Annotated in this window: 120 protein-coding genes, 2 tRNA genes and 1 riboswitch (2 of these 123 only partly in view); of the genes, 62 read left to right on the top strand and 60 right to left on the bottom strand. The window is 68.8% G+C overall.

Annotation, left to right across the window (positions count from 1 at the left end):
• From KZ810_RS12575 to KZ810_RS12545, 7 genes are all read left to right on the top strand, one after another.
• Positions 1 to 2,099, top strand: partial view of a helicase-related protein gene (locus KZ810_RS12575; protein ID WP_219769434.1) — the 3' portion only. The gene continues 448 nt to the left of window position 1, outside the view; the window shows 2,099 of its 2,547 coding nt (coding positions 449-2,547); its start codon lies beyond the left edge, outside the window; the stop codon is at positions 2,097 to 2,099.
• Complete coding sequence (locus tag KZ810_RS12570) at positions 2,099 to 2,446, top strand: RNA-binding S4 domain-containing protein (RefSeq protein ID WP_219769433.1); 348 nt, start codon at positions 2,099 to 2,101, stop codon at positions 2,444 to 2,446. The genes KZ810_RS12575 and KZ810_RS12570 overlap by 1 nt, the downstream gene beginning before the upstream one ends.
• An 82-nt stretch (positions 2,447 to 2,528) precedes the next feature.
• Positions 2,529 to 2,870, top strand: coding sequence for a ferredoxin FdxA (gene fdxA, locus KZ810_RS12565; RefSeq protein WP_093006740.1), 342 nt, complete (start codon positions 2,529 to 2,531; stop codon positions 2,868 to 2,870).
• 379 nt (positions 2,871 to 3,249) lie between these two features.
• Positions 3,250 to 3,783, top strand: a complete 534-nt coding sequence (locus KZ810_RS12560; protein WP_019515453.1) for a CarD family transcriptional regulator — start codon at positions 3,250 to 3,252, stop codon at positions 3,781 to 3,783.
• An 89-nt stretch (positions 3,784 to 3,872) separates the two neighbouring features.
• Positions 3,873 to 4,595, top strand: coding sequence for a GIN domain-containing protein (locus tag KZ810_RS12555; RefSeq protein WP_219769432.1), 723 nt, complete (start codon positions 3,873 to 3,875; stop codon positions 4,593 to 4,595).
• Between the two features lie 49 nt (positions 4,596 to 4,644).
• Positions 4,645 to 5,367, top strand: coding sequence for a head GIN domain-containing protein (locus tag KZ810_RS12550; RefSeq protein WP_219769431.1), 723 nt, complete (start codon positions 4,645 to 4,647; stop codon positions 5,365 to 5,367).
• Between the two features lie 41 nt (positions 5,368 to 5,408).
• Complete coding sequence (locus tag KZ810_RS12545) at positions 5,409 to 6,125, top strand: GIN domain-containing protein (RefSeq protein WP_219769430.1); 717 nt, start codon at positions 5,409 to 5,411, stop codon at positions 6,123 to 6,125.
• Between the two features lie 3 nt (positions 6,126 to 6,128).
• Here the strand turns inward: KZ810_RS12545 and KZ810_RS12540 are convergent, their stop codons facing one another.
• Entirely contained in the window at positions 6,129 to 6,668 is a 540-nt protein-coding gene (locus KZ810_RS12540; protein WP_219769429.1) for a SixA phosphatase family protein, read from the bottom strand.
• A 15-nt stretch (positions 6,669 to 6,683) separates the two neighbouring features.
• On the bottom strand, positions 6,684 to 9,407 hold the full coding sequence (locus KZ810_RS12535; RefSeq protein ID WP_258044830.1) for an ATP-dependent DNA helicase: 2,724 nt from the start codon (positions 9,405 to 9,407) through the stop codon (positions 6,684 to 6,686).
• A gap of 196 nt (positions 9,408 to 9,603) precedes the next feature.
• Here KZ810_RS12535 and sucC point away from each other — a divergent pair, with 196 nt between their 5' ends.
• The 4 genes from sucC to KZ810_RS12515 all read left to right on the top strand — a co-directional run bounded on the left by sucC (position 9,604) and on the right by KZ810_RS12515 (position 13,682).
• Complete coding sequence (gene sucC, locus KZ810_RS12530) at positions 9,604 to 10,803, top strand: ADP-forming succinate--CoA ligase subunit beta (protein WP_219769427.1); 1,200 nt, start codon at positions 9,604 to 9,606, stop codon at positions 10,801 to 10,803.
• A 191-nt stretch (positions 10,804 to 10,994) separates the two neighbouring features.
• Positions 10,995 to 11,744 (top strand): electron transfer flavoprotein subunit beta/FixA family protein, encoded by a 750-nt coding sequence (locus KZ810_RS12525; RefSeq protein WP_219769426.1) that lies wholly within the window; start codon positions 10,995 to 10,997, stop codon positions 11,742 to 11,744.
• A gap of 21 nt (positions 11,745 to 11,765) precedes the next feature.
• Positions 11,766 to 12,695 carry an electron transfer flavoprotein subunit alpha/FixB family protein gene (locus KZ810_RS12520; protein ID WP_219769425.1) on the top strand — a complete coding sequence of 310 codons (930 nt, stop codon included), beginning with the start codon at positions 11,766 to 11,768 and terminating at the stop codon, positions 12,693 to 12,695.
• Between the two features lie 315 nt (positions 12,696 to 13,010).
• On the top strand, positions 13,011 to 13,682 hold the full coding sequence (locus tag KZ810_RS12515) for a phytanoyl-CoA dioxygenase family protein (RefSeq protein ID WP_258044828.1): 672 nt from the start codon (positions 13,011 to 13,013) through the stop codon (positions 13,680 to 13,682).
• 34 nt (positions 13,683 to 13,716) lie between these two features.
• Here the strand turns inward: KZ810_RS12515 and KZ810_RS12510 are convergent, their stop codons facing one another.
• The 5 genes from KZ810_RS12510 to rpmF all read right to left on the bottom strand — a co-directional run bounded on the left by KZ810_RS12510 (position 13,717) and on the right by rpmF (position 16,828).
• On the bottom strand, positions 13,717 to 14,148 hold the full coding sequence (locus KZ810_RS12510; RefSeq protein ID WP_219769424.1) for a MerR family transcriptional regulator: 432 nt from the start codon (positions 14,146 to 14,148) through the stop codon (positions 13,717 to 13,719).
• Positions 14,149 to 14,171: 23 nt separating this feature from the next.
• Entirely contained in the window at positions 14,172 to 14,471 is a 300-nt protein-coding gene (locus KZ810_RS12505; RefSeq protein WP_219769423.1) for an integration host factor subunit alpha, read from the bottom strand.
• Between the two features lie 95 nt (positions 14,472 to 14,566).
• On the bottom strand, positions 14,567 to 15,547 hold the full coding sequence (locus KZ810_RS12500) for a beta-ketoacyl-ACP synthase III (protein WP_219769422.1): 981 nt from the start codon (positions 15,545 to 15,547) through the stop codon (positions 14,567 to 14,569).
• Positions 15,544 to 16,578 (bottom strand): phosphate acyltransferase PlsX, encoded by a 1,035-nt coding sequence (gene plsX / locus KZ810_RS12495; RefSeq protein WP_219769421.1) that lies wholly within the window; start codon positions 16,576 to 16,578, stop codon positions 15,544 to 15,546. Before plsX ends, KZ810_RS12500 begins: the two co-directional genes overlap by 4 nt.
• A 70-nt stretch (positions 16,579 to 16,648) precedes the next feature.
• Positions 16,649 to 16,828 carry a 50S ribosomal protein L32 gene (rpmF, locus tag KZ810_RS12490; protein ID WP_093006719.1) on the bottom strand — a complete coding sequence of 60 codons (180 nt, stop codon included), beginning with the start codon at positions 16,826 to 16,828 and terminating at the stop codon, positions 16,649 to 16,651.
• 202 nt (positions 16,829 to 17,030) lie between these two features.
• Between rpmF and KZ810_RS12485 the strand changes: the two genes are divergently transcribed.
• Complete coding sequence (locus KZ810_RS12485; protein ID WP_219769420.1) at positions 17,031 to 17,474, top strand: MAPEG family protein; 444 nt, start codon at positions 17,031 to 17,033, stop codon at positions 17,472 to 17,474.
• A 33-nt stretch (positions 17,475 to 17,507) separates the two neighbouring features.
• On the opposite strand, the gene KZ810_RS12480 is transcribed toward KZ810_RS12485, so the two are convergent.
• Positions 17,508 to 18,170 carry an MBL fold metallo-hydrolase gene (locus tag KZ810_RS12480; protein ID WP_219769419.1) on the bottom strand — a complete coding sequence of 221 codons (663 nt, stop codon included), beginning with the start codon at positions 18,168 to 18,170 and terminating at the stop codon, positions 17,508 to 17,510.
• A 150-nt stretch (positions 18,171 to 18,320) separates the two neighbouring features.
• On the opposite strand from KZ810_RS12480, the gene pabB reads away from it, so the two are divergent.
• The 4 genes from pabB (at position 18,321) to msrA (ending at position 22,359) form a co-directional block, all read left to right on the top strand.
• A complete protein-coding gene (pabB, locus tag KZ810_RS12475; RefSeq protein WP_219769418.1) occupies positions 18,321 to 20,075 on the top strand; it encodes an aminodeoxychorismate synthase component I in 1,755 nt (584 codons plus the stop codon).
• A gap of 53 nt (positions 20,076 to 20,128) precedes the next feature.
• On the top strand, positions 20,129 to 21,328 hold the full coding sequence (locus KZ810_RS12470; protein WP_219769417.1) for a pyridoxal phosphate-dependent aminotransferase: 1,200 nt from the start codon (positions 20,129 to 20,131) through the stop codon (positions 21,326 to 21,328).
• A gap of 205 nt (positions 21,329 to 21,533) precedes the next feature.
• Positions 21,534 to 21,671, top strand: a complete 138-nt coding sequence (locus KZ810_RS12465; protein WP_219769416.1) for a hypothetical protein — start codon at positions 21,534 to 21,536, stop codon at positions 21,669 to 21,671.
• A 40-nt stretch (positions 21,672 to 21,711) separates the two neighbouring features.
• Positions 21,712 to 22,359 carry a peptide-methionine (S)-S-oxide reductase MsrA gene (gene msrA / locus KZ810_RS12460; protein WP_219769415.1) on the top strand — a complete coding sequence of 216 codons (648 nt, stop codon included), beginning with the start codon at positions 21,712 to 21,714 and terminating at the stop codon, positions 22,357 to 22,359.
• A gap of 31 nt (positions 22,360 to 22,390) precedes the next feature.
• On the opposite strand, the gene KZ810_RS12455 is transcribed toward msrA, so the two are convergent.
• The 7 genes from KZ810_RS12455 to KZ810_RS12425 all read right to left on the bottom strand — a co-directional run bounded on the left by KZ810_RS12455 (position 22,391) and on the right by KZ810_RS12425 (position 28,938).
• Positions 22,391 to 22,585, bottom strand: coding sequence for a Trm112 family protein (locus KZ810_RS12455; RefSeq protein WP_219769414.1), 195 nt, complete (start codon positions 22,583 to 22,585; stop codon positions 22,391 to 22,393).
• Positions 22,582 to 23,199 (bottom strand): LON peptidase substrate-binding domain-containing protein, encoded by a 618-nt coding sequence (locus KZ810_RS12450; protein ID WP_219769413.1) that lies wholly within the window; start codon positions 23,197 to 23,199, stop codon positions 22,582 to 22,584. The genes KZ810_RS12455 and KZ810_RS12450 overlap by 4 nt, the downstream gene beginning before the upstream one ends.
• The gene (locus tag KZ810_RS12445) at positions 23,196 to 24,092 is read right to left on the bottom strand and encodes a tetratricopeptide repeat protein (RefSeq protein ID WP_219769492.1); all 897 of its coding nucleotides are present in this window, start codon (positions 24,090 to 24,092) and stop codon (positions 23,196 to 23,198) included. The genes KZ810_RS12450 and KZ810_RS12445 overlap by 4 nt, the downstream gene beginning before the upstream one ends.
• Before the next feature lie 135 nt (positions 24,093 to 24,227).
• Positions 24,228 to 25,073, bottom strand: a complete 846-nt coding sequence (locus KZ810_RS12440) for a TorF family putative porin (protein ID WP_219769412.1) — start codon at positions 25,071 to 25,073, stop codon at positions 24,228 to 24,230.
• A 146-nt stretch (positions 25,074 to 25,219) separates the two neighbouring features.
• The gene (locus KZ810_RS12435) at positions 25,220 to 26,764 is read right to left on the bottom strand and encodes a SulP family inorganic anion transporter (protein WP_219769411.1); all 1,545 of its coding nucleotides are present in this window, start codon (positions 26,762 to 26,764) and stop codon (positions 25,220 to 25,222) included.
• 124 nt (positions 26,765 to 26,888) lie between these two features.
• Positions 26,889 to 28,223, bottom strand: coding sequence for an ATP-binding protein (locus tag KZ810_RS12430; protein WP_219769410.1), 1,335 nt, complete (start codon positions 28,221 to 28,223; stop codon positions 26,889 to 26,891).
• A 4-nt stretch (positions 28,224 to 28,227) separates the two neighbouring features.
• Positions 28,228 to 28,938, bottom strand: a complete 711-nt coding sequence (locus tag KZ810_RS12425; protein ID WP_019515425.1) for a response regulator — start codon at positions 28,936 to 28,938, stop codon at positions 28,228 to 28,230.
• A gap of 194 nt (positions 28,939 to 29,132) precedes the next feature.
• Between KZ810_RS12425 and KZ810_RS12420 the strand changes: the two genes are divergently transcribed.
• A tRNA-Gly gene (locus KZ810_RS12420) sits at positions 29,133 to 29,207 on the top strand.
• An 821-nt stretch (positions 29,208 to 30,028) separates the two neighbouring features.
• Here the strand turns inward: KZ810_RS12420 and thiC are convergent.
• The 6 genes from thiC to KZ810_RS12390 all read right to left on the bottom strand — a co-directional run bounded on the left by thiC (position 30,029) and on the right by KZ810_RS12390 (position 36,782).
• Complete coding sequence (gene thiC / locus KZ810_RS12415) at positions 30,029 to 31,975, bottom strand: phosphomethylpyrimidine synthase ThiC (RefSeq protein ID WP_219769409.1); 1,947 nt, start codon at positions 31,973 to 31,975, stop codon at positions 30,029 to 30,031.
• A gap of 39 nt (positions 31,976 to 32,014) precedes the next feature.
• Positions 32,015 to 32,125: riboswitch (TPP riboswitch) on the bottom strand.
• A gap of 106 nt (positions 32,126 to 32,231) precedes the next feature.
• Complete coding sequence (locus KZ810_RS12410; protein ID WP_219769491.1) at positions 32,232 to 33,332, bottom strand: ferritin-like domain-containing protein; 1,101 nt, start codon at positions 33,330 to 33,332, stop codon at positions 32,232 to 32,234.
• Positions 33,333 to 33,408: 76 nt separating this feature from the next.
• Complete coding sequence (locus KZ810_RS12405; protein ID WP_219769408.1) at positions 33,409 to 34,455, bottom strand: ferritin-like domain-containing protein; 1,047 nt, start codon at positions 34,453 to 34,455, stop codon at positions 33,409 to 33,411.
• A 176-nt stretch (positions 34,456 to 34,631) separates the two neighbouring features.
• Entirely contained in the window at positions 34,632 to 35,540 is a 909-nt protein-coding gene (locus KZ810_RS12400; RefSeq protein WP_308461545.1) for a MipA/OmpV family protein, read from the bottom strand.
• A gap of 65 nt (positions 35,541 to 35,605) precedes the next feature.
• Complete coding sequence (locus KZ810_RS12395) at positions 35,606 to 35,998, bottom strand: DUF2141 domain-containing protein (protein ID WP_373369163.1); 393 nt, start codon at positions 35,996 to 35,998, stop codon at positions 35,606 to 35,608.
• Complete coding sequence (locus KZ810_RS12390) at positions 35,961 to 36,782, bottom strand: sterol desaturase family protein (protein WP_219769406.1); 822 nt, start codon at positions 36,780 to 36,782, stop codon at positions 35,961 to 35,963. The genes KZ810_RS12395 and KZ810_RS12390 overlap by 38 nt, the downstream gene beginning before the upstream one ends.
• 73 nt (positions 36,783 to 36,855) lie before the next feature.
• On the opposite strand from KZ810_RS12390, the gene KZ810_RS12385 reads away from it, so the two are divergent.
• The gene (locus KZ810_RS12385; RefSeq protein ID WP_219769405.1) at positions 36,856 to 37,146 is read left to right on the top strand and encodes a hypothetical protein; all 291 of its coding nucleotides are present in this window, start codon (positions 36,856 to 36,858) and stop codon (positions 37,144 to 37,146) included.
• 212 nt (positions 37,147 to 37,358) lie between these two features.
• Here the strand turns inward: KZ810_RS12385 and rplT are convergent, their stop codons facing one another.
• Positions 37,359 to 37,733: a 50S ribosomal protein L20 gene (rplT, locus tag KZ810_RS12380; protein WP_219769404.1), complete on the bottom strand. Its 375-nt coding sequence runs from the start codon at positions 37,731 to 37,733 to the stop codon at positions 37,359 to 37,361.
• A 17-nt stretch (positions 37,734 to 37,750) separates the two neighbouring features.
• On the bottom strand, positions 37,751 to 37,954 hold the full coding sequence (gene rpmI, locus KZ810_RS12375; protein ID WP_058755056.1) for a 50S ribosomal protein L35: 204 nt from the start codon (positions 37,952 to 37,954) through the stop codon (positions 37,751 to 37,753).
• Between the two features lie 183 nt (positions 37,955 to 38,137).
• Here rpmI and KZ810_RS12370 point away from each other — a divergent pair, with 183 nt between their 5' ends.
• The gene (locus KZ810_RS12370) at positions 38,138 to 40,231 is read left to right on the top strand and encodes an AsmA family protein (protein WP_219769403.1); all 2,094 of its coding nucleotides are present in this window, start codon (positions 38,138 to 38,140) and stop codon (positions 40,229 to 40,231) included.
• Between the two features lie 35 nt (positions 40,232 to 40,266).
• Positions 40,267 to 40,857: a hypothetical protein gene (locus KZ810_RS12365; protein ID WP_219769402.1), complete on the top strand. Its 591-nt coding sequence runs from the start codon at positions 40,267 to 40,269 to the stop codon at positions 40,855 to 40,857.
• A 3-nt stretch (positions 40,858 to 40,860) separates the two neighbouring features.
• On the opposite strand, the gene KZ810_RS12360 is transcribed toward KZ810_RS12365, so the two are convergent.
• Positions 40,861 to 41,742 carry a polysaccharide deacetylase family protein gene (locus tag KZ810_RS12360; RefSeq protein ID WP_219769401.1) on the bottom strand — a complete coding sequence of 294 codons (882 nt, stop codon included), beginning with the start codon at positions 41,740 to 41,742 and terminating at the stop codon, positions 40,861 to 40,863.
• A 56-nt stretch (positions 41,743 to 41,798) separates the two neighbouring features.
• Positions 41,799 to 42,623: an inositol monophosphatase family protein gene (locus KZ810_RS12355; RefSeq protein WP_219769400.1), complete on the bottom strand. Its 825-nt coding sequence runs from the start codon at positions 42,621 to 42,623 to the stop codon at positions 41,799 to 41,801.
• 64 nt (positions 42,624 to 42,687) lie between these two features.
• Between KZ810_RS12355 and KZ810_RS12350 the strand changes: the two genes are divergently transcribed.
• The 3 genes from KZ810_RS12350 (at position 42,688) to KZ810_RS12340 (ending at position 45,248) form a co-directional block, all read left to right on the top strand.
• Positions 42,688 to 43,227 carry a peroxiredoxin gene (locus KZ810_RS12350; RefSeq protein WP_219769399.1) on the top strand — a complete coding sequence of 180 codons (540 nt, stop codon included), beginning with the start codon at positions 42,688 to 42,690 and terminating at the stop codon, positions 43,225 to 43,227.
• 165 nt (positions 43,228 to 43,392) lie between these two features.
• Positions 43,393 to 44,409, top strand: a complete 1,017-nt coding sequence (locus KZ810_RS12345) for a GGDEF domain-containing protein (RefSeq protein ID WP_258044825.1) — start codon at positions 43,393 to 43,395, stop codon at positions 44,407 to 44,409.
• 425 nt (positions 44,410 to 44,834) lie between these two features.
• Positions 44,835 to 45,248 (top strand): DUF1810 domain-containing protein, encoded by a 414-nt coding sequence (locus KZ810_RS12340; RefSeq protein WP_219769397.1) that lies wholly within the window; start codon positions 44,835 to 44,837, stop codon positions 45,246 to 45,248.
• A 5-nt stretch (positions 45,249 to 45,253) separates the two neighbouring features.
• On the opposite strand, the gene KZ810_RS12335 is transcribed toward KZ810_RS12340, so the two are convergent.
• Positions 45,254 to 45,604 carry a hypothetical protein gene (locus tag KZ810_RS12335; RefSeq protein ID WP_219769396.1) on the bottom strand — a complete coding sequence of 117 codons (351 nt, stop codon included), beginning with the start codon at positions 45,602 to 45,604 and terminating at the stop codon, positions 45,254 to 45,256.
• A 153-nt stretch (positions 45,605 to 45,757) separates the two neighbouring features.
• Here KZ810_RS12335 and KZ810_RS12330 point away from each other — a divergent pair, with 153 nt between their 5' ends.
• From KZ810_RS12330 to KZ810_RS12290, 9 genes are all read left to right on the top strand, one after another.
• On the top strand, positions 45,758 to 47,206 hold the full coding sequence (locus KZ810_RS12330; protein ID WP_219769395.1) for a S41 family peptidase: 1,449 nt from the start codon (positions 45,758 to 45,760) through the stop codon (positions 47,204 to 47,206).
• 83 nt (positions 47,207 to 47,289) lie between these two features.
• Positions 47,290 to 48,198, top strand: a complete 909-nt coding sequence (locus tag KZ810_RS12325; protein WP_219769394.1) for a zinc ribbon domain-containing protein — start codon at positions 47,290 to 47,292, stop codon at positions 48,196 to 48,198.
• Between the two features lie 40 nt (positions 48,199 to 48,238).
• The gene (gene gltX / locus KZ810_RS12320) at positions 48,239 to 49,585 is read left to right on the top strand and encodes a glutamate--tRNA ligase (protein ID WP_219769393.1); all 1,347 of its coding nucleotides are present in this window, start codon (positions 48,239 to 48,241) and stop codon (positions 49,583 to 49,585) included.
• 48 nt (positions 49,586 to 49,633) lie between these two features.
• On the top strand, positions 49,634 to 49,981 hold the full coding sequence (locus KZ810_RS12315) for a hypothetical protein (protein WP_219769392.1): 348 nt from the start codon (positions 49,634 to 49,636) through the stop codon (positions 49,979 to 49,981).
• A gap of 40 nt (positions 49,982 to 50,021) precedes the next feature.
• Positions 50,022 to 50,957, top strand: coding sequence for a bifunctional diaminohydroxyphosphoribosylaminopyrimidine deaminase/5-amino-6-(5-phosphoribosylamino)uracil reductase RibD (gene ribD / locus KZ810_RS12310; RefSeq protein ID WP_219769489.1), 936 nt, complete (start codon positions 50,022 to 50,024; stop codon positions 50,955 to 50,957).
• Between the two features lie 8 nt (positions 50,958 to 50,965).
• Positions 50,966 to 51,583: a riboflavin synthase gene (locus KZ810_RS12305; RefSeq protein WP_219769391.1), complete on the top strand. Its 618-nt coding sequence runs from the start codon at positions 50,966 to 50,968 to the stop codon at positions 51,581 to 51,583.
• On the top strand, positions 51,573 to 52,703 hold the full coding sequence (gene ribB, locus KZ810_RS12300) for a 3,4-dihydroxy-2-butanone-4-phosphate synthase (RefSeq protein ID WP_219769390.1): 1,131 nt from the start codon (positions 51,573 to 51,575) through the stop codon (positions 52,701 to 52,703). Before KZ810_RS12305 ends, ribB begins: the two co-directional genes overlap by 11 nt.
• A 15-nt stretch (positions 52,704 to 52,718) precedes the next feature.
• Positions 52,719 to 53,138 (top strand): 6,7-dimethyl-8-ribityllumazine synthase, encoded by a 420-nt coding sequence (gene ribH / locus KZ810_RS12295; protein ID WP_219769389.1) that lies wholly within the window; start codon positions 52,719 to 52,721, stop codon positions 53,136 to 53,138.
• A gap of 7 nt (positions 53,139 to 53,145) precedes the next feature.
• Positions 53,146 to 53,655: a hypothetical protein gene (locus tag KZ810_RS12290; RefSeq protein WP_219769388.1), complete on the top strand. Its 510-nt coding sequence runs from the start codon at positions 53,146 to 53,148 to the stop codon at positions 53,653 to 53,655.
• 37 nt (positions 53,656 to 53,692) lie between these two features.
• On the opposite strand, the gene KZ810_RS12285 is transcribed toward KZ810_RS12290, so the two are convergent.
• Complete coding sequence (locus tag KZ810_RS12285) at positions 53,693 to 54,775, bottom strand: alkene reductase (RefSeq protein WP_219769387.1); 1,083 nt, start codon at positions 54,773 to 54,775, stop codon at positions 53,693 to 53,695.
• Between the two features lie 63 nt (positions 54,776 to 54,838).
• Between KZ810_RS12285 and KZ810_RS12280 the strand changes: the two genes are divergently transcribed.
• From KZ810_RS12280 to KZ810_RS12255, 6 genes are read left to right on the top strand one after another with little or no spacing between them, the layout of a single operon-like run.
• Entirely contained in the window at positions 54,839 to 55,873 is a 1,035-nt protein-coding gene (locus KZ810_RS12280; RefSeq protein ID WP_219769386.1) for a DMT family transporter, read from the top strand.
• Complete coding sequence (locus KZ810_RS12275) at positions 55,870 to 56,571, top strand: COQ9 family protein (protein WP_219769385.1); 702 nt, start codon at positions 55,870 to 55,872, stop codon at positions 56,569 to 56,571. The genes KZ810_RS12280 and KZ810_RS12275 overlap by 4 nt, the downstream gene beginning before the upstream one ends.
• 51 nt (positions 56,572 to 56,622) lie before the next feature.
• Positions 56,623 to 56,886 carry a FeoA family protein gene (locus KZ810_RS12270; RefSeq protein ID WP_219769384.1) on the top strand — a complete coding sequence of 88 codons (264 nt, stop codon included), beginning with the start codon at positions 56,623 to 56,625 and terminating at the stop codon, positions 56,884 to 56,886.
• A gap of 30 nt (positions 56,887 to 56,916) precedes the next feature.
• Positions 56,917 to 58,770, top strand: a complete 1,854-nt coding sequence (gene feoB, locus KZ810_RS12265; RefSeq protein ID WP_219769383.1) for a ferrous iron transporter B — start codon at positions 56,917 to 56,919, stop codon at positions 58,768 to 58,770.
• A 10-nt stretch (positions 58,771 to 58,780) separates the two neighbouring features.
• Positions 58,781 to 59,338, top strand: coding sequence for a single-stranded DNA-binding protein (ssb, locus tag KZ810_RS12260; protein WP_219769382.1), 558 nt, complete (start codon positions 58,781 to 58,783; stop codon positions 59,336 to 59,338).
• Between the two features lie 57 nt (positions 59,339 to 59,395).
• Complete coding sequence (locus KZ810_RS12255) at positions 59,396 to 60,928, top strand: sensor histidine kinase (protein ID WP_373369165.1); 1,533 nt, start codon at positions 59,396 to 59,398, stop codon at positions 60,926 to 60,928.
• Here KZ810_RS12255 and KZ810_RS12250 read toward each other — a convergent pair.
• From KZ810_RS12250 to metX, 3 genes are read right to left on the bottom strand one after another with little or no spacing between them, the layout of a single operon-like run.
• The gene (locus tag KZ810_RS12250; protein WP_219769381.1) at positions 60,906 to 61,304 is read right to left on the bottom strand and encodes a response regulator; all 399 of its coding nucleotides are present in this window, start codon (positions 61,302 to 61,304) and stop codon (positions 60,906 to 60,908) included. The genes KZ810_RS12255 and KZ810_RS12250 overlap by 23 nt on opposite strands.
• Positions 61,305 to 61,350: 46 nt before the next feature.
• The gene (metW, locus tag KZ810_RS12245; RefSeq protein ID WP_219769380.1) at positions 61,351 to 61,944 is read right to left on the bottom strand and encodes a methionine biosynthesis protein MetW; all 594 of its coding nucleotides are present in this window, start codon (positions 61,942 to 61,944) and stop codon (positions 61,351 to 61,353) included.
• Positions 61,941 to 63,062 carry a homoserine O-acetyltransferase MetX gene (gene metX / locus KZ810_RS12240; protein WP_219769379.1) on the bottom strand — a complete coding sequence of 374 codons (1,122 nt, stop codon included), beginning with the start codon at positions 63,060 to 63,062 and terminating at the stop codon, positions 61,941 to 61,943. Before metX ends, metW begins: the two co-directional genes overlap by 4 nt.
• Before the next feature lie 128 nt (positions 63,063 to 63,190).
• Here metX and hisC point away from each other — a divergent pair, with 128 nt between their 5' ends.
• Positions 63,191 to 64,378 carry a histidinol-phosphate transaminase gene (hisC, locus tag KZ810_RS12235; RefSeq protein ID WP_258044824.1) on the top strand — a complete coding sequence of 396 codons (1,188 nt, stop codon included), beginning with the start codon at positions 63,191 to 63,193 and terminating at the stop codon, positions 64,376 to 64,378.
• Positions 64,378 to 65,286: a prephenate/arogenate dehydrogenase family protein gene (locus KZ810_RS12230; protein WP_219769378.1), complete on the top strand. Its 909-nt coding sequence runs from the start codon at positions 64,378 to 64,380 to the stop codon at positions 65,284 to 65,286. The genes hisC and KZ810_RS12230 overlap by 1 nt, the downstream gene beginning before the upstream one ends.
• Before the next feature lie 108 nt (positions 65,287 to 65,394).
• On the opposite strand, the gene KZ810_RS12225 is transcribed toward KZ810_RS12230, so the two are convergent.
• Genes KZ810_RS12225 through ftsE form a run of 4 tightly spaced genes read right to left on the bottom strand, consistent with a single transcriptional unit; the run spans position 65,395 to position 68,177 of the window.
• Entirely contained in the window at positions 65,395 to 66,084 is a 690-nt protein-coding gene (locus KZ810_RS12225; protein ID WP_219769377.1) for a lysophospholipid acyltransferase family protein, read from the bottom strand.
• Complete coding sequence (locus tag KZ810_RS12220) at positions 66,077 to 66,613, bottom strand: YdcF family protein (protein WP_219769376.1); 537 nt, start codon at positions 66,611 to 66,613, stop codon at positions 66,077 to 66,079. The genes KZ810_RS12225 and KZ810_RS12220 overlap by 8 nt, the downstream gene beginning before the upstream one ends.
• Positions 66,610 to 67,476, bottom strand: a complete 867-nt coding sequence (locus KZ810_RS12215) for a cell division protein FtsX (RefSeq protein ID WP_219769375.1) — start codon at positions 67,474 to 67,476, stop codon at positions 66,610 to 66,612. The genes KZ810_RS12220 and KZ810_RS12215 overlap by 4 nt, the downstream gene beginning before the upstream one ends.
• Positions 67,473 to 68,177 (bottom strand): cell division ATP-binding protein FtsE, encoded by a 705-nt coding sequence (ftsE, locus tag KZ810_RS12210; protein WP_219769374.1) that lies wholly within the window; start codon positions 68,175 to 68,177, stop codon positions 67,473 to 67,475. Before ftsE ends, KZ810_RS12215 begins: the two co-directional genes overlap by 4 nt.
• A 180-nt stretch (positions 68,178 to 68,357) precedes the next feature.
• Between ftsE and KZ810_RS12205 the strand changes: the two genes are divergently transcribed.
• From KZ810_RS12205 to KZ810_RS12180, 6 genes are all read left to right on the top strand, one after another.
• Complete coding sequence (locus KZ810_RS12205) at positions 68,358 to 69,086, top strand: zinc-ribbon domain-containing protein (RefSeq protein ID WP_219769373.1); 729 nt, start codon at positions 68,358 to 68,360, stop codon at positions 69,084 to 69,086.
• Positions 69,087 to 69,212: 126 nt separating this feature from the next.
• Positions 69,213 to 69,299, top strand: a tRNA-Leu gene (locus tag KZ810_RS12200).
• 123 nt (positions 69,300 to 69,422) lie between these two features.
• Complete coding sequence (locus tag KZ810_RS12195) at positions 69,423 to 70,505, top strand: type III polyketide synthase (protein ID WP_258044823.1); 1,083 nt, start codon at positions 69,423 to 69,425, stop codon at positions 70,503 to 70,505.
• Positions 70,502 to 71,188 carry a methyltransferase domain-containing protein gene (locus KZ810_RS12190; protein ID WP_373369162.1) on the top strand — a complete coding sequence of 229 codons (687 nt, stop codon included), beginning with the start codon at positions 70,502 to 70,504 and terminating at the stop codon, positions 71,186 to 71,188. The genes KZ810_RS12195 and KZ810_RS12190 overlap by 4 nt, the downstream gene beginning before the upstream one ends.
• Positions 71,170 to 72,303 (top strand): NAD(P)/FAD-dependent oxidoreductase, encoded by a 1,134-nt coding sequence (locus KZ810_RS12185; protein WP_219769372.1) that lies wholly within the window; start codon positions 71,170 to 71,172, stop codon positions 72,301 to 72,303. Before KZ810_RS12190 ends, KZ810_RS12185 begins: the two co-directional genes overlap by 19 nt.
• Positions 72,304 to 72,366: 63 nt before the next feature.
• Positions 72,367 to 74,547 (top strand): transglycosylase domain-containing protein, encoded by a 2,181-nt coding sequence (locus KZ810_RS12180; RefSeq protein WP_258044822.1) that lies wholly within the window; start codon positions 72,367 to 72,369, stop codon positions 74,545 to 74,547.
• On the opposite strand, the gene KZ810_RS12175 is transcribed toward KZ810_RS12180, so the two are convergent.
• The 3 genes from KZ810_RS12175 to KZ810_RS12165 are packed head-to-tail and all read right to left on the bottom strand — an operon-like array spanning position 74,496 to position 76,252.
• A complete protein-coding gene (locus KZ810_RS12175; RefSeq protein WP_219769371.1) occupies positions 74,496 to 75,197 on the bottom strand; it encodes a M48 family metallopeptidase in 702 nt (233 codons plus the stop codon). The two genes, KZ810_RS12180 and KZ810_RS12175, sit on opposite strands and share 52 nt — an antisense overlap.
• A gap of 24 nt (positions 75,198 to 75,221) precedes the next feature.
• Positions 75,222 to 75,656: a YcgN family cysteine cluster protein gene (locus KZ810_RS12170; protein WP_219769370.1), complete on the bottom strand. Its 435-nt coding sequence runs from the start codon at positions 75,654 to 75,656 to the stop codon at positions 75,222 to 75,224.
• Positions 75,653 to 76,252, bottom strand: a complete 600-nt coding sequence (locus tag KZ810_RS12165) for an SCO family protein (protein WP_219769369.1) — start codon at positions 76,250 to 76,252, stop codon at positions 75,653 to 75,655. Before KZ810_RS12165 ends, KZ810_RS12170 begins: the two co-directional genes overlap by 4 nt.
• Here KZ810_RS12165 and KZ810_RS12160 point away from each other — a divergent pair.
• Positions 76,251 to 76,943: an ankyrin repeat domain-containing protein gene (locus KZ810_RS12160; protein WP_308461544.1), complete on the top strand. Its 693-nt coding sequence runs from the start codon at positions 76,251 to 76,253 to the stop codon at positions 76,941 to 76,943. The two genes, KZ810_RS12165 and KZ810_RS12160, sit on opposite strands and share 2 nt — an antisense overlap.
• Before the next feature lies 1 nt (position 76,944).
• On the opposite strand, the gene KZ810_RS12155 is transcribed toward KZ810_RS12160, so the two are convergent.
• The 11 genes from KZ810_RS12155 to KZ810_RS12105 all read right to left on the bottom strand — a co-directional run bounded on the left by KZ810_RS12155 (position 76,945) and on the right by KZ810_RS12105 (position 83,925).
• Positions 76,945 to 77,439: an MmcB family DNA repair protein gene (locus KZ810_RS12155; protein WP_219769368.1), complete on the bottom strand. Its 495-nt coding sequence runs from the start codon at positions 77,437 to 77,439 to the stop codon at positions 76,945 to 76,947.
• A 53-nt stretch (positions 77,440 to 77,492) separates the two neighbouring features.
• The gene (locus KZ810_RS12150; RefSeq protein WP_258044820.1) at positions 77,493 to 78,146 is read right to left on the bottom strand and encodes a cell wall hydrolase; all 654 of its coding nucleotides are present in this window, start codon (positions 78,144 to 78,146) and stop codon (positions 77,493 to 77,495) included.
• Positions 78,147 to 78,311: 165 nt separating this feature from the next.
• Positions 78,312 to 78,647: a DUF1491 family protein gene (locus KZ810_RS12145; RefSeq protein ID WP_219769367.1), complete on the bottom strand. Its 336-nt coding sequence runs from the start codon at positions 78,645 to 78,647 to the stop codon at positions 78,312 to 78,314.
• On the bottom strand, positions 78,644 to 79,117 hold the full coding sequence (locus KZ810_RS12140) for a PaaI family thioesterase (protein ID WP_219769366.1): 474 nt from the start codon (positions 79,115 to 79,117) through the stop codon (positions 78,644 to 78,646). Before KZ810_RS12140 ends, KZ810_RS12145 begins: the two co-directional genes overlap by 4 nt.
• The gene (locus KZ810_RS12135) at positions 79,104 to 79,568 is read right to left on the bottom strand and encodes a PTS sugar transporter subunit IIA (protein WP_219769365.1); all 465 of its coding nucleotides are present in this window, start codon (positions 79,566 to 79,568) and stop codon (positions 79,104 to 79,106) included. The genes KZ810_RS12140 and KZ810_RS12135 overlap by 14 nt, the downstream gene beginning before the upstream one ends.
• A gap of 17 nt (positions 79,569 to 79,585) precedes the next feature.
• Positions 79,586 to 80,179, bottom strand: coding sequence for a ribosome hibernation-promoting factor, HPF/YfiA family (gene hpf, locus KZ810_RS12130; RefSeq protein ID WP_219769364.1), 594 nt, complete (start codon positions 80,177 to 80,179; stop codon positions 79,586 to 79,588).
• A 70-nt stretch (positions 80,180 to 80,249) separates the two neighbouring features.
• Positions 80,250 to 80,942 carry a DNA polymerase III subunit epsilon gene (gene dnaQ, locus KZ810_RS12125; protein ID WP_219769363.1) on the bottom strand — a complete coding sequence of 231 codons (693 nt, stop codon included), beginning with the start codon at positions 80,940 to 80,942 and terminating at the stop codon, positions 80,250 to 80,252.
• 10 nt (positions 80,943 to 80,952) lie between these two features.
• Positions 80,953 to 81,555 carry a dephospho-CoA kinase gene (coaE, locus tag KZ810_RS12120; RefSeq protein ID WP_219769362.1) on the bottom strand — a complete coding sequence of 201 codons (603 nt, stop codon included), beginning with the start codon at positions 81,553 to 81,555 and terminating at the stop codon, positions 80,953 to 80,955.
• Complete coding sequence (locus tag KZ810_RS12115) at positions 81,552 to 82,361, bottom strand: shikimate dehydrogenase family protein (RefSeq protein ID WP_219769361.1); 810 nt, start codon at positions 82,359 to 82,361, stop codon at positions 81,552 to 81,554. The genes coaE and KZ810_RS12115 overlap by 4 nt, the downstream gene beginning before the upstream one ends.
• Before the next feature lie 98 nt (positions 82,362 to 82,459).
• Complete coding sequence (locus KZ810_RS12110) at positions 82,460 to 83,050, bottom strand: Maf family protein (RefSeq protein WP_219769360.1); 591 nt, start codon at positions 83,048 to 83,050, stop codon at positions 82,460 to 82,462.
• 44 nt (positions 83,051 to 83,094) lie between these two features.
• Entirely contained in the window at positions 83,095 to 83,925 is an 831-nt protein-coding gene (locus KZ810_RS12105) for a pyruvate, water dikinase regulatory protein (RefSeq protein WP_219769359.1), read from the bottom strand.
• A 305-nt stretch (positions 83,926 to 84,230) separates the two neighbouring features.
• Here KZ810_RS12105 and hemE point away from each other — a divergent pair, with 305 nt between their 5' ends.
• The 8 genes from hemE to KZ810_RS12065 all read left to right on the top strand — a co-directional run bounded on the left by hemE (position 84,231) and on the right by KZ810_RS12065 (position 91,516).
• Positions 84,231 to 85,256, top strand: coding sequence for a uroporphyrinogen decarboxylase (hemE, locus tag KZ810_RS12100; RefSeq protein ID WP_219769358.1), 1,026 nt, complete (start codon positions 84,231 to 84,233; stop codon positions 85,254 to 85,256).
• Complete coding sequence (locus tag KZ810_RS12095) at positions 85,256 to 85,714, top strand: CopD family protein (RefSeq protein ID WP_219769357.1); 459 nt, start codon at positions 85,256 to 85,258, stop codon at positions 85,712 to 85,714. The genes hemE and KZ810_RS12095 overlap by 1 nt, the downstream gene beginning before the upstream one ends.
• A 196-nt stretch (positions 85,715 to 85,910) precedes the next feature.
• Entirely contained in the window at positions 85,911 to 87,167 is a 1,257-nt protein-coding gene (rho, locus tag KZ810_RS12090) for a transcription termination factor Rho (RefSeq protein WP_219769356.1), read from the top strand.
• Positions 87,168 to 87,400: 233 nt separating this feature from the next.
• Entirely contained in the window at positions 87,401 to 88,108 is a 708-nt protein-coding gene (locus KZ810_RS12085; protein WP_219769355.1) for a YjbE family putative metal transport protein, read from the top strand.
• 125 nt (positions 88,109 to 88,233) lie between these two features.
• Positions 88,234 to 88,815 carry a LolA family protein gene (locus KZ810_RS12080; protein ID WP_219769481.1) on the top strand — a complete coding sequence of 194 codons (582 nt, stop codon included), beginning with the start codon at positions 88,234 to 88,236 and terminating at the stop codon, positions 88,813 to 88,815.
• 373 nt (positions 88,816 to 89,188) lie between these two features.
• Positions 89,189 to 89,971, top strand: a complete 783-nt coding sequence (locus KZ810_RS12075; RefSeq protein ID WP_219769354.1) for an exodeoxyribonuclease III — start codon at positions 89,189 to 89,191, stop codon at positions 89,969 to 89,971.
• Positions 89,965 to 91,023, top strand: coding sequence for a GTP cyclohydrolase II (ribA, locus tag KZ810_RS12070; protein WP_219769480.1), 1,059 nt, complete (start codon positions 89,965 to 89,967; stop codon positions 91,021 to 91,023). The genes KZ810_RS12075 and ribA overlap by 7 nt, the downstream gene beginning before the upstream one ends.
• A gap of 4 nt (positions 91,024 to 91,027) precedes the next feature.
• Complete coding sequence (locus tag KZ810_RS12065) at positions 91,028 to 91,516, top strand: YdcF family protein (protein WP_219769353.1); 489 nt, start codon at positions 91,028 to 91,030, stop codon at positions 91,514 to 91,516.
• On the opposite strand, the gene KZ810_RS12060 is transcribed toward KZ810_RS12065, so the two are convergent.
• Entirely contained in the window at positions 91,497 to 92,210 is a 714-nt protein-coding gene (locus KZ810_RS12060) for an HAD family hydrolase (protein WP_373369161.1), read from the bottom strand. The two genes, KZ810_RS12065 and KZ810_RS12060, sit on opposite strands and share 20 nt — an antisense overlap.
• Positions 92,207 to 92,923, bottom strand: coding sequence for a YggS family pyridoxal phosphate-dependent enzyme (locus KZ810_RS12055; protein ID WP_219769352.1), 717 nt, complete (start codon positions 92,921 to 92,923; stop codon positions 92,207 to 92,209). The genes KZ810_RS12060 and KZ810_RS12055 overlap by 4 nt, the downstream gene beginning before the upstream one ends.
• Before the next feature lie 91 nt (positions 92,924 to 93,014).
• Between KZ810_RS12055 and KZ810_RS12050 the strand changes: the two genes are divergently transcribed.
• Positions 93,015 to 93,491, top strand: a complete 477-nt coding sequence (locus KZ810_RS12050; protein ID WP_219769351.1) for a thiamine phosphate synthase — start codon at positions 93,015 to 93,017, stop codon at positions 93,489 to 93,491.
• Positions 93,492 to 93,500: 9 nt separating this feature from the next.
• Here the strand turns inward: KZ810_RS12050 and KZ810_RS12045 are convergent, their stop codons facing one another.
• On the bottom strand, positions 93,501 to 94,217 hold the full coding sequence (locus KZ810_RS12045) for a hypothetical protein (protein ID WP_444547604.1): 717 nt from the start codon (positions 94,215 to 94,217) through the stop codon (positions 93,501 to 93,503).
• Between the two features lie 212 nt (positions 94,218 to 94,429).
• Here KZ810_RS12045 and KZ810_RS12040 point away from each other — a divergent pair, with 212 nt between their 5' ends.
• The 4 genes from KZ810_RS12040 to holA are packed head-to-tail and all read left to right on the top strand — an operon-like array spanning position 94,430 to position 98,947.
• On the top strand, positions 94,430 to 94,879 hold the full coding sequence (locus KZ810_RS12040; protein ID WP_219769350.1) for a DUF3576 domain-containing protein: 450 nt from the start codon (positions 94,430 to 94,432) through the stop codon (positions 94,877 to 94,879).
• A 17-nt stretch (positions 94,880 to 94,896) separates the two neighbouring features.
• Positions 94,897 to 97,440, top strand: a complete 2,544-nt coding sequence (gene leuS / locus KZ810_RS12035) for a leucine--tRNA ligase (RefSeq protein WP_219769349.1) — start codon at positions 94,897 to 94,899, stop codon at positions 97,438 to 97,440.
• Positions 97,437 to 97,943 (top strand): LPS assembly lipoprotein LptE, encoded by a 507-nt coding sequence (gene lptE / locus KZ810_RS12030; protein WP_219769348.1) that lies wholly within the window; start codon positions 97,437 to 97,439, stop codon positions 97,941 to 97,943. The genes leuS and lptE overlap by 4 nt, the downstream gene beginning before the upstream one ends.
• On the top strand, positions 97,940 to 98,947 hold the full coding sequence (gene holA, locus KZ810_RS12025) for a DNA polymerase III subunit delta (protein ID WP_219769347.1): 1,008 nt from the start codon (positions 97,940 to 97,942) through the stop codon (positions 98,945 to 98,947). Before lptE ends, holA begins: the two co-directional genes overlap by 4 nt.
• A gap of 7 nt (positions 98,948 to 98,954) precedes the next feature.
• Here the strand turns inward: holA and KZ810_RS12020 are convergent, their stop codons facing one another.
• Genes KZ810_RS12020 through KZ810_RS11995 form a run of 6 tightly spaced genes read right to left on the bottom strand, consistent with a single transcriptional unit; the run spans position 98,955 to position 104,569 of the window.
• Positions 98,955 to 99,866, bottom strand: a complete 912-nt coding sequence (locus tag KZ810_RS12020; RefSeq protein ID WP_219769346.1) for a ParB/RepB/Spo0J family partition protein — start codon at positions 99,864 to 99,866, stop codon at positions 98,955 to 98,957.
• Positions 99,863 to 100,648: a ParA family protein gene (locus tag KZ810_RS12015; RefSeq protein ID WP_219769345.1), complete on the bottom strand. Its 786-nt coding sequence runs from the start codon at positions 100,646 to 100,648 to the stop codon at positions 99,863 to 99,865. The genes KZ810_RS12020 and KZ810_RS12015 overlap by 4 nt, the downstream gene beginning before the upstream one ends.
• The gene (gene rsmG, locus KZ810_RS12010; protein WP_308461543.1) at positions 100,630 to 101,292 is read right to left on the bottom strand and encodes a 16S rRNA (guanine(527)-N(7))-methyltransferase RsmG; all 663 of its coding nucleotides are present in this window, start codon (positions 101,290 to 101,292) and stop codon (positions 100,630 to 100,632) included. Before rsmG ends, KZ810_RS12015 begins: the two co-directional genes overlap by 19 nt.
• Complete coding sequence (gene mnmG / locus KZ810_RS12005; protein WP_219769344.1) at positions 101,253 to 102,986, bottom strand: tRNA uridine-5-carboxymethylaminomethyl(34) synthesis enzyme MnmG; 1,734 nt, start codon at positions 102,984 to 102,986, stop codon at positions 101,253 to 101,255. Before mnmG ends, rsmG begins: the two co-directional genes overlap by 40 nt.
• Positions 102,987 to 104,264, bottom strand: coding sequence for a tRNA uridine-5-carboxymethylaminomethyl(34) synthesis GTPase MnmE (gene mnmE / locus KZ810_RS12000; RefSeq protein WP_219769343.1), 1,278 nt, complete (start codon positions 104,262 to 104,264; stop codon positions 102,987 to 102,989).
• Positions 104,264 to 104,569: a DUF6489 family protein gene (locus KZ810_RS11995; protein ID WP_258044817.1), complete on the bottom strand. Its 306-nt coding sequence runs from the start codon at positions 104,567 to 104,569 to the stop codon at positions 104,264 to 104,266. The genes mnmE and KZ810_RS11995 overlap by 1 nt, the downstream gene beginning before the upstream one ends.
• A gap of 84 nt (positions 104,570 to 104,653) precedes the next feature.
• Between KZ810_RS11995 and KZ810_RS11990 the strand changes: the two genes are divergently transcribed.
• The gene (locus KZ810_RS11990) at positions 104,654 to 105,349 is read left to right on the top strand and encodes a dienelactone hydrolase family protein (RefSeq protein ID WP_219769342.1); all 696 of its coding nucleotides are present in this window, start codon (positions 104,654 to 104,656) and stop codon (positions 105,347 to 105,349) included.
• Between the two features lie 38 nt (positions 105,350 to 105,387).
• Here the strand turns inward: KZ810_RS11990 and KZ810_RS11985 are convergent, their stop codons facing one another.
• A complete protein-coding gene (locus KZ810_RS11985) occupies positions 105,388 to 107,703 on the bottom strand; it encodes an FtsK/SpoIIIE family DNA translocase (RefSeq protein ID WP_219769341.1) in 2,316 nt (771 codons plus the stop codon).
• Between the two features lie 108 nt (positions 107,704 to 107,811).
• Here KZ810_RS11985 and KZ810_RS11980 point away from each other — a divergent pair, with 108 nt between their 5' ends.
• The gene (locus KZ810_RS11980) at positions 107,812 to 109,041 is read left to right on the top strand and encodes a UbiH/UbiF/VisC/COQ6 family ubiquinone biosynthesis hydroxylase (RefSeq protein ID WP_219769340.1); all 1,230 of its coding nucleotides are present in this window, start codon (positions 107,812 to 107,814) and stop codon (positions 109,039 to 109,041) included.
• Here the strand turns inward: KZ810_RS11980 and pdeM are convergent.
• Together pdeM and KZ810_RS11970 are read right to left on the bottom strand one after the other, a co-directional pair.
• Positions 109,038 to 109,700, bottom strand: coding sequence for a ligase-associated DNA damage response endonuclease PdeM (pdeM, locus tag KZ810_RS11975; protein WP_219769339.1), 663 nt, complete (start codon positions 109,698 to 109,700; stop codon positions 109,038 to 109,040). The two genes, KZ810_RS11980 and pdeM, sit on opposite strands and share 4 nt — an antisense overlap.
• 54 nt (positions 109,701 to 109,754) lie before the next feature.
• Positions 109,755 to 110,300: the end of a M20/M25/M40 family metallo-hydrolase gene (locus KZ810_RS11970; RefSeq protein WP_219769338.1), read on the bottom strand. 873 nt of this gene lie beyond the right edge of the window; the window shows 546 of its 1,419 coding nt (coding positions 874-1,419); its start codon lies off the right edge, out of view; the stop codon is at positions 109,755 to 109,757.

Genomic DNA, 110,300 nt, shown 5'->3' with positions numbered 1-110,300 from the left:
TCTCGACGCTGTCCTACGCCGGCGCCAAGAAGCTGTCGCGTCTGCCGCGGCGCTCCGCGATCGTCGCCTTCTCCACCGAAGAAGTATACGCGACCGCCGAGATGCTCAGGCGCCTGCGCGGTGGCGCGGCGGTGGTGATGGGCGCGCTGTCACCGCGGACGCGCAACGCGCAGGTCCAGATGTTCCAGGCGGGCGAGGTCGATTACCTGGTCGCGACCGACGCGATCGGCATGGGGTTGAACCTCGACGTCGGGCATGTCGCGTTCGCGGGCCTGCACAAGTTCGACGGGCGCAGGCGGCGGCGGCTGACGGTCGCCGAAATGGCGCAGATCGCGGGGCGTGCGGGGCGGCACCAGCGTGACGGCACGTTCGGCGCGCTGACCGAAGAAGGCGACGACGCGTTTCTCCCTGAGGAAGTGCAGGCGATCGAGGGACATCGCTTCCCCCGGCTCGACTGGCTCTATTGGCGCGAGGGCGAGCCCGATCTGCGCAGCATCGATGCGCTGATCGCCAGCCTGTCGAAGAAGCCCGAGATGCCCGGCGGCACCGTCACCGCGCTGCGGGCCGCACCCGAGGCGCTGGACCTGAAGGTGCTGAAGCGGCTGGCCGACGATCCAGCGGTGCGTGCCGCGGTCGAGGCGCGCGGCCGCGGCAGCGTCCAGCGGTTGTGGGCGGCGTGCGGTATTCCCGATTTCGCCAAGCTGGGCCTCGACCCGCACGCGCGCTTCGTCGGACGCGTGTTCGGCTATCTCGCGCAAGGGCACATCCCGCACCAATGGTTCGCTGACGAGGTCGCGCGGCTCGACCGCACCGACGGCGATGTCGAGACGATCGCGGGGCGGATCGCGAGCATCCGCAGCTGGGCCTATATCGCGCAGCGCCCCGACTGGCTTGCCGATCCCGAAACCTGGGCACAGCGCACACTCGAGGTCGAGGAGCGATTGTCCGACGCGCTCCACGCGAGCCTGACGCAACGCTTCGTCGACAAGCGCACCACCGCGCTGATGCGCAAGATCGGCAGCGGTGCGGGGGAATTGCCGGTCGAGATCGGCGCGCAGGGCGAGGTGACGATCGACGCGCACACGATCGGGCGGCTCGACGGTTTCCGCTTCACGGTCGCACCCGAAGCACGCGCCGCCGACAAGCGGCTGCTGCTCGCCACGGCGGAAAAAAGGCTGGGGAGCGAGCGGCGGCGACGCGCCGAGGCGCTGATCGCGGGCGGCGACGACGCCTTCACGCTCGCCGAGGACGGCGCGATTACTGCGGACGCGGTCGAGCTGGCGCGGCTGGCGCGTGGTGCGTCGCTCGCGCGGCCGGCGGTGGTGCTCGACCCCGCGCTCGCCTGCCTCGATACGCCACTGCGCGAGCGGGTCGCGGCTAGGGTACGCGACTGGGTGGCGGCGAGTGTCGCGCGGCGATTGCCGGCGCTCGCCAGATTAAGCGAGGCGACGCGCGCGGCGGAGGCGGGCCCCGCCCTGCGCAGCATCGCGGGCGCGCTGGAGGCGGGGGCCGGGGTCGCCGCGCGCGCACCGCTCGCGATCTCGCTCGACGCGCTCGACGGCGGCGCGCGCCATTGGCTGAGGCGCGCTGGCATTACGATTGGCGCGCTCGACCTGTTCGACCCGCGGCTACTCAAACCCAGTGTGCGCGTTTGGCGGCAGGCATTGATCGCGGCGGCGCACGGTTCGGCGCCTCCTGCCCCGCCGGCGGGCGCTACCGTGCTGCCGCGCGCGACGCCCGGTGCGATGCTCGGGATGGGATACCGCCCGCTCGGCGCGCAGGCGGTGCGGATCGACCTGGTCGAACGGATCGCGCGCGCGGCCCACGAGGCACGCGCGGCGAGCGAGGGCGGCGCGCGCGCGGCGTTCGCGCCCGACCCGGCGCTCGCGACCTCAATGGGGGTCGAGCCCGAAACGCTGGCGCGATTGATGGCGGAACTGGGATTTCGCACTGCCGGTCAGCGCGGCACCGCGGGTGACGAAGGACCGCCGCGTTACATCTGGCGCGGACGACCGCGGCCCAAGGTTGCGCCGAGCGTGGTGCCCGCGCGGCCGGGCAATGCCTTCGCCGACCTCCACGACCTGATGCGCGCGCATTGATGCCGGGTGCGGTCGCTCCGGGCAATGCGACGATGCGGCTGGACCGGTTCCTGTGGTTCACCCGCCTGACCAAGACGCGCAGCGTCGCGGCGGCGCTTGCCTCGGCGGGGCGGCTGCGGATCGACGGGCGGTTGATCGACCGCGCGCACGCCTTGGTGCGCGTCGGCAATGTGCTGACCTTCGCGCATCATGACCGGGTGCTGGTGGTACGGATCGAGGCGCTGCCGCATCGGCGCGGCCCCGCGCCCGAGGCACGCAGCTGTTATCAGGAATTGACGGCGGGCGGGTCGGTCGATCTCGATTGCGCGGACGGTGCGAACGGCTCGCAGGAAAGCTTGGATGATTGACGCTCGGTTGCGCCCGGCATAGCAGCGGCCCAAATCGCGAACACCGACACGATACACGGCCGAGTCACCGAGGAACGCTTACATGACCTACGTCGTCACCGACGCCTGCATCCGCTGCAAGTACATGGACTGCGTCGAGGTTTGCCCGGTGGATTGTTTCTACGAGGGCGAGAACATGCTCGTCATCAACCCCAGCGAGTGCATCGACTGCGGCGTGTGCGAGCCCGAATGCCCGGCCGAGGCGATCCTGCCCGATACCGAGAACGGGCTGGAGCAGTGGCTGGAGCTCAACACCACCTTCTCCGCACAATGGCCCAACGTCACGCGCAAGCTCGACCAGACCCCGCCCGACGCCGACGAGCACAAGGGCGAGGATGGCAAGTACGACAAGTATTTCTCGGCCGAGCCCGGCAAGGGCGACTGAGCGAACGATTTGGGCCTTATCGCGAGGCCTTAGGCGGTGGTCGCTACCGCCGGATGGAGCGGGAGCCCGGCGTCAATACACGGGGCTGGACTGCGGGATCACGCGCTGTTTCCCTGACGGGCGTCGCCGAAAGACCAGAGAATCGACCGGTCCGCGGCGTCGCGGCCGCGGCGGACGCCGCACGTCAGCAGCGCTGACGTAAGCAGGCTGGAAACAAACAAATAATCGTGCTATATACTGCCGGGACGGGCGCTTTCCTGCCGCGCCCGACGGAGATCAACCTACCCCCGCCCCATGTTCATCGACCGACGCAGGTGTTTCCGCACCGGACCGGCGAGGCGTGGGTAGCAGGCGGGGCATAGATTTGGAAAGATCGTCAATGGCTGCCAAGGCTCTGCACTTCGATGTCGGCGATTACGTCGTTTACCCCAAGCACGGCGTGGGTCGCGTGATCGAGCTGCAGAAATCGGAGATCGCGGGCATCGCGCTCGAACTCTACGTGCTGCGGTTCGAGAAGGAGCGCATGACGCTGCGCGTTCCGACCAACAAGGCCGAGAGCGTCGGCATGCGCAAGCTGTCGTCGGACAAGACGATGCGCGAGGCGATGGAGACGCTGAAGGGCAAGCCCAAGGTCAAGCGCACGATGTGGTCGCGTCGCGCGCAGGAATATGAGGCGAAGATCAATTCGGGCGACCTCGCCTCGATCGCCGAGGTGGTACGCGACCTGTTCCGCGCCGACGACCAGCCCGAGCAGAGCTATTCCGAGCGGCAGATTTTCGAGGGCGCGTGCAGCCGCCTCGCGCGCGAGCTCGCCGCGATGGAGCAGATCGACGAGCCGGCGGCGCAGGAGAAGATCCTCGACATCCTGCGCAAGGCCGCGGCGATCTATAACAAGGACAAGCAGCCCGCGTGAACAGGTAGACCACATCTGTAAACAATATCTGTTTACAGGCGTAATCATAAGGGCGTATCGCTGGCTCCGGTTCAACGGAGTTACCCGCGATGCGCTCTTTGTCGTTTCTGACCCTGCCCGTCCTCGCCTCTGTGATCACGACGCTTCCGGCGGAGCGTGCCGGGGCGGCCGCGGGTAGCTTCGCGGTCGACTACACGATCCGCGATTTCACCCGTGTCGCGCTCGGGACCGCGGCGCAGATGCAGGTGCGCGTCGGCCCGAACTGGTCGGTCCACGCCGACGGCCCCGCCGCGATCCTCGCCACGATGCGCATCGAACGCGACGGCGACACGCTGAAGGTCGTCCGTCGCGATCCCAAGGCAAGGGGTGATGCGGCGCAAGAACGGCAGGTCCGCGTCACCGTGACGATGCCGCGCCTGTCGGCCGCGGCGCTGGGGGGCAGCGGTACGATCGCGATCGACCGCGTATCGGGGCCGCATTTCGACGCCTCGGTCGGCGGGCAGGGTGCAATGACGATCGCTGCGCTCACCACCGACGCGGCCGAGGTATCGATCGGCGGCACCGGCAGCGTCGTTGCCAGCGGTCGCGTCCGCGACCTGAAGGTCTCGATCGGCGGCGCGGGGTCGCTGCGCGCGCCGGCGCTGCATGCCGCGCACGCCGACGTGTCGGTGGCGGGTTCGGGCACCGTCCTTGCCAGCGTCGAGGGCAACGCCAGCGTGTCGAGCGTCGGTCGCGGCACGATCGACCTCGGACCCCGCGCGCGATGCGACGTGTCAAAAATGGGTGGCGCGCGCATCCGTTGCGGCGCTTGATCATCGCTCCGACGTGTATTAACGTGGCAATACGGTTGGAGGATGTGACATGCGCTATCTCGCTCTTGCCTTGCTGATCACGGTTGCCGCCTGCGGGATGACTGCCACCTACGCGTCGGGCAATCAGGAGGGCATCGCGCCCGACGGGGCGGGGGCGAGCCGCGGTTACGCCGCGCGCGACTTCACGCGCGTCGCACTCGCCGGGCCTGACAACGTCGAGGTGCGCACCGGGCCCTATTCGGTGCGCGCGGAGGGCGATCCGGCGCTGCTCGATCGGCTGGTGATCCAGCGCGAGGGCAACAGCCTGCGCGTCGGGCGGCGGAACGGCATGACCTGGAGCAAGGGCGGGGTCCGCGTGATCGTCACCATGCCCGCGATCGAGGACGGCGCGATCGCGGGATCGGGCAATTTGCGCATCGCGCGCGTCGAGGGGCCGCGCTTTCGCGGCGCGATCAGCGGGTCGGGCGATCTGATCGTCGACGCCATGCGCGCGGGCGAGGTGGAATTCGGTATCTCGGGCTCCGGCGACGTGACCGCCGCCGGGCAGGCACAGGCACTGACGATCCGCATCGCCGGATCGGGCGATGTGCAGGCGCGCGGGCTGACGGCGGCGCGCGCGACCGTCTCGGTCGCGGGATCGGGCGACGTCGCCGCGGCGGTGCGTGGCCCGGCCGACGTGCGGCTGGCGGGATCGGGCGATATCGACCTCGGCCCCGATGCGCGCTGCACCGTCCGCAAGAGCGGGACGGGCACGGTGCGCTGCCACGCCTGAGACGGCTTGCCCCGGCAGTGGCGCGGTGCGACGCTGACGCGATGATCCGCCATCGCGCCCTGCTCGCCCCCCTGCTCCTGCTCGCGACCGCCGTTCCGGCGAATGCCGCCGAACGGGTGTGGAACATCGGCAGCTTCGACCGGGTGCGCGTCGACGGACCGTTCGAGGTACGGATCGCAACGGGCGCCAGTCCGCGCGCGACCGCGAGCGCGCCCGAGCCCGCGCTGCTCGAGCGATTGCGGCTGAGCAACGAGGGCGGCACGCTGTCGCTCCGGCTCGATCGTGGCACCGGCGATCGCGCGGGACGCGGTGCCGCGGCAGTGCCGGTGTTCACGCTGTCGACGACGCAGTTGCGCAGCGTCGCATTGCTATCCGGCGCGAAAGTGTCGGTCACGCGCGTGAAGGGCGAGCGCGTCGACCTGAGCGTGACGGGCACGGGCACGCTGTCGGTCGACGAGGTCGCGGCGGACCAGATCGTCGCGTCGGTGATCGGCAGTGGCGCGATCCGGCTCGCCGGACGCGCGGGCAAGGCGCGGCTGCTGACCAACGGCCCGGGATCGATCGACGCGAGCGGATTGTCGGCGGGCGACCTGTTCGTCTCGCTCGACGGCGCGGGCGAGACGCGTGCCGCGGCGCGTTATTCGGCGGAGATCAATTCGACCGGCATGGGACGGGTCAGCGTCGGCGGGAATCCCAAATGCGTGGTGCGCGCCGCGGCGGGTGGCCCGGTGACGTGCGGCGCCGCGCCCGCGCGCTGAGGCTCAATCCTCGCCCGGCCCCAGTTCGGGATCGAGATCGCGCGGACGGATGAAACGGGTGAGCGTGCCGGTCCCCTCCGCGACCTGCGCCCAGGCATCGAACGCGAAGGTCAGTTCGGCGAGCGTCGCGGTCGGGTATTTTTCCTCCACATCGTCGCGCAAGGTACCGGGTTCGTCGGGGGAGAGCATGAGGACGAGATCCTCGAGCCCCGGATTATGCCCGATCAGCAGCAGCCGCGCATAATCGTCGCTCGTCTCGCGCACCACGTCGAGCAGCGAGCCCGCCGAGGCCAGATAGATGCGGCGGTCGTAGGCGGGCGAGAGTGCGCGCGCGTAGCCCGATTCGATGCCGTCGATCGTCTGTTCGACGCGCACCGCGGGCGAGGCGACGACGTGATCGAAGCCGAGGCCCAAACGGCGAAGCTCGCGCCCGACGGTCTGCGCGGCGCGGCGTCCCTTGGGATTGAGCGGACGGTCGAAATCGCGCGCGACCGGATCGTCCCAGCCCGACTTGGCGTGGCGCAGCAGCGTCAGCGTCTTCACCGGGACCGATCTCCATCAAGTGGGCAGGGGTGCTCCATGCCCGATTGCGCCGCGCGTGGATAGTCGCTCGGCGACGCGCGCGGCGGCTTCATCGAGCGTCACGCGGCGGATCGGCACGCCGGGTGGGAAGGCGTCGAGCAGCCGCGAGGGCATGGCGGCGGAGAGGAGAACGAATGCGCCCGCGTCGTCCTGCCGCCGGATCAGCCGTCCGAACGCCTGCGCGAGCCGCGCACGTACGATGCGGTCGTCGTACGCGCTGCCGCCGCCCGCGAGACGACGCGCGGCGTGAAGCACGGTCGGTTTTGGCCAGGGAACGCCCTCCATCACCACCAGGCGGAGCGAGTCGCCGGGCACGTCGACGCCGTCGCGCAGCGCATCGGTACCGAGCAGGCTCGCGTGCGGATCGTCGCGGAAGATGTCGACCAGCGTGCCCGTATCGATCGGGTCGACGTGCTGCGCGTGGAGCGGCAATCCTTCGCGCGCGAGGCGATCGGCGACGCGCGCGTGGACCGCGCGCAGGCGGCGGATTGCGGTGAACAGCCCGAGCGTGCCGCCGCCCGCCGCCTCGATCAGCCGCGCATAGGCGCCCGCGAGTTGCGCCACGTCGCCGCGCTTCACGTCGGTGACGATCAGCACCTCGGCATGGTTCGCGTAATCGAACGGGCTCGCGACCTCGAACCGGTCGGCAGGGCGTAGCAGGTGCGCCGCGCCGACGCGCGCCTCTGCGGTCGCCCAGTCGCCGCCCGCCGTCAGCGTCGCGGAGGTGACGAGCGCGCCGTGCGCGGGCTTGAGCACCGTTTCGGCGAACGGCTTGGTCGGGTCGAGCCAGCGGCGGTGGAGCCCGATATCGTACTCGCGCCCCTCCGCACGGTCGACCGCGAGCCAGTCGACGAAGGCGGGGTCGGCCGGGCCGCCGATGCGCGACAGCAAGGCAAGCCACGCCGCGACCGTCTCCGCGCGCCAGCCAAGCGAGGCGATCGCGCCCTCGATCCGCGCACGCGCCGGCGCGTCCATCCAGTCGGGCGCGTCGGCGAGCACCGTCTCCAGCCGCTTGCCGAGTGCGACCATCGGGCGGACGAGCGCGTCGAGCGCGGCGGCGGCGGGCGCGGCGGCCTCGATCAGCTCCGGCGTCGGCTCGGCGAGTTCGGTTTCGAGTGCGTAGCCCGCGTCGCCGGGTTGTTCGGCGCGTGCGTAGGTGAGGCCGCGCACCGCGGCGAGCAGCTTCTCGACCGGACCGAACGGCGCCCCCTCCCCCAACCGCCCGAGCCAGCCGTCCGCCGCGAGCGCACCCGCCGCCGCGACGATATCCGCAACCGCCGCACCACCCTGCTCGTCGTAGCTGGCGAGATCGGACAGGCGCGCCTGCAATCCGCGGCGGCGGCCGCGGCTGGTACCCTCGGGGCCGATGATCCAGCGGCGCAGCTCGATCGTCTCCGCGCCCGTCAGCGCGACGCCGAACATCGCGTCGGCGGCGTCGAACAGGTGGTGGCCCTCGTCGAAGACGTAGCGCGTCGGGCGCGTCGCGGTCTCACGCCCGCGCGCGGCATTGACCATGACGAGCGCGTGGTTGGCGATCACCAGATCAGCCTCGGCCGAAGCACGCGCGGCGCGCTCGATGAAGCATTTCCGGTAGTGCGGGCAGCCCGCGTAGACGCACTCGCCGCGGCGGTCGGTCAGTGCGGTCGAACCGTTGCGGCGGAACAGCGTCGGCAACCAGCCGGGCAGATCGCCGCCGACCATGTCGCCGTCAACGCTGTACGCCGCCCAGCGTGCGACGAGCTGTGCCAATACCGCCGCACGCCCGGCAAACCCGCCTTGCAGCGCGTCCTCCAGGTTCAGGAGACAGAGGTAATTCTCACGGCCCTTGCGCGTCACGACGCGCGTCCGCCTGACGCTCTCGTCGGTATAGACGCGACGCGTCTCCGCGCCGAGTTGTCGCTGGAGTGCCTTGGTATAGGTAGAGATCCACACCGCGCCGCCCGCCGCCTCGGCCCACAGACTCGCGGGCGCGAGATAGCCGAGCGTCTTGCCGATCCCGGTGCCCGCCTCCGCCAGCATGAGATTGGGCGAGTCGCGCATCGTACGAGGCGTGAACGCGGTGCTGGCGGCGGCGGCGAAGCGCTGCTGGCCGGCGCGTGGCTCCGCGCCCTCGCCGGTCAGCTCCTCCAGTCGATCGAGCACCGCACCCTCGGGCATCGTCACGGTGCGCGGGGCGGGGCGCGGCGGTGCCTCGCCCCACTCGGGCAGGCGGGTGAACAGCCAGCGCTCCTGCGACGACGGCTTGGCGATGCGGGGGGCGAGCGGCGGCGCCCAGGCCCAGCGCAGCCGCGTGAGCGACTGGAGTGCGGTCCACGCGCCGTCGCGCTCGCGCCAGTCGCTCGTGGGAACGTCGAGCAGTCGCTCGGCCGCGGCGAGCAGGAACGGCGCGACCTCCGCATCGTCCGCGGGCACATCGAGCGCGGTCACTGCGGCGAGCCCCTTGGGCGTCGGCACCATGAACCGGGCCGGATGAAGGAACGCGAACAATTCGAGCAGGTCGAGCCCCGACAGGTCGGCGTAACCCAGCCGTTGACCGAGGAGCGCGGCGTTCAACAGGATTACGGGCGTGTCGGCGGCGAGCCGGATCGCCTCACCACGTGAGACCGCGCGCGTGACGCCGTCATGCGACACCCAGATGCCCGAATGGCTGGCGTGCAAAGCGGGGTAATGAAGCGCGCTCACGATGGTGCAGGTGCGCATCGGCGAACAGAATGGCAACCCACGAGTAGAGCCGTGCCGTCGATAAGCACATGATCTGCCCATTTGTTTTATTTGCAAACGTTTCGCAGTCGCATCAGCCGTGAAGAATGGGTGCTGCGGGGTGGATTCCTCGCGCCCGCTGTGCTTAGGACACCCCAAAGCGTTTCCACCCGCCACCATCTGGAGAGGCGTCCCCATGAACATCCACGAATACCAGGCCAAGGAACTGCTCGCGAAGTACGGCGTCGCCGTGCCGCAGGGCTTCGCCGCGATGAGCGTGGAGGAGGCCGTCGAAGCATCGAAGAAGCTGCCCGGGCCGCTCTATGTCGTGAAGGCGCAGATCCACGCCGGCGGCCGCGGCAAGGGCAAGTTCAAGGAGCTCGGCCCCGATGCAAAGGGCGGCGTCCGTCTCGCCAAGACCGAGGACGAAGTGCGTCACGCCGCGACCGAGATGCTCGGCAACACGCTGGTGACAATCCAGACGGGTGACGCGGGCAAGCAGGTCAACCGCCTGTACGTGACCGACGGCGTCGACATCGCGAAGGAATTCTACCTCGCGCTGCTCGTCGACCGTGCGACGGGCCGCGTCGCGTTCGTCGTCTCGACCGAGGGCGGCATGGACATCGAAACCGTGGCGCACGACACGCCGGAGAAGATCCACACCTTCTCGGTCGATCCCGCCACCGGGTTCCAGCCGCACCACGGCCGCGCGGTCGCCAACGCGCTGGGCCTGACCGGCGACCTCGCCAAGCAGGCGCAGGTTCTCGCGAGCAAGGTGTACGACGCCTTCCTCGCCACCGACGCGTCGCAGATCGAGATCAACCCGCTCGCCGTCACCGACGACAACAAGCTGATGGTGCTCGACGCCAAGGTCGGCTTCGATTCGAACGCGATGTTCCGCCACAAGGATCTGGCCGAGCTGCGCGACGAGACCGAGGAAGACCCGGCCGAGATCGAAGCGTCGAAGTACGACCTCGCCTACATCAAGCTCGACGGCGATATCGGCTGCATGGTGAACGGCGCTGGCCTCGCGATGGCGACGATGGACATCATCAAGCTGAACGGCATGTTCCCGGCCAACTTCCTCGACGTCGGCGGCGGCGCGAACAAGGAAAAGGTGACCGCGGCGTTCAAGATCATCCTCGCCGACCCCGCGGTGAAGGGCATCCTGGTCAACATCTTCGGCGGCATCATGAAGTGCGACATCATCGCCGAGGGCATCGTCGCCGCCGCCAAGGAAGTGAACCTGTCGGTTCCGCTGGTCGTCCGCCTGGAAGGCACCAACGTCGACAAGGGCAAGGAAATCCTCAGCCAGTCGGGCCTCGCCATCGTGCCCGCCAACGATCTGGGCGATGCCGCGAAGAAGATCGTCGCCGAGGTGCAGAAGGCGGCGTGATCCCGCGTCATCACTGATCGAGTCGGAAGGGGTCGGGCGGAAACGTCCGGCCCCTTCTTCGTTGATGCGCCGGATGCCGCTACGGCACGGCGCGATTGCGGGCTGGCCACCATACCGCACTTGCGAAAACGACCGAAAATCGCCAATTGGATCGCCGACACAGGCGCGCAAAGTATGGAAGAGGAGCTCCGATGAAGGTGCTGGTGCCGGTCAAGCGCGTGCTTGACTACAACGTGAAGCCCCGCGTGAAGGCGGACGGGTCGGGCGTCGATCTGGCGAACGTCAAGATGAGCATGAACCCGTTCGACGAGATCGCGGTCGAGGAAGCGATCCGCCTGAAGGAAAAGGGCGTCGTGACCGAGATCGTCGCGGTGTCGATCGGCGAGCAGAAGGCGCAGGAAACGCTGCGCACTGCGCTCGCCATGGGTGCTGACCGCGCGGTGCTGGTCGTCGCCGAGGGCAAGGTCGAGCCTCTGGGCGTCGCCAAGCTGCTGGCGAAGATCGTCGAGGAAGAGCAGCCGAGCCTCGTCATCCTGGGCAAGCAGGCGATCGACGACGACAATAACCAGACGGGCCAGATGCTCGCGGGGCTCCTCGGCTGGGGTCAGGCGACCGCGGCGTCGAAGATCGAACTGTCCGCGGACAGCGCCAAGGTCGTCCGCGAGGTCGACGGTGGACTCGAGACCGACACCTACAAGCTGCCCGCGATCGTGACGACCGACCTGCGGTTGAACGAACCGCGCTACGCGAGCCTGCCCAACATCATGAAGGCGAAGTCGAAGCCGATGGCGCAGAAGACGCCGGCCGATTACGGCGTCGACGTGAGCCCGCGCCTCACCACGTTGAAGGTGGTCGAACCCGCGAAGCGTCAGGCCGGCATCAAGGTCGCCGACGTCGACGAGCTCGTCGGCAAGCTCAAGTCGATGGGCATCGCCAACTAACTCCTGAGAGGATCTGAAGCCATGAAGACTCTGGTTTGGGTCGAGCACGACGGGCAGACCGTCAAGGATGCGACGCTGTCGGCGGTGACCGCGGCGTCCAAATTGGGCGAGGTTCACCTCCTCGTCGCCGGCGAAGGCGTCGACGGTGCGGCACAGGCGGCAGCGAAGATCGCGGGCGTCGGCAAGGTCCACGTCGCCGACGACGCGGCGTTCGCACACGCGCTCGCCGAGAATGTCGCGCCGCTCGTCGTCGAGCTGATGGGCCATCACGACGCATTCGTCGCCCCCGCAACCTCGAGCGGCAAGGCGATCGCGCCGCGCGTCGCAGCGCTGCTCGACGTGATGCAGATCAGCGACATCCTGTCGGTCGAGGGCGAGGACACCTTCACGCGGCCGATCTACGCCGGCAACGCGATCGCGACCGTGCAGACCAAGGACGCGAAGAAGGTCATCACCGTGCGCGGCACGGCGTTCGACAAGGCCGCGACCGAGGGTGGCTCGGGCGAGATCGAGGCGGTTGCCTCGACCGGCGACAAGGGCCTGGCGACGTTCGAGACGCAGGAACTCGCCAAGTCCGAGCGGCCCGAACTGACCAGCGCCAAGATCATCGTCTCGGGCGGGCGCGCACTTGGCTCGGGCGAGAAATTCCACGAGCTGATCGAGCCGCTCGCCGACAAGCTGCACGCCGGCGTCGGCGCGAGCCGCGCGGCGGTGGATGCGGGGTTCGTACCCAACGACTATCAGGTCGGGCAGACGGGCAAGATCGTCGCGCCCGAAGTCTATGTCGCGGTCGGCATCTCGGGCGCGATCCAGCATCTGGCCGGCATGAAGGACTCGAAGACGATCATCGCGATCAACAAGGACGAGGACGCGCCGATCTTCCAGGTCGCGGACATCGGCCTGGTCGGCGACCTGTTCAAGGTCGTGCCGGAACTGACCGAGAAGCTGTAAAGGATGGAAGGCGGGGTCCCGACCCCGCCGGTGCCGCCGCGCCGAACGCAGGCGGCATCCATCCGCCCGGCCGGCGCGGCCACAGCCGCGACCGACGACGCGGGACTTGCTCCCGCGTCGCTGCGATTACGCGGGCCGCGGGTGGCCAGTCTGCCTGCCTCGCAATCTGCCAGCGAAACTGCCGCTCAAGCGCAGACGCTTTTTATGTTGCGGCGGGGAAGGGCTGCGTCCGAGCATCGGATTTGGCGTCAGAAGCGATGCGAACGCAGTCAATCGCTTGATACGTCACGCGCAGCGCGTCACGTTGTTTCGCTGATGGCATCCCCCTCTCCCACGATGACAATCGACGGCTTCGCCCTGCACGCTGGCGCGGCATTGCCGTTGCTCTCCGAACTACACGCGCTTGCCGACGACGTGCCGCCACATCGCGGCGGCACGCGTCTGCACGGTCAGCCGGCGCTGACTGATTTGGTTCACCACGGCGCGATCGCCGCGGTTGCCGCCCGCTATCTCCGCGACGGCGCCCGACCCGTCCGGGCGATCATGTTCGACAAGACACCGCAGGCCAATTGGTCGCTCGGCTGGCATCAGGATCGCACGATTGCCGTACGCGAACGGCACGAGACGTGCGGCTTTGGCCCGTGGACGATCAAGCAGGGCATCCTCCACGTCCAGCCGCCGTTCGCGGTGATCCAGAGGATGGTGACGTTGCGGGTCCATCTCGACGACGTGCCGGCGGACAACGCGCCGCTGTTAGTCGCGCCGGGATCGCATCGGCTCGGTCTCGTCGCCGAGCCTGACATCGCCGCTGCCGTGGCACGGTGCGGGACGCGGACATGCCTGGCCGACGCGGGGGACATTTGGGCCTACGCGACCCCGATCCTCCATGCCTCGGCCGCGAGTATCGGGCAGCGACACAGGCGCGTGCTGCAACTCGACTATGCGGCGCAGGCTTTGCCGGGCGGGCTCGACTGGCTCGGCGTGTGAGCAAAGCCGCCGGGTGACGGCCGGCACCTGCCCCTTACCCGTCAGCGTCCAGCGACTCGCGCAGATAGTCGCGGATCAGGCGGATCGCGTCGAGCGTGTCGGGCAGGACGGTCGCGATCGGCGCGGCGGGTGGCGGTGCACCGGCTGACGTCGAGGTCGGCGCGGATGCGGTCGGTGTGCGCTCGCCCGACAGCAATTGCTGGACGCCGCGGACCGTATAGCCTTCGTGGTTGAGCAGGCGATCGATCCGCTGCACCAGCGCAACGTCGCCGGGGCGATAATAGCGACGGTTGCCCGCGCGGGTGATGGGCCTGAGCTGGGGAAAGCGCCCTTCCCAGTACCGCAGGATATGCGCGGCGACCCCGGTCAGCTGCGTGACCTCGCCGATGGTGCGGAACGCAGTATCGGCCTTCGCCGGGGCAGCGCCGCTGCCGCTATTCCCCCTGCGTTCGCCCGCGGTGGTCACCGGCGCATGATCCGTTTGCCGGATCAGTCCGCCGACATGATGCGCTCACGCATCATCTGGCTGGCACGGAAGGTAAGCACGCGGCGCGGCGCGATCGGCACCTCGACGCCGGTCTTGGGATTGCGGCCGATCCGCTCCCCCTTGTCGCGCAACACGAAGGTGCCGAAGCCCGAGATCTTGACGTTCTCGCCGTGCGACAGCGCTTCGCACATCTTGGCGAGGATCTGCTCGACCACGCGGGCGGAATCGGCGCGCGAGAGGCCGATCTGCTTGTGCAGCGCCTCGGCCAGATCGGCCCGTGTCAGCGTGCCCGCGTCCGTCATGCTCGTCGGTCCCCCAATTAAACCTTCGTTTCCGGTGGTATAAAGCCCAAACGGCTTTGTCGACTAGGCAGACATACCCATAACGGCACGAACCGTCAGTAGCGCAGGACCGCCGCACCCCAGGTGAAGCCGCCGCCCATCGCCTCCAGCACGACGAGGTGACCGGGCTGGATGCGCCCATCGCGCACCGCGGTGTCGAGCGCGAGCGGCACCGACGCGGCCGAGGTATTGGCGTGTTGATCGACCGTCACAACGACCCGCTCGGCGGGCAGTGACAGCTTGCGCGCGGTCGCATCGAGGATGCGCGCGTTCGCCTGGTGCGGAACGACCCAGTCGATGTCGTCGGGCGTCAGGTCGATGTCCTTGAGCGCCTCCGCCATCACCGCCGCCAGATTGGTGACGGCGTGGCGGAACACCTCGCGGCCCTTCATGCGCAGCTTGCCGACCGTGCCGGTCGTGGACGGGCCACCGTCGACGTAGAGCAGTTCGTTGTGGCGCCCGTCGGCGTGGAGCTTCGCTGCGAGGATGCCGCGCGCATCGGGGCTGGTCACGTCGTCGGCGCTGTCCTGCGCCTCGAGCACGATCGCGCCCGCGCCGTCACCGAACAGCACGCAGGTGGTGCGATCCTCCCAGTCGAGGATGCGGCTGAACGTCTCGGCGCCGATCACCAGCGCACGGCGGTGTGCCCCGGCGCGGATCATGCTGTCCGCGACCTGCACCGCGTAAAGGAAGCCCGAGCAGACCGCGGCGACGTCGAATGCGACGCAATCGTCGATGCCGAGCAACGCCTGCACCTTGGTCGCGGTGGCGGGAAAAGTCTGATCGGGCGTCGCAGTCGCGAGGACGATCAGGTCGATGTCCTGCGCGGCCAGCCCCGCGGCGGCGAGCGCGGCCTTCGACGCATCGTACGCAAGCGTCGCGGTCGTCTCGTTGGGGCCGGCCAGGTGACGGAAACGGATGCCGGTACGCTCGACGATCCACTCGTCGCTGGTGTCGACCTGTTGGGCGAGTTCGGCGTTCGACACGCGCCGTGCGGGAAGCGCCGAGCCGGTACCGAGGAGAACCGAGCGGATCATGCGGCAGCCTTCGCGTCGATGTTGCTCAGATCCTCGGCGATGCGGCGAGCGAGGTCGGACTTCACCATCTTGGCGGCGTTTCCGATCGCGGTCGCGACCCCGATCTCGTTCGCGCTGCCGTGGCTTTTCAGCACCAGGCCGTTCAACCCGAGGAAGACCGCGCCATTGTGATTGTTCGGATCGAGATGGTTGCGCAGCAGATCGGTCGCCGGGCGCGAGATCAGGAAGCCGATCTTCGAGCGCGCGGAACTGGAAAAGGCGCGGCGCAGCAGGTCGGCGACGAAGCGCGCGGTGCCTTCCGCGGTCTTGAGCGCGATGTTGCCCGAGAAACCGTCAGTGACGATCACGTCATGCTCGCCGCGCGAGAGGCGGTCGCCCTCGACGAAACCGGTGAAGTCCATCGGCAGGTGAGTGGCGGCGCGCAGCATCTGCGCTGCGTCCTTTATCTCGCCGGTGCCCTTCTGATCCTCGCTGCCGATGTTGAGCAATGCGACGCGCGGGCGGTCGAGTTCGAGCACGATGCGGGCATAGGCCGCGCCCATCACCGCGAATTGCGTCAGATTGCGCGCGTCACACTCGGTATTCGCGCCGAGATCGAGCATCACGACATCATTGTCGCCGAGTGTTGGCAGCAGTGCGGCGAGCGCGGGACGATCGATACCGGGCATCGTGCGCAGCGACAGCTTCGCCATCGCCATCAGCGCGCCGGTGTTGCCCGACGACACCGCGGCACCGGCGCGACCCTGCTTCACGCAGTTGATCGCGACGCCCATCGACGAGGTCTTCGCGCGGCGCAGCGCCTGGCTCGGCTTCTCCTCGCCCGCGATCACGTCGGCGGCGTGGATGACCTCGGAGGCCTGCGACAGGTTCGGGTGACGCGTGAGACCGGCGCGGATCGACGCTTCGTCGCCGACGAGCAGGAAGCGCAGGCCATCGTGGAGGCGACGCGCACGCGCGACGCCCGCCAGCATGACCTCCAGCCCCTTGTCACCGCCCATCGCATCGATGGCGATCACGGAACTGTCGGACATGGGACGGGTCACTCCAATCAAACGCGCCAATAAACGCGGGCGCGGACAACAAGGGTCCGCGCGGGGCGGTTCAGCCCTCGACCGAGACGATCTCGCGACCGTTGTAGTGACCGCACGCCGTGCACAGGTTGTGCGGACGCTTCAGTTCGCCGCAGTTCGGGCATTCCTGAAACGCCGAGATCGACAGCGCGTCGTGCGAGCGGCGCATGCCACGGCGTGAGGGGGAAGTCTTTCGCTTAGGGACGGCCATTTCGGCACCTTGATCCAAGTGTTACGTGTTTGAACGAGTCGTGCCGTGCAGGTCGCCCGAACGACCGGCACGAGGGCGGCCGCGGCAGGCAGCCGCATATCGGCACGCATCGCGAAGTGACGCGCCTATAGCCAATTCTGCCCGCGTTGCAACCCGATGAGGGGAATGTCACGCTGTTCAACGACCAAGAAGGGGAGAATCGATGCTGTTGCCGATGACGCTGACGATCGCCGCGGCCTGCGCCGTGATCAACATCTGGCTCGCGCTGCGCGTGTCGCAGCGGCGCATCAAGGGAAAGGTGATGATCGGTGACGGCGGGAATGCACCGCTGCTGGCGGCGGTACGCGCGCATGCCAATTTCGTCGAATATGCGCCGTTCGTGCTGATCCTGCTCGCCGCGATCGAACTGGCGGGCGGATCGACGACGTGGTTGTGGGTCGCAGGCGCGGTGTTCGTCGTCGCGCGGGTCGCGCACGGGCTCGGAATGGACCGCCCCGCCCCCAACCCGCTGCGCGCGGGCGGGATCGGCGGGACGTGGACCGTGATGGCGGCGCTGGCCGTGTGGGCGCTGGTGCTGGTCTACGGCAATTATCACGCGACGACCGGTGCGATCACCACGGTCCCGATCGACGCCTCGCGCGGGTGAACGCGACTCGCCGCCGCGAGTCGCGTTTGCAGGTCAGGCTGCGAGCGCCGCGTCGCTGACGAACATGTTGTGGCGCCGTTCGTGCGCGAACGTGCTGGGTTTGCCGTGACCCGGGATGAAGTGCGTATCGCCCAGCGGCCACAATTTGGTGACGATCGATTCGATCAGCTGCTTGTGATTGCCCTGCGGCAGGTCGGTACGCCCGACCGAGCCCTGGAAAAGCACGTCGCCCACCTGCGCGAAACGTGACGGCGCGTGATGGAAGATGACGTGGCCCGCGGTGTGGCCGGGGGTGTGATAGACGTCGAGCGTCAGGTCGCCGACGGTCACGGTGTCGCCATCGACGAGCCAGTGGTCCGATTCGGTATTGACCCCGCGGATGCCCCATTGCCGCCCGTCGTCCTCCAGCCGCGCGAGCCAGAAACGATCGTCCTCGTGCGGCCCCTCGATCTTCACCCCCATTTCGTCGGCGAGCGGGCGCGCCTCACCCGCGTGATCGATGTGGCCGTGGGTGAGCAGCACCTTCTCGACCGTGACGCCCGCCTGCTCGATCGCGGCCTTGATCCGCGGCAGGTCGCCGCCCGGGTCGATAACCGCGGCGCGCATCGTCCTGGTGCACCAGATCAGCGTGCAATTCTGCTCGATCGCGGTCACGGGGATGATTGCGGCGCGTAAGGGGGGCGTGTCGGTGGTCATGGTCGGGTCTCGCATCGGTTGAGCGACGGTGTGGCAGCGACGGGCGCTGCCGAACACGCGCACAATCGGGGTTAACGCGTCAGGTCGGCGCCGAAAAGCCGCGCGTGCGCGCTTGCCGCCACCCGGTCGCGCGGGCATCACGCAGGAGAGATGCGGATTTCGCCACCCTTTGTCCTGTTGGACGACGCGCGCGAGGGCGGCGCGACGGCGCGATTGTATCGCAATCCCCGAACCGTGGTGGCGGCGCACAGTGTGGCGGAGGTCGCCCCCGTCCTGGCGGCGGTGCGCGCGCACGACGGCGACGCGGCGGGGTTCGTGTCGTACGAGGCAGGCGGCGCGTTCGAACCGCGCGCGGCCGCGACGCGGCATGGCGACGCACCGCTCGCGTGGTTCGGTCTGTTCGACCGATATGAGACGGTCGACGTGGCGGCGCTGCTGCCCGACCCCGCCGGCGCGTGGATCGGCGCGCTCGAGCCGCGGGTGACGCGCGCCGACTATGACGCGATGTTCGCCGCCGTGCAGGCGTTGATCGCGGCGGGCGATCTGTATCAGGCGAACCTGACCTTCCGCGCCGACGTGCCAGTGATGGGCGACCCCTTCGCGCTCTACGCGCGGCTGCGCGCGGCGACGCGAGGCGGATGGAGCGCGATCGTCGACACGGGCGAGGCGACGTTCCTGTCGTTCTCGCCCGAACTGTTCTTCGCGCTGGAGGGAGACCGCCTCACCTGTCGCCCGATGAAGGGCACCGCGCCGCGCCTCGCCGAGCCGCGCGCCGACGATGCCGCTGCCGCCGCATTGGCGCAGGACCCGAAACAGCGGGCCGAGAATCTGATGATCGTCGACCTGATGCGCAACGACCTGTCGCGCGTCGCCGTGGCGGGCAGCGTCGCGGTGCCAGAGCTGTTCGCGCTGGAACGCTACCCGACCGTCCACCAGATGACCTCCACCGTCACCGCGACGCGGCATCCCGGCACCGATGCGGTCGACGTGCTCGGCGCGCTGTTTCCGTGCGGATCAATCACCGGCGCGCCCAAGCTGCGCGCCATCGAGGCGCTGGGGCAGATCGAGGGGGATGCGCGCGGGCTCTACACCGGCGCGATCGGGCGGATCGACGCGAACGGCGACGCGATGTTCAACGTCGCGATCCGCACCCTCGCGCTTCACGCCGACAATACCGGCGCGAGGATCGGGCTCGGCGGTGGGATCGTTGCCGATTCGACCGCCGACGCCGAATGGGACGAAGCGCTGGCGAAGGGCGCGTTCCTCGCGCGCGGCGCGCGCACGTTCGACCTGATCGAGACGATGGCGTTCGACCCGATGGAGGGGATCGCGCTGATCGAGCGGCACCTCGAACGGATGAAGACGAGCGCCGCCGCGCTCGGTTTCGCATTCGATCGCCACGACGCACGCAACGAATTGCAAGCCGCGACCTTCCGGCTGCGCAAGGCCGCGCGCGTGCGGATGACGCTCGCGAAAAGCGGCGCGGTATCGATCCAGGTGTCACCGCTGCCGCCGCCGCGTGCCGCGCCGTTGACGGTCGCGTTGGTGCCGCTGCCGGTCAGCCCCGCGGACTGGCGGCTGCGCCATAAAAGCAGCGACCGCGCCTTCTACGACGACGCGCGACGCGACAGCGGGTGCGACGAGGTGGTGTTCGCAGCGTCCGACGGTACCCTGACCGAGGGCAGCTACACCTCGCTGTTCGTCGAGCGTGACGGCATGCTGCTGACACCGCCGGCGGGACCGCTGCTGCCGGGCGTGTTACGCGCCGAATTGCGGGACACCGGCCGCGCTCGCGAGGCGGTGCTGCGCCCCCAGGACCTCACGAACGGATTCCTGCTCGGCAATGCGTTGCGCGGATTGATGCCCGCGACGCTCACGCGCGACCATCTCGCGGTTGCGAAATAAGCGTGCGCGTTCCATAGGCCCACGCGCATTTTCCGTACGGAAAGGGTTTGCCCGTGAAGACCTCCGCCGCGCTCGACCGCATCTCGCCCTCCCCCACGCTCGCGATCACGAGCCGGGTGATGGAGCTGAAGCGCGCCGGCGTCGATGTGATCGGGCTGGGCGCGGGCGAGCCCGATTTCGACACGCCCGAATTCGTGAAAGAGGCCGCGATCCAGGCGATCCGCGACGGCCGTACGAAATACACCAACGTCGACGGCACGCCCGAGCTGAAGGACGCGATCGTCGCCAAGTTCGCGCGTGACAACAACCTGACCTACACGCCCCAGCAGATCAGCGTGAACGTCGGCGGCAAGCACACGCTGTTCAACGCGCTGGTCGCGACGGTCGAGGCGGGCGACGAGGTGATCGTCCCCGCGCCTTATTGGGTCAGCTATCCCGATGTCGTCCAGTTCGCGGGTGGCACCCCGGTGATCGTCCCCGCGGGCGCGGAATATGGCTACAAGCTGACGCCCGAGATGCTGGAGCGCGCAATCACGCCGCGGACCAAGTGGGTGATCCTCAACTCGCCGTCGAACCCGACGGGCGCGGCCTATACGGTCGACGAGTTGAAGGCGCTGGGCGCGGTGCTCGAACGGTACCCGCACGTCTGGGTCTTCGCCGACGATATGTACGAACACATCGTCTACGACGATTTTCGTTTCGCGACGATCGCCGAGGTCTGCCCGTCGCTGTACGAGCGGACGCTGACGGTGAACGGCTGTTCCAAGGCCTATGCGATGACCGGCTGGCGGATCGGCTTCGCGGGCGGCGCGCCGTGGCTGATCAAGGCGATGGCGAAGCTCCAGTCGCAGTCGACGAGCAATCCTTGCTCGATCGCGCAGGCTGCCGCGGTCGCCGCGCTGAGCGGTGATCAGTCGTTCCTCGCCGAGCGGGCGCGCGCGTTCCAGGTGCGACGCGACCTGGTGGTCGACATGCTCAATCAGGCCGAGGGTATCACCTGCCCGACGCCCGAAGGCGCGTTCTACGTCTATCCGAGCGTCGCGGGCGTGATCGGCAAGACGACGCCCAAGGGGCTTCGGATCGAGAGCGACAGCGACTTCGTCAGCTATCTGCTCGACGATGCGCGCGTCGCGGCGGTGCAGGGCGTGGCGTTCGGCCTCTCGCCCGCGATGCGGATCAGCTACGCCACGTCGGAAGACCTGCTGCGCGAGGCGTGCACGCGCATCCAGCAGGCGTGCGCGGCGCTTCGCTGAGATAACCGCATATATCAGCGCGGAAACGATCTTTTTCGATCGTTGAAATATGCCGGTGCGCTGGTGCGCCGTATATCGCTGGCAGATGAACGGGTGAACCAGCGTCGGTTCATCCTCGCCCGCTTATTCGATCATCACGGAAACCAGTTCCGCATCGCGCGTTCGGTCAGAGCGGGTGGGCGGATCGCAGCAGGACACACGACCAATGCTTCGCCTGTTCAAGACCAGCTTCTTCTGGCAATTCGCCGGCGGTTTCGCGATCGGGGCGGTGGGTCTGTTCGCGCTGCAGCCCGCGGCGCAGGCCGGCCCGACGCATCCCGCAGCGGTGTACGCGCAGCGCTGACCCCCTGGAAGCGCGCAAGTCACTGACCTATATCGATTTCATGACCGCTCGCCCCCTTCTCGCCGCCGCGCTGACGCTGAGCGCCTGTGGAACCGCCCAGGCCGAACGCGCCGTGCCGATCCCGGCCGCAGCGGTCGACGTTGCCGCGGGGAACGGCCAGCCGCAGGTCGCGGTGCTCGCCGGTGGGTGCTTCTGGGGCATGGAAGCGGTATTCGAGCACGTACGCGGGGTGAAGTCGGTGACCGCGGGCTATGCCGGGGGGACGCGCGCGACCGCGAATTACGCCGCCGTCAGCAGCGAGACGACGCGTCATGCGGAGGCGATTCGCATCAGCTACGATCCACGCCAGGTCAGCTACGCGACGCTGCTGCGCGTTTATTTCTCGATCGCGCACGATCCGACGCAGGTAAACCGTCAGGGACCCGACAGCGGCACGAGCTACCGGTCGGCAATCTTCCCGCAGTCACCCGATCAGGCCCGCGTTGCCGCGGCGTACATTCGCCAGCTCGGGAACGCCCACGCCTTTCCGCGCGCGATCGCGACGAAGATCGAGCGTGGTGCGTTCTTCCCCGCGGAGGCGTATCATCAGAATTTCTTCGACCGGAACCCGACGCATCCGTATATCGTGACGTGGGATAAGCCCAAGGTCGCGGCATTCCGCGCCGGCTTCCCGAAGCTCGCCGTCTGAGCTAAGCGGCCGCCGGACCCGGCGCGGCGGGTCACAGCGACCGCGCCTCCTCGACCAGCATGACCGGCACGCCGTCGCGGATCGGATAGGCAAGACCGGCGGCGTCCGACACCAGCTCCTGCGCCTGCCCGTCATAGCGCAGCGGGGTCCGCGTCATCGGGCAGACGAGTCGCTCCAGCAGCCACGGGTCGAGCGGTGCCGGATCGCTCACGGGCGGCGTGGTCATTGCAGCGTCACTCGTTCGTCGCCGTCGTGGCGGCCGAAGAACTGCATCAACTGGACAAGCAATTCGCACCGTGCCGAGATGCCCTTGCTCTCGAGCAGCGCCTGTTTCGCCGCGACGTCGAACGGCGCGATCTGCGCGACGCCGTTGACCAATGCGGCATCGTCGAGCCGCCCGACCGAATCCCAGTCGACCGCGTAGCCGAGCGCCTCGGCGAAGCGTTTCGATTCGAGTTCGAGCGAGGAGCGTTCGCCGAGCGCGAGTGTCTGATCGGTCTCGACCGGCAGCAGTTCGGCCTCGACCTGGCGAAACGCGGTCGAGACGTCGAGCTCGTTCACGACGCGGAACAGTGACACGCCCTCGAGGATCAGATTGTATCGTCCGTCCTCCATCGCCTCGAACTCGGCGATGCGGCCGACGCAGCCGATCTCGAACAGCTCGGGATCATGGGGGTCGCCGTCGGGACGCGGCTGGATCATGCCGATGCGGCGGTCGCGCGCCATCGCGTCCGACACCATCGCGCGGTAGCGCGGCTCGAAGATGTGGAGCGGCAGGTGCATGCCGGGAAACAGCAGCGCACCCGGCAGCGGGAAGATCGAGAGCCGCGTGCGTGTCATCCGAACAGGATCGCCGACAAGCGGCGGCGCTGCGCCGACACCCATGGATCCTCGAGCCCGACGACCTCGAACAGCTTGAGCAATTGCTGTCGGGCGGCACCCTCGTTCCACGCGCGATCGGCGGCGGTGATGTGGAGGAAGCCGTCGGCGGCGGCGTCGCGGTTGCCCGCCGCCATCTGCGCATTGGCGAGGTCGAAGCGCGCCTGGTGATCGTCGGGGTTGGCGGCAACCGCGGCCTCAAGCGGGGCGAGATCGTCGACCGCGGGGGCGGAGCGCGCAAGCGCGAGCGCGGCGCGCACGCGTTCGATATCGGGCAGCTTGGCAAGATCGTCGGGCAGCGCCGCGATCATCGCCTCGGCCTCGTCGGTCGCGCCGAGTGCCACGAGCGCGCGGACCCGGCCCGAGACGACGGCGTGATGCTCGGGTGCCATCTCGGCCAATTGATCGAAGATCGACAGCGCGCGCTCGGCATCGCCCGATGCAAGCACCTCCTCGCCCATCTGCACGAGCGGTTCGAGCTCGGCTTCCTGCGATTGCGCCTCGCCCTGGATCGGCAATTGGCGCAGCAGCTGGTCGAGCATCGTGCGCAATTGCGACTCGGTCCGCGCGGGGGTCAGGTCGGCGACAAGTTGTCCCTGAAACATCGCGTAGACCGTCGGGATCGACTTGATCTGGAATTGCGCGGCGATGAACTGGTTCTTGTCGGTGTCGACCTTGGCGAGCACCACGCCCTTGTCGGCGTAGGCGTCGGCGACCTTTTCGAGCACCGGCGTCAGCGCCTTGCACGGCCCGCACCATTCCGCCCAGAAATCGATGATGACCAGCTTGGTCATCGACGGCTCGACGACCTCCGACCGAAACGTCTGAATGGCCTCTTTCTCGGCCGGTGACATGCCTAACGTCGCCAAGGGCTGCTCCTGTTCGCGTGCGGCCCTTATGTGGGATCGGGGACGGGGATACAAACCCCCCGCCCCCGTCGATCCTGTTCACGCCGCGCGGCGCGCGCCACCCAACGCTTGCCCCACGCGTCAGAACGCGGCGGTGAGCGAGAACAGCGCGGTCGACCCCGCGATCGAGCTGCCGTTCTTGGTGCTGGCGAAATTGGGCTTGAGATAGGCCGATTCGCGCGCACCGATGTCGGTATCGATATAGGCCGCGCTGAGCGTCAGCGGCGTACCTTTGATCGCCAGATCAGCGCCGAGCAGCCAGTCGACATATTCGCCCGTCGGTGCGGGGCTCGTCCCGTTGGGTCCCAGCCCTGGATTGCCCTTCGAATAGCCCAGATGCGCCTTGAGCGTGACCGGCGTCGTCGGGATCGCGGCGGCGGCGTCGCCCCACAGATAGAGGTTGTCGTTTTTCTTCCCCGGGCGATTGGGGATGCCGGTCGCGTAGTCAGCGGCGGAATTGTACCATTTGCCGATCGCTTCCTGCTTGGGTGCGTAGGCGACGCCGACCAGCAGCGAGGCGGGTCCGACCGTGCCCGACAATTTGGCGAAGGGTTCGGCGAAGTCGGTCTTCGAGGCACCGCCGGGGTACATGTACCACGTCAATCCGACGTCGAGCGCCGCGCCGCCACCGATCGGCATCTTGTACCCGCCGATCAGGTCGAGTTCCATGTTGGAGCCGCCGAACGTGCCCCATCCGGCGAGATTCGACGCCCAGGCGCCGCCGTACAGCCCGCTCTGGTGCGTGATCGTGATCCCGCCCTGGATCGCGCCTTCCTTGTCGGTCTGCGACACGCCGCGCAGGCGATAATCGGTCAGCAACGCGACGCTGCCCGACACGGTGATCGGCTTGGGCGGGGCGGTTTCCTGCGCGACGGCAGGCGTGGCGACGGCTGCGAGGGCGAGCGCGGATAACAGAACGTACTTCATGGGAACCTCCTTGTTGTAGAGGCTCCTCCTGCTTCGCGGGTACGCACCGCTCTCACCGTCGGGCTTTCACCGTGGCGGCGGGTGGTGCTGCACCTGCGAAGGAAAAGCTATCCGCGCTTGTTCAACACATCAAGCGGCTTCGTGCATCAATGCGCCGCGGCCGCGGTTAGCGTGGCAATGCGGCCACGCGCGCCCGTCACGTCGACGCTGCCGCCTGCCTGACGCCGGCGCTGGAGCCAGTCGCGCAGCATCTCCGCGCTGGTGTGGTCGGCGGCGTGAAGCCCCGACACGTCGAGCGCGACGGGCGTGCCCGCGGGGGCACGGTCGAGCGTGTCGGACAATTTGGGCAGCGTCAGGAAGGTCGCGGTGCCGTTCAGCGCGATCGCGTGCCGTTCCGTATCGCCGCCCTCCACCACGCGCAGCCGCAGCCGGCTGAGATGCGGGACGAGTTCGAGCGTGGTGAGCGCGATGCCGACCAGCACCCCCGTCAGCAGATCGGTGGTGACGACGGTGACGAGCGTCGCCGCCCAGATCAGCACCGGCAACAGTCCGTGGTCGCGCGCGAGATGCCGCGCATGGTCGAGGCTGACGAGGCGGAAACCGGTGACGACAAGGATAGCGCCCAGTGCCGCCATCGGGATCTCGCGCAGCAGCCACGGCAGCAGCGCGACGAAGCCGAGGATCCACGCACCGTGCATGATCGCCGAGGTGCGGGTGACCGCCCCCGCCTGCACGTTGGCGGACGACCGCACGATCACCCCGGTCATCGGCAGCGATCCCGCGAGCCCGCACAGCATGTTGCCGACGCCCTGCGCGCGCAGTTCCTTGTTGTAATCGGTGCGCACGCCGTCGTGCATCTTGTCGACCGCGGCGGCCGACAACAGCGTCTCGGCCGAGGCGATGAATGCGATCGCGAGTGCGGCGGTCAGGATCGACGGGTTCAGCCACTGCGCCCAGAACCCGGCTGCGATTGGCGCGATCGCCGCGGTGATCGAGGCGGGTACCTGCACGCGCGCGACGTCGAGACCGAGTGCGACCGCGAGCAACGTGCCCGTCAGCACGCCGACCAGCGCGCCCGGCAGCAGCCTGAGCGAGGCGGGACGGAACTTCTCCCACGCGAGCATCGCCGCGATGGTGGCGAGCCCGATCCCGAACGCGATCTCGGTCGCCTGCAGGTTGAACGGCGACAGGCCGAACAGGCGCGCGGGCGCGGCCGACAGATTCTGCAGCCCGCTCGGCAGCGGTTTCGCATCGAACAGGACGTGGAACTGCCCCGCGACGATCAGCACGCCGATCCCCGCGAGCATGCCGTGCACCACCGCGGGCGAGATCGCGCGGAACCAGCCGCCGAGGCGGAAGATCCCCGCCGCCAGCTGGATCGCGCCGGCGAGCAGCAGGATCGGGCCGAGCGCGCTCAACCCCTGATCGCGCACCAGTTCGTAGACGATGACGGCGAGGCCCGCGGCGGGGCCGCTGACCTGGAGCGGCGATCCCGCGAGCATGCCGACGACGATGCCGCCGATGATGCCGGTGATCAGCCCCTTCTCGGGCGACACGCCCGAGGCGACCGCGATCCCCATGCACAGCGGCATCGCGACCAGGAAGACGACGATCGACGCGGTCAGATCGCGCGCGAAGAACTGGCGGGAGGGCACCGATACGCCGGGGCGGGCGATCACCTCGTGTTTCATCGCGCCGTGCTCCGGCGAACACCATCCGCGATGCGAACAAGATCACAGGCCACGAGCGACTCTCCCATCCAACCGAATGTGAACGAGTATCAACCGGGCGTTGCGCGCGATCGGCGCGCGTGTGTTATTGTGTGTCGCTGTGTTTTTGTGTGTCCGGCAGCGAAATGCACGCCTCCAGCCCGCCGCCGGGCCGATTGGACAGCGTCAGCGTGCCGCCCTCGTCCGCCACCGCCTTGGCGACGATCGACAGGCCGAGCCCGAACCCCACCGTGTCACGCCCGCGCGCGGGGTCGAGCCGGACGAAGGGTTCGAGCACCTCGCGCAATTTGTCCTCGGGGATGCCGGGGCCATCGTCGCAGACGCGGATCAGGACGCCGCTGCCTGCATCGCGCGCAAGCGTCAGCGTGACGCTGCTGCCGTAATGCAGCGCATTCTCGACCAGATTGGTCATGGCGCGCTTGATCGACAGCCGCCGCACGCGCAGCTCGAGGTGGTCGGGACCCTCGTAGCGCGCATCGGCACCGCGATCGGCGGCATCGTCGATCACCGTCTCGCACAATACCGCGAGATCGACCATCGACGGCGCCTCGGGATCGGCACCGCCCAGGAACGCGAGCAGCGACGTGATCATCGCCTCCATCTCGGCGACGTCGTGGAGGATCGCCTCGCGCGTCTCGTCGCGCGGCAGGCTCTCGGTGCGCAGATGCAGCCGCGCGAGCGGGGTGCGCAGGTCGTGGCCGACCGCAGCGAGCGCCTGTGTCCGCCCCGCGATCAGGGCGCGGATCCGCTCCTGCATGTCGTTGAACGCGCTGATCACGCGGCGCACCTCGCCGGGCCCGTCGACCTCGACCGGCTCGACCGCGCCGTGCCCGACACGATCGGCAGCGGCAGCGAGCATGCGGAGCGGGCGGAAACTGCGCCGCAGCGCGACGCCCGCCAGCACCATCAGCGCGATCGCGGGGATCAGCGCCAGCGCGATCCGCTCGGCGGCGAAGCTGATCCCCGACAAGGGCGCGAGCGTGCGGAAATAGACCCAGCTGCCGTCCGCCAGCTGCATTCCGCCGGTCACGACCGATCGTCGCCCGGGCGACACCAGCCGCAATTGCAGGTGCGCGTCCCTGAGGCTCGGCTCCCATTCGAGCACTTGGCGCTGCATCTCGTCGAGCGCGGGCGCGATCCGGGGCGTCGGGTGCGGGGTCGGCGACCAGGTGAGCGCGTAGCGGTCGGTGGTCAGCTCGGCCGCCATCGTGGTGCGCCCCTGCGCCGGGCGCTCGGCGAGCAACCGGCGGCTGATCACCAGATGCTCGGCCAGGCGATTGGCCTCGTCGTCGCGCACCGCGAAGCCGCTCGCGCGCTCATAGAGGATCGTGCTCGCGCCGAACTCGATCAGCAGCGTGATGAGCAGGATCGCGACGACCTGCCCGAGCAGCCCGAAGGCCGGGCGCCGGAGCAGCCGCAAGCGCTTACTGGCGCTCGACCGCGACGTTCAGCATGTAGCCGACGCCGCGCACGGTGACGATCGGCGCGGGCGTGCCGGCGCTGCCGAGCTTGCGGCGCAAGCGGCTGACCAGCACGTCGATCGAGCGGTCCGAACTGTCGCCCAGCCGCGTGCGCGACAATTCGATCAGGCGTTCGCGCGCGATCACGCGCTGCGCGTGGTCGGCGAGCACGACGAGCAGGTCGAACTCCGCACCGGTCAGGTCGACGATCGCGCCCGTCGGGCTGGTCAGCTCGCGCCGCGGCAGATTGATCGTCCAGCCGTCGAACGTCAGCACGCCCTGCTCGGCATTGCCCGCCAGCCGGTCCATCGGCGGGCGGCGCAGCACCGCGCGGACGCGCGCGACGAGCTCGCGCGTGCCGAACGGCTTGGCGATGTAATCGTCCGCGCCGAGCTCCAATCCGACGACGCGGTCGGTCTCGCTCGCGCGCGCCGACATGAAGATGATCGGCACGTCGCTCTTCTGTCGCAGCGTGCGGCACAGATCGATGCCGCTGGTGCCCGGCAGCATGATGTCGAGCAGCACGAGGTCGACGGGGCCGTTTTCCAGCGCGAGCCACATCTCGGGCGCGGCGGAGGCGGGGCGGACGAGGAAGCCGTTCTCCTGCAACGCACGCGCGGTCAGCATGCGAAGCGACGGATCGTCCTCGACGAGCAGGATGGTCGGGGCGGTCATGGCTACAGGCGGGTATCGGTCAGCTTGATCGCGGTCAATCGACGGGGACGGGGGATTTGCCCGTCGCGGCCCCTTTCGCGCGCAAAAAGTTGTCGGCGCGCGAAATTGGCTATTGCCGACCCCCGGGGGCGATGCTAGTGGCGCCGCTCCCCGATCGGAACGGCTTCTCGCCACTCCGATCCGAAGACGCCAGAGCGGGCGTAGCTCAGGGGTAGAGCACAACCTTGCCAAGGTTGGGGTCGAGGGTTCGAATCCCTTCGCCCGCTCCAGCGTGCTGCCGCGAAACAGCGGCACGCTATTTAGCAAGAGCAACACGCCCGGCCAGCGACGCAAAGCGTCGACTGACGACGCGGCTTCGCCGCGGCGTTATCTTCCAGAGCTATGCCACATCGGATCACTTATTCTGTCGCGCTCCGTCCTCTCGGCAAGCTGTAGCCTGTGCAAATGCTTACTTGACGGAACTTGGCCTTAGAGCAGGAATATCACCGAAGCAGCACCTACAATGTGCCCGAACGTATTGGAGGGTACGGGAGTAGAATCCGCTTGGCGGTATCTGCAATATCGGTATGCTTGTTGAGCACACGACGAATCGCTCCCCCGCATCCGCGGCGGATCGCCCCGTATTCGAGGGCTCTAATAAACGTGTGCAAGCGACTCCCCCGCCTCGTGGGGCTAATCGACGATATGAGCAGCAATGTTCATGGCGGAGATCGAAAAAGGGGCCGCCGTCCTACCGACGGCCCCGAACGAGGAAGGCACCGCCCACCTCGCGCTCGTTGCAAGCGCGCGTGATCTAGTGGACTGAAACTTGATGGTCAACCGAGCCTCGTGGTGCCGGGGGCGAGATCGATCTTGAGGAGAACCGTACCATGAACATGCGCAAACCAATCGGCACGACTGCTCGGACTGGTGAGAGCTGCCCGGAGTCAGGCGTCTGGCAAGCATAAAGTACGCCGTCGACCACGGCGCCGATCGCGAAAGGCAACCGCATGCCGCCGTACAATGGCGCGGCAGTGATCTGGAAACTGATCCGCTACGCGTAATGGGATAAGGCAGCGGCCCCGCGTACCTGCGCGGGGCCGCTCGCCGCTCAATCCGCCGGCAGGTAAACCTCCCCGCCCTTCTCGCGGAAGCGTTCGCTCATCTCGGCCATGCCGGCCTCGGCGTTATCCGCCGCGACGAACGTTTCGACCGGCGCGTTCTGCTTGGCCGCAAAGTCCGCGCCGCCCGGCACCGCCGGGCGGGGTTCTGCGAGGCCTTCTGTCCCCGGCAGAAGGCTATTCGCTGCCCGGCCGGCAGCGAACTCTCGGACCTCCTGCGTGATCTTCATCGAGCAGAATTTCGGCCCGCACATCGAGCAGAAGTGCGCGGTCTTGGCGCCTTCGGCGGGCAGCGTCTGGTCGTGGTAGGATTCGGCCGTGTCGGGATCGAGGCTGAGGTTGAACTGGTCGCGCCAGCGAAATTCGAAGCGCGCGCGTGACAGCGCGTCGTCGCGCATCTTGGCGGCCGGATGCCCCTTGGCCAGATCGGCGGCGTGCGCGGCGAGCTTGTAGGTGACGACGCCCGTCTTCACGTCGTCGCGGTCGGGGAGGCCCAGATGCTCCTTGGGCGTGACGTAGCAGAGCATCGCGGTGCCGTACCAACCGATCATCGCCGCCCCGATACCGCTGGTGATATGGTCGTAACCCGGCGCGATGTCGGTGGTGAGCGGCCCGAGAGTATAGAAGGGTGCCTCGCCGCACGCCTCGAGCTGCTTCTCCATATTCTGCTTGATCTTGTGCATCGGCACGTGGCCGGGGCCCTCGATCATCACCTGCACGTCCTGCGCCCAGGCGCGCTTGGTCAGTTCGCCGAGCGTGTAGAGTTCGGCGAACTGCGCCTCGTCGTTGGCGTCGGCGATCGAGCCAGGGCGCAGGCCGTCGCCGAGCGAATAGGCGATGTCATACGCCTTCATGATCTCGGTGATCTCGTCGAAGCGTTCGTAGAGGAAGCTCTCCTTGTGATGGCTGAGGCACCATTTCGCCATGATCGAGCCACCGCGGCTGACGATGCCGGTCACGCGCTTCGCGGTGAGCGGTACGTAGGGCAGACGAACGCCCGCGTGGATCGTGAAGTAATCGACGCCCTGCTCGGCCTGTTCGATCAGCGTGTCGCGGAAGATTTCCCACGTCAGTTCCTCGGCGATGCCGCCGACCTTCTCCAGCGCCTGATAGATCGGCACGGTGCCGATCGGCACGGGCGAGTTGCGGATGATCCACTCGCGCGTGTCGTGGATGTTGCGGCCCGTCGACAGGTCCATGACGGTGTCCGCACCCCAGCGGATCGCCCAGACGAGCTTGTCGACCTCGCTCGCGACGTTCGAGGCGACGGCGCTGTTGCCGATGTTGGCGTTGATCTTCACCAGGAAGTTGCGGCCGATCGCCATCGGTTCGGTTTCAGGGTGGTTGATGTTGCTGGGGATGATCGCGCGGCCGCGTGCGACCTCGTCGCGGACGAATTCGGGCGTGACGTAGTCGGGGATCGAGGCGCCGAAATCCTCGCCGTCGCGGTGATACTCACGCAGCATCTCGCGGCCGAGATTCTCGCGGCAAGCGACATATTCCATCTCGGGCGTGATGATGCCGCGGCGCGCATAGTGCATCTGGCTGACGTTCGCGCCGGCGCGCGCGCGTAGCGGGCGGCGGTTGACGTTCGGAAAAGGCTGCACCCCGCCCGAACGATCGGGGCCGAGCTGGCCGTTGTCCTCGGGGCGCACCGCGCGCGCGTCATATTCCTCGACGTCGCCGCGCGCGATGATCCAGTCGCGGCGCAGGCTGGGCAGGCCGGCCATGATGTCGATGTGCGCGTTCGGGTCGGTGTAGGGGCCGGAGGTGTCGTAGACGTTGAGCGGCGGCTCTCCGCACGAGGGATCGAGGTCGATCGCACGCATCGCCACGCGCACCGTCGGGTTTCCTGGGGTGCCGACGTGGATCTTGCGGGAACCGCGGATCGCGCCGGTGGTGACGCCGATCTCGCTGCGGGCCTGGATGTCTGCCATGCGCTTCACTCTCCTAGGGCGGGAGAGGACGGTGGCCTGGGTTGGTCGCCGCTCCACTCCCTACGCCGGTATCAACCGGATCAGGTTCAGCGGGTCGGAGGCTTAGGCGCCCCCCTCTCAACCGCCTCAGCGGTCCCCCGGGGATGTGGAGCAGTATAAGCGCGCCGATGGCGCGAGGAAAAGAGCGATTCGGTGGGCGCGTCGGGCGGCGACGCGATCCGCGGGCGGATCGACCACCGCCCGCGCGCGCGGCGCCTCAGTTGCTTTTGGCGCTGGTCGTCAGATTGCCGTTGACGCCCGAGGGGAAGAAGCCGCCGACCTTCACCGCGTCGTTGTTGAGGAACGCGATGTTGAGCACCTGGCCGACGGTGCGGCTGAACGCGATGCCGTTGGCGTCCGCGGGAACGACATTCGAGACGAGCTGGCCCGACGCGTTGGTCGCGGGCGAGATGCCCTGGTCGAGATCGCGGCTGTCGACGCCGCTCGGCAGGCCCGTTTCGGTCGCGGTCGGCGTGGGAGTGGGCGTCGGCGTCGCGGTCGAGGTCGCCTGCACGCCGTCGAGCACGTCGCGCGCGTTGGAGATCGCGTCGGCGCCCGAGCGCAGCGACGGGGTCGCCAGCCCCTTCTGGTAGAGCGTCGTGCGGATCAGCCCGGCGTGATAGGCCTCGGCCGCGAGCAGTCCGGCGGTCACTTCCTGATAGCCCGCGGTATAGATCAGCGTCGCCGACGCGCCCTTGTACGCGGTGACGCCGACATCCTCGAAGATGAACGCGCCGAGCAGGAAATTCTCGTCATTAGCATAAGGATCGAACGATCCGCCCGCGGCGATCAGCCCGGCGGCGCGCGCCGCGGTGCTGAACGCGCCGGTCGCGCTGCCGTCGATGTTGATCGCGGGCATCGCCACCGCCGCACTGCCGAGCACCGAGCGCAGGAAGGTGACGTGCGCGACCTCGTCCGCCGCGATCTCGCGCGCGTAGGCAGCGACGATCGGATCGGTGAAGGCGACGCGCCGCCCCCCGGTGACCGCGCCCTGCGTGCCCGTACCGGTCAGCAGGTTGGCGGGCAGGCCCGCGCCGGTCGCGGCGTAAGCGTAGAATTGCGCTTCGAGATATTCGAGCTGGAGCGCGAAATTGAGCACATCGACCTCGGCCGCGATGCTGCTGGCCGACGGCGTCGGGGTGGGCGTCGGCGTGGGGGACGGCGCCGGGTTGCTGTCCCCGCCCCCGCACGCGGCGAGCAGCGACAGGCCGCCCGCGACCGCGACGCCGCCGCTCGCCAGCTTGATGAAGCGGCGGCGCTCGGCACGGCGATCGGCCGCGGCGGACAGGATCGTCTGGGCGAGTTCGGGATCGGTCATGAGGTCGGTCATGGGATCAGGGCACTTTATGCGAGAAGGATCGGGCAGGGTCGAGCCGCGCGTCGCGGCGCGCGCGTCAAGTCGCGGCGGCGCTGGTCTTGATCGCGCCGTTGACGCCCGCGGGGAAGAACCCGCCCGACGTCACCGCTGCCCGGTTGAGGTACAGGATGTTGAGCACGCGGTCGCTCGTCCGGCTGTAGGCGAGTCCGTTGCTGTTGAGCGGCACGATGTTGGAGACCGTCTCGCCCGCCGCGTTGGTCGTCGGCGTGATCCCCTGATCGTCGTCGGGCGCGTAGCCGAGCGTCAGGTTCTCGGTCACCGTGCCGTCGAGCAGATCGCGCGCGTCCGACAGCTTCTGCGCCGCCTCGATCAGCCCGAGCGACGGCGTCTGGATGCCCTTGCGGTACAAGGTCGTGCGGATCATCGCCGCGTGATACGCCTCCACCGCCAGGATGCCCTGCGCCGCCTCGCGCAGCGTCGAGGTGAGGAGCGCGGTGGTCGATTTGTAGGCGGTGACGCCGACGTCCTCGAACAGGAACGAGGCGAGCAGGAAATTCTCGTCGCTGGCGTAGGGATCGAAGGTCGCGGTCGAACCCACCAGCCCGGCGGCGCGCGCCGCGGCGGTGAAGGCACCCGCGGGGCTCAGGTCGATCGCGGGCTGCGCCACGGTGAGCGACCCGATGCTGGAGCGGAGGAAGGTGACGTGCGCGAGTTCGTCCGCCGCGATCTCGCGCGCAAATTGCGCGACGACGGGATCGGTGAAGTTGACCGCGCGCCCGCCGGTCGCCGCACCCTGCGCGCCCGCGGTGGTGATCCCGCCCGCGAGCGTCGAGGCAATCGCCGCGCCGGTGGTCGCGAACGCGTAGAAGTTCGCCTCGAGATATTCGAGGTTGAGCGCGAAGTTGAGATAATCGGAGGTGCCGAACGCGGTCGTCGCGGTGGCGGTGGGCGACGGCGTGGGGGTCGGCGTCGCGGATTGCGCGGCGGCCCGGCCGGTGGTCATCATCGCGCCGCCCAGCGCCGCGGCGCCGAGCGCCTGGCCGAAGAACGCGCGCCGCTCCTCGCGCCGCTTCACCCGTGCGTCGAGCGCCTCGATCAGTTCGCCTTCGCCCATCGCCTGCATCCTTCCACTCGACCCTACACGTCTCTGCCGCAGCGAAGCTTTCGCGCAGATGACTCGCGTGCAGCGATAGGCGCAGGTGAAGGCGGGTGCAAACGCGGCGTGGCCGGGCAATACGATTCGGTGGTTACCGGCCCGCCCGGTGAACCGGCCCGCGCGTCGAGCCGGCTCGATGAGCGTCAGAAGGTGTAGCCGATGCCGACCGCGCCGAGCCACTGGTTGCGCGAGCCCGCGATGCTGACGATCGGGGTGTCGCCGAAGTCGTTGAGCATCCGCTTGTAAGTGCCGCCCGCGATCACCTTGAAGCCGTGGAGCAGGTCGCCGGTCAGCGCATAGGTGCCCGCGAACCCGACGACGTAGTTCTTCCACCCGCCGCGCGTGCGGAACGCGGGGAGGCCACTTGTCGCGACATCCTGCGGCCGGACGTCGAAATAGGTGCGGCCGTAAGCGCGCTCGACTTTCTCCGCCGAGGCAAAGATGCCGACCGCCGACTTGAGGCTGAGCGGGGTGTAATAGCTGACCGAGGGCTGGAGCACGCCGCTGTCGTGGACGCCGGTCACGTCGTAGCGGTAGCTGACCGCGACCGACAGCTTGTCATAGTCGCTGGTGATGATGCCGCTCTTGCCAATGCCGAGATAGCCGCCGAGCTCGAGTGCCGTCGACGTGGTCGGCAGCGCCTTGACGCGGGGATCGTCGATGCCCTTGCGGCTGGTGCGGTTGAAATTGACGAGCCCGACCGGCCCGGCCTGGAAATCCCAGCGCGAGGTCGGCGCGTCGGCGATCAGATCGACCGAGGCGCGGTTGCCGAGCACCTGGAACGAGATGCCGCCGAGCGTGCCGATCGCCGCGGGTCCGGGGGTCAGCGAATAATCGTTCGACCCTTCGTAATCGGGCAGCCACGCGCCCGCGACCGCGACGGTCACGGTGTCGCCGGTGACGAGCGGCGTCGGCGGGCCGTTCGGATCGACCGGGTTGGTCTGCGCAAGTGTGGGCACGGCGGCGAGCGACGAGGCCGCGGCGATCGTCAGCGCGATGCGGCGGACCGGGTTGGCGGACGAAGGACGGGCGGCAGGACGGGCAGCGAACACAGAAATTTCCCCTTTGATCTGCCCGCGTGAACGAGCGTTTACGGCTTTGTGTCCGCCGCATTGCACTACAGCATGTAGCGCATGCCGATCTGTTGCCGTTGTGCATCACCCGTCACCGCGAAGCGCGCGGCGGAAAAGCGCGGCGCGCCGAACCGGATCGGCGGGTTGCGCGAGAAACCGAAGCCTTCGCGCGGGATCCCTGCGAACGTATCGAGCTTCGCGTTGCCGTTTTCGTCGTGGATCACCGCCACCGCGTAATTGCCGTACGGCAGCCCGGTGAAGCGCAGCCCGTGCGTGCTGGCGGACACGTTGCGCGTCACCGCATCCTTGTCATCGACGCACGAGGGGAAGTTTTCCGGGTCCGCGGTCAGGCAGACGCGCAGCAGCCCCTTGGCCGAGCGGACGTGATCGATCCCGACGTCAAGCGACGCGACCGGCGCCGCCCCGATCAGCAGCAACGTGGCCCCCGCCAGTGCCGCGACGCGTGCGTTCCTGCGCCTTGGCATGCGCGCGGGTGAAGTCGCCGACACCGCCGTCGGTGCCGCACACCCGGTCCCAGAACCGGAAATAAAGCCCATAATTGCACCCATAACGCTCGTGGTGACGCTGATGATGGCTGGCCGTGATCAGCCAGCGCCCCACTACCCCCCGCCACATGAACCGGGGGAATATCTCCCACCCCATATGGTTGGTCACACCCATAACGGTCATGATCGTCAGCACCAAGCCGAGGCCCGCGACGTGGATCGGAATCAACAGCACCAGTAGCGGAATTACCACAGCGCCGGTCAGCGCCTCGATCGGGTGAAACGCCATCGCCGCCCAGGCGGTTGGCGGGCGGCTGGCATGGTGGACCGCGTGCGCGAGCTTGAACGGCTCGGGCCGGTGCATCCAGCGGTGCGTCCAGTAGAACCAGGTGTCGTGGAGGAACAGGTACGCGAACACCGACACGGGCAGGTACCACAACGGAAAATCGTGCACGTCGCGGTAGACGCGGGTCCAGCCGTGCCGCTCCCACCCCCAGGCGAGAACGCCCGCGGGGATGCCGTAGATCGCGGCGGAGACAAGGCTCCACCAGATCTCGCGCCTGATCTGCGGATCGAGCCCGGTGTAGAGGCCGGGGTGCTTGAACCTGGTCGCGAGCGCGAAGCCTGCCGAGGTGACGAGATAGCGCACGCCGACGATCAGCGTCATCGCGACGGCGGAAAGCGTGACGGCGGCGATGATCGACAGCGCGGACATGGCGAAGCGTGTAGCCGATCGCGGATCATCCGCCCATCCCGCTCGTTCACCGCGTGAAAACAAGGAGATGGCGATGACCGACCCGAAGGTAGCACGCGACGATATCGGCCAAGACGCACGCGACGACGCGACCGCGGCTAACGTGCTGCGCGACACCGGCGGTATCGCCGGCAGCGACGCGGGCGGCGGCGGCGGCATGGGCGGGCAGGACGCCGCCGATGCCGCGGCAGCTTCTGCGGCGACGAGCACGGGCGGCACCAATGCGGCCAATCCGATCGACACCGGGCTCGACACCGGCGCGGCCGATGCGGCGACCGAAGCGCGCGCGCAGGCGGTGGAGGATGACACGTCCACCGCGCGATGACGGGCGCGTTGTGCCGCTATCACTGGGGCTCGTCGCCGCGGACGCGATCCGGCGCGTCTGGAGACCAGCGAAGGCACCGTCATCCCCGATCTACTCCGGGATGACGAGCGAGGTCAGCTCTGACGCATATCGCCGAAGCGACCGGCACAACGAAAAAGGCGCCGGTGGATCGCTCCACCGACGCCTTCAATCGTTCAACGGCAAGTGCCCGATCAGGCGGCCTGCTGCTGCTCCGGCAATGCCGCCTTCGCCTGCGCGATGATCGCGGAGAAGGCCTCGCCCTCGTGCATCGCGATGTCGGCCAGGACCTTCCGGTCGAGTTCGACGCCCGCCAGCTTCAGCCCGTGCATGAACTGGCTGTAGGTCAGACCCTCGGCGCGGACGCCGGCGTTGATGCGCTGGATCCACAGGCCGCGGAAGGTGCGCTTCTTCACCTTGCGGTCGCGATACGCGTACTGGCCGGCCTTCTCGACCGCCTGCCGCGCGACGCGGATCGTGTTCTTGCGACGGCCGCGGTAACCCTTGGCCTGTTCCAGAATGTTCTTGTGCTTGGCGCGAGTGGTTACGCCCCGCTTGACGCGTGCCATATGCTAGTCCTTCTCGCTCAGTTCAGGCCGTAGGGAGCCCAGGCCTTCACGGTCGCCGTGTCGGCCTTCGACAGCACGGTGGTGCCGCGGTTCTGACGGATGTACTTCGCGTTGTGGCTGATCAGGCGGTGGCGCTTGCCAGCGACGCCGTGCTTGATCTTGCCAGTCGCGGTGAGCTTGAAGCGCTTTTTGACGCCGCTCTTGGTCTTGAGCTTGGGCATTTTGGTCCTTTCGGTTGGAACGTGACCAGACAGCCGCGGCAGCCCCAGTTGGCCGGGCCGTCCATAGCGTCACGTTCTCGTGAAGCCGCGCGCCTTAGCGGTGTCGTCGCCCGAATGCAACGCCCCCGCCGTGCGCGCCCGTTCATGCAACCAAGCATCAGACCGGGCGGTTGCGTTCCCGTTATGACGGACACGCGACCCGCGGGCGAGGAACAGACGACCGACGAAACCGGCACGGCGACGCCCCCGCGGCGTCGGCGACGCGTGGTGCGTCGCGTGCTGGGCGGGATCGTCGTCGCGATCGTCGCGGTGTGGCTGGTGCTGTTCATCACCAAAGGCCGCTTCCTCAAACACCCGTTCGAGCGGATCGTCGGTGGCATGGTCCACCGCCCGGTGAGCGTCGGCGGCGACTTTCAGCTCTATTTCGCGCCGTTCCAGATCAAATTCTATGCCGAGAAGCTGCGCATCGCCAATCCCGACTGGGCGACCAAGGCGGACCTGTTCGCCGCCGACCGGATCGACACCCGCATCGCGCCACTGTCGCTGATCTTCGGGCGGCGGCGGCTCTACTGGCTCGACCTGACGAACGGCGCGGTCGACCTCGAATGGAATGCGGCGCACGACCGCAATACCTGGACGTTCAGCGAGAAGAAGGGCGGCAAGCCGTTCGAACTGCCTCGGATCGACCGCGCCACCGTCAAGGGCACAGTGGTGCGCTACCGCGATCCGCGGATGCGGCTGCTCGCCGATCTCGACGTCGATACGATCCGCTCGGTCGAGGCGCGGATCGGGCAGGCGGTGGGGGTGCGCGGCGGCGGCACGATTCGCTCGACCCCGTTCACGGTCACCGCGCGGCTGCTGTCGCCCGACGCCACGGTCAACCGCGGCCGCAACGAGTTGATCGCGACGATGCGCGCGGCGGGCAACACGGTCGACGTGTCGGGCACGCTGCCCAGCCTCGCCGATATCGAGAACGTGCCGCTGTCGGTCAGCGCGCGCGGTCGCGACCTGTCGACGCTGCTCGCGGTCATCGACGTCGCGATCCCGCATACGCGCACCTACCGCCTGCGGGCCGGGCTGGTGAAATCGGGCAACGAATACCGCTTCACGCGAATAACGGGCGTCGCGGGCGCGACCGACCTCGCCGGGCGGCTGACAATCACCAACGGCGCCCGGCTCCATCTCGATTCGCAGCTGACGACGCGCAGCCTCGACATCGTCGACGCCGCCCCCTTCATCGGCTTCAATCCCGATACGGTGGCGGAGAAAGGCGTCACCGCCGCCGCGGCCGAGACGGGGGCGGCACCCGCACGGCTGCTGCCCGACGCGGCGCTGCCGGTCGAGACGATGCGCCGCTTCGACGCCGACCTGAAATGGAGACTCGCGGGCGTCAGATCGCGCCGGGTGCCGATCAGCGACGTCGACGTGACGCTCGACCTGACGAACGGCAAGCTGACGCTGTCGCCGCTGACCTTCGCGATGGCGCGCGGCAACGTCGCCGCCGACGCGGTGTTCGACACGCGCGCGCGCCCGAGCGACGTCCGCTACGACATCCGGCTCGCCCCCACCCCGCTCGGCCGCCTGCTCGCGGGCTGGGGCGTCGCGGAAGCGGGGACGAGCGGCACGGTGCGCGGGCGCATCCAGCTCGCCGGGCGCGGCGACACGATCCACGATTCGCTCAGCACCGCGCGCGGGCGGATCGCGTTCGTGCTGCCCGCGGGCACGCTGTGGACGCGCAACGCCGAATTGGCCGAGCTCGACATCGGCACCTTTGTGCAGAAGATGTTCTCGGGCGCGCTGAAGGAACCGGTCAGGATCAATTGTGGGCTGATCGGCTTCACCGTGCGCGGCGGCGTCGCGGCGGCCGATCCCGTCCTGATCGACACGACCAAGAACGTCGTGCTCGGCCAGGGCGGCTTCAGTTTCCGCAGCGAGGCGATCGACCTCGCGTTTCGCGCCGATTCGAAACGGTTCAGCCTGTTCTCGGGCCAGTCGCCGGTCGGCATCAGGGGCACGTTCGCCGCGCCCGGCCTGCAGGTGATCACGCCGCAACTGGTCACGCGCGCGGGCGCCGGGCTGGGCCTGGCGGTGCTGGCGACCCCGGTCGCAGGGCTGCTCGCCTTCATCGATCCGGGTGACGCCAAGGCAGCGGCGTGCGGCCCGGTCCTCGCGGGCAAGACCGCCGCGGCGCAACGCACGACGAAGGGCGACCCGCGCGACGATGTCGGTAGCGGCCAGGCGACGCCCAAACGCAAGAAGTTCCTCGGCATCTTCTGACGATACGGGGCGTGACATGGTGAAGGAGCGTGTGGATGCGTGAGATGATCGTGGCGGGGCTCGCCCTGCTGGCGGCGGGATGCGGTCAACCGGCGGATACGGGCTTGGCGAACGCGCGCGATGCGGCGGCCGCGCGGGTGACGCCCGACAGTGCCGCGCTTGTGGAAACCGCGAGCACCGATCGCACACCCGCTGCCGTGCCGACGAGCCGGACGGACGACTCCGGCGTGCCCGCGGACAAAGGCACGGCACCCGCACCTGCGCCCGGGGATGCGGCGCCCAAGCCATCGCCGACCGCTACCGCGCGGGCCGATCGCGATGGCCCCGCACCGACGCGGTCGGCGATGCGCGACTGCTATCTGAAGGTCGACGGCGTCGTGCAGGTATCGGGGCGGTGCCGCGTCTTTCCGATGGGCAAGGACCAGTACACGCTCAACACGTGGGACGGCGGCAAGCCCGCGCAGCCGCACTTCGCGGTCGTGACCAAGAACAGCGACGCCGACACGACCGCGACCGCGACGTGGAACGCCGACCCGGCCGACGACCACGCGATGGACCCGCTCGGCATCGTCGCGCGCGATGGCGACTGCTGGGTGAACAAGCGCGCGCTGATCTGCGTGCGCTGACCCTCAGACGCCCAGGTCGTGCGCGATCACATGGTCGGCGATCGCGCCCGCGGTCGTCCACCAGATGCGCGGATCGTCGGCGTCGCGCAGCCGCTCGAGCACGCGCGCGAGTGGCGGGACACGGTGCGCCTGCCCCATCAGATACGGATGCAGCGCGATGCCGAGGACGAGCGGGCGACGATCGCATTCGGACAGCAGCTGCGTCACCGCATCCTCGATCATCTGCGCGAACCCCGCCGCCTCGCCGTTGCGCGCGACGATCGCGGGGATGTCGTTGATCTCCTGTGCGTAGGGGATCGACAGGATGCGCCCGCTCTCGGTCGACAGCCACGTCGGCTGATCGTCGTGCGCCCAGTCGAGCAGGTAGCGGTAGCCCGCCTGGTGGAGCAGGTCGGGCGTGTCGTGACTTTCCGAAATCCATGGACCGAGCCACCCGGTCGGGCGCGTGCCGAGCGCGGCGAGCGTGTCGGTCGTGCGCGCGATCACCGCGGCTTCCTCCTCGCGCGACAATTCCCCTTGCGCCGCGGCGTTGCTCTCGCCGTGCGCCGCGATTTCATACCCGCGCGCGACGCACGCCTCGGCGAGCCCGGGGCAGGTGTGGACCACATCGGCGTTGACGAGCGCGGTCGCGGGCAGCTTCAACCGGTCAAACAGGTCGAATAGCCGCCACGCGCCGACGCGGTTGCCATAATCGCGCCACGCGTAGTTCATCACGTCGGGCTGGTTCTTCGCCGGGGCGAGTTCGGCACCCATCCCGCCGCCGAACTCGAACACCTCGTAATTGATGCCGAACCAGATCGCGAGCCGCTTGCCCCCCGGCCAGTTGTAATCGGGGCGGTCGGTGATTGCGCGGTAAGCGTAGCGGGGCGGGGTCGAGACGGTCATGCGCGCAACAACGCCGCGCGCGCGGTTACGCCTCACCCGATTGTCACGTCACGCGCTCAATGGTCATGCGCGTGATCATGGTCGTGCGCGGCATGGTGGAGCGCCTCGAGCACGTCGTCGGTGCGCGCGGGGTCGCCGATCGCGAGCACGTGGCCCGCGCTTCCCGCGGTCAGCGGATCGCCGTTCCAGTCACACATCCGCCCGCCCGCGCCCTCGACCACCGGGACCAGCGCGGCGAAATCATAGAGCTGGAGCCCCGATTCGCACACCAGGTCGAGGTGACCCGAGGCGAGCAGCCCGTAATTGTAGCAATCGCCGCCGTAGACCGGGCCCTGCCTGGGCGAGCCGCCGCTCACCGCCGCGACGAGCGACAGGTAATGCGGCACGTCGCCGTCGGCGAACAGGTGTGGGCTGGTCGTCGCGATCGTCGCGCCTTCGAGCGCGGCGCACGCGCGCGTCCGCGCAGGTGCGCCGTTCAGCTCGGTCGCGCGGCCCGCGACCCCGACCCAGCGTTCGCGCTGCACCGGCTGGTCGATGATGCCGAGCACCGGCCAGCCGTCCTCGACGAGCGCAATCAGCGTGCCGAAGATCGCGCGCCCGGCGGTGAAGCTGCGCGTGCCGTCGATCGGGTCGAGCACCCACTGCCGCCCGGTCACCCCCGGCTTCTCGCCATATTCCTCCCCGACGATCCCGTCGCCCGAGCGCTCGGCGTCGAGGATGCGGCGCATCGCTGCCTCAGCCTCGGTGTCGGCGAGCGTGACGGGCGAGCGGTCGTCCTTCAGCCGGACACCCGCGGGGGTGCGGAAATAGGGGCGGATCACCGCGCCCGCGGCGTCGGCGAGGCGGTGGGCGAGCTGAATGTCGGCGGGGCGTACGGGCATGCGCTGGTGCCTATCGCGGCGCGCGGCACAGCGCTAGGATGCGGCGCAACAGGAGAAACGATCGATGCGCATCCTCGCCACCATGCTCGCCGCCGCCGCCGCCATCACCGCGCTTCCCGCCGCCGCCACGCTCGCGACGGGGGCGAAGGCGCCTGCCTTCACCACGCGCGGTGCGATGGCGGGCAAGGTGATCGCGATCGATCTGGCAAAGGAGCTGCGCCGCGGCCCCGTCGTGCTGTATTTCTTCCCCGCGGCGTTCACCGGCGGCTGCAACGCCGAAGCGCGCGCCTTTGCCGAGGCGGTACCGCAGTTCGAGGCGGCGGGCGCGCACGTGATCGGCATGTCGGCCGACGACGTGCCGACGCTGCAAAAATTCTCGTCGAGCGAGTGCGCAGGCAAGTTCGCGGTGGCGAGCGCGGGGCCGCGCGTGATCGCAGGCTACGACGTGGCGCTCGGTCAGGCGGTCAAGGGCCGCAACGTCACCAGCCGTACCAGCTACGTGATCGATCGCAACGGCCGGATCGCGTTCGTCCATTCGGACATGAACCCGGCCGAACACGTCCAGATGACGCTCGCCGCGGTCAAGCGGCTGGGGACGCGTTAAGATCGCCGCAGCGCGTTCTCGCGACAGATTCATAAGGAAAGACGCGCCGGCAGACACCGGATGTTAGCGCTTCTGTCCTAAATCGCCGCTCGGGATGAAACGCGGCTGGGGGGTGGCGTGGCGACAAGGTGCAGGAACGTGCGTGCGGCGGGGGAGCCGAGAGGCTTGTTCGCCGCCATCGGCGCGTTCCTGGCCGATCACGGGCTCAGCCCCGACCCCGCCAATTACGCCTTCGCCCATGACGTGATCTGCAACCCGCAGGGCGCTCGCGCGATCGAGGTTCGCGCGCTTACCAGCGACGGCGTGCGGCTGTCGGGGGCCGACGTGGCGCGACTGGGCGGCGTGACGGAGGGCGGGCCGCTGGCGGACGAGCCCGGCGCACCTACCTCCGCACCCTCGCCCGCGGCCGCGCCGGCCGCGGGGGAGCCCGGCCGCGACGACGCACTGGTCACGCGCACGATCGCGCAGATCGAGGGGTTCAGCGACACGCTGCAATCGATCCACAGCGAGACCAACCATTTCGGGCGCGATCTGGCGGAGACGGCCGAAGCGATCCGCACCGGTGGCGCGCACGCCGGGGTGGAGCGCATCTCGCACCTGACCGCGGCGATGATCGAGCGCGTCCACCGCGCGGAGACGCGGCTTGAGCAGGCGAAGAGCGAGACCGCCGAACTACGCGCCGCGCTGGAGGAAGCGCGCACCACCGCGCAGACCGATTCGCTGACCGAGCTCATCAACCGCCGCGCCTTCGACGAGCATTTCGCGGCGCTCGCGCCCGACACGCCGGTCGCGCTGGCGATCTGCGACATCGACCATTTCAAGCGCGTCAACGACGGTTTCGGCCACGCGGTCGGCGACCGCGTGCTCAAGCTCGTCGCGCAATTGCTCGAGCGCGAGGTCGCCTGCACCGTCGCGCGCTACGGCGGCGAGGAATTCGCGCTGCTGTTCGAGCGCGACGACGAGGCCGCGGTGCTCGCGCGGATCGAGGCGGCGCGCGACGCGATCACCGCGCGCCGGCTGCGCGACCGCGACAGCGACCGCTCGATCGGCACGATCAACTTCTCCGCGGGCGTGGCGCACGGGTTTGCCGGCGACACGCTGACCCAGCTGATGGAACGCGCCGACCGCGCGCTCTACGCGGCGAAACAGGCCGGCCGCGGACAGACGATCGTTGCGCCATAATCTGGCGCATTCCACGCCGCGGCGGCGGCGCGATCCGCCAACCCCCACCGCCGCTTTTCGCTAAGTCATTGCAGATACGCCATTCAGGCATTTGGCACGCGCGATGCAATGCTGCTGGCATCGATCGGATCGGCCGATCGACCAGCAGGAGTTACCACCATGATCCGCTCGTTCGACGCTCTCGGTCGCCAGGCATTCGCGCTGTTCGCCGCCTTCTCGGTCGCTGCACTGATGATCGGTGCCGCGGTCCCCGTCTCGCCGATCGCGTGAGGCGCGCGATGTTCGGTTTGTCCCGATCGGCCACCCACCCGATCGCGCTCGCCCTCGCCGGGTTCGCGACCACCGCGCTGCTGTTGTGGATCGACGCGGGTGTCGCGATCGCCTGATCGCGGCACCGCGCGGGCGAGCGCGGCGTTGATCGCCGCATGCCCCACTCGCTCGACCGCTTCATCGCCGCCCAGGCGGACAGCTACGACACCGCACTCGCCGAGCTGATCGCCGGCACGAAGCGCAGCCACTGGATGTGGTACATTTTCCCGCAGATCGCCGGCCTCGGCCAAAGTCCCACCGCCGTCTTCTACGCGATCGGCGATCTCGACGAGGCGCGCGCCTATCTCGCGCACCCGCTGCTCGGGTGCCGCTATCTCGCCTGCACTGCCGCACTGGAGCGGCACGCGGGGCGCAGCGCCGCGTCGATCATGGGCGACGTCGACGCGCTCAAGCTGCGGTCGTCGCTGACGCTCTTCGCCGCGGCGGGCGCGCCCGATCCGGTCGCGCGAGCGCTCACAACCTTCTTCGCCACGCCCGACCCCGCGACGCTGCGGCTGATCGGGTGCTGACCGCGTCAGCGCGCGGTCGTGACCGGGGTGACCAGCGCGACGTCGTTGCCGCGCAGGACGACCGTGTAGCGCTGGCGCTTGTCGCAGGTGACGAGCCACGCGGGCTTGTTGTCGAGCGACTGGGTCGCGGTCGCCTCGGTGATCTCCTGGCACGCCTCGTCGCCGTCGCGGATCGCGCGGAACAGCACCGCCTTGCGCTGCCCCTCGCTCAGCGACGCGATCGCGTCCGCGGTGTTGGTGGCGCTGTCACCGTTGTTGGCGACCACGGGGTCGGCCGCGTTGACGGTGGTCGATGCCGGCTGGTTGCAGGCGGCGAGGAGCGAGGCGGCCACGAAGGCGAATCGGCGGATCGTCATGCGTGTGAGCATAAGCCGATCGCCCGCGCGCGACGAGTCGGGGCACGCCCGACCGCTTGATCCATGTGAGCCCGGCCGGCCCAACTTTCGGTAATGACGGCATCTTTTCGACACGCTACACCAAGCGGATAAAGCGAGAGGTGGAGCGTGGCGATGCGGTGCGGGCGTATTTCCGGGTTGCTGGCGGGTGCGGCGATGCTGGCGTCATGCGGCGGCGGTGATGGTAGCGGATCGGGCACCACCGGCAACACGGGGGCAAGCCCGACGCCGACCCCGACGACCGCGGCGGCGGGCTGTTCGCTGCGCGAGCGGCAGAACTGGGCGTTCGCGCAGCTGAACGAATGGTATCTGTTCCCGGAAACGCTGCCCGCCTCGCTCGACCCGTCGGGCTATTCGACCGTCGACGATTACATCGACGCGCTGACCGCGACCGCGCGGGCGCAGCGCAAGGACCGCTATTTCACCTACCTGACCTCGATCGCGTCGGAGAATGCCTATTACAATTCGGGCACGACGAGCGGCGGGTTTGGTATCCGGCTGGGCTATGACACGACCAACCGCCGCGTCGGGATCATCGAGGCGTTCGAGGGCGCACCCGCGCTCGCGGCGGGGCTGGACCGCGGCACCGAGATCGTCGCGATCGGGACGAGCGCCAGCAATCTGCGCGCCACCAGCGACATCATCGCAAGCTCGGGCACGCAGGGCGTGGTCGACGCGCTCGGCCCCGACACCGCGGGCACAACCCGCGTGCTGCGCGTCAACGACGCGGGCGGCACGCGCAACGTCACGCTGACCAAGGCGGATTATACGCTGACCCCGGTATCGTCGCGCTATGGTGCCAAGATCATCACCGACAACGGCGTCCGCGTCGGTTACGTCAACCTGCGCACCTTCATCAACACCGCCGATCCCGGGCTGCGCAGTGCGTTCCAGCAGTTCCGTGACGCGGGCATCACCAACGTGATCGTCGACCTGCGCTACAACGGCGGCGGGCTGATCTCGATCGCCGAACTGTTCACCAACCTGCTCGGCGGCGGACGCTCGACCAGCGACGTGCAGAGCTACACCACGTTCCGCGCGTCGAAATCGTCGAACAACGAGACGACGTTCTTCGCGCAGCAACCGCAGACGATCACCCCGACCAAGATCGCGTTCATCGGCACCGGCGGCACCGCGTCGGCGAGCGAATATGTCATCAACGCGATGATCCCCTACCTCCACGCCAACGTCGCGCTGGTCGGCAGCAACACCTACGGCAAGCCGGTCGGGCAGATCGCGCTCGACAAGTCGCAGTGCGACGACCGGCTGCGCGTGATCGCGTTCGCGTTGCAGAATGCGGCGCGGCAGGGCGATTATTACGATGGCCTTGCAACCAAGGTGGAGGCGTCGTGCCAGGCGGTCGACGATTCGACCTATCCGCTCGGCGATGCGCGCGAGGCGTCGACGCGCGCCGCGCTCGACTTCATCGAAGGGCGCGGCTGCACGCGGATCGGCGCGACCGCGTCGCTCGAGCGGACCACCACGCCGTTCGCGCAGAGCCGCGAATTGTTGACGCCGACGCGCCCCTCCACCGCGCAGCGCGAGACGCCCGGCCTGTTCTGACGCGCACATCGCCGGGCGCACTGTTCGGCGCCGCGCGGCTGGGCTAGTCGCGGGTCGGTCGGTGCGGACTAAGGAGGCGAGCGATGGCATTCTGTACCCAGTGCGGCGCGCGCCTGCCCGACGACGCGCGTTTCTGCGCGCGTTGCGGCGCCCCCGTCGTCCTGCCCGACGCGCCGGCCGACGCCGTTCGCCCATCCGACGACCGGATGAGGGCGAGCGATCCGCCCGCCCCTCGCGTACCCGCGCCCGTACCCGCGCCCGATCAAGACTTCCCGCCCGACGGGCTGCACTTCGGGCCCGATCCCCGGCCCGCATCCCAGACCGCATTCAAGCCCGCAGCCCGCCCCGCGGCCGACGATCGCCACCGCGACGACCGCCGCGCCCCGGTCGCCGACGCCGATGACGACGAGGAGGAGGAGCGCGGCGGCACGGGCACGCGGTTGCTGGTCATTCTCGCGCTGGTCGCGGTGGCAGTGCTCGCGATCGTCTTCTGGCAGCAGCGCGACGGCACGCGCCCGGTCGCCGAGACCGCGGCGAATACCGAGGCACCCGCCGAGGCGCCCAGCGCCGAGCCGACCGAGGTCGCCGCGGCCCCGACGCCAGAGCCGATTCCGACGCCGTCCGATACCCCCACCCCCGAACTGGCGCAGACCGGGGACGAGATCGGCTCGCCCGCGTCGCTCGACCCGAACGGCGAGGCTGCGATCCCCGCCGCCGCGATCGACGCCGCGTTCGCCGACGATCCCGAGCGCGCCTTCGCCGAATTCCCCGGTCCGGTGACCGTACGCGGCAGCGTGATCGGGCTCCTGTCCGATTCGCCCCCCGCGCTTAGCCTGGAAGGGTATCAGCGCGGCGGGATCGTCGTCGCCGATCTGGTCCGCGGGCAAGGCGATGCGATCGATCTGCTGGGGCGCGGATCGGTGGTGCGGCTGCGCTGCGCGGCGGTGCGGCGTCAGGCCGCGACCACGATCCTGGTCGGCTGCCGCATCTGACGCGGTTGAGCGCGTGGCTGCGCTCGCCTAGGGCGGCGCGATGACCGCTTCCGCTCCCGTCGTCACCCGTTTCGCGCCCTCGCCGACCGGCCGGCTCCACGTCGGCAACGTGCGCGCGGCGCTGCACAATTGGATGTGGGCGAAGAAGAACGGCGGACGCTTCATCCTGCGCATCGACGACACCGATGCCGCGCGCAGCGAGGAGCGGTTCGTCGACGCGATCCGTGCCGACCTCGCCTGGCTCGGGCTCCATCCCGACCGCGAGGAGCGTCAATCGGCGCGCTTCGACCGTTACGAGGCGGTGTTCGCGGCGCTGCGCAGCGCCGGGCGCATCTATCCGGCGTACGAGAGCGCGCAGGAACTGGACCTCAAGCGCAAGATCGCGCGCGGGCGCGGATTGCCCCCGGTGTACGACCGCGCCGCACTGTCGCTGACCGAGGCGGATCACGCGCGGCTCAAAGCCGAGGGTATCCGCCCTCACTGGCGCTTCCGGCTCGATCACGCCGCGGCGATCACCTGGGACGACCTGATCCGCGGGCCCCAGTCGTTCGACCCCGCGCAGTTGAGCGATCCCGTGATCCGCCGCGCCGACGGGTCGTGGCTCTACCTGCTGCCGAGCGCGATCGACGACATGGATATGGGCGTGACGCACGTCGTGCGCGGCGAGGATCACGTGTCGAACACGGCGCTGCAGTTGCAGATGTTCGACGCGATGAAGGCGGCGCACCCGCGTTTCGCGCACGAGGCGTTGCTGACCGGCGCAGAGGGCAAATTGTCCAAGCGGCTGGGCGCGCTCGGCATCGACGAGCTGCGCGAGAGCGGGATCGAGCCCGCCGCGATTCTCTCGCTGCTCGCGCGGCTCGGCACGAGCGATCCCGTCGAGCCGGTGGTCGACCCCGCCCCGCTCGTCGCCGCGTTCGATTTCGCGCATTTCGGGCGCGCGCCGGCGCGCTTCGACGAGGCGGAGCTGGCGCAGGTCAACGCGCGCGTCGTCCACCAGCTCGACTATGACGCGGTCGCGGCTCGCCTGCCCGCGGGCATGGACAAGGACGGCTGGCAGGCGGTCCGCCCCAACCTCCACACCGTCGCCGAGGCGGCCGACTGGTGGCACGTCGTCGAGGGGCCGATCGATCCCGCGCCCGCTGGTGAGGACGCCGATTATCTGAAACAGGCCGCCGCCGCAGCGCGCGCGATCGACTGGGCGGGCGACCCGTGGCACGCGCTGACCAACGCGTTGAAGGCGCAGACCGGGCGCAAGGGCAAGGCGCTATTCCTGCCGCTACGCCGCGCGCTGACGGGCCGCGACCACGGCCCCGACATGGCGGCGCTGCTGCCGCTGATCGGGCAGGCGCGCGGCATCGCGCGGCTGGAGGCGGCGGCGCGCTGATCGGGGGCGGGACTCGCACGCGACACACGCGCGCCCTATATCGGCTCGATGCAATTCTTCAGCCGCATGTCCCCGGTGCGCGCCTACCGCGACCTCCGCTTCTTTCTCGCACAGCGGCAGCCGTACGAATTGTGGTTCCTGGTGCTCGCGGTGACGATCACCAGCACGTTGGTGTGGGCGTTCGCGCACGATTCGTACTTCGAGAAGCAGTACCGGCCGAACATCATCTACGTGCAGCAATACCGCCTCGACCGCACCGACGCGCAGATCATCGCGCAACAGAAGATCGACCAGCCGGCCATCGATGCCGCCAAGGCCAAACAGGCCGCGCGCGAAGAAAAGTTGCGGCAATCGTTCAAGAAGATGGACGACGCGATGAACCGCCTCGGCATCTGACCGACACGTGACCCGCCCGTCCGCCGACGACGCGCGCTGGATGGGCGCCGCGCTCACGCTCGCCGAGCGGACGCGGGGCGCGACCGCGCCTAATCCGAACGTCGGCTGCGTGATCGTCGCACGCGGCACGGTGGTCGGGCGCGGCTGGACGCAGACGGGCGGGCGTCCGCACGCCGAGGCGATGGCGCTCGAACAGGCGGGCGCGCGTGCCGCGGGCGCGACCGCTTATGTAACGCTCGAGCCGTGCGCGCATGTCTCGCCGCGCGGACCCGCGTGCAGCGACCTGTTGATCGCCGCGGGCGTCGCGCGCGTCGTCGTCGCGCACCGCGACCCCGATCCGCGCACCGATGGTCAGGGGATCGCGCGGCTGCGCGGCGCCGGGATCGCGGCCGAGGTCGGCGTGCGCGAGCGCGAGGCGGCGCGTGTCATGGCCGGCTTTCTCACCCGTCGCGCGCATTCGCGCCCGTTCGTGACGCTCAAGCTCGCGCTGTCGCTCGACGGTGCCGCCGCAATGGCGGACGGGCGCAGCCAGTGGATCACCGGCGCCGAAGCGCGCGCGCACGCGCATCTCGAACGCGCGCGGCACGAGGCGATCCTGGTCGGGCGCGGCACATGGGAGGCGGACCGCCCGCGGCTCGACGTGCGCCTCCCCGGCCTCGAACGCCGCGCGCCCGAGCGGGTCGTGCTGTCGTCGCAGCCGGTCGACGGCGTGCGGACGATCGCGCGTCCGGCCGAGATCGCTGGCCTTCCGGGCGATCACCTGCTGGTCGAGGGCGGGGCGCGAACCGCCGCCGCCTTCCTCGCGGATGATCTGGTCGACCGGCTGCTCATCTACCGCGCGCCCGTGATCGTCGGCGGCGGGCGCACGCTGCCCGACATCGGCCTCGCCGACCTGTCTCGGGCGCATGGACGCTGGCGGCTCGCCGACGCGCGCGCGCTTGGCAGCGACCGCGTCGAGGTCTACGAGCGCGGCTGAGAGGGCATATGTTCACCGGGATCATCTCCGACATCGGCACGGTCGAGCGCGTGGAGCGCGGCGGCGACACGCGCCTCGTCATCGCGACCGCCTACGACACCGATACCGTCGACCTGGGCGCGTCGATCGCCTGTTCGGGCGTGTGCCTGACCGTGGTCGACAAGGGGCAGCAGGACGCCCGCCACTGGTTCGCGGTCGACGTGTCGGGTGAGACGATCAGCCGCACCGCCGAAGGGCAGTGGCAGGAAGGCGCCGCGCTCAACCTCGAACGCGCGATGAAGCTCGGCGACGAACTGGGCGGGCATATCGTCACCGGCCACGTCGACGGCGTCGCGCAGGTGACCGAGGTGACGCCCGACGGCGATTCGCGCCGCATCGCGATCCGCGTGCCCGCCGACCTCGCCCCCTTCCTCGCGCCCAAGGGGTCGGTGACGGTCGACGGCGTGTCGCTGACCGTCAACACGGTCGAGGACGCCGCCGACGGCTCCACCTTCACGATCAACCTGATCCCGCACACGCAGGCAGTGACGACGCTCGGCCGGTTACAGCCCGGGCAGTCGGTCAATATCGAGATCGACGTCCTCGCCCGCTATCTCCAACGCATGGAGCATTACCGTGGCCGCTAACCCCGAACTCGCCCGCTTGCGGCACGGTTATCTGTCCAGTCCCGAAGAGATCATCGACGAGGCGCGCAACGGGCGCATGTTCATCCTGGTCGACGACGAGGACCGCGAGAACGAGGGCGACCTCGTCATCCCCGCGCAGATGGCGACGCCCGAGAAGATCAACTTCATGGCGCGGCACGGTCGCGGGCTGATCTGCCTCGCAATGACCAAGGCGCGGGTCGAGACGCTCGGGCTCGAACTGATGAGCCGCAACAACGGCACGCGGCACGAAACCGCCTTCACCGTCTCGATCGAGGCGCGCGAGGGGGTGACGACGGGCATCTCGGCCGCCGACCGCGCGTGCACGATCGCGGTCGCGATCGACGCGACCAAGGACAAGACCGACATCGTGACGCCCGGCCACGTCTTTCCGCTCGTCGCGCGCGACGGCGGCGTGCTGGTGCGCGCAGGCCATACCGAGGCCGCGGTCGACGTGTCGCGGCTCGCCGGCCTCAACCCCTCGGGCGTGATCTGCGAGATCATGAACGAGGACGGGACGATGGCGCGGATGGACGACCTCGTGTCGTTCGCGCAGCTCCACAACCTCAAGATCGGCACGATCCGCGACCTGATCGCCTATCGCCGCCGCAACGATCACCTGGTCGAATTGGCGAGCGAGGCCCCATTCAAGAGCCGCTGGGGCGGCGACTGGACCGTCCGCGCGTATCGCAACAAGGCGACGGGGACCGAGCAGATTGCGCTGGTCAAGGGCCGCGTCGACCCCGCCAAGCCGACGCTGGTGCGGATGCACGCATTGTCCCCCTTCGCCGACATGTTCGGCGAGGACAGCGACCGCTCGCGGCTGTTGTCGCGCTCGATGGAGCTGATCGCCGCCGAGGGTGCGGGCGTCATCATCGTCATCAACCGCCACCGCGCCGACGCCTTCACCACCGCGGTCAAGATGAAGGTCGGCGAGCCGGTCGAGGTCGAGATGGAGGAATTGCGCGACTATGGCGTCGGCGCGATGATCCTCGCCGAACTGGGCGTCCACGACATGGTGCTCCTCACCAACACCCACCACACGCTGGTCGGCTTGGACGGCTACGGCCTGTCGATCGTCGGCGAGCGCAAGATCGACTGACATTCGGAGCAACAGATGGCGCATTTCCTCATCGTCGAGGCGCGGTTCTACGATCACCTGAACGACATGCTGGTCGCGGGCGCCGAGGCCGCGCTGAAACAGGCCGGTCACTCCTGCGAGGTCGCGACCGTGCCCGGCGCGCTCGAAGTGCCCGGCGCGATCGCGCTGGCGGCGGAGACGGGGCGCTACGACGGGTTCGTCGCGCTCGGTGTCGTCATCCGCGGCGAAACCTATCATTTCGAGATTGTCTCGAACGAGAGCGCGCGCGGGATCATGGCGCTGACGATGGACGGTATTCCGATCGGCAACGGCATTCTGACCACCGAGAGCGAGCAGCAGGCGATCGTCCGCGCCGACCCGGCGCAGCTCGACAAGGGCGGTGCTGCCGCCAAGGCTGCGCTCGCGATGTTCGACCTCAAGTCGCGGCTCGGCTGACCGCCACATGGACATGCCGCCCACCCGCTTCCGCGTCGTGGAGCGTGGGCGGCGGCTGGAGGTGATCGACAGCGCGACGGGGCGGGTGGTCGGCGAACGATCGAGGTCCGATCGCGCGGGGTCGTCGGTGGCCGCAACCCGCGCGAACAAGCCGCTGATGCTCGATCGGGTCATCGGCCGCGCCTCCGCTCCGCGTGGCACACCGGCGCCGAAGGCGGGTGCGTTGCCGCGCGCGACCCGTTTCGATGGGACGGTCAGCTTCACGACCCGCGCCTTCTATGACGACCGTGCGCCGCGCACGGTGACGCTCGACCCGGCCCGCGCGAAGATGCTTCGTGGGGCCGCGTTCGCCGCGCTGTTGCTGCTGATCATCACGCCCGCACTGCTGCTGATGCTTGCCTGGTCGAGCTTCCCGCTGCTGTTCGGGCTCGCCGCGGTCGCGTTCAACCCCAAGGTACGCCAGCGGCTGCGCGCCGCGGTCACCGCGCTGATCGATCGCTACGCCGATCCGGCGTGACACGCCCCGCCGCGCGTCGGCGGCGGGGCGGCATGGTTCACGCGTCCGCGCGCTCCAATGCGGGATAGTCGACGTATCCTTCGGGTCCGGGCGTATAGAACGTCTTCGGGTTGGGCTTGTTGAAGCCGGCTCCGCTGCGGAAACGCTCGACCAGATCGGGGTTGGCGATCCACAACCGACCCCAGGCGATCGCGTCGGCGACACCCGAATCGAGATCGGCCTGCCCGGCCTCCTGCGTGTAATCCTGGTTGAGCACCAGCGGGCCGGTGAAGACCTCGCGGATCTTGGGGCTGAGTTTCGGCACGTCGGTGGTACCGAACGTCCCCTCGGCGCCGACCTCGCGCAGTTCGAGGAAGCCGATGCCCAGGTCGTTGAGCGCCTTGGCCGCGGGCACGAACACCGCTTGCGGGTTGCTGTCGTCTGCGCCCTGCGTCTCGCCGTTGGGCGACAGGCGGATCGAGGTGCGGCCCGCGCCCACCTCGGCGATGACGCGCTCGGTCACTTCGCGCATCAGGCGGATGCGGTTCTCCGGTGCGCCGCCATATTCGTCGGTACGGTCGTTGGTGTTGTCGCGCAGGAATTGGTCGATCAGATAGCCGTTCGCGCCGTGGATCTGCACGCCGTCGAACCCGGCGCGGACCGCGTTGCGCGCCGCCGCCGCGTAATCGTCGAGCGTGGTGCGGATCTCATCCACCGACAGCGCGCGCGGCGTGTCGTACGGGTTCTTCGCCGGATCGGGATCGTGATACGGCGCGCGCTTGGTCGAGGACGACACCGACTGCAGCCCGGTCACGTCGGGACGCGCGAGCCGGCCCATGTGCCACAATTGCGCGACGATGCGCCCGCCCGCCTCGTGCACCGCCTCGGTCACCGGCTTCCACGCCTCGACCTGTTCGTCGCTCCACAGCCCCGGCGTGCTCGGCCAGCCGAGCCCCTGCCGGCTGATCCCCGTCGCTTCCGAGATGATCAGGCCGGCGGACGCGCGCTGGCGGTAATATTCGATCATCAGATCGGTCGGCGTATGGTCCTTGGTCGCGCGCGAGCGGGTCAGCGGCGCCATGAGGATGCGGTTGGGCGCGTCGATCGCGCCGAGTTTGATGGGGTCGAACAGGCTGGGCATTCGATGGCCTTTCCGTTTCATTCAGCTACCTGACGCCGCACACATAGGGCGCTAAGGGGCGCCATGCACCACAGCGCGCACCCAAGAAATGCTTCGCCGCCGCCAAGCGCGCTTGCCCGGAACGAGGTTCCCGGCGGCATCGCGGACGCGACGGTTGCGCCGGTTACCGCGCCGGGCGCGAGCGTCGGCGAGGCGTCGTCGCTGCTGCCGCTGCTCGCGGTCGTCGTGGCGAACGTCGCGCTCGCGTTCGGGCCGTGGTTCGTCCGCCTCGCCGATACCGGCCCGGTCGCCGCCGCATTCTGGCGCATGGCGCTCGCGCTGCCGTTGATCGCATTGCTGGCACTGGCGAGCGGGACGCGCGTCGCGGCGTTTCGGCTGTCGGGCCGGATGTGGCTGCTTCTCGCGCTCGCCGGCGTCGCCTTCGCGTTCGATCTGGGAAGCTGGCACGTCGGCATCCTCCAGACGACGCTCGCCAACGCGACGCTGTTCGGCAATTCGGCGACCTTCATCTTTCCGATCTACGGCTTCGTCGTCGCGCGCAACTGGCCGACGCGGACGCAAGGATTGGCGCTGCTGCTCGCCGCGCTCGGCGCGGGATTGCTGATGGGGCGGTCGTACCAGCTCGATCCGCGTCACCTGGTGGGCGACCTGCTGTGCGTGCTCGCGGGCGTGCTCTACGCGGTTTATTTCGTGCTGATGTCGGGGGTGCGCCGCACGATGGCGCCGTGGCCCGCGCTCGCGCTCTCCTCGCTCGCAGCACTCGTGCCGCTGCTCGTCATCGCGCTCGCGATGGGGGAGCGCGTGGTGCCGGGCGACTGGTGGCCGCTGATCGGGCTCGCGCTCGTCAGCCAGGTGGTGGGGCAGGGCTGCATGATATACGCGCTCGGGAAGCTCAGCCCGATCGTCATCGGGCTCGCGCTGCTGCTCCAGCCGGTGGTCGCGGCGACGATCGGCTGGGTCGTCTATGGCGAAGCGCTCGGGGTGCCTGACCTGTTCGGTGCCGCGATGGTCGCGGTGGCGCTGGTGCTGGTGCGTCGCAGTCCCCAAGTGGTAAAGACCGCGGCCGGGCCGCGAGCGGCAGACGAGGTGCGGGTATGACGGACACGATCGCGAACACGACCGGCAGCACGGCGACGGCGCACGACCCCACCGACCTGACGCTCGACGAGATCCGCCGGCAACTCGCCCCCGCGATCGCGAGCAACGCCGCGTTCGACGGCTGGGGCGACGAGGCGCGCGACTATGCCGCGGAAGGCGCGGGCATCGACCGCGACGTCGCCAGACTGGCGTTCGAGGGCGGCGCCCCCGCGATGATCGACGCCTGGTTCGATCACGTCGACGCCGAGATGGCGGCGCGCCTCCCCGCCGAGCGACTCGCGGGCATGAAGATTCGCCAGCGGATCACCGCGCTGATCGAGACCCGGCTGGAGATCCTGTCGCCCGACCGCGAGTCGCTGCGCCGCGCGATCGCGATCCTGGCGCTTCCCACCAACGCGCTGCGCGCCGCGCGGCTCGGCTGGCGCAGCGCCGACCGGATGTGGCGGCTCGCCGGCGACACCGCGACCGACTATAATCACTACACCAAGCGCGCGATGCTGCTCGCCACCTACGGCGCGACGATCACCGTCTTCCTCGACGACGACAGCGAGGGCCACGCCGAGACGCGCGCGTTCCTCGCGCGGCGGATCGACAACATCATGGCGATCGAGAAAGCGAAGGCCAATGCGACCGCGCGGACGCGCTATCGCCCCAGCCTGTCGCGCTTCGTCGGACGGCTGCGCTATCCGGTCGCATGATCCGCGACGCGAGTTATTGATAATCAATCGCAGACCGCTTATAACCTGAGTGTGACCGCGAACCTCAACCTCGAAACCCTCCCGCGCCACCAGGCCGCGACCGTCGATTCGATCGAGTGGACGCGGCTCGCGACGCCCGAGGCACGGCGATTGCGCGAGCTGGGGTTCGATGCCGGCGTGTCGATCGAGGTGCTCCACCGCGCGCGTTTCGGCGGCGGGCCGATCGCCTGCCGGATCGGGCGGATGACGGTGGCGCTGCGCCGCGCGGTCGCGGGTGCGGTGCGCGTCTCGCTCGATCCGCTGCCCGCCGAGTGACCGCGCGCGTTTCGAGAAACGCCGGCTGACATGCATGCGTCGCCGCTGGTCGCGATGGTCGGCAATCCCAATGCCGGCAAGAGCGCGCTGTTCAACGCGCTGACCGGCGCGCGGCAGAAGGTCGGCAATTATCCCGGAGTCACGGTCGAGCGCCATTCGGGCCGCCTCTCGCTCGACGACGGACGCCCGGTCGAGCTGGTCGACCTGCCCGGCACGTACAGCCTCGACCCCGTCTCCGCCGACGAGCGCGTGACGGTCGACGTGGTGACGGGGCGCGGCGGGTTCGAGCGGCGGCCCGACGCGATGATCGTCGTCGTCGATGCCTCCAACCTCGACAATCACCTCCGCTTCGCGCTTCAGCTGATCGCGTTGAAGCTGCCCGTCGTCGTCGCGCTCAACATGGTCGATCTGGCCGAGCGCGACGGGCTGACGCTCGACCCGGACGTGCTCGCGCGCGAACTGGGCGTGCCCGTCGTGCCGACCGTCGCGGTGCGCCGCCGCGGGATCGATGTGCTCAAGGCGCAACTCGGCATTTTGCTCGGCCAGCGTGTGCCGACACGCGACGCGGTCGACGCCGTCCCTGAAGAAATCGGCGTGCTGCAACGCCGCGCCCGCCAGATCGCCGATGCCGCGACCGTCAGCGAGACACCGACGAGGCGCTGGAACCACGCGCTCGACGCGGTCGCGCTCCACCCGGTCGTCGGCCCCGTCCTGCTCGTCTCCCTGCTGTTCGTGATGTTCCAGGCGGTGTTCACCTGGTCGGAAGCGCCGATCGCGGTGATCGAGGGCGGGTTCACCGCGCTCGACTCGGCGATCAAGAGCGTGATGCCCGACGGTTTCCTGCGCTCGCTCCTCACCGACGGCGTGATCGCGGGCGTCGGCGCGGTGGTCGTGTTCCTGCCGCAGATCCTGATCCTGTTCGCCTTCATCCTCGTGCTCGAGGCGTCGGGATATATGGTGCGCGCCGCCTTCCTGATGGACCGGATGATGAGCCGCGTCGGCCTGTCGGGGCGCGCCTTCATTCCGCTGCTGTCGTCGTTCGCGTGCGCGGTGCCCGGAATCATGGCGACGCGCACGATCAACGATGAAAAGGACCGGCTGACCACCATCCTGATCGCGCCGCTGATGACCTGTTCGGCGCGGCTGCCGGTCTACACGATCATCATCGGCGCATTCATTCCCAACACGCGTGTCGCGGGGTTCGTGGGATTGCAGGGACTGGTGCTGCTGGTCCTCTACCTGCTCGGCATCCTGGGCGCGTTCATCGCCGCGCTGGTGCTGCGCCGCACGGTCACGCAGGGCGCCTCGTCGGGCTTCATGATGGAGATGCCCAAATATCAGATGCCGCGTTTCCGCGACGTCGCGATCGGGCTGTGGCAGCGCGCCTATATCTTCCTGAAACGCGCAGGGACCACCATCGCGCTCACCACGGTGATCCTGTGGGCGCTGTTGTCCTTCCCCAAGGCGCCCGAGGGGCAGAGCCAGGTCAATTATTCGGTCGCAGGGCGGATCGCCAACGGGATCGAGGTCGCGGTGCGCCCGATCGGGTTCAACCGCGACATTGCGCTGGCGCTGATCCCCGCAATGGCGGCGCGCGAGGTCGCGGTGGCGGCGATCGGCACCGTTTACGCGGTCGACGATCCCGAGGACGCGAAGGGCGAGCGGACGATCGTCGACAATCTGCGCCACCGCTGGACCCTCCCCACCGCGCTCGCGTTCCTGATGTGGTTCGTGTTCGCGCCGCAGTGCATCTCGACCATCGCGGTGACGCGGCGCGAGACGAACGGGTGGAAATGGCCGCTGTTCATGATTGGCTATCTGTTCGCCGCGGCCTACATCATGGCCGGATTAACCTACTGGCTGGCGGTCGCCGTCGGCCTTTGAAGAGGCAGGAATGGCAGGCAGCGTCAACAAGGTCATCATCGTCGGCAATCTCGGGCGCGACCCCGAATCGCGCTCGTTCCAGAACGGCGGCAAGGTGGTGAACCTGCGCATCGCCACGTCCGAATCGTGGAAGGACCGCAACTCGGGCGAGAAGAAGGAACGCACCGAGTGGCACTCGGTCGCGATCTTCTCCGAAGGCCTCGCGGGCGTCGCCGAGCGGTATCTGCGCAAGGGATCGAAGGTCTATATCGAGGGCCAGCTCCAGACGCGCAAATGGCAGGACCAGCAGGGTCAGGACCGCTACTCGACCGAGATCGTGCTCCAGGGCCCGGGCGCGGTCATGACCATGCTCGACGGACCGGGCGGCAACAGCGGCGGCGGTGGCGGCGGTCGTGACGATTTCGGCGGCGGTGACGACTTCGGCGGCGGCAGCCGCGGCGGATCGCGCGGCGGTGGCGGCTTCGGCGGCGGCAGCCGTGGCGGATCGTCGGGCGGCGGCAGCTCGGGTGGTTCGGGCAATTTCGGCGGCGGCTACGCGGACGACCTCGACGACGACGTGCCGTTCTAAGTGAGCGACACCGGCGCAATCGACGGGCGCACGACGCCCGAACCGCCGCGGCTGCCCGTGGCGTCGGGCTGGCACGTCGATGAGGCGCAGCGGACTGCGGCGCTCGAGGCATACGAACTCGACCTGCTGCGCAACTCGCCCGCGCTGAAGCAGATCACCGATTTTGCCGCGCGACTGTGCGACGCGCCGATCGCGCTCGTCAGTCTGGTCGAGGAAACGCGCCAGTCCTTCCTGTCGGCGACGGGAACCGACCTGACCGAGACGCCGCGCAGCCAGTCGTTCTGCGCGCACGCGATGTGGAACGACGGCGTGATGGTCGTCCCCGACCTGACGCTCGACCCGCGGTTCGCGCGCAATCCGCTCCTCTCCGATCCGGGCGCGCGCTTCTACGCCGGTGCGCCGCTCGTCAGCGACGACGGCATCCCGCTCGGCGCGCTGTGCGTGCTCGATCGCGTGGCGCGACCCGGCGGACTGACCCCGCTCCAGCACGAGGGGCTGGTCGTGCTCGCCGCCAACGTGCTCGCGCGGCTGCGCGACTCGCGCGACGGCGCGGCATGGCGCGCGGCGGAGAACGATGCGCGCCGCGCTGCGCTCGACAGCGATACGCGCTTCCGTACGCTCGCCGACACGATGCCACAGATGGTCTGGTCGACGCTGCCCGACGGTTATCATGATTATTATAATGCACGCTGGTACGAGTTCACCGGCATGCCCGAGGGATCGACCGACGGCGCGGAATGGAACGGCATGTTCCACCCCGACGACCAGGATCGCGCCTGGGAGATCTGGCGCCATTCGCTGACGACGGGTGAGCCGTATCAGATCGAATACCGCCTGCGTCACGTCGATGGCAGCTACCGCTGGGTGCTCGGCCGCGCGCTGCCGATCCGTGACGCGAACGGTCAGATCACGCGCTGGTTCGGCACCTGTACCGACATCCACGAGCAGAAGCTCGCGCTCGAGCAGCGCGAGATCATCAGCCAGGAATTGTCGCACCGGATCAAGAACATCTTCTCGGTCATCGCCGGGCTGATCCAGTTTGCCGCGCGCAGCCACCCCGGCTTCGCACCGGTCGCGACCGACCTGCGCCAGCGGATCACCGCGCTCGGCCGCGCACACGACTTCGTTCGCCCGCACAGCCCGCAATCGCGCCCGACCGCGGCACAGGACAGCCTCCACGGACTGCTCGACCAATTGTTCGCGCCGTATCAGTCGCAGGTCGGCGACCGCGCGCGGATCACCGTGACCGGCGCCGATCTGGTCGTCGACGATCGCGCCGCGACCCCGCTCGCGTTGCTGTTCCACGAATTGGCCACCAACGCGACCAAATATGGCGCGCTGTCGCTCGCCGCCGGAACGGTATCGCTCGACATCTCGGCGACCGACGACGACGTGACGATGGTGTGGCGCGAACGCGGCGGCCCGGTGCTGGCGGGCGCGAGCGAGCATGTCGGCTTCGGCACGCAGTTGATCGAAATGTCGGCGGTGCGTCAGCTCGGCGGCACGATCGAGCGCGACTGGCGGCTCGATGGGCTGACGGTCACGCTACACGCGCGACGTTCGGCGTTCAGTCGCGCTGATCGAGCCTGACGAAATCGGCGTCGGCAACCGAGGCGTCGTTACCGGCTGCGGCGATCGCGGCCGCCGCCAGGATCGCCTGATCACTGAACGGCTTGCGCACATAGCCGAGGGCGTCGGGCACCGCGCCGATCTGTCCCGGATTGGCGGTGACGAACACCACCTTCACCCCATAATCGCGTGAAATGCGCTCCGCGACGATCGGCCCCGTCGGCCCGTCGCGCAGATTGACGTCGACGAAGGCGAACGAACATGCCGGTGCAGCGGCGAGCGCCTGCGCGCTGTCGGCCGCGATCGCACCCACCGTATAGCCCGCATCGACCAGGATACGCTCCAGGTCGAGGGCGACGAAGATCTCGTCTTCAACGATGAGCGCGGTTTTGGGCATGGATCTCGGAAAGATTGCTATCAGTCTCAGCTAACCTTGAGCAATCTCATTGGTTCCGGGCAAGTAGAAATACGGCGTGTTCGGCCATAAAATTGGCCGCTGCGCCGCCAATCTCCTGATCGCCCGACAAGAACCAGGCGCGCTCCACGACGATGCCGCGGGCGCGCAGAAAGGCGCGGAAATCGTCGATTGTGACGTGGTGGATGTTGGGGGTGTCGTACCATTGCTCGGGCAGCAACCGCGTCACCGGCATCCGCCCACCCCACAGCAGCGACAACCGCACCCGCCAGTGCGCGAAATTGGGGAAGCTGACGAATGCGCGCCGCCCGATCCTGAGCAGATGGTCGAGCACGACGTGCGGCGCGCGCGCGGTCTGCAGCGTCTGGCTGAGGATTGCATAGTCGAAGCTCGCGTCGGGGTAGCCCGCCAGATCGACGTCGGCGTCGCCCTGGATAACGCTCAACCCGCGCGCGACCGCGTCGGCGACCTTGACCGCGTCGATCTCCAGCCCGCGCGCGTCGACCCCCGCCCGGTCGCGCAGCGCCGCCATCAGGTCACCGGTCCCGCACCCGATATCGAGCGCGCGGCTGCCCCGCGCCACGTGGGCGGCAATGATCGCGAGGTCGGGACGAAGCGTCACGCGCCCAGGAACCCCGCGACGATGCGGTCGAGTTCGGGCGATTCGAGCAGAAACGCGTCGTGCCCGTAGGGGCTCGACAATTCGACGAAGCTCACCGGCGCACCCGCGGCATTCAGCGCCTGGACGATCGCACGCGACTCCGCGGTCGGATACAGCCAGTCGGTGTCGAAGCTGACGAGGCAGAAGCGCGTCGCGGGCGCGAACGCATTCGCCAGCCGCCCGCCATGTTCCTCCGCCAGATCGTAATAATCCATCGCGCGCGTGATATAGAGGTAGGAATTGGCGTCGAACCGGTCGGTGAAGGTCAGCCCCTGGTAGCGCAAATAGCTCTCGACCTGGAAATCGGCGTCGAAGCCGAAGCTTTTCGCCGCCCGCTCCTGCAACCGTCGCCCGAATTTCTCGGTGAGGCCAGCCTCCGACAGATAGGTGATGTGCGCCGCCATCCGCGCCACCGCGAGCCCGCGCGTCGGCGGCTCGCCATCGTGATAATCGCCGCCGCGCCAGTTCGGATCGGCCATCACCGCCTGCCGCCCGACCTCGTGGAACGCGATGTTCTGCGCGGTGTGGCGCGCGGTCGAGGCGATCACCACCGCCGCCGCGACGCGTGTCGGATAGGTCGCCGCCCAGCTGAGCGCCTGCATCCCGCCCATCGATCCGCCGACCACCGCCGCGAGCCGGTCGATCCCCAGATGATTGAGCAGCAAGCCTTGCGCGCGCACCATGTCGCGGATCGTGATGACGGGAAACGCCATCCCCCACGCGCGCCCGGTCGCCGGATCGATCGAGGCGGGTCCCGACGAGCCCATGCAACTGCCTAACACGTTGGCGCAGACGACGAAGAAGCGGTCGGTGTCGATCGGCTTGCCCGGCCCCACCATCCGCTGCCACCAGCCAGGCTTGCCGGTGCGCGGATGCGGGCTGGCGAGGTGGTGGTCGCCCGTCAGCGCGTGGCAGACGAGGATCGCGTTGGAGGCGTCACGCGCGAGCGTTCCGTAGGTTTCGTACGCGATCTCGACCGGCGACAGCGTCGCCCCGCCGTCGAGCCGCAGCGGTCCGGGCAGCGACACGCGGCGCGACAGCCCGAAGCGTTGATCGTCGGATGGAGAGGCGAGCGACATCGAGCCGACGCGATAAGCCGCGACCCGCGCGGTCGCAACCGATCTGCGTCATCGCCGCCCCCGCCCATGTCCGGCGAATCGCACGACATGCTTTCCCCCGCCCGCGCCGCGCTCTAAGCCTCCGCGCCATGACCGATACCGCGAACACCGCTCGCCAGACCCATATCGCGCCGTCCGCTCCCGCGCCCAAGCAATGGGTGATGGACATCGCGCCCTATATCCCCGGTCGCTCGACCACCGACGACGGGCGCACGGTCGCGAAACTCTCGTCGAACGAGAATCCGCTCGGCACCTCGCCCGCCGCGCGCGTGGCCTATGCCTCCGCCGCCGACACGCTCGAGCGTTATCCCGACGCGAGCGCCGCACCGGTGCGCGAGGCGATCGCCGCGGCGTTCGACCTCGATCCTGCGCGCATCATCTACGGCAACGGGTCGGACGAGATCCTGCATCTCGCCGCGGGCGCGTTCGCGGGGCCGGGCGACGAAGTGATCTTCGTGCGCTACGGCTTCGCGGTGTACGAGATCGCGGCGCGGCGCGTCGGCGCGACCCCGGTGATCGCGCCCGATCGCGACTATGCGACCGACGTCGATGCGGTGCTCGCCGCCGTCACCGACCGCACCCGCGTCGTCTATATCGCCAACCCCAACAACCCGACCGGCACGTTCGCGCCCAGGGGCGAGATCGCGCGCCTCCACGCCGCACTGCCGGGCCACGTCCTGCTCGTGCTCGATCAGGCCTATGCCGAGTATCTGGACGCCGCCGACGACGACGGCGGGCTCGACCTCGCGCGCACCGCGTCGAACGTGCTCGTCACGCGCACCTTCTCGAAGATTCACGGGCTCGCGTCGGAGCGGATCGGCTGGGGCTACGCGCACGCCGACATCATCCAGGCGCTGCACCGCATCCGCCTGCCCTTCAACGTGACGATCGGCGGGCAGCGCGCCGCTGTCGCCGCGATCGAGGACAAGGCGTTCGTCGAGTCGACTCGGGCTCACAATGCCGAGTGGCGCGCGTGGTTCAACCAGGAGGTCGCACGACTCGGCAACGCGGGCCTGCGCGCGATCCCCAGCCAAGCGAACTTCGTCCTCGTCGTGTTCGAAGGCGAGCTGACCGCGGAGACCGCGTACAAGGGATTGATGGACGCAGGCTTCATCGTCCGCTGGCTGCCCGGACAGGGCCTCGCGCAAGGATTGCGCATCACGATCGGCACCGAGGAGGAGACGCGCGGCGTCGCCGCTGCCTTGCGCGCGCTGGTCGAGCAGCACGCCTCGCCTAAGCACGCCACCCCGGCGGATCAGGGCATCGAGCGCGGCTAATGCTTCCCTTCGCGCGCGTGACGGTCATCGGGCTCGGGCTGATCGGCTCCTCGATCGCGCGCGCGGTGCGGGACTATATGCCGAGCGTCCGCCTGACCGGGCATGACGCGAGCCCGGCGGTGCGCGAGGCGGCGCGTGCGCTGCGCTTCGCCGACGACGTGACCGATACCGCGGGCGCGGCGGTGACCGACGCCGATCTCGTTATCCTGTGCGTGCCGGTCGGCGCGATGGCAGCGGTCGCCGCCGAAATCGCCGACGAGCTGCCCGCCGACGCGATCGTCAGCGATGTCGGCAGTTGCAAGGCATCGGTCGCCGCCGCGCTCACTGCGCACCTGCCGCCCGCGCAGGTAATCCCCGCGCACCCGGTCGCGGGCACTGAGCAGAGTGGGCCGGACGCGGGCTTCGCGACGCTGTTCCGCGGTCGCTGGTGCATCGTCACGCCGCTCGCCGACAGTGATCCCACCGGCGTCGAACGTGTTGCCGAATTCTGGCGGCGTCTGGGGGCCGAGGTCGAGCAGATGGCGCCCGACCACCACGACCTCGTCCTCGCCGTCACCAGCCACCTGCCGCACCTGATCGCCTATACGATCGTCGGGACCGCCGACGACCTCGAACAGGTGACGGAGAGCGAGGTGATCAAATTCTCCGCGGGGGGCTTCCGCGACTTCACCCGCATCGCCGCGTCCGATCCCGTCATGTGGCGCGACGTTTTCCTGTCGAACAAGGACGCGGTGCTCGACATGCTGCAACGCTTCTCCGAGGACCTGTCGCAATTGCAGCGCGCGATCCGCTGGGGCGACGGCGACGCGCTGTATGATCGTTTTGCGCGCACCCGCGCGATCCGCCGCTCGATCGTCGACCAGGGCCAGGATGACGCCGCCGCCGATTTCGGCCGCAAACACGACTAGGGGCTGTCCTACACGCCCCCAGTGCGCCTATCCCGGCGGCGCTATTTGACATCATGCTCCGGGCGCGCGGGCGCGCGCGATCAGTGCGACCTTAGTGACCTTCCGCGCTCAGTCGTTGAGCGCGTTGATCGCGGCGTGCACCCGCTCCTCGGCCTCGCGCCGCGGCAGCCCGGGCGGGATCGCCTCGCCGATCAGCACGCGGACCGGCCCCGAATGCGCGTGTCCCTTGCGCGGCCAGCGCTTCCCGCTGTCGAGCGCGATCGGCACCACCGGATAGCCGAGCGCGCGGTACAGGCCCGCGAACCCCGAACGGAGCGGCGGACGCTCGCCGTGCGGCATCCGGGTGCCTTCGGGGAACACGATCACCGACCGCCCCTCGGCCTTGAACACCGCGGCGTCGGTCATCAATTGCCGCAGCGCCTTCGCGGACGCCTCGCGATCGACCGGCAGCGCGCCGTAGATGCGCGCCGCCCATCCCCACAGCGGGATCTGCGCCAGCTCGCGCTTGATCACGACCGCGGGCCCGCCCAGCCGGTACGGCAGCTCGAGCGTCTCGTACATCGCCTCGTGCTTCGCGGCGTAGAGCACCGGGCCATCGGGGATTGCCGCCCCCCCGATCTGCGCGCGCACCCCCATGATCCACCGCGCGATCAGCGTGTGGTACCGCGCCCAGCCGTGCGAATAGGCGATCATCACGCGCTGCCCGAACAGCGCGACGAACGGGATTAACAGCACCACGATCAGCGATCCGATCGCGAAGAACAAGCGGAACACCCAGGTCCGCACCACGTCACCCACGCCAACTCTCCCACCACAGCACCGCGCGGCGCAGCAGCAACTTGTGATATTCGTTCAACAATTGCGTCAGGCTCGGCTGGCTCGGCACCCCGTCGATCACCACCGACACCTGCGGGTCGAGCGACTGCGCCAGTTCCATCGCCGCGCGCCGCGCGTGCCAGTTGGAGGTGACCAGCCGGACCGAGCGGTAGCGATGCTCGGCGACCCAGCCCGCGATCTCCTCGGCATTGGAACGCGTGTCGACCGCCTGCTCGCCCAGATCGACGCAGCACGCGAACGTCGCCGCGTAACCATAGGTGCGCACCAGATCCTGCTGGCGCACCCCCGGCGCCGTGCCCGTCACCAGCATCCGCCGCGCGCGCCCCGCCTCCAGCAGCGAAAGCCCGCGGTCGATCCGCCCCGCCGCTCCAGTCGGCACGACGATCCCGTCGGTCCGCACGCCGCTCGCCGGCTGCGGCAGCGTCACCGCGAACAAGGCGAACCCCAGCGCCCAGACGATCAGCGCGAGCCCGACCAGCCGCCGGATCACAGCATCTGCCCCAGGCTGCGCACCACCGCGCGCCGCGCAACGGTCGCGGCAAGTGCGACGAACCCGAACGGCAGCACGACCAGCGCCGCCCAGCCCATCGCGCCGAGCGTCACCGCGCCGAGCAACTCGGACCCGAGCGCGCTCGCCTGCGCCCCCAGCAGCGCGACCGCAGCCAATCCGGCCACGCCCCCCACCGCCGCACCCAGCGCCGCGTCGAGCGACAATCGCCGCTGGAACAGCCGCGCCACCTGCACGTCGGTCGCGCCCAGCATGTGCATCACCTCGATCGTGCCGCGGTGCGCCTCCAGCCCGGCGCGCGCCGCCAGCACGACGACGAACGCGGTCGCGCCGAGCATCATCGCGACCAGCAACGTCGCGAGCATGCTCATCGTCCGCAGAAAGGCACGGACCGGCGCCAGCGCCTGGCTGTGCAGATCGAGCCGGGCGCCGGGCAAGGATGCCAGCGCCTGGCGGACGCGCTGCGCGGCGCCGGCGTCCGCCAGCGTCACGTCGACCAGCACCGGGATCGGCAGGTCGACGTCGTCGGCGTCCCCACCCAGCCACGGGCTCAGCAGTTGCGCGATCTCGGCCCGCGGCACGACACGTACGCCGCTGACCCCCGCCACCCCGGCGAGCAGCGATGCCGCCTCGCCCGCCGTCGCCTCGCGCCGCCCTGGGTCGGCCGCGGCGATTTGCACGGTCGCCCGCCCGCCCACCTGCACACCGACCGCGCCGGTCGCGCGCGCGGTGCCGATCCCGCCCGCGGTCGCCAGCACGGTCAGGAACAGCATCACCGCGATGACCCACACCATCCCGCGCCCGGTTCGCGCGGTGTCGAGAACACGCGTGCTCGCCGCGCTCACGTGTGCCGCCCCGGCGGATGGCGCAGCATGCCGGTCGGATCGAGCAGCCGCCCGTCGTCGATCCGCATCATCTGCGCCGATCGCACGCGCGAGATGAGCTGGAGGTCGTGCGTCGCGATCACCAGCGTCGTGCCGAGCCCGTTCAACGACGCGAACAGCTGCAACAATCGGTCGGCCATCGCCTCGTCGACGTTGCCGGTCGGCTCGTCCGCGACGAGTATCTCGGGGCGGCCGATCACCGCGCGCGCAATCGCGACGCGCTGCTGCTCGCCGCCCGACAGCGTCGACGGACGCGCCTGCGCGCGGTTGGTCAGCCCGACCCAGGCGAGCATTTCCGACACCGCCTCGTCGACCTCGTCCTCCAGCACGCCCGCAATCCGCAAGGGAAGCGCGATATTGTCCGCCAACGACAGGTGCGGGACGAGCCGGAAATCCTGGAACACCACGCCGATCCGGCGGCGAAACCCGGGGATACGCTGGCGCGGCAGCGTCACGACATCGGTCCCGAACAAGTGGATCGCCCCACGCGTCGGTCGCTGGGCGAGATACAGCATCTTCAGAAGCGAGGTCTTCCCCGCTCCGCTCGCCCCCGTCACGAAATAGAATTCGCCCGCGGTTAGCGAGAAACTGAGGTCGGACAGGACCTCGTCCCCCTGCCCGTAGCGCAGCCCCACATTCTCGAACTGCACGATCGTGGCCACCGGCCGGCGACATCCCTTCGCTGAACACGCCCGCCATCGCACAGCGCGCGTCCCTTCATCAAGTCGCACGCTCCCCGTTCGCGTCGCAAGCACGATCGCCGATGCCGTTTCGCAACCGATACTTGCCAGCGTGCCACGTGAGGTGTTTACGTTGGTTACGATAACCGTAAGCGTGGCGTCATGATCCTCGAGTGTCCCGAATGCCGCACCCGCTACATCGTCCCCGATTCCGCGGTCGGCGTGACCGGGCGCACCGTACGATGCGCGAACTGCCGGCATAGCTGGTTTCAGGAAGGCCCCGCCCTCCCCGCGGCGCCCGCCCCGGCGCTGGTTGGCAATGAAGCACCCGCGGTTTCGCCGACGCCCGCCGTCGCCGGTTTCGCCCCCGCCGCCTATGCGCCATCCCCCGTGGTCGAGGTGGACGCCGCCCCGGCGCAGGCGGGCTTCGACGCGTTTGCCCACCGCCCCCCGTTCCGCCCGCGACGCAACATGACGCGGGTGCGCACGATCGCGTCGATCGCCGCCGGGCTGATCATGCTCGCGCTCGTCGGCGTGATCCTGTGGACCACCGCACCCGGCCTCGCGCAGCAGGCAGGGTTCAACATCGGCCCGGCGCAATCGCCGCTGCGCATCGTCGACAATCCGATCGAGCGGCGGCAGATGACCAACGGATCCGAGCTGTTCGCGGTCAGCGGGCGGATCACCAATCCGTCCTACGCGGCGCAGCGCGTCCCCGACCTGCGCGCCGACCTGCGCGATGAAAACGGCCGCGTCGTGTTCAGCTGGACGATCACCCCGCAGCAACGCACGCTGCCCGCGAACGGCGCGATCGATTTCAACTCGGCGCAGGTCGACGTACCCGCTTCGTCGAAGCGGCTCGACCTCAGCTTCGTCGGTGAGGCGAGCTGACGAACTCAGATCTTCTGTCAGGCACGAAAGGTGATCGCACCCGCACAATCGCCGTTGCCACGCGCCAACGGCTTTGCTAGAGGCCCGCTCCTGCCAGTCGCCGGGTCCGCCCGGTGAACATTGTGTGCGGTCGTGGCGGAACTGGTAGACGCGCAACGTTGAGGTCGTTGTGGCCGAAAGGCCGTGGAAGTTCGAGTCTTCTCGACCGCACCATTTTCTGCTCTCGAGCAGTGTTGATCGCCCGAGCGGATCGGGCTTCCCGATGATAGGGCGTTCATCGCCGGCGGCGCAGTCGATCGCCCTGCTTCGGGCCCGAACGTCGGGCAGCCGCGTTTGATGACGATGGCGTCGCCCGATCTTCCTGCCGTGTACCTGAACGCGATCGGCACCGCCGTTCCCGGCCATGACATCCATCAGGCGTTCATCGGCTGGGCGCGCGCGCGTCTGCCTGAGCGCGAGCAGCGGGTGTTCGATCGCATGGCGGGGCGCGCCGCGATCGGTCATCGCTGGTCGGTGCTGCCCGAGGCGGCGGGATCGCCGGTAGGGGACGGTGGCTTCTACGCTGGCGCGACGCACCCCGGCACCGCGGCACGCATGACGATCTACGCCGAGGCGGCGCCCGCGCTGGCGCTCGACGCGGTGGCGCGCTTGCGCGAACAGGTCGCGCTCGACGGCGTGACGCACCTCGTCGTCGCGAGCTGTACGGGGTTCGTCGCGCCCGGGATCGACCAGATCATCGCGCGCCGCCTCGGCCTCGAGCCGTCGGTCGAGCGGACATTGATCGGCTTCATGGGCTGTTACGCCGCGGTCGCCGCGCTGCGCACCGCGCGCCACATCATGCGATCCGAACGCGACGCGCGCGTGCTGGTCGTGACCGTGGAGCTATCGACGCTCCATCTCCAGGCGGTCGACGAGATCGAGCCGCTGCTCGCGATGCTGCAATTCGGTGATGGCGCGGCCGCCGCGCTGGTTTCGTCCGAGCCGCACGGTCTGGCGCTCGGGCAACCGTTCGCGACGACGCTCGCCGAATCGGATCGGCTGATCCGCTGGGACATCACCGACACCGGCTTCGCGATGCATCTGTCGGGCGAGGTGCCGGGTCGGATCGCGACCGCGCTCGCCGACCTGGCGCTCGTCACGCAGATCACCGGGGGGCAGCCCGCGGACGAGATCGATGCCTGGGCGGTGCACGCCGGCGGGCGCTCGATCCTCGACGCGGTCGAGCACGCACTCGCGCTCGATCCCGCGGCACTCGCCGATTCGCGCGCGGTGCTGGTCGACAACGGCAATATGTCGTCGGCGACGCTGATGTTCGTGCTCGCCCGCGTGCTGGCGCGCGCCGAGGTACGCCGCGGCGTCGCGCTCGCCTTCGGCCCCGGCCTCGCCGCGGAGGGCTTCGCGTTCGGACCGAGCGCGTGACGACGCTCGCCAAACGCGCGATCGGCGACGAGCTGATGGATGCGGACGATCTGCCCGCGGACACCTATGCCGCGGTCGTGCGCGATCTGGCGCAGGTGAACGTCGTGACGATGGCGGCGCGCCCGACGCTCGCCTTTCTCGCCGCGCATACGCGGCCGGGCGGGCATTACCGCTTGCTCGACGTCGGCTACGGCGACGGCGACATGCTGCGCCGGATCGCGCGCTGGGGTGCGCGTCGCGGCATCACCTTCGATCTTGTCGGAATCGACCTCAATCCGCGCAGCGAAGCGGCGGCGCGCGCCGACACGCCGGCTGCGGTCGCGATCGACTACCGCACCGGCGATTACGCCGATCTGGCCGGCGAGCACTGGGACTTCATCGTCTCCAGCCTGGTCGCGCACCACATGACGACCGACCAGCTCGTCGCGTTCCTGCGCTTCATGGCGGCGCACGCGCAGGCCGGTTGGCTGATCAACGACCTCCACCGCCACCGCTTCGCCTATGCGGGATGGCCACTCCTCGCGCGGCTGTTCGGGTGGCACGACATCGTGCGCCACGACGGCCATCTGTCGATCGCGCGGAGCTACCGCCCCGACGAATGGCAGCCGCTCCTTTCCCAAGCGGGCGTCGATGCGCGCGTCTTTCCCGCCTTCCCGTTCCGGTTATGCGTCAGCAGCCGCTGATCGTCGGCGCAGGCCCCGCGGGCACTGCCGCGGCGATCACGCTCGCGCACGCAGGTGCGCGACCGCTCGTGGTCGAACGCACGCGCGAAACCGGCGACGCCTTGTGCGGCGGGTTCGTCAGCTGGCGGACGATCGCGACGCTCGAACAGCTCGGCGTCGACGCCGACGCGCTCAATCCCGCGCGGATCACGCGCGCGCGTGTGTTCGCAGGCGGGCGATGCGGCGAGGCGATGTTGCCCCGCCCCGCACTCGCTGTGTCGCGCCACCGCCTCGACACCGTGCTGCAGGCGCGCGCCGAGACGCTGGGGGCCAGGATAGAGCGCGGCGTCACCGTGCGCGCGATCGACGGCCACGCGGTCCATACCGGCGACGGCGCGACGATCACCGCCGACGCGTTGCTGCTCGCCAGCGGCAAGCACGACGTCCGCGGGCTCGCACGCCCCGCCGAGGCTCGCGGCAGCGATCCGACGCTCGGGTTGCGCGTGCGGCTGGCGCCTTCGCGCGGCTTGCGCGCCGCGGTCGGTGACGCGATCGAGCTGCACCTGTTCAACCGCGGTTATTGCGGCATCGTGCTGCAGGAAGACGGCAGCGCGAACGCGTGCATGGCAGTGCATCGCTCACGGTTGCGGGCGGCGGGCAGCCCGGACGCACTGCTACATGAACTCGCGGCGGCCTCGCCCGCGCTCGCCGATCGGCTGTCAGGCGGCTGGGGTGTGATCGACGCGGTCGCCAACGTACCCTACGGCTGGCGCACCGGAGACACCACGCCCGGCATCTTTCGGCTCGGCGATCAGGCTGCGGTGATCCCCTCGCTCGCGGGCGAAGGGATCGGCATCGCGCTCGCCAGCGGGCTGTCGAGTGCGCAGGCGTTCCTCGACATGGGTCCGGGGGGCTCGCCAGCGTGGCAGCGGCAGTTCGCGCGCGCGGTTGCGGCGCCGCTGCGCCACGCCGGGCTGGTCTGGTCGCTCGCCGATCGGCGCTGGGCTGCGCCTGTGTTGCCGCTACTGGCGCGCGTACCCGGCGCGCTTGCCGCGGTCGCGACGGTGACCCGCGTCCCGATGCTCCCCCCGTCGCGTGGCCTAACCCCCCGCCGCTCCGCACGATTTTGCCGGTGATGCGATGATCGTCGCCGGCTTGTTAAGCATCGCTCAAGCCTTTATTCGCCACGGCCGACGTTTATGGCCGCTGCCCGTCCTTCCCGCTTGCGTTCTCGCTCCAAGACCCGCTCGCCGTGGCGCCGCCGCTGGTCGATCGCGTGGAAGTTGCTCGTCGTGCTCACGCTCGTCGCGCTCGGTGCGCTCGTCACCGCGGTCTATGTCGCGCGCTCGCAACTACCGAGCTTCGAGGACCTGAAATCGTCGCCCAACGGGCAGATGATCCGCGTCCACGCCGCCGACGGCTCGGTGATCGTCTCGCTCGGGCCGAGCTACGGCGAATGGTTGTCGATCGATCGCATTCCAGCGGTCATGCAGCGCGCGATGATCTCGGTCGAGGATCGCCGCTTCTACAGCCACTTAGGGGTTGACCCGATCGGTGTCGCGCGTTCGGTCGACGTGCGCGTCCGGCGCGGACGCTGGACGCAGGGCGGCTCGACCATTACCCAGCAGCTGGCGCGCAACATCTTCCTCACCTCGGCGAAGAAGTTCGGGCGCAAGTTCCGCGAGGCGATTCTCGCCTTCGCGATTGAGCGGAAATTTTCCAAGGACCAGATCCTCGAGCTTTATCTCAACAAGGTCTATTTCGGCGGCGGCGCCTACGGCATCGACGCTGCATCTAGGCGTTTCTTCGGGCACGGTGCGAACCACCTGAGCCTGTCGGAAGCCGCGATCATCGCTGGCCTAGTCAAGGCGCCGTCGAACTATTCGCCAACCGCCGATGCCGAGGCCGCGGTCGGCCGCGCGGGCGTGGTGATCGAGACGATGCGCGAAACCGGCGCGATCACCCCGGCGCAGGCGGCCGCCGCCGATCCGCAGGCGGTCAAGCTCGCCCCGGCGCCGCGCCAAAACAGCGTGCGCTATTTCACCGACTGGGCGCTGCCGCAGCTCGAGTTGCTGATTGACGAGACGGTCAAGCCGCTCGAGGTGTGGACGACGCTCGACGTCGGCATGCAGCGCGACGCCGATACCGCGATCCAGCAGAATGTGCCCAAGGGTGCGCAAGGTGCACTCGTCGCGCTCGACCGCGACGGCGCGGTGCGCGCGATGGTCGGCGGCACCGATTACGTCAGCTCGATCTACAATCGCGCGACGCAGGCGGTGCGCCAGCCGGGCTCGGCGTTCAAGCTGTTCGTCTATCTCGCTGCGATCGAGGCGGGGAAGACGCCCGACGACAAGGAAGTCGACGCGCCGGTCACGATCGACGGCTGGAGCCCGCGCAACGACTCGCGTCGCAATTCGGGCGAGGTCACGCTCAGGACCGCGTTCGCCTATTCGCTCAACACGGTGGCGGCGAAGCTGGGGCAGGCGGTCGGGTTCCAGACGGTGGCCGACATGGCGCGCCGGTTCGGCATCACGACGCGCGTCAACACCCACCCCTCGATGGTGCTCGGCACCTCGGAGGTCCGCCTGATCGACATGACGCGCGCCTTCGCCAGCGTCGCCAACAAGGGCGTCGCAGTCACTCCCTACGCCATCACCAAGGTCACGAGTGACGGCGAGACGATCTACACGCACGAGGTCGACCGCAGCCACGTGCTGGTCGCACCCGACGTCGCCGCGCGGATGACCGACCTGCTCCAGACCGCGGTCAACACCGGCACGGGACGCGCGGCGCAGATCGGACGGCCGGTCGCGGGCAAGACGGGCACAACCTCGTCGGGCAAGGACGGCTGGTTCCTCGGCTTCTCATCGGGGCTGACGACGGGCGTGTGGATGGGGCGCGACGACGCGCGGCCGGTCGCCGGGCTCCACGGCGGCACCGCGCCCGCGAAGGCGTTCGCCGCCTTCATGGGCCACGCAGTCGCCAAGCGCCCGATTGAAGAGTTCGACACCAAGGTGACCCTGCCCGAATGGCAGCTCGAGCCCGACGAGGAAGCCTATTTCGGCTCACCCGACAACGGCACCTTCGTCGATGGTGACGGCAATCCGATACCCGGCGGCGGGGACGAGGTGATCGATACGCGGCGCGTGCCCGACACCGAAGCACCCGCGGTCGAGGGTGACGAGCAGCGGCTGGACCAGGAATGGATCGACCGCGTCACCAACGGACGCCGCGACCCAAGCCGGGCGGCCCCGCCCCCGGTCGCGCCACGCAGCGACGCCCCGGCGCCGCGGCAGCCACGCGGCGACGCGCAGCCCGCCGAGCGGCGCTACCCCGCACGCGGCTCCGATCCCTCGCTCGACGAGCGTCCGTACCAGTGAAGCGCCGCGCCGTGACGGCGTAGCCACTGCCGCTCGGGCGTCGGGTCGCGCCCGAACAGCGTCTCGACCAAGGCGTGAAATTCCGGGCCGTGATTCATGTGGACGCGGTGTGCGACCTCGTGCGCGGCGGTCGCGCGTCGCACCTCGGGCGGGGCGAGGACCAGCCGCCAGCTATAACGGATCGCGCCGTGTGACGCGCAACTACCCCATCGCCCGCGCGGATCACCGACACCGACCTGCGTCACCGCCACGCCGGCCCGTTCGGCATAGTGGCGCGTGTCGGCGGTCAACAAGGCGAGCGCCTGCTGCTTCACCCACGCCGCGACCCGCGCCTCGACGCGGTCGACCGGGCCGCCGACGATCAATTGATCGCCGTGACGCTCGACCCGGCGGGCGGCATCCGCGCCCCACGCGATCGTGATCGTCGCACCATCGAAAGGGAACGTGGCACCGGGCACGAATGGCCGCGGTTGGGGTAAGCCGGCGCGCTGTTCGGCGATCCACGCGTCGAGCGACCGCGCCCAGGCCATCAGCGGTGCGAGTGCCGCACGTTTCGGGATAGTCAGGCGGAATCGCCCCGTCGTCGGATCGAACGACAGTTTCGCACGCCGCGCGCGTGCGTGGCGAACGACGTCGATCGCCTCGCTCATCCCGCGCGGATCACGCGAACCGCCTCACAACCGGCGATCGACCATGTGGTTTTCGAGATCGCCCGCGTCATCCTCGCTAACGGTCCAGCCGCGCACCGACTCGCCCGCCCGGTGCACCGCCTCACGGTCGCCGCTGACGAGATAATGCCATTCGGGCAGCGGTTCGTCATTCGCGCGCAGGCGGTAGGCGCAGGTCGAGGGCAGCCAGTCGATCTGGTCGACGTTGCCGTTGGTCAGCCGCACGCATTCGCTCACATAGGCACGGCGATTGCGGTAGTTCGAGCATTGCCCGCTACGCCGATCGAGCAGGCGGCACGCGACATTGGTGGCGTAAAGCTCACCTGTTTCATCGTCCTCGAGCTTGTGGAGGCAGCATTTGCCGCAGCCGTCGCACAATGCCTCCCACTGCGCGCGGTCGAGCTTCGACAGCGGCGTGTCCTCCCAGAAGCGCGTGCTCATTTCGCCCACTTCGTGATCTCGTCCGCCATCGCCTGCGGTGGCGTCTCGGGTAAGAGCGCGAGCGGCTTTCCTGCGGGATCCATCAGGTAGATCTGCCGGCTGTGCTCCATCAGGTAACCGTCGGCATTGCCCTTCCCGCGCGCGAAAAAGATGCCGTATTTCTTCGCGACGCGCGCGATCTCCTGCGGGTTACCCGTCAACCCGACCAGCCGCGGGTGAAAGGCGGAGACGAACTGCTTGAGCACCGCGGGCGTATCGCGCGCGGGGTCGATGCTGACGAAGATCGGCACCACCCTCCCGGCGAGCGCAGGGTCGGACTTTTCCAGCAGCCGCATCGCCGCGCCGATATTCTGCACGTCGGTCGGACAGATGTCGGGGCAGAAGGTGTAGCCGAAATACATGATGCGATAGCGACCCGCGAAATCACGGTCGGTCGTCGCGCGATTGTTCTGGTCGATCAGCGCGAACGGCCCGCCGATCCGCGCCCCCGCGAGCGGCGGCGCGGCCACCGACTGCTGTTCGGGCGCCGACGAACAGGCCGACAGCGCCGCCGCGAGCAGCGCGGCCGGGGCGAGCATCATTCGGGGCATGTACATGGTGCGTCCAGCATTGATCGGTTATACGATGGGGAGCAAGTGCATGTTCGCCAAGGCGTTCGTTGCCAGCCGCCATACGATCAAGCCGGGGAGCCCCATGTTCCGTTCCGCCCTATTCGCCGCCGCCGCGATCCTCGCGCTTCCGGCGGCCGCGCAGCAGCAGTCGGCCAGCTACAAGTTCCTCCAGGCGGTGCGCAGCGGCGACGGCAACACGGTAACGCAGCTCGTCGAGCAGCCGGGACAGCGGATCGTCAATACCCGCGACGTCACCTCGGGCGAGACCGCGCTGCACATCGTCGTCAAGCGCGGCGACGCGACGTACCTGCGCTATTTGCTGGCAAAGGGAGCCGATCCCAATATCCGCGACAATGCCGGCAACACGCCGATGATGCTGGCGGTTCAGGAAGGCGAGCCGGGGCTGATCGACATTCTCGCGCTGGTGAAGGCCAATGCGAACCTCGGCAATTCGGGCGGCGAGACGCCGATCATCCGCGCGGTGCAGCGCCGCGATCTGGCGCTCGTGCGCTCGCTGCTGGCCGCCGGGGCAAACCCCGATCAGAGCGATCACGTCGCCGGCATGTCGGCACGCGATTATGCCAAGGCCGATCCGCGCGCGGCGCCGATCCTGAAAGTGCTGGCGGAGACGCCGGCCGCCAAACCGCGCGCCGTGGCGGGGCCGACGCTGCGCTAGATCAGCCGCCGAGCTGCATCGCCTCGGGGTCGGCGTGCGCGATCAACCGGCGTGCCGCACGGCGTGCGAAGGCGAGCGTACAGCGTTTGCGGACGTGCGCGGGCAGCGGATCGGTACGCGCCTCGCGGACGATCTCGGCGTCGTAGCGGTCGGCGATGATCACCCCGGTCCGCTCGGGAAGAAACGCGGGCCCGTCGATCGGCGAGGCATCGAAACCCGCGGGCACCGCCCAGTAGAAACGATCGCAATGCGGCAGGTAATCCTGCCATTTGGCGTCGCCGAGCAGGTCGGCGCGCGACACCTTGATCTCGACGATCACGAGCTGCCCGCGCGCATCGACCGCCATCAGATCGGCGCGGCGCCCCCCCTCCAGCGGTACTTCGTGGATGGTGACCAGATCGTGGCGCAGGAACATGCGGGTCACGCCCCGCGCGACATCGGCGGCGCAGAGCGTATCGGTTGCCGAATCCTGACAGGTAGCGGGGGGTTGCAGCATGGCCGAACGTTTAGAACATTCGGTGAACGCAGGCTAGTCGGCCGCGCGTAAGCTCAACGATAGAAGGTGTGGTTGCCGATCGCAGCGACGCGGACGAGACCACGATTGGGCGAGCGCCCCGCGTTGAAATAGAGCGCCTTCGCGGCATCGCTGTCCCAGGCATCCTTCATCGCCACCTTGGCGACGGCGACCGCGGTACGCCAGCGGCCGTTTTCTGCGACGTCGGGAATGCGTCCACCGCGAACGAAGGAAAACTGACCCGGCTGGGTCACGACGCCGCACGCGCTCTTGGCGAAGCGGCCGGAGTTGGCGCGGTTGAGAATGACCTCGGCGACGGCGAGCTGACCGCTCAGCGGTTCGCCGCGTGCCTCGAAATAGATCGCGCCGGCGAGGCAGCGGAGTTGTTCGTCGTCGGTTTCGTCGTCCTGCGCGGCGACGGCGGCGGCGAGCGTCGGATAGGCGACGGTGTCGTCCTCATCCGCGTCCGGGGCGAAGGCTGGGTCCTGCGCCACCGCCGGCTGGGTGGGAAGCTGTTGAACGAAATAGGAAACCGCGGGAACCGAGACGACGGTGATCTGTTTGGAAGTCTGATCCTTCGCGACGAGAGCCGGGGCCTCTGCTGCGAAGCTGGCGGTGCTGTGAAAAGCCAGCCCGGCCAGAGAGATCAAAGTCGCCGCAACCGTTGCAGCGCGCTTCCGAAATGTCATTCATCGTCTACATCATGCGGTGAGTACACGAACGGCGCACGCGATCGGCGAGCGATCACACCACCGCCGGGATCCCCCCGACTGCGTAACCGTCCGGCATCGCACACCGGCGCAGCACAACGCGTTTAGTTGATGAACCGCTCTTTCCCCGCGAACGTCGGCGGGTCAATCGGCCAGGATCGTTTCAGCGGCGAACCGTTCGGCCTGTGCGATCATCAGTTCGACGACCCACAGATCGGGGTCGGAGACGCGGCGTTTCTTCCAATATTCGTCCATCGCCGCGCCCGTCGCGGCGGTCGGCCCCGCCGGCACCAGGGACTCGCGATCGTCGAGGTCACGGAACCGCTCCAGCCCGCGAACGGTGTCGCCGTCGTCGATCAGCAACAGGATTGCCCCGGTCTGTGCCTCGCCGCGCGCGCGGACGACCGCTAACCCGCCCGCGTCGTTGACGCGGCGCACCAACGCGCCGACCGCGACGTGGGTCGGTAATCGTCCACTCATGCCGCGGCCCCGTAGCCTGGTAGCCCCGCAAGCGCGATGCGCGACCGCATGAACGTGCCGGTGCCGCGCGCGACCTCCTCGCCGTCGGCGGCGATCAACCGCGCCTCGGCGATGAAGACGCGCCGCTGCCCGCTGATCCATCGCCCCTCGGCGACGACGGGCCCCTCGCCGAGCGGCCGCGTGAGGTTGAGGCTGAACTGCGTGGTGAGCAGGAAACGGTCAGTGACGAGGCTGTTGGCGGCGTAGAATGCCGCGTCGTCGAGCATCTTAAAATAAGCGGTACCGTGCGCCGCGCCGGCGGCATGAAAATGACGGCGATCGACCGCGAAATGGATGCGCGACACGCCCACCTCGGGCACCTCGAGCCGCGATTCGAACAGGTGATTGACCGGTGCCGCCGCATACAGCGCTTCGAGCGCGCGGAAATGCGCCGCCGCGCCCTCGGGTGCCGCACGATCAGGCCGCGTCACGCGTCTCGTCCGATGTCAGCAATGCCCAGATCGCATCGCGCGAACCCGCGCCGCGCAGCTTGGCAACGAGCGCCCGATCGCGCACCCGTCGCGCGATCCGCGCCAGCGCCTTCAGATGATCGGCCCCCGCCTTGGGCGGCGAGAGCAGCACGAACAGCAGGTCGACCGGCGCGTCGTCGACCGCGCCGAAATCGATCGGCTGTGCGAGCCGGACCGTCCCCGCGACCAGCCGGTCGAGCCCGTCGATCCGCGCGTGCGGGATCGCGACTCCGCCGCCGAACGCGGTCGAGCCGAGCTTCTCGCGCGCGGCGAGCGCGTCACCGATCACGCGCGCGTCGAACCCGAGCACCGGCGCGGCGAGCGCGCCGATCTGCGTGAATACAGCCTTCCTGATGGCGGCGGACACGTCCACCGCCACCAGCTCGGGCAGCAACAGGTCGCTGAGATCCATCGAAGTCGCTGGTCGGATCAGCCGCCGCGCTGCGGCTCGACCCAGCCGATCGTCCCATCGCCGCGGCGATAGACCATGTTGTAGGCGCCGGTGCCCGCGTTCTTGAACAATAGCGCCTGGGTATTGCGCAGGTCGAGCATCATCACCGCGTCTGAGACGCTCGCGTCGGGGACGTCGACGCGGGTTTCCGCGATCACCAGCGGCGCGTCGTTGTCGTCTTCCTCGTCGGAAACCGACTCGGCGAACAAGGTGTAACCCGCATTGTCGTAGCCTGAACGCTCCTGCTCGGCTTCCGCCTCGACGTGCATCGCGTGGCGATCCTTCAACCGGCGCATGTAGCGGCGCAGCTGCTTCTCGATCTTCTCCGCGGCGCCATCGAAGGCGAGGTGCGCGTCATGTGCCTCGTGCGCGCCCTTCAGTACCAGTCCGCGCATCACGTGCGAGACGATGTCGCAGCGGAAACCGACATCGTGCGGTCCCTTGCCAAAGGTCACCTCGGCCGAGATGGCGCGCGAGAAATACTTGTCGGCGATACCCTGGAGGCGGTCCTCGACATGGCTCTTCAGCGCGTCGCCGATCGAAACCTGGTGACCATTGGTCCGGATATCCATTGTCTTCTCCTGCTCGACACGGGGCCAGGACGACCCCGCCATCCGCGCCAACCGGACGCGACGGCCCCTTTTACGAAGAGCTCTCGGCCACTCCCCACAAAGGCTCTTTCATTCCGTTCACAAACGCTGCGTGCGCCGCCAGTTCCGCCGCGTTGGCATGAAAGGCGCGCGGGACGCGCACCTTGCGCGGCGCGGGCGCGGCGATCTCCACCACCTCGACCGGCACCTCGCTGACGAGCCCGAGCCCGATCTGCCGCCCGCCGAGCAGCTCGACATATACCTGCGCGAGCAATTGCGCGTCGAGCAACGCGCCGTGGAGGACGCGGTGCGAGCGATCGACGCCGTAACGGCTGCACAAGGCGTCGAGCGTGTGCTTCGCGCCGGGGTGACGGCTGCGCGCGATCTGCAACGTATCGATCATGCGCGTTCGGCAGACGGGGTTGCGCCCGCAGCGCTCCAGCTCGCCGTTCAGGAACGAGAAGTCGAACCCGGCATTGTGCGCGATCAGCGGACTGTCGCCGATGAATTCCAGCAGCGCGTCGACCCCCGCGGTGAACACCGGAAATTTCGACAGGAAATCGATCCGCAGGCCGTGCACGCGCGCCGCCTCCTCGGGCATGTCGCGTTCGGGGTGGTAATAAGCGTGGAATGTCTGCCCGGTCTCGACCCGGTTGAAAAGCTCGACGCAGCCGATCTCCACCATCCGGTCGCCGCCGGCGAAGCTCAGGCCCGTTGTTTCGGTATCGAAGACGATCTCGCGCATGGGGGAACGGTTATCGTGCTTCCCGCGCGCGGAGGCAAGCGACGACGCCGCGGACCTGGGCGCGTGTTTCCTCGATCGTCGTGTCGGTCGCGACCACGAAGTCGGCGCGCGCGCGTTTGTTCGCGTCGGGCATCTGCCGCGCGAGGATCGCGTCGAACTTCTCCGCGCTCATCCCCGGACGGCACAGCGTGCGCGCGCGCTGCACCTCCGCGTTTGCCGAGACGACCACCACCGCGTCGACGGCGCGATCACCGCCGGTCTCGAACAGCAGCGGCACGTCGAACACGACCAGATCGGCATCGGCATGCGCCGCGAGGAACGCCGCGCGCTCGACCCCGACCGCGGGGTGGACGATCCGCTCCAGCGCCTTCATCGCGGCATCGTCGCCGAGTACCGCGGCGGCGAGCCTGCCGCGATCGACCCCCCCTGCCCCGGTGGTACCGGGGAAGCGCGCCTCGATCGCCGCGACGACCTTGCCGCCGGGCCCCTGAAGCCGATGCACCTCGGCGTCGGCATCGAAGACGGGCACGCCTTCGTCGCGGAACATCCGCGCGACGGTCGACTTGCCCATGCCGATCGAACCCGTCAGCCCGACGATGACGGGCGCGCTCACGCGAGCAACCGTTCGCGCAACTGATCGTCGTGCTCGCGCGGTGCCGCCTGGCCGAAGAACAACTCGAACGCGAGCGCGGCCTGCCCTACCAGCATGTCGAGCCCGTCGATCGTGTCGAGCCCGCGCTCGTGCGCCTGGGTCAGCAGCTCGGTCTCGAGCGGTGAGTAGACGATGTCGTAGACGATTGCGTCGGCGGGCAGCGCCAGCAGGTTGAGGTCGAGCGGCGGCTGACCGGTCATGCCGAGCGTGGAAGCATTGACCAGCAGCGCGGCGGGCGGAAGTTTGGCGGTGAGCGGCAACGCCTGCCCCTTCAACCCGAACGTCGACAACAATGCCGCGCCCTTCAACGGCGTGCGGTTGAGCAGGGTGACCGGGCCGACGCCGACCTTCGACAAGGCGAACAGGATCGCGCGCGCCGCGCCCCCCGCGCCGACGATGACGACCGGCTTCCCGGCAAGGTCGAGGTCCGCGATCGGCGACAGGAAACCCGCGGCATCGGTGTTGGTCGCCGCCAGGCCGCCCGGCGTGCGAAACACGGTGTTCGCCGCCCCGATCGAGGCGCGCACGTCACCGGGGTCGGGCACGTGGTCGAGCGCCGCGACCTTGTGCGGCACCGTCACGTTGCAGCCGCGCCACAGCGGGTCGGCGGCGCGATCCGCGAAATAGGCCGGCAGATCGTCCGGCGCGACGCGGGTCGCGCGATAATCGGCATCGATGCCGAGGTGATCGAGCCAGAAACGATGGATCAGCGGCGATTTCGAATGCGCGACCGGATCACCGATCACTTCGGCATAAGGCTTGGTCATCGAATGGTCTGGTCCGTCGGTGAAAGCTGGAAAGTCACGAAGGTCACACCCCTACGTGCGCGTGTGCGCGTGTGCGCGTGGACGCATGCGCGTGCGCGTCACGACGCCAGCGCGCCGCGGTCGCGCAGATAGCCGAGCACGGGAAGCAGCGGCATGCCGAGCACGGTGAACTGGCTCCCCTCGATGCGACTGAACAATTGCGCGCCCGGTCCCTCGATCCGGTAGCAGCCGACGCAGCCGGCGATCGCAGGCCATTCGGCATCGAGATAGGCGTCGACGAAGGCGTCGGACAGCGGGCGGACGAACATCCGCGCTGCCTCGACATGGCGCCAGACGGGGCGGCCGTCTTGCGCGATCACCGCCGCGCTGACGAGATCGTGACGCTTGCCCGACATCCGCCGCAGGTGATCGCGCGCGTCGGCGCGGTCGCGCGGCTTGTCGAGGATCGTGCCGTCGTCGAGCACCGCGAGCGAGTCCGAGCCGAGGACCAACCTGCCGGGATGACGCGCCGAGACCTTCAACGCCTTCAGCTCGGCGAGCGCGTCGGCGACGTCGCGCGGCAGGCGGCCCGCCATCGCGGCCTTCAATGCCGCTTCGTCGGCGTGCGCGGGTTCGGCGGTGAAGGGGACGCCCGCGGCCGACAACATGGCGGTGCGCGAGGCGGACTGCGAAGCGAGGATGATGCTCAAGATCTGATGCTTACCATGATGATGACAGGGTCGGCCACGCGCCGTCAGTCGCGTGGGCTGACGGCGCCGCCGCGCCGTTCGTTGCACAAGGAGATGATCGCCGCGGCGGTTTCCTCGATCGAGCGGCGCGTCACGTCGATCACCGGCCAGCCGTTGTCGGCGAACATCCGCCGCGCGAACGCGATCTCGCGCGCGACCGCGTCCTGATTGACGTAGTCCGTTTCCGGGGTCTGGTTGAGCGACAGCAGGCGGTTGCGCCGGATCGCGATCAGCCGATCGGCACTGGTGGTCAGCCCGACGACCAGCGGATTCTTCAACTGGTAGAGCAGCGGCGGCGGCGGGCTCTCGACCACGACGGGGATGTTCGCGGTCTTGTAGCCGCGGTTGGCGAGGTAGATCGAGGTCGGGGTCTTCGACGACCGGCTGACGCCTGCCAGCACGATATCGGCCTCTTCCCATTCTTCCCACGCGATCCCGTCGTCGTGCGCGATCGTGAACTGGATCGCGTCGACGCGCGCGAAATAGGCAGCATCAAGCACGTGCTGGCGACCCGGGCGTGCCTTTGCCTGCTGCCCCAGCAGCCCCGACAGCGCGTCGTTCACCGGATCGAGTGGCGCGACCATCGGCAACCCGAGCGCGTGGCAGCGGCTTTCCAGCGCGCGACGCGTCTGCGGATTGACGAGCGTGAAGATGACGAGGCCGGGGTTCTGCGCGATTTCCTGCAGGATGCGGTCGAGATGCGCTTCGGTGCGGACCATCGGCCAGAAATGCCTAACCGTCTCGACGTCGTCATATTGCGCGAGCGCCGCCTTGGCGATGTTCTCCAGCGTCTCGCCGGTCGAATCCGACAGCAGGTGCAGGTGGAGCCGAACCATGCGGGCGCGTCAGGATCGATCTGTGGACAACATGGGGATGGGGGCTAGCGTAACTCGGCCGACCCGCCAAGCCGGCGGGACGCGGTGGATAAACCGGCACTTGTCCACAATCCCGCCAACGCCGCCCCGATTTGTCCACAGGGTGTGAGTCGTGGTGGCGATTGAATCGAATCCCGGCGGAATCGCCGAGTCACACGAGTCAATCTGTTGGCATTAAGTGTGCGAACGCATAATCCCCGGCGCCCACACGCCAACAACATCAACAACCTCATTTTAGATTCTTCTATTGAAGAAGGAGTGCCCGATTGTCCGGCTCCAAGCCCCTGCTCGCGGTTCTGAAAGGTGAGGCGCGGTCGCGTCCGCCGGTGTGGTTGATGCGTCAGGCCGGGCGCTACCTGCCCGAGTATCGCGCGCTGCGGGCGGAGAAGGGCGGCTTCCTCGCGCTCGCGACCGATCCGGTGGCGGCGGCCGAAGTGACGGTGCAGCCGATCCGCCGCTTCGAGTTCGACGGCGCGATCCTGTTCAGCGATATCCTGATGGTGCCCTGGGCGCTGGGGCAGGATCTGACGTTCGGGGCGGGCGAAGGCCCGCGACTGGCGCCCGCGCTGGTCGATATCGTTCCGGATGCGCTGACTCCCGATCTGACGCGGCTCGATCCCGTCTACGCGACCGTCGAGCGCGTCGCGGCGATGCTGCCCGCCGAGACGACGTTCCTGGGCTTCGCCGGATCGCCGTGGACGGTCGCGACCTACATGGTGGCGGGCGCAGGGTCGAAGGATCAGGGTGCGACGCGGCTGCTCGCCTACCGCGATCCCGCGCGCTTCGGTGCGATCATCGATCGGGTCGCCGCGCTGACGGTCGAATATCTGTCGCGGCAGATCGCGGCCGGGGTCGAGGCGGTGCAACTGTTCGACAGTTGGGCGGGGTCGCTCAGCCCGGTGCAATTCGACGCCTGGGTGATCCGACCCAATCGCGCGATCGTCGACGCATTGCGCGCGCGACACCCAGGCACACCGATCATCGGCTTTCCCAAGGGCGCGGGCGCGAAGCTGGTCGATTATGCCGCGGGGGTCGCGCCCGATGCGATCGGGCTCGACGAGACGGTCGATCCCACCTGGGCGAACCGCGTGCTGCCGGCCGGGATGCCGGTGCAGGGCAATCTCGACCCGCTGCTGCTCGAAGCAGGCGGACCGGCGCTGGATGACGGTGTGCGAGCGATCCTGGCGGCGCTCGAGGGGCGCCCGCACGTCTTCAATCTGGGGCACGGCATCGGGCAGCACACGCCGATCGCCAATGTCGAACGGCTGCTCGCCGTGCTAAGGAGTGCGTGATGGAACCGGGTTTTCTGGGCGCGACCTATCTGTGGGTCAAAGCGGCGCATCTGATCTTCGTGATCTTCTGGATGGCGGGGCTGTTCATGCTGCCGCGCTATCTCGTGTATCATCAGGAGGGGTTGGCGGACGCGGCCGAGGCGGCGCGCTGGACCGACCGTGAGAACAAGCTGCGCCGCATCATCCTGACGCCCGCGATGATCGTCGTGTGGGTGCTGGGCATCCTGCTGTCGATCAATGCCGGACTGCTCGCGGGCGTGCCCGGGCTCGGCTGGCTCCACGCGAAGCTGCTGATCGTGGTCCTGCTGTCGGGCTACCACGGCTGGGCAGTCGGCTACGCGCGCAAGCTGGCGCGAGGTCGCGCGGGCGTGTCGAACAAGGCGCTGCGCATGATGAACGAGATCCCCGCGCTCGCGGTCACGCTGATCGTCATCCTGGTGATCGTGAAGCCGTTCTGACACGACAGCGGCGGGGACGCGGTCGGGCGCGCGGATCGGCGCGCTTGACTTGGCTCCCGGCCGATCATAGGTCACTCGCACGGTAGAGGCGCGTCCGCGCCCTGCTGCCTCCTTACAGCTTTGTTTCTCGAGCGATCTTCCTCTTTCCGCCGAAACCAGCTTCCCCTTGTTCCCCGATCACATCGGACGCGATTAGATGCATCTCAAAGATTTGAAAAAGAAGGCTCCCGCCGAGCTGGTCCAGCTGGCCGAGGAGCTCGGCGTCGAGGGTGCCTCGACGCTGCGCAAGCAGGACCTGATGTTCGCGATCTTGAAGGTCCAGGCGGAAAACGGCGAGCAGATCATGGGCGAGGGCACGATCGAGGTGCTCGCCGACGGCTTCGGCTTCCTGCGGTCGGCGCAGGCGAACTACCTCGCCGGCCCCGACGACATCTACGTCAGCCCGAACCAGGTGCGTAAGCACGGGCTGCGCACCGGCGACACGGTCGAGGGCGAGATCCGCGGCCCCAAAGACGGCGAGCGTTATTTCGCGCTGGTGAAGATCACCCAGGTCAATTTCGAGGACCCCGAGCGCGTCCGCCAGCGCGTGAACTTCGACAATCTCACCCCGCTCTATCCCGAGGAGCGGCTGAAGCTCGAGATCGAGGACCCGACGATCAAGGACAAGTCGGGCCGCGTGCTCGACGTCGTCGCGCCGCTCGGCAAGGGGCAGCGCTGCCTGATCGTCGCGCCGCCGCGCGTCGGCAAGACGATCATGATGCAGAACATCGCGCGCGCGATCTCGGTCAACCACCCCGAGGTGTTCCTGATCGTGCTGCTGATCGACGAGCGGCCCGAGGAAGTCACCGACATGCAGCGCACGGTGAACGGCGAAGTCGTGTCGTCGACCTTCGACGAGCCCGCGACGCGCCACGTCCAGGTCGCCGAGATGGTGATCGAGAAGGCGAAGCGGCTGGTCGAGCACAAGAAGGATGTCGTCATCCTGCTCGACAACATCACGCGCCTTGGCCGCGCCTATAACACGGTGGTGCCTAGCTCGGGCAAGGTGCTGACCGGCGGTGTCGACGCGAACGCGCTCCAGCGGCCCAAGCGCTTCTTCGGCGCGGCGCGCAACATCGAGGAAGGCGGCAGCCTCACCATCATCTCGACCTCGCTGATCGATACCGGCAGCCGCATGGACGAGGTGATCTTCGAGGAGTTCAAGGGCACCGGCAACGCTGAGATCGTGCTCGACCGCAAGGTGGCGGACAAGCGCATCTTCCCCGCGATCGACGTCGGCAAGTCGGGTACCCGCAAGGAAGAGCTGCTGGTCGACAAGGGGCAGCTGTCCAAGATGTGGGTGCTGCGCCGCATCCTGATGCAGATGGGCACCGTCGACGCGATGGAGTTCCTGCTCGGCAAGATGAAGGATTCGAAGACCAACGCCGATTTCTTCGACAGCATGAATCAGTAACCGGATGCGGCCTGCCGCGTGCCGCGGCAGGACTCGCACCGGTACGGCCGGCGGGTGCGGTGCAGACCGCGCCCGACCGACGACGCGGGCTCTGCCCGCGGCGCCCCCCCTCCCCATTCTCCCATTGTATCGAACCATGTCCGGCGGATCGCGGCTGCGGCTAGTGCGTCTGACCCGCTTGGCGCGCGCGGCAGTTTCGCTATGACGCGAGCCATGAACCGGGAGCAGCCAGCGTGATCCTCGCCACCATTCTTTCCGCTGCGGCGGCTGCCGGGCCGGGGTCGCTCTCGGACATCTGGCAGCATGTCGTGGCCGATTTCTCCAACCTGACCGATGCGACCGCGCTCGCGGCGTTCGGGCAGGTGCTGCTGATCGATCTGGTGCTGGCGGGCGATAACGCGATCGTCGTCGGCGCGCTGGCGGCTGGGCTGCCCGCGGCGGACCGGCGCAAGGTGATCCTGATCGGCATCGGTGCGGCGCTGGTGCTGCGCATCTTTTTCGCGCTGATCGTCACCTGGTTGATGGGGATCGTTGGGTTGATCTTCGCCGGCGGGCTGCTGCTGCTGTGGGTCAGCTGGAAATTCTGGCGCGAGATCCGCGAGGGCGGCGCGCACGAGGCCGACGAGCAATCGGGGATCAAGCCGGCGAAGAGCTTCGCTGCCGCTGCCTGGGCGGTTGCGGTCGCCGATGTGTCGATGAGCCTCGACAACGTGCTGGCGGTGGCGGGCGCGGCGCGGGAGCATCCGGGCATTCTGGTGATTGGCCTGCTGCTGTCGGTCGCGCTGATGGGGCTGGCGGCGAACTTCATCGCGCGGATCATCAACCGGCATCGCTGGATCGCCTATATCGGCCTCGCCGTGATCGTGTTCGTCGCGGGCAAGATGATCTACGAGGGGTGGGCGGGGACGCCGGAGACCGCGGGGATCGTGTCGCTCTTCTGAGGGGCGTTCGCGCGGCGGGCGGTGGATCGCCGGGGGTTCACGGCGCGTTCAATGCGGCCATGCCACGTGTCGGCATCACGCAATCATCGGAGCGATCAATCGTGAAAGCCTTTCTGCCGCTCGCCATGCTCGTCGCGACCTCGGTGCCAGCCGCAGCGCAGACCGGCGACCTGGCGGCGGTCCAGCGGCATCTGTCGGCGGTCAACACCATGACAGCGCAGTTCAGCCAGACCGATCGCAACGGGCAGGTGCTGACGGGCACGCTGACGCTGAAGAAGCCGGGCAGGATCCGCTTCCAGTATCAAAAAGGCGTCCCGATCCTGATCGTCGGCGACGGCAAGGCGCTGACCTTCATCGATTATTCGGTCCGGCAGGTGCAGCGGTGGCCGATCGGCAATTCGCCGCTGGGCGTGCTGCTAGACCCGAACAAGGACATCTCGCGCTTCGCCAAGGTGGTGCCGAGCGGCGACCCACGCGTCGTGTCGGTCGACGGCTATGACGCCAAGCATCCCGAATATGGTCGCATCAACCTGGTCTTCGCGCGCGACGCGAGTGCGCCGGCGGGGCTGATGCTGCAGGGTTGGGTCCAGCTCGACGCGCAGGGCAATCGCACCACGATCCGGTTGTCGGGGCAGAAGTTCAATCAGCCGGTCAGCGACGGAACGTTCCGCTGGAACGACCCGCGGAGGCAGAACCGCGCCGGCTGAATGGAACCCTGCCGGCTCGTTCATCTGAGCGACAGGCGGCGGGGCCTAGAAGTGGTGCTGCGGACGTGGCGCGTATCGGGGATTTTTCCCCCTGTTGCCCCGAACCTCCACGGTCCCGCCTGCGTGACGAACGACAGGTCGGCCCTCGCTCCCTGCCCCCGGAGCGAGGGCCATTCTGCGTAGGGCGCAGGCGAAAGTCGCCAGACGCCCAAGCACGGCCGGCGGGCCGCACGGCCCGTCCGACGACGCGGGCTTTGCCCGCGGCGGGCCCACCTGAGCCATATCAACGCTACCAAGAACCGAGGGCCCGGCACGACCGCGCGTCGTCCCCTCCCCTTGGCAGGCCCCTGCCCGCGGCGCTACACGCCGCGACGTGAAGATCGTATCCTGGAACATCAACTCGGTGCGGTTCCGCATCGACATCGTCGAGCAATTCCTGCGCGAGGCGCAACCCGACATTCTGTGTCTGCAGGAAACCAAGGTGATCGACGCCGACTTCCCGATCGATGCCTTCCGCGCGCTCGGCTACGATCACGTTTTGCTCCACGGGCAGCGGATGCATCACGGCGTCGCGATCGTGTCGCGGATCCCGCTGGTCCAGGACGACCGGCTCGACTGGCAGGCGAACAAGGAGGCGCGGCATCTGGGGGTGCGGTTGCCGAACGGGGTTCGCCTCGAGAACGTCTATGTCCCCGCGGGCGGCGACGTCCCCGACCGCGCGGTGAACCCGAAGTTCGGGCAGAAGCTCGATTTCGTCGAACGCATGACACGCTGGTCGGAGGGGCTCGACGCGCCGACGATCCTGACCGGCGATTTCAACATCGCCCCTCTTCCCGCCGACGTGTGGAGCCACAAGGCGCTGTTGAAGGTCGTCAGCCACACACCGGTCGAGGTGGAGGCGCTGGACGCGCTCAAGGCATCGAACAGCTGGGTCGATCTCGGCCGTCATTTCCATCCTTCACCCGCGCGACTGCACACGTGGTGGAGCTATCGCTCGCCCGACTGGACCAAGAACGATCGCGGGCGTCGGCTCGATCACATGTGGGCGACCGCCGACGTCGCGGCGCAGGCGCGCGCGCACAGGGTGTTCGAGGATTGCCGCAGTTGGCTCAAGCCGAGCGACCACGTGCCGATCATGACCGAGTTCGACTGGTGAGCGCGCGCGACGCGGCCCGGGCGATCGATGCGCTGCGTCGCGGCTGGGCAATCGCGATCGTGGCCCCGGGCGAGCCGCCGCTGACGTTGCTGGCGATCGAAACCGCCGACGAAGAGCGTCTGCGCGACTTCGCCGATGATCGATACGGCATCCTGATCTCGAGCGGGCGCGCCGACACGCTCAAGCTGCTCAACCAGCGCGCCGCGGGCGATCCCGACCATCCGGTGCTGATCGAGCGGGCGCCGTGGTTCGACATGGCGCTGGCGACCGCGATAGCCGATCCGCAGCGCGATCTCGCGACGCCGATGAAGGGGCCGTTCCGCACGCTCGACAATGCGCGGCCAACCGCCACCGCGGCGGCGTTGCAACTCGCGCGGATTGCGGGGCTGCTGCCCGCCTTCTTCACCGACGGGCGCGACGCTGAAGTGACTATCACCCCCGACGACATTGCCGCGCACGAGGATGCGGCACGATTGTCGATCGCGGTGCGCGCGAAGCTGCCGGTCGATGGTGCCGAGGATGCCGAGATCGTCGCCTTCCGCTCGCCCGAGAGCGCGGACGAGCATGTCGCGCTGATCATCGGTGCACCCAACGGACGCCCGCCGGTGGTGCGGCTGCACAGCGAATGTCTGACCGGCGACGTGCTCGGCAGCCTCAAGTGTGATTGCGGGCCGCAGCTCCATGCCGCGATCCACGCGATCGAGGCGAGCGGATGGGGCATCCTGCTGTACCTGCGGCAGGAGGGGCGCGGGATTGGGTTGATCAACAAGCTGCGCGCCTACGCCTTGCAGGATCAGGGGTTCGACACCGTCGATGCGAACACGCGGCTCGGCTTCGCGATCGACGCGCGCGATTTTGGCGTCGCGGCGCGGATGCTCGCGCTATTGGGGCAGGCGGAGGTGCGGCTGCTAACCAACAATCCCGCCAAGGTTGCGGGGCTGGAGGCGGCGGGGATCGCGGTGATCGAGCGCGTTCCGCATTTCCTCACCCCTAATCCGCACAACGAGCGCTATCTCGCGACCAAGCGCGACCGGACCGGTCATCAGTTCTGACGCGATGATCGTGGTGTTCGGTGCCGCGGTGCGTGCCGGTGGACAGCCGAGCGGCGCGCTCGCCGGACGGATCGCGCTCGCGCGGCAACTGGCGTCGACGCATCCCCGCGCGATCGTCTTCTGCTCGGGTGCGATCGGACGCGAGGGGCCATCGGAGGCGTCGGTGATCGCGCGCGGGCTGCGCGATCTGGTCGCCGCGGACCGACTGGTGCTCGATGAGGTGAGCCGCGACACGTTGCAGACCGCGCGTGCCGCGGCGATCCACGCGCGGGCGAACGGGATCACGCGGTGCATCGCCTGTACCGACAATTGGCACCAGCCGCGTGCGCGTATGCTGATGCGGCTGTTCGGCGTCGCGACCGCCGGCGCGCGGCTCGATCACGGTCATCGCCCTGCGAGGCGACGCGCCCGCGCCTATGCGCGCGAGCTGCTAGCGCTGCCGTACGACGCGGTGGCGGGCACCTGGGCGCGGTTCAGGCGAGGAGCGCGCTGACCGCGCCGAAATCGTGCGCGATCGCGTCAACCCCGATCGCGCGCAGGCGTTCGTCGTGGCCGGGTGCGCAGTGCGTCCCGGCGACGAGCCCGATGACATAGCCGCCGCTCGCGACCGCGCCGGTGGCGCCGACGGGCGAGTCCTCCAGGATCGCGCAGCGTTCGATCGCCACGCCCAGCCGCTGTGCGGCGTAGAGGTACAAATCGGGCGCGGGTTTGCCGCGCGTGACGTGCTCGGTCCCCGAATAGACGTGCTCGCCGAAGACATCGGTGAGCCCGAGGTGCGCGAGGTGCGCGTGGAGCCAGCGCGTATTGCTCGACGATACGACCGCCTTGGGCAACGCGGCCGGCAGGCTGCGAACGAAGGCGACCGCGCCCGCGACCTCCTCGATCCCGTCGGCGATGCAGCGCGCATCCTCGGCCGCGCGCGCCGCGTGGAAGCTGTCGGGCAGCGGCCCGCCGATCCAGCGCTCAACCGCGCCGCGGAAATCGGCGCCCGACAGCCCCATGAAATTGGCCATCGACTGTTCGGGGGTGGTCGGGTGGCCGATCCCGGTCAGGAATTCCGCGATCTGGCGATTGCCCGCGGCCTCGCTCTCGATCAGCACGCCGTCGAAATCGAACAAGAGTGCCGCGAAACGGCACTGGATCGGTCGGGGGGCTCGCTTCCCCTGCGGCACGACGTCGACCGTCACGCGCGCGTACCGAACAGCGCGGAGCCGACGCGGACGTGCGTCGCGCCGAGCGTCACCGCGGTTTCGTAGTCCTCGGACATTCCCATGCTGAGCCCGGTCAGATCATGCTCGCGCGCGATCTTCGCGAGCAGCGCGAAATAGGGCGCGGCCTCGAGCCCCGCGGGCGGCAGGCACATAAGCCCGGCGACCGGCAGGTCGACCCCGCGCGCCTCGGCGAGCAGCGCCGGCAGGTCGGCGATCGCGCAGCCGCCCTTCTGCGGCTCGTCGCCGATGTTGACCTGGAGGAAGCAGGTGGGGCGACGCCCTTCCTGCTCCATCGCGCGCGCGAGTGCGACGACCAGCGACGCACGGTCTACCGCGTGGATCGCATCGGCGATCCGCACCGCGTCGCGTGCCTTGTTCGACTGAAGCTGGCCGATCAGGTGGAGCCGTACGTCTGGATATTGGTCGCGCAACCCGGGCCACTTTGCCTCGGCTTCCTGTACCCGGTTTTCGCCGAAGTCGCGGTGTCCGGCCGCAAGCAGCGGCAGGATCGCGGTCGCCGGGTGCGTCTTCGACACCGCGATCAGGGTGACGTCGCCTGGGGCACGCCGCGCGATCGCCGCCGCCTTGTCGATCCGAGCGCGAATGTCGACCAGCCGTTCGGTCGCGGGGCGGTCGTCACGGACACGCGGTGCGGGTCGCGGGGTGAGCGAGGGTTCGTCGAACGGCATTGCGCGGGCTATAGGCGGCGTGATGAGGCCCCGCCACCCCAGTCGCTCGATCAACCCCGGCGCACCCCGGCCGTTGCCGACGCGCTGGTTGATGACCGACGAGCGGATGGGAGACGCGTTGTGGCAGGCGCTGCGACGGCTGCCGCGCGGCGGGGGTGTGGTATTCCGGCACTATTCGCTGCCGCCGGTCGAACGCGCGCGGCTGTTCGCGCGGGTGCGGCGCGTCGCCCTGACGCGCGGGCTGGTGCTGGTTCGCGCCGGCTCGATGCGGATGCCAGGGGAGGATGGCGTGCACGGACGCGTCGGTAGCGGGCTGATTACCTGGCCGGTGCATTCGGTCCGGCAGGCACGTCAGGCGCGGATCGCGGGCGCGCAGGCGGTGTTCGTCTCGCCGATGTTCGCCACCCGGTCGCATCCGGGCGCTGTGGCGCTAGGGGTTCGACGCGCGCGCATGATCGGGCACGCGGCAGGCGTCCCGATCATTGCTCTCGGGGGGGTGAACGAGACTCGTTTCCGGGCAATGCACGGCTTTTACGGTTACGCGGCCATCGACGGCTGGTTGCCGTAACCTGCGCGATCAGAAGCGGAAGGCGGTGCCCACGTAGACGGCCTGGCTGTCGTGGCGGTCGTCCTCGCGCCGCGTCAGCCGCTCACGCTCGCTCTTGTAACGCATGCCCGCGGTCAGATCGATGTTGCGCGTCAGCGAATAGGAGCCGCCGAGATCGAGCGAGTAGCTCGGCCGTTCGGCGACAAGGCTCGGCGTCCCCGCGAGCGCGCGGTCGGCGGTGGCGCGCAGCTGACCCGAGATGTGGTTGCCCGCGTAGCTGAGTGCGAGATCGGACGATTCGCGCCCGCCCGGCGTCGCCGCCAGATCGACCTTCGCCATGTCACCCGTGACCGCGAACCGTTTCCACCCGACCGAGACGCCCAGGTTGTACGCGATCGGCGCCAGCCCGACGGTGGGGCTGGGGGCCGCGGCCGCGAGACGGCTGTTGTCGCGCGACGGTGCGAGCGTCGAGCGCGCACGGACCGCGACGGTGACCGAGCGGCTGCCGCTGCGCGATTCGGACGGGGTGAAGCTGAACCCGCTCGCGTCGAGGCCGCTGCGCGCGAACAAGGCGGCGAGTTTCGGATCGGCGGCGGCGGGGGTGAAGGTGCCGGCGACACGCGGCGCGACGAAGCGCTTCACGGTGCGCGGCGCGGTCTCGGCGGCACCGAACGCGGGCGCGACGGCAAAGGCGATTGCCGCGCAGGCTACCCCCATGCTGCCAGCAATGACCCGACGTGCGTTCACGACTCAAAACCCCTCAACGGCGATCTACGCCGCTCCGACAAGCGACCTAGCAGCTTCGGGTTCCAAGTCCATCAGGGCGAAAGCCGAATCAGGCGGAGTGTTGCGGATATAGCACAGCCCGCGCGCGCTTGCCGCGCTTCGTGCGGGCGGATACAGGTGGAGGCTGATGGTGCGCCCGCCGCTCGGCGCGTGATTTTGCCAAGGAACCTGCCATGTTTCGCCGTTCGCGTGTTGCCCTCGGCCTTTGCGCCGCCCTCGCCACTTCAACCGTGCTCGCAGGATGCAGCACCGGCGGCAACAAGCGTCCGTCCGCCGACCTCGCGGCCTCCAAGGTCACGACGATCGGCGTCAACAGCTACCTGTGGCGCGCGACGCTCGACACGCTGAGCTTCATGCCGCTGCTCCAGACCGATTCGAACGGTGGCGTCGTCGTGACCGACTGGTACGTCAACCCGCAGCTCCCGACCGAGCGGATGAAGGTGACGGTGTCGATTCTCGACCAGGACCTGCGCGCCGACGCGGTGCGGGTCGCGGCGCTACGCGAGGTCAATCGTGGCGGGCAGTGGGTGTCGGCGCCGGTCGCGGCCGCGACGACGCAGAAGCTCGAGGACATCATCCTGACCAAGGCGCGCGACCTGCGCCGCGGTTCGGTCACCGGCTGAGCGACGCGACACCGATCATGGCTTCCCGGTTCAATGCCCTGAAGGCGGACGCGCACTGGCAGCAGGTGTGGGACGAACGCCGCACCTTCGCCGCCGACGACCACAGCGCTAAGCCCAAGACCTACGTGCTCGAGATGTTTCCCTATCCGTCGGGGAAGATCCACATGGGGCACGTTCGCAACTATACGATGGGCGACGTGCTGGCGCGCTATCGCCGCATGACGGGGCACGAGGTGCTTCACCCGATGGGGTGGGACGCGTTCGGGATGCCGGCCGAGAATGCCGCGATGGAGAAGGGCGTCCATCCGGGCAATTGGACGCGATCGAACATCGCGACGATGAAGGCGCAGCTGAAGCGGCTGGGCTTCGCGCTCGACTGGACTCGCGAGCTGGCCACCTGCGAGCCCAATTACTACGGGCACGAGCAGGCGCTGTTCCTCGCCTTTTACGAAGCCGGGCTGGTCTATCGCAAGGAATCGGCGGTCAATTGGGACCCGGTCGATATGACCGTGCTCGCCAACGAACAGGTGATCGACGGCCGCGGCTGGCGATCGGGTGCGCTGGTCGAGAAGCGCAAGCTCTCGCAGTGGTTCCTGAAGATCACGCAATTCGCCGACGAATTGATCGAGGGGCTGGGCAGCCTCGAACACTGGCCCGACAAGGTCCGGTTGATGCAGGAGAACTGGATCGGCCGCAGCCAGGGGTTGCGGTTCCGCTTCGCGCTTTCCGATGGTGGCAGCGTCGAGGTGTTCACGACGCGGCCCGACACGATCTACGGCGCGAGCTTCGTCGCGGTCGCGGCGGATCATCCGATCGCGCAAGCGCTCGCCGCGCAGAACTCCGAAGCTGCGGCTTTCATCGAACGCTGCAAGCAGGGCGGCACCACCGCGGCCGAGCTGGAAACGCAGGAGAAACTCGGGTTCGACACCGGGTTGACCGCGTCGCATCCGCTGGGCGCGGGCGAGCTGCCGGTCTACATCGCGAACTTCGTGCTGATGGAATACGGCACCGGCGCGGTGTTCGGTGTGCCCGCGCACGACCAGCGCGACTTCGAATTCGCGACCAAATACGATCTGCCGATCCGCCGCGTCGTCGCCGATGGCGAGCGGACTGACCCGGCGTTCGACGACGACGCGGCCTACACCGGCCCCGGCGTGCTGGTGAACTCTTGCGAGCTCGACGGGATGAGCGTCGAGGATGCCAAGCGCTCGGTGATCGCGCGCGCGCAGGAAGCGGGCTGGGGCGAGGGAACGACGGTCTATCGCCTGCGCGACTGGGGGGTCAGCCGCCAGCGTTACTGGGGCACGCCGATCCCGATCATCCACTGCGCCGCGTGCGGCGAGGTGCCGGTGCCGAGTGCGCAATTGCCGGTGGTGCTGCCCGAGGACGTCAGCTTCGACGTGCCGGGCAATCCGCTCGACCGCCATCCGACGTGGAAACACGTCGCGTGCCCGACGTGCGGCGGCGAGGCGCTGCGCGACACCGACACGCTCGACACGTTCGCCGACTCTTCGTGGTATTTCATCCGCTTCGCCAGCGCGCCGGGTGATAAGCCGTTCGACCAGGCGGTAGCGGAATCGTGGCTGCCGGTCGGGCAGTATATCGGCGGGGTCGAGCACGCGATCCTGCACCTGCTCTACGCCCGCTTCTGGACGCGCGCGCTGCGTCACGTCGGGTTGCTCGACGTGGCGGAGCCGTTCACCGGACTGTTCACGCAGGGCATGGTGACGCACGAGACGTACCGGCTCGACATCCCCGACCACGACGGCCCGCCGGCCGCTCTGTGGGTGAACCCTGCGGATCTGAGCGTCGGGGAGGGCGGCGCGCTCTCGTTCATGACCGAGGCGGGTGCCTCGATCCCGGTCATCCGTGGCCGGGTCGAGAAGATGTCCAAGTCGAAGAAGAACACCGTCGATCCCGAGCCGATCGTGGACCAATATGGCGCGGACGCGGTGCGGTGGTTCATGCTGTCCGACTCCCCGCCCGAGCGCGATCTGGAATGGAGCGAGAACGGGATCGAGGGTGCGTGGCGCTTCGTCCAGCGGTTGTGGCGCCTCGTCGATGCCGACCGTGACACGGGGGAGAACCGCGACGCGGCACTCGACCGCAAGCTGCATCAGACGATCGCCGGGATCGCCACCGACATCGAGGCGCTGTCGTTCAACAAGGCGGTGGCTAAGCTGTACGAGCTGACCAGCGCGGTCGAGAAGGCACCGGCGTCCGCGTCGCGCGCCGAGGCGATCGACACGTTGATCCGCCTCGTCGCGCCGATGGTCCCGCATCTGGCCGAGGAGGCGTGGGCGGCACGCGGTGAGACCGGGTTGGTCGCGGACGCGGCATGGCCCGCGGTCGATCCCGCGATGCTGGTCGAGGACGAGGTGACGATTGCGGTACAGGTCAACGGCAAGCTTCGCGACACGCTGATGATGCCCAAGGGCGCGCCGAAGGACACGACCGAGGCCGCGGCGCTGGCGAGCGAGAAGGTGGCCCGCCTGCTCGACGGCAAGCCGCCACGAAAGGTCATCGTCGTGCCCGACCGTCTCGTGAACATCGTCGCGTGATCCGGCGGCTTCCTCTCGCCACGCTCGCGTCGGTGCTGTTGGCTGGCTGCGGGCTTCAACCGCTCTATTCGGGCGGCGGCGCGGGCCCGGTCGCGCAGTCGATCGGTCAGGTCGAGATCGACCCGATCGAGGGGAAGGCGGGCTGGCTTGTTGCCAACGCGCTCAAGGACCGGCTCGGTGCGGTGTCGAGCGGTGGCGCACCCTATCGTCTGGTCGTCAAGCTCGATGATCAGATTCGGGGCCTGGGTGTCCGGCGTGACAACAGCGTCACGCGCGAACGGCGGACGCTGCGCGCGCGTTACCAGTTGGTCGACGCGGCGGCGGGGACGGTGGTGCTCGATCAGACCGCGGGATCGGACGTCGGCGTCGACGTCGTACAGAGCGACTATGCCGTCGTCGCCGCGGAAAACACCGCGCTAGAGCGGCTGTCGGTGGTGATCGCCGACCAGATCGTCGCGCGGCTGGCGCTCTACGCGAGGCGACGCGCGCAGCCGCAGCCGTGAAGGCGACGCAGGCGCAGCTGACCGCGGCGCTTGACCGCGGCGGCGGCGATATTCGGTTGTTCCTGCTCCACGGCCCCGATGAATCGGGTGCGCTGGCCTTCGCGACGCGGCTCGCGCGCAGCATGGGGGAAGCAGCGGAGCGTGTCGATCTCGACGCGGCGAGCCTGCGGAACGATCCCGCGAAACTGGCCGACGAGGCCGCCTCCCTTTCGCTGTTCGGCGAACGCCGTTTCGTCCGCGTCGTCGGTGCGGGCGAGGAGAGTGCCGACGCGGTCGAGGCACTGCTCGAAGCCCCCAGCGCGGGTAATCCGGTCGTCATGATCGCGCCATCGGTGAAGGCGACGGGGCGGCTGGTAAAGATCGCGCTCGCCGGCGACCGCGCGATGAGTTTCGCCTGCTATCCGCCCGAGGGAAACAATGCCGAGGCGTTGGTCACCACCATGGCACGCGAACAGGGATTGCGGCTCGGCGCGGGTGTTGCCGCGCGGATCGTGCGGGCAGGGGATGGCGATCGCGCGATCATGGCGTCGGAGGTCGACAAGCTGGCGCTGTACCTCGACGCCGGCGTGGAACATCCGCGCGACGCAGGCATGTCGGACCTGGCCGAGATTGGTGCCGAGCTGGACGAAGGCGAAATCACGCCGATCGTCGAGGCGGTCATCGCGGGCGACGCGAGCGCGTTGATCGCCGCGCTGCGACCGATGGAGGGGGCAGATGCCTCGCCGATCCCGTGGCTGCGGGCGCTTGCGCGGCGGCTGGCGAGCCTCGCTGAGATGCGCGCAGCGGTCGACGCGGGCGAGGGGGCCGGGCAGGTCGTGAAGCGCTTCCGCGTCTTCTGGCGCGAGGAGGGAGCGACGATCGCGGCGCTTCAGCGGTGGAGCGTGCAGCGGCTGATGCGCGCGCTGGAGATCGTGCGCGCGACCGAGCGCGAGGTCATGGCCCGTGGTGCGGCGGGGCGGACGATCGCTGACCACCAGTTATTGACTCTCGCACGCCGCCGCTGAGCGGCGATCAGATCCCCTCGCCGCTCAAACGCTGGCACACCATGTCGAGCTGCTCGAGCGTGCTATAGTCGAGGGCGATCGTCCCGCTGCCCGCGGGCGTGAACGTGATCCTGACCTTCAGGCCCAGCAGATCGGCGAGTTGATTCTCCAGCGCGGCGATGTCCGCGCCGCTCGTGTCACCGACTGTTGGCTCGGCGACGCTCGGCGAGCTGGCCTTCGGTTTCTTCTTTCCTGTGCTCGCCAGCTTCTCGGTCTGTCGTACCGACAGCCCCTTGGCTACGACCTGACTGGCGAGTGCGGCGGGATCGGGCGCGGTGATGATCGCGCGCGCGTGCCCCATCGACAGCGATCCGTCGACGACCTGAGACTGGATCGCGGGCGGCAGGTCGAGCAGCCGGAGCAGGTTGGCGACGTGGCTGCGCGACTTGTGAACGACCTTCGCGAGCGCCTCCTGCGTATGCCCGAACTCGCCGAGCAGCCGCTGATACGCCTCGGCCTCCTCGATTGCGTTCAGTTCCTGACGCTGAATGTTCTCGACCAGCGCGATCTGCAGTGTGTCGCTGTCGCTGTAATCGCGGACGACGACGGGTACCTCGTGCAGCCGCGCGCGCTGCGCCGCGCGCCAGCGACGCTCGCCCGCGACGATCTGATAGCCATGCCCGTGTGGACGCACGACGATCGGCTGGATGATTCCGCGCTCCGCGATCGAGGCGGCGAGCTCCTCTAGCTTGGTCTCGTCGAAATGGCGCCGCGGCTGCTCGGGGTGCGGCGAGATTGCGCCAACCGGAATCATGCGAACCGACGCACGTGCCTCGCCGCTGGCCGATGCCTCGCGCTCGTCGCGCGCGACGTCGCCGAGCAGGGCGCCCAGGCCGCGGCCCAGCCCCCCGCGATTGCGCCTTGTCGCTGCCTCGCTCATGCCGCGACCTCCGCCTCAACCTTGGGCAGCCGCACGATCAACTCGCGTGCAAGCGCCATATACGCCTCCGATCCGCTGCATCGATGATCGTAGATCAGCGCGGGTAGGCCGTGGCTCGGCGCTTCGGACAGACGCACGTTGCGCGGAATGACGGTTTCGAACACCACCTTGCCGAGCACCGCGCGCACGTCGCTCGACACCTGTTCGGTCAGGCGGTTGCGCCGATCGTACATCGTCAGCGCGACGCCCAGGATCGACAGCGCGGGATTGAACCGCGCGCGGATCCGCTCGACGGTGCTGAGCAACTGGCTCAGCCCCTCTAGCGCGAAGAATTCGCATTGCAGCGGCACGAGCAGCGCATCGGCCGCGACCATGGCGTTGATTGTCAGGAGTCCAAGCGAGGGCGGGCAATCGATCAGAACGATGTCCCAATCGCCGCAGCTCTGCTCCAGCGCCATGTGCAGCCGGTGCGTGCGTTGGTCGAGCTCGACGAGTTCGATCTCCGCGCCGGACAGGTCGACGGTGGCGGGGATGATGTCGAGTTTGGGAACTGCGGTGTGAACGACACCCGCGTCCAGCCCACCCGCGTCGATCAGCACGTCATAGCTCGACCGTGTCCGCATCGCGTGACCGATCCCCAGCCCGGTCGATGCGTTACCCTGCGGATCGACGTCGATCAGCAGTACCCGGTGTCCCGATGCGGCGAGCGCGGTGCCGAGATTGATCGCGCTGGTGGTCTTGCCGACGCCGCCCTTCTGATTGGCTATCGCGATGCAGAACATCGGGGGCGTACTCCTGTCGCGATCAGTAATGAGGATGCGGGATCAGTGATGCTCTGTTCCACGTGGAACGTTCCGTGCCATTCCGCGCGTGCTTTGACAATCTCATCCTGCCCCGATCGCCCGCGCGGAAGCAGGTAAGTGGTTAATGGCGAACGATAATGAGCGGTTATCGCGAACAGCGCATCGACGGCCGCAACCGCGCGCGCGGAAATGATGTCGGTCCGCTCGACCGGGGCCGTCTCGGCGCGCGCCTGATGGACGGTTGCCTCGATGCCGAGCATATCGACGGCGTCGCGCAGGAAGGTTGCCCGCTTAGCACGCGGTTCGACCATCGTGACGTGCCCGTCGAACAGGATGGCGGCGACGATCCCCGGAAAGCCCGCGCCCGTGCCGATATCCGTCCACGTCCGCGCGTTGGCGGGGGCGACCGCCAACAATTGCGCGGAGTCGGCGATATGCCGTGACCAGATCAGTGGGATCGTCGAGGGGGAGATGAGGTTCTGCCGCTCGGTCTCGTCACGGACGATAGACGCAAAACGTTCGAGCCGAGCAATCGCGGGGGAGGGGAAACGCTCAGCAAGCCACACACGTGCTTGATCCTCGTTCATGCGTGCTGCTTCTGCAATTTGCGGGCGTGAAGCCACAGGGTCGAGAGCGCTGCGGGCGTGACGCCGCGGACGCGCGACGCCTCGGCAAGCGTGCGGGGGGCGGCAGTCGTCAGTCGTTCAATCATCTCGTTGGAGAGCCCCGGAACATCGTTCAGCGTCGACAGCGGGGGGAGGGCGATACCCTCGTCCCTGCGCATTCGCTCGATCTCGTCAGCCTGACGAGCGAGGTAGGGGGCGTAACGCTGATCCTCCTCGATCTCGCGCACGATGTCCGCCGGTGCCCCGTCGGCAAGACCGGCGCGCACGCGCGCGCGCTGTTCGTCGCGCGCGGTGATATGTGCGCGACGTGCCGGCGTGACGCATTCAATCGCTATCGCCAGCGGCGACAGCCGCGTCTCGGCATTGTCGGCGCGCAGCGAAAGCCGGAACTCGGCGCGCGCGGTCAGCATCCGATACGGCTCACTCACCCCCTGGAGCACGAGGTCGTCGATCATCACGCCGATATAGCTGTCCGCGCGATCGAGCTTCACCGCGGCAAGATCGCACGCGTGGGCGGCAGCGTTCAGCCCTGCGACGAGCCCCTGCGCAGCGGCTTCCTCATACCCGGTCGTCCCGTTGATCTGGCCGGCGCAGAAGACGCCGGGGATCGCCGAGAGGTGGAGGTGATGATCGAGCGCGCGCGGATCGACATGATCATATTCGACCGCATATCCCGGCGTCGTGATGCGGGCACGCTCCAGCCCCGAGATCGAGCGAACCATCGCCTCTTGCACGTCGGTCGCGAGCGAGGTGGAGATGCCGTTGGGATAGACGGTCGCGTCGTCGAGCGCCTCCGGTTCGAGAAAGATCTGATGTCCGTCGCGATCGCCGAAGCGGTGAACCTTGTCCTCGATCGACGGGCAGTAGCGCGGGCCTTGCCCCTCGATCGCACCGCCGAACAACGGTGAATCGTCGAGTCCGCCGCGGATGATGTCGTGCGTCTCCACCGTCGTCCGCGTGATCGCGCATGCGACCTGTGGCAGCGCGCGCGCCGCGGTCATCGGTGACATCGTCCAAGCGTCGGCGTCGGACGGCTGCGGCTCGAGCCGCGCCCAATCGATCGTCCGGCCGTCGAGCCGCGGCGGCGTCCCCGTCTTCAATCGCGCGATCGGCAGCCCTTCGCCGCGTAGCTGTTCGCCCAGACGGTTGGCGGGTGCCTCGTCCACGCGCCCGCCCTCGTGTCGCTCGCTTCCGCGGAACAGCCGTCCGCCGAGGAAGGTGCCGGTCGCGAGCACGACCGCGCGGGCATGGATCACTTGCCCCGTGGTCGTGACGACGCCGCCGACACGGCTGCGTTCGATCACCAGCTCGGCAGCCTCGCCGGCCATCACGACGAGGTTCGGGTACGCGCGGAGCAGCTCCTGCACTGCGGCGAGGTAACGGCCGCGATCGGCCTGTATCCGCGGACCCTGGACCGCGAGCCCCTTGCTACGATTGAGCATACGATGGTGAATCGCCGCGGCATCGCTCGCCCGCGCCATCAGTCCGTCGAACGCGTCGACCTCGCGAACGAGGTGCCCCTTGCCGAGCCCGCCGATCGAGGGGTTGCACGACATCGCGCCGACACGCTCGGGGCGCTGCGTCAACAGCGCGACCCGCGCCCCGCGGCGCGCGGCCGCTGCGGCCGCCTCAGTACCAGCGTGGCCGCCACCAACGACCACCACGTCAAAATCATGTTTCACGTGGAACATTCATTTCCCAACGCAGAAGCGCGCGAACAGGGCATCGAGCATCGCCTCGGTGGCGTCGACACCCAGCAATGCGGCCAGATGACCGCGCGCGGTGCGCAGATGCTCTGCCACCAACAGCAGGTCACTTTCAACTGCCGCCTGCCGCAACGCGGTGTGCGCAGCGACAACGCGGTCACGCTGTTGCCGATGGAGCAACGCGGTGGAGGTCGGCGGAATGAGGTCGGCTGCGCGCTGTTGGATATGGTCCCAGAGCCGCTGTACGCTCACCGGGTCCCCGATCGCTGTCGCGATCGCACCAGCGGGAGCCGGAGTGCGATCGATCGCATCGGCGCGCGCGTGGACCAATACAGCGCCGGCAGGGGCGGCATCGGGCTCCCCAAGCCACAGGACGATGTCGGCGCGATCGACTGCCTTGCCCGCGCGCGCAATCCCGATCTGCTCGATCGCGTCGTCGGTGTGTTCGCGCAGGCCCGCGGTGTCGATCAGCAGGAACGCACTGCCGCCGCGATCGACGACCGCTTCCAGCGTATCGCGCGTGGTGCCCGCTTGCGACGTGACGATGGCGGCATCGCGCGCGAGCAGTGCGTTGAAGAGCGACGACTTGCCAGCGTTGGGCGGCCCCGCGAGCACGACCGTCACCCCCTCGCGCAGACGTTCCACCGTTGGGCGCTTGAGCACCGCCGCAATGTCCGATGCAAGCTCGGCGATATCCGCCGTTACGGGAAGCTGATCCGCCGCAGCGACATCGTCTTCGTCACTGTAATCCAGAGACGCCTCGACCACGGCGGACACACCCGCGATCCGCGTCAGCCAATCCGCCACCGCGCGGCTGATCTCGCCCTCGGTCGCGGCGAGCGCAGCCTTGCGTTCGCGTTCGGTCTCAGCGGCGAGCAGATCGGCCAGCCCCTGCGCTTGCGCCAGATCGAGCCGGCCGTTTTCCAGCGCGCGTCGCGTGAACTCACCCGCCAGCGCGGGGCGCAGACCGGGAAGCCGCGCGAGCTCCGCCTCCACCGCGGCGACGACCGCCCGCCCGCCATGTAGGTGAAACTCTGCCAGATCTTCCCCCGTCGCGGTCGCCGGACCGGGAAAGGTGAGTACCAGCGCCTGATCGAGCGCTTCGCCATCCCCGCCGCGCAAGGTGCGCAGCGTTGCGCGCCGCGGTGTCGGCAGCGCGCCCGCAATCCGGCTCACGATATCGAACGCTGCCGGTCCGCTGATCCGCAGGACTGCGATCGCCGCAGGCGGACGGCCGCTCGACACTGCGAAGATCGTGTCCATCAACCCGCCGGCTTCGCGGCCGCGTTGAACATCGTGCGCCAGAAATCGATGCTCGCGTCGCCCATCGGCGCCCAGTTCTTCATCATCGCGTTGATCGCCTCCGGAGAGACGCCGCCATGATCCATCGCCTCCCGCATCCGCGCCAGATAATGGTCGTGCAACGGGGACAGGTCAGGCAATCCCATCGCGCGGCGTGCCTCCTCCGGCGTGCATTCGACTTCGATCGTTACCTTCACTCTGTGATCTCCCGTGACGTGCCCGCCCGACACCGCGACATCATGCCCGACCTCGCTGTCGCGCGGCAACGTTCGCGCGTTGCGACCGTTCGGGCACGTGGCTAGGCGCTAGGTGGTGGGTGTGCGCCCACACCGCAATCGACGGAGACGACCATGACCTGCAATGTGACGCTGGATACGCTCGACGGGCAGACGATGCCGGCCTACCGCGCCGAGCCCGAAGGGACGCCCAAGGCGGCGATCATCGTCATCCAGGAGATTTTCGGAGTCAACGCAGGGATCCGCCGCAAGTGCGATACGCTGGCGGAGGCGGGCTATCTCGCGATTGCGCCCGATCTGTTCTGGCGGATTGAACCGGGCATCGAGCTCGATCCCGACATCAAGCCGCAGATGGACCGCGCGCTGTCGCTGATGGGCCAATTCGATCAGGACGCGGGCGTGCGCGATATCGAGGCTGCCATCCGCTACGCGCGTGACGAGAGCGGTGGCCGCAAGGTCGGCGCGGTCGGCTACTGCCTGGGCGGGCGGCTGGCGTATATGACCGCGGCGCGCACCGACGTCGACGCGAGCGTCGGTTACTATGCGGTTGGCGTCGACGGGCTGCTCGGTGAGAAGCAGGCGATCGCGCATCCGCTGATGCTCCACATCGCGGGCGAGGACGGCTTCGTCGACAAGGAAACGCAGGCGAAGATGCACGAAGGGCTGGACGATCACCCCAAGGTGACGCTGCACGATTACGCGGGCGAGGACCATGGCTTCGCGACCGAATTCGGTGAGCGGCGGTCGGATGCGTCGGCCAAGCAGGCAGACGAGCGTACGATGGCGTTCTTCGCCGAACACCTCGATTGAGGCGGTGCGGGCGGGGTGTCGCGCCCCGCCCGATCTAATCACACCGGTTGCCCGTCAGTGTCGCGCAGCACCTCGCGACGGCCGACGTGATCGGGGCGGCTGACGACGCCGTCCTTCTCCATCCGCTCGATCAACCGTGCAGCGGAATTGTAGCCGATGCGAAGCTGGCGCTGGATCCACGACGTCGACGCCTTCTGGCTCGAGCAGACCAGCGCAACCGCGGCGCGATATTGCTGGTCCTCGGCCGAATCCTCGCCCGTTGGCGCGCCGTCGAGCGCGAAGCTCTGTTCGGGCTCCTCGGTCACCGAAGTGATATAATCGGGCGCGCCCTGCGCACGCCAATGGTCGGTCACCGCCTGCACCTCGTCGTCGCTGACGAAGGGCCCGTGGACGCGGACGATGCCCTTGCCGCCGGGCATGTAGAGCATGTCGCCCTTGCCGAGCAGTTGCTCCGCACCCTGTTCGCCAAGGATCGTGCGCGAATCGATCTTCGAGGTGACGTGGAAGGAGATACGCGTCGGCAGATTGGCCTTGATCACGCCGGTGATGACGTCGACCGAGGGGCGCTGTGTCGCCATGATCAGGTGAATGCCCGCCGCGCGCGCCTTCTGCGCCAGCCGCTGGATCAGGAATTCGACTTCCTTGCCCGCGGTCATCATCAGGTCGGCGAGTTCGTCGACGACGACGACGATCTGCGGCAGCACGTCGTAATCGAGCTGCTCCTCCTCGTGCACCGGACGGCCATGCTCGTCCCACCCGGTTTGAACGCGGCGGCCGAGCGGCGATCCCTTGGCCTTCGCCGCGCGTACCTTCTCATTGAAGCTCGCGAGGCTGCGCACGCCGACCGACGACATCTGGCGATAGCGATCCTCCATCGTCTCGACCGCCCACTTGAGCGCGCGCACCGCCTTGGCGGGATCGGTGACGACGGGTGAGAGCAGGTGCGGGATGTCGTCGTACATGCTGAGTTCGAGCATCTTCGGATCGATCATGATCATCCGGCACTGGTCCGGCGTCAGCCGGTAGAGCAGCGACAGGATCATGCAGTTCAACCCCACCGACTTGCCCGATCCGGTGGTGCCCGCGACGAGCAGGTGCGGCATCGGCGCGAGATCGGCGATAACGGGGTCGCCCGCGATATTCTTGCCCAGGATGACGGGCAGTTGCGCGGTCAGGTCGTCGAACGTCTGCGAGCCGACGAGTTCGTGTAGCGACACCGATTCGCGCTTCTGGTTGGGCAGCTCGATCCCGATCACGTTGCGCCCGGGGATCACCGCGACGCGCGCCGAGATCGCCGACATGTTGCGCGCGATATCGTCCGCGAGCTGGATCACGCGGCTCGCCTTGATCCCCGGCGCGGGCTCGAGTTCGTACATCGTGACGACGGGGCCGGGGCGGACCTCGACGATGTCGCCCTTGACGTTGAAGTCGTCGAGCACGGTTTCGAGCAAACGCGCATTGCGCTCCAACGCCGCCTTGTCGACCGGGCCCGAGGTCGAGACGGGCGCGGGATTGAGCATGTCGAGCGTGGGCAGGACATAGTCGCCGCGCGCTTCCCCGGTCGGCGCGGACGCGGCCTTGGGCCTCGCTGCGGTCGGCGCGAGCTTTCGTTCGCCGATGACGGGGGCAGGGCGATCCTCCGCCTCGATTAGCGGTTCGGCGCGCGTCTCGCGGCGTGCGGGCGGCGCGGAGAGTGCCTGGCTTTCCTCGAGCTGTTCCTCGTCCTCGTCGTCGTACAGATAGTCGTCGTCGCTGCGCGCGCGGATGCGACGACGCGCGAAGCGGCCGAAATCGATCTCGAGGCTACGGCCCCACACGATTACGCCCGCGAACCCGGCCAGCAGCCCCAGCGCGACCAGCGCCCACCAGCTGACGGCCGCATTATGCGCGAACGCGAGGCCCCATTGCGCGCCCGCGACGATCGCCAGCCCGACCGCGCCGCCCCAGCCGAATGGCAGCGCCGGCACCGCATCGGGTGAAACGCACGCGAGCGCGACTGCCATCAGCGCGACGCCGAGCATCGCGGTCCGCAGCATCCGCCCCCACGCCCCCGCGGGCTCGTCTCGCCACAGTCGCATCGCGACGATCGGACCGACCGGCAGCAGCAGCGCCCCCGCGGGTCCGAACACCATCAATGCGATATCGGCAAACCACGCGCCGACGGGGCCAAGCAGATTGTCAACCCCGCTCCCTGCGGTATTGAGCGCGCTGTCGCCGGGATGGTAGCTGGCGAGCGCCAATGCCATCGCGGCCGTCGCCACGAACAGTGCGATCGCGACCGCGAGCGACCAACTGCGCAGCGCGCCCGCCTTCACCGTCTCGCGCCACAAGGGTGCGGTTGCACGGGTCGCCATAACTGATCCTCAGCGATGTATGAAAAGGGGTAAACCATCAGCCCACCGTCCGATTTCGTCAAGCACGCGCCGTTGGCAGCCGCGGCGATGGGCGGTAGAACTTGGCGCATGAACAACGCTTCCGCGCACGCAGACGTCCTCATTCTCGGCGGTGGTCTGGTCGGCAGCACGCTGGCGATCGCGCTGGCGCAGGCGGGGATGACCGCGATCGTCGTCGATCCCGCCGACCCGGCGGTGATCCTGTCCGCCGGGTTCGACGGCCGCGCCTCCGCGGTGGCGAGTGCGAGCCACCGCCTGCTCGACGTGATCGGGGTTGGGGAACGCTTGCGCGGGCAGGGCTGCGCGATCCGCCACATCCGCGTCAGCGACGGGCTCGCGCCCGGCAAGCTCGACTTCGTCCCCGGCGAGCAGGACGAGCCGCTCGGTACGATGTACGAGAACCGGCTGCTGCGCACGACGTTGTTCGAGGCCGCGTCGACGACCGACGGCGTCGATCTGCGGATGCAGACGCGCGCGACCGAGGTGGTGCGCGATCTGGACGGCGTCACCGCGACGCTGTCGGACGGCAGCACCGTCACCGCCGACCTGCTCGTCGCTGCCGAGGGGCGCAATTCCCCGACGCGTGAGGCGAGCGGGATCACGGTCGCGCGCTGGCGCTACGATCACACCGCGATCATCGGCGCGTTTCACCACGAACGCAGCCACGAGAACATCGCGTTCGAGATCTTCTACCCGACCGGCCCGTTCGCCTTGCTGCCGCTGCCCGACGATGACATCGGGCACCGTTCGGCGATCGTGTGGACGGTCGCGTCCGACCAGGCGGCGGGGATGCTCAAGCTCGGGGACCGCGGCTTTCTCGCGGAGGCGGAGAAGCGGATGGGCGGTTTCCTGGGCACGCTGTCCGCGCCAAGCCCGCGCGCGTCCTACCCGCTCGGCTTTCACCACACCACGCGCGTTACCGACACGCGGCTCGCGCTGGTCGGCGACGCCGGGCACGGTATCCATCCGATCGCGGGGCAGGGGCTCAACCTCGGTTTCCGCGATGTCGCCGCCTTGGTCGAGGTATTGGTCGAGGGGCGCCGCCTCGGGCTGGAGGCAGGCGATGCGCAGCTGCTCGCGCGCTATGAACAATGGCGCAGCGTCGATACCTTCGCCGTCGCCTTCGCGACCGACACGCTGACGCGGCTGTTCGGCATTCCCGGCAAGACCGCCAGCGCGGTGCGGCGTTTCGGCATCAGCGCGGTCGACGCGATCACGCCACTCAAGGACCGTTTCATGGCGGAGGCGCGCGGCGAGAGCGGTCAAATGCCGCGGTTGCTGATGGGGATGCCCGCCTAGGCCGCGACGGGGAAGCGCAGCAACCGGTCGTCGAGCGCGACCAGTGCCTCGGCCCTCGCGCCGGTGACGCGCACGATCTCGGGATGCGTGACGTCGAGCCCGCCGGTCAGTGACCCGAATGCGGGAAAGATGAGCTTGCGCGTGCTGGCGACGAAGCAGCGTCGCGCGACCAGCTTGCCGCGGACGCGGACGCGTAGCTTGGGGTGGAAATGCCCCGACAGCTCCGGGCGTGTCTCGCTGGCGATGGCTTCGTGGCGCAGTATGACGCCGTCCACCTCCGCCTCGTCGCACACCGCGCCGCCGCAGCGGTCGACCAGTACGCGGTCGTGGTTGCCCGTGATCCACGTCCAGCGAGTCGTGCCCGTCAGCGCGGTCAGCAGGTCGCGCGCCTGTGGGGGCAGGCGGTCGCAGCCCTCGATATCGTGGAAGCTGTCGCCCAGGCACCAGACCTCCTCCGCCGCGGTCGCGGTGACGAGCGCGGTCAGATCAGCGAGCGTGCGGATCGAATCGTACGGCGGCAACATCTGCCCGCCGCGCGCGAACCAGCTCGCCTTTTCGAGGTGCAGGTCGGCGACGAGCAGCGCGCGCCGCGCCGGCCAAAACAAGGCCCCTTGCGCGAGCGCACGCCACTCATGTCCGCCGAACGAAAGGGGAACCATGCGCGCCCCTTACGCGCCGGCCGGCCGCGTGATCAAGCAGCAATGCCAGAAAGTTCAGCCGGCATAAGCCTTTACCAGATCGAACAGGTAATTGCGCGACGCGTAGAGCGAGGAGATGCGCACGCGCTCGTTCAACCCGTGCGTGCCGTTGTTGTCGGGCTCGAGGAACATGCCCGGCGCGCCGTACACCGGGATGCCGATCGCTTCGTAGAAGATGCCGTCGGTCGCGCCCGTCGACATCAGCGGCAGCAGCGGCACGCCGGGGAAATGCTTGGCCGCGACCCGGCGCATCGGCTCGACGATCTTGGGATCGAGCGTCGGCGGGATCGCGGTCGGGCGGATCGGCTGGTTGGCCGTGACGGTCACTTTCGGCCCTGCGAGCCGCTTCAAGGTAGCGAGCGTGCCGTCGACGCTTTCGCCGGGAAAGATGCGGCAGTTGATGTTGGCGGTGGCGCGCTGCGGCAGCGCATTCTCGGCATGGCCCGCGTTCAGCAGCGTCGCGACGCAGGTGGTGCGCAGCGTCGAGTGTAGCGTCTTGTCGCGGCTGACGATCGCGTCGGCCGCCTTGTCGTTCGGATTGGCGAGCAGGCGGTTGATCGC

This window comes from Sphingomonas citricola (assembly GCF_019429535.1).
GTDB lineage: Bacteria > Pseudomonadota > Alphaproteobacteria > Sphingomonadales > Sphingomonadaceae > Sphingomonas > Sphingomonas citricola.
This window is presented reverse-complemented; position numbering and strand designations above follow the sequence as displayed.

Bases quoted from the DNA above. Each gene is read 5' to 3' on its own strand.
- KZ810_RS12570 (WP_219769433.1), top strand. From the start codon at position 2,099: ATGCCGGGTGCGGTCGCTCCGGGCAATGCGACGATGCGGCTGGACCGG.
- fdxA (WP_093006740.1), top strand. From the start codon at position 2,529: ATGACCTACGTCGTCACCGACGCCTGCATCCGCTGCAAGTACATGGAC.
- KZ810_RS12560 (WP_019515453.1), top strand. From the start codon at position 3,250: ATGGCTGCCAAGGCTCTGCACTTCGATGTCGGCGATTACGTCGTTTAC.
- KZ810_RS12555 (WP_219769432.1), top strand. From the start codon at position 3,873: ATGCGCTCTTTGTCGTTTCTGACCCTGCCCGTCCTCGCCTCTGTGATC.
- KZ810_RS12550 (WP_219769431.1), top strand. From the start codon at position 4,645: ATGCGCTATCTCGCTCTTGCCTTGCTGATCACGGTTGCCGCCTGCGGG.
- KZ810_RS12545 (WP_219769430.1), top strand. From the start codon at position 5,409: ATGATCCGCCATCGCGCCCTGCTCGCCCCCCTGCTCCTGCTCGCGACC.
- KZ810_RS12535 (WP_258044830.1), bottom strand. From the start codon at position 9,407: ATGCGCACCTGCACCATCGTGAGCGCGCTTCATTACCCCGCTTTGCAC.
- sucC (WP_219769427.1), top strand. From the start codon at position 9,604: ATGAACATCCACGAATACCAGGCCAAGGAACTGCTCGCGAAGTACGGC.
- KZ810_RS12525 (WP_219769426.1), top strand. From the start codon at position 10,995: ATGAAGGTGCTGGTGCCGGTCAAGCGCGTGCTTGACTACAACGTGAAG.
- KZ810_RS12520 (WP_219769425.1), top strand. From the start codon at position 11,766: ATGAAGACTCTGGTTTGGGTCGAGCACGACGGGCAGACCGTCAAGGAT.
- KZ810_RS12515 (WP_258044828.1), top strand. From the start codon at position 13,011: ATGGCATCCCCCTCTCCCACGATGACAATCGACGGCTTCGCCCTGCAC.
- KZ810_RS12505 (WP_219769423.1), bottom strand. From the start codon at position 14,471: ATGACGGACGCGGGCACGCTGACACGGGCCGATCTGGCCGAGGCGCTG.
- KZ810_RS12500 (WP_219769422.1), bottom strand. From the start codon at position 15,547: ATGATCCGCTCGGTTCTCCTCGGTACCGGCTCGGCGCTTCCCGCACGG.
- plsX (WP_219769421.1), bottom strand. From the start codon at position 16,578: ATGTCCGACAGTTCCGTGATCGCCATCGATGCGATGGGCGGTGACAAG.
- rpmF (WP_093006719.1), bottom strand. From the start codon at position 16,828: ATGGCCGTCCCTAAGCGAAAGACTTCCCCCTCACGCCGTGGCATGCGC.
- KZ810_RS12485 (WP_219769420.1), top strand. From the start codon at position 17,031: ATGCTGTTGCCGATGACGCTGACGATCGCCGCGGCCTGCGCCGTGATC.
- KZ810_RS12480 (WP_219769419.1), bottom strand. From the start codon at position 18,170: ATGACCACCGACACGCCCCCCTTACGCGCCGCAATCATCCCCGTGACC.
- pabB (WP_219769418.1), top strand. From the start codon at position 18,321: ATGCGGATTTCGCCACCCTTTGTCCTGTTGGACGACGCGCGCGAGGGC.
- KZ810_RS12465 (WP_219769416.1), top strand. From the start codon at position 21,534: ATGCTTCGCCTGTTCAAGACCAGCTTCTTCTGGCAATTCGCCGGCGGT.
- msrA (WP_219769415.1), top strand. From the start codon at position 21,712: ATGACCGCTCGCCCCCTTCTCGCCGCCGCGCTGACGCTGAGCGCCTGT.
- KZ810_RS12455 (WP_219769414.1), bottom strand. From the start codon at position 22,585: ATGACCACGCCGCCCGTGAGCGATCCGGCACCGCTCGACCCGTGGCTG.
- KZ810_RS12450 (WP_219769413.1), bottom strand. From the start codon at position 23,199: ATGACACGCACGCGGCTCTCGATCTTCCCGCTGCCGGGTGCGCTGCTG.
- KZ810_RS12445 (WP_219769492.1), bottom strand. From the start codon at position 24,092: ATGTCACCGGCCGAGAAAGAGGCCATTCAGACGTTTCGGTCGGAGGTC.
- KZ810_RS12440 (WP_219769412.1), bottom strand. From the start codon at position 25,073: ATGAAGTACGTTCTGTTATCCGCGCTCGCCCTCGCAGCCGTCGCCACG.
- KZ810_RS12435 (WP_219769411.1), bottom strand. From the start codon at position 26,764: ATGAAACACGAGGTGATCGCCCGCCCCGGCGTATCGGTGCCCTCCCGC.
- KZ810_RS12425 (WP_019515425.1), bottom strand. From the start codon at position 28,938: ATGACCGCCCCGACCATCCTGCTCGTCGAGGACGATCCGTCGCTTCGC.
- thiC (WP_219769409.1), bottom strand. From the start codon at position 31,975: ATGGCAGACATCCAGGCCCGCAGCGAGATCGGCGTCACCACCGGCGCG.
- KZ810_RS12410 (WP_219769491.1), bottom strand. From the start codon at position 33,332: ATGACCGATCCCGAACTCGCCCAGACGATCCTGTCCGCCGCGGCCGAT.
- KZ810_RS12405 (WP_219769408.1), bottom strand. From the start codon at position 34,455: ATGCAGGCGATGGGCGAAGGCGAACTGATCGAGGCGCTCGACGCACGG.
- KZ810_RS12390 (WP_219769406.1), bottom strand. From the start codon at position 36,782: ATGTCCGCGCTGTCGATCATCGCCGCCGTCACGCTTTCCGCCGTCGCG.
- KZ810_RS12385 (WP_219769405.1), top strand. From the start codon at position 36,856: ATGACCGACCCGAAGGTAGCACGCGACGATATCGGCCAAGACGCACGC.
- rplT (WP_219769404.1), bottom strand. From the start codon at position 37,733: ATGGCACGCGTCAAGCGGGGCGTAACCACTCGCGCCAAGCACAAGAAC.
- rpmI (WP_058755056.1), bottom strand. From the start codon at position 37,954: ATGCCCAAGCTCAAGACCAAGAGCGGCGTCAAAAAGCGCTTCAAGCTC.
- KZ810_RS12370 (WP_219769403.1), top strand. From the start codon at position 38,138: ATGACGGACACGCGACCCGCGGGCGAGGAACAGACGACCGACGAAACC.
- KZ810_RS12365 (WP_219769402.1), top strand. From the start codon at position 40,267: ATGCGTGAGATGATCGTGGCGGGGCTCGCCCTGCTGGCGGCGGGATGC.
- KZ810_RS12360 (WP_219769401.1), bottom strand. From the start codon at position 41,742: ATGACCGTCTCGACCCCGCCCCGCTACGCTTACCGCGCAATCACCGAC.
- KZ810_RS12355 (WP_219769400.1), bottom strand. From the start codon at position 42,623: ATGCCCGTACGCCCCGCCGACATTCAGCTCGCCCACCGCCTCGCCGAC.
- KZ810_RS12350 (WP_219769399.1), top strand. From the start codon at position 42,688: ATGCGCATCCTCGCCACCATGCTCGCCGCCGCCGCCGCCATCACCGCG.
- KZ810_RS12340 (WP_219769397.1), top strand. From the start codon at position 44,835: ATGCCCCACTCGCTCGACCGCTTCATCGCCGCCCAGGCGGACAGCTAC.
- KZ810_RS12335 (WP_219769396.1), bottom strand. From the start codon at position 45,604: ATGACGATCCGCCGATTCGCCTTCGTGGCCGCCTCGCTCCTCGCCGCC.
- KZ810_RS12330 (WP_219769395.1), top strand. From the start codon at position 45,758: ATGCGGTGCGGGCGTATTTCCGGGTTGCTGGCGGGTGCGGCGATGCTG.
- KZ810_RS12325 (WP_219769394.1), top strand. From the start codon at position 47,290: ATGGCATTCTGTACCCAGTGCGGCGCGCGCCTGCCCGACGACGCGCGT.
- gltX (WP_219769393.1), top strand. From the start codon at position 48,239: ATGACCGCTTCCGCTCCCGTCGTCACCCGTTTCGCGCCCTCGCCGACC.
- KZ810_RS12315 (WP_219769392.1), top strand. From the start codon at position 49,634: ATGCAATTCTTCAGCCGCATGTCCCCGGTGCGCGCCTACCGCGACCTC.
- ribD (WP_219769489.1), top strand. From the start codon at position 50,022: ATGGGCGCCGCGCTCACGCTCGCCGAGCGGACGCGGGGCGCGACCGCG.
- KZ810_RS12305 (WP_219769391.1), top strand. From the start codon at position 50,966: ATGTTCACCGGGATCATCTCCGACATCGGCACGGTCGAGCGCGTGGAG.
- ribH (WP_219769389.1), top strand. From the start codon at position 52,719: ATGGCGCATTTCCTCATCGTCGAGGCGCGGTTCTACGATCACCTGAAC.
- KZ810_RS12290 (WP_219769388.1), top strand. From the start codon at position 53,146: ATGGACATGCCGCCCACCCGCTTCCGCGTCGTGGAGCGTGGGCGGCGG.
- KZ810_RS12285 (WP_219769387.1), bottom strand. From the start codon at position 54,775: ATGCCCAGCCTGTTCGACCCCATCAAACTCGGCGCGATCGACGCGCCC.
- KZ810_RS12280 (WP_219769386.1), top strand. From the start codon at position 54,839: ATGCACCACAGCGCGCACCCAAGAAATGCTTCGCCGCCGCCAAGCGCG.
- KZ810_RS12275 (WP_219769385.1), top strand. From the start codon at position 55,870: ATGACGGACACGATCGCGAACACGACCGGCAGCACGGCGACGGCGCAC.
- feoB (WP_219769383.1), top strand. From the start codon at position 56,917: ATGCATGCGTCGCCGCTGGTCGCGATGGTCGGCAATCCCAATGCCGGC.
- ssb (WP_219769382.1), top strand. From the start codon at position 58,781: ATGGCAGGCAGCGTCAACAAGGTCATCATCGTCGGCAATCTCGGGCGC.
- KZ810_RS12250 (WP_219769381.1), bottom strand. From the start codon at position 61,304: ATGCCCAAAACCGCGCTCATCGTTGAAGACGAGATCTTCGTCGCCCTC.
- metX (WP_219769379.1), bottom strand. From the start codon at position 63,062: ATGTCGCTCGCCTCTCCATCCGACGATCAACGCTTCGGGCTGTCGCGC.
- hisC (WP_258044824.1), top strand. From the start codon at position 63,191: ATGACCGATACCGCGAACACCGCTCGCCAGACCCATATCGCGCCGTCC.
- KZ810_RS12230 (WP_219769378.1), top strand. From the start codon at position 64,378: ATGCTTCCCTTCGCGCGCGTGACGGTCATCGGGCTCGGGCTGATCGGC.
- KZ810_RS12205 (WP_219769373.1), top strand. From the start codon at position 68,358: ATGATCCTCGAGTGTCCCGAATGCCGCACCCGCTACATCGTCCCCGAT.
- KZ810_RS12195 (WP_258044823.1), top strand. From the start codon at position 69,423: ATGACGATGGCGTCGCCCGATCTTCCTGCCGTGTACCTGAACGCGATC.
- KZ810_RS12185 (WP_219769372.1), top strand. From the start codon at position 71,170: ATGCGTCAGCAGCCGCTGATCGTCGGCGCAGGCCCCGCGGGCACTGCC.
- KZ810_RS12180 (WP_258044822.1), top strand. From the start codon at position 72,367: ATGGCCGCTGCCCGTCCTTCCCGCTTGCGTTCTCGCTCCAAGACCCGC.
- KZ810_RS12175 (WP_219769371.1), bottom strand. From the start codon at position 75,197: ATGAGCGAGGCGATCGACGTCGTTCGCCACGCACGCGCGCGGCGTGCG.
- KZ810_RS12170 (WP_219769370.1), bottom strand. From the start codon at position 75,656: ATGAGCACGCGCTTCTGGGAGGACACGCCGCTGTCGAAGCTCGACCGC.
- KZ810_RS12160 (WP_308461544.1), top strand. From the start codon at position 76,251: ATGGTGCGTCCAGCATTGATCGGTTATACGATGGGGAGCAAGTGCATG.
- KZ810_RS12165 (WP_219769369.1), bottom strand. From the start codon at position 76,252: ATGTACATGCCCCGAATGATGCTCGCCCCGGCCGCGCTGCTCGCGGCG.
- KZ810_RS12155 (WP_219769368.1), bottom strand. From the start codon at position 77,439: ATGCTGCAACCCCCCGCTACCTGTCAGGATTCGGCAACCGATACGCTC.
- KZ810_RS12150 (WP_258044820.1), bottom strand. From the start codon at position 78,146: ATGACATTTCGGAAGCGCGCTGCAACGGTTGCGGCGACTTTGATCTCT.
- KZ810_RS12145 (WP_219769367.1), bottom strand. From the start codon at position 78,647: ATGAGTGGACGATTACCGACCCACGTCGCGGTCGGCGCGTTGGTGCGC.
- KZ810_RS12135 (WP_219769365.1), bottom strand. From the start codon at position 79,568: ATGGATCTCAGCGACCTGTTGCTGCCCGAGCTGGTGGCGGTGGACGTG.
- hpf (WP_219769364.1), bottom strand. From the start codon at position 80,179: ATGGATATCCGGACCAATGGTCACCAGGTTTCGATCGGCGACGCGCTG.
- dnaQ (WP_219769363.1), bottom strand. From the start codon at position 80,942: ATGCGCGAGATCGTCTTCGATACCGAAACAACGGGCCTGAGCTTCGCC.
- KZ810_RS12115 (WP_219769361.1), bottom strand. From the start codon at position 82,361: ATGACCAAGCCTTATGCCGAAGTGATCGGTGATCCGGTCGCGCATTCG.
- KZ810_RS12105 (WP_219769359.1), bottom strand. From the start codon at position 83,925: ATGGTTCGGCTCCACCTGCACCTGCTGTCGGATTCGACCGGCGAGACG.
- KZ810_RS12095 (WP_219769357.1), top strand. From the start codon at position 85,256: ATGGAACCGGGTTTTCTGGGCGCGACCTATCTGTGGGTCAAAGCGGCG.
- rho (WP_219769356.1), top strand. From the start codon at position 85,911: ATGCATCTCAAAGATTTGAAAAAGAAGGCTCCCGCCGAGCTGGTCCAG.
- KZ810_RS12080 (WP_219769481.1), top strand. From the start codon at position 88,234: ATGCTCGTCGCGACCTCGGTGCCAGCCGCAGCGCAGACCGGCGACCTG.
- KZ810_RS12065 (WP_219769353.1), top strand. From the start codon at position 91,028: ATGATCGTGGTGTTCGGTGCCGCGGTGCGTGCCGGTGGACAGCCGAGC.
- KZ810_RS12055 (WP_219769352.1), bottom strand. From the start codon at position 92,923: ATGCCGTTCGACGAACCCTCGCTCACCCCGCGACCCGCACCGCGTGTC.
- KZ810_RS12050 (WP_219769351.1), top strand. From the start codon at position 93,015: ATGACCGACGAGCGGATGGGAGACGCGTTGTGGCAGGCGCTGCGACGG.
- KZ810_RS12040 (WP_219769350.1), top strand. From the start codon at position 94,430: ATGTTTCGCCGTTCGCGTGTTGCCCTCGGCCTTTGCGCCGCCCTCGCC.
- leuS (WP_219769349.1), top strand. From the start codon at position 94,897: ATGGCTTCCCGGTTCAATGCCCTGAAGGCGGACGCGCACTGGCAGCAG.
- KZ810_RS12020 (WP_219769346.1), bottom strand. From the start codon at position 99,866: ATGAGCGAGGCAGCGACAAGGCGCAATCGCGGGGGGCTGGGCCGCGGC.
- KZ810_RS12015 (WP_219769345.1), bottom strand. From the start codon at position 100,648: ATGTTCTGCATCGCGATAGCCAATCAGAAGGGCGGCGTCGGCAAGACC.
- mnmG (WP_219769344.1), bottom strand. From the start codon at position 102,986: ATGTTCCACGTGAAACATGATTTTGACGTGGTGGTCGTTGGTGGCGGC.
- mnmE (WP_219769343.1), bottom strand. From the start codon at position 104,264: ATGGACACGATCTTCGCAGTGTCGAGCGGCCGTCCGCCTGCGGCGATC.
- KZ810_RS11990 (WP_219769342.1), top strand. From the start codon at position 104,654: ATGACCTGCAATGTGACGCTGGATACGCTCGACGGGCAGACGATGCCG.
- KZ810_RS11985 (WP_219769341.1), bottom strand. From the start codon at position 107,703: ATGGCGACCCGTGCAACCGCACCCTTGTGGCGCGAGACGGTGAAGGCG.
- KZ810_RS11980 (WP_219769340.1), top strand. From the start codon at position 107,812: ATGAACAACGCTTCCGCGCACGCAGACGTCCTCATTCTCGGCGGTGGT.
- pdeM (WP_219769339.1), bottom strand. From the start codon at position 109,700: ATGGTTCCCCTTTCGTTCGGCGGACATGAGTGGCGTGCGCTCGCGCAA.